Origin of the sequence: Flammeovirga sp. MY04, from assembly GCF_001682195.2 — a bacterium.
GTDB lineage: Bacteria > Bacteroidota > Bacteroidia > Cytophagales > Flammeovirgaceae > Flammeovirga > Flammeovirga yaeyamensis.
The window spans coordinates 4,332,501-4,447,843 of the sequence record NZ_CP003560.2; the positions used below are offsets into that span (position 1 = coordinate 4,332,501).

The following is a 115,343-nucleotide window of genomic DNA, read 5'->3' on the forward strand; positions in this document are numbered from 1 at the left end:
TCGAGATGAGATTTCCTTATGAGGGTTGTTATAGATGATGACGTTGATAGGCTTCAAGTGTAAGTTCAGAGATGGATTAAGCTGAGAAGTACTAATCGCCCAAAAGCTTTTCTTCGGTTGGTGTCCCCTGATGGGGGCATCGACAAAGTTTTTACTGTTCACAGTCAATGATATTAAGACATTGATGGTGCCAATGACGTAGGTGTTCACCTCTTCCCATTCCGAACAGAGCAGTTAAGCCCTACAGTGCTGATGGTACTGGGTTAACCCCCGGGAGAGTAAGTCGGCGCCACATTCCTAAAATATAGAAGGTTAGTTAACACGAGATGTTGGCTAACCTTTTTTTGTGTTTATACCATTAATGCTTTCACTATTCTAATTTATTTCAACTTATCATATCTGACTATTGTAATAGAAATATGCTATACTAATCGATACTAGCTACTATTATTCAACCACTATGAGAAGCTTTAAATTACTTGTTTTTTTTCTATGCATGCAGTTATCGTATGCTCAAGATGATATTGAATGTACTCATGTATCCCAAGCTGATTTTGAAGAAGCTTTGAGGAGTTTAACAGAGTTGACTGAAGATGAGTTCAGACATGAAATCAAATTGTATACCGAGAAATATTGTCTTGACAATGAACATATTCATATGATCACAAAATTGTTCAAAGCGGATGATGAAAGGATGGAATACTTGTTATTCGCATTTCATTATGTAGAAGATTGGTCACAAGCAAATACTTTTGATTATCATTTTGAAGATGAATTGAATAAGGAAAGTTTTCTTAATTATGTGCATAGTTTCCATAGTGAAATGGCTGATATGCACGAAAGTGTCCAAATGATAAATAGTGCTCCAATAGATGAAGACTGGGAAAGAGAAAATCTAAATGAAGCTGCGAAGGTAGTTTATGTAAAAGATTATAGAGGTAAAATAGGAGCGAACATACCTATGGCAACAGCAGATTATCAAATTCTGCGAACGAAGCTACAGAAACAAGGATATGATCATGAAAAAATTGTTCTATACAAAAAGATGATTCAAGGGAAAGGTTTATCTGTTGATCAATTAAACGGTATTCTCAGCTTATTCTCTTTTGAGAATGATAAAATGAAAATTTTTAATTCATCATTATCATCCATTTATGATTTAGATAATCTAGTCAATACAAAACAGCATTTCGTTAACTTCTTCAATAAAACTGAAATTGATAAAGTTACCAACAATAAGTTAAATGATTATGCTGTGGAAGTAATTTCGAAAGAGATGGATGTTGTTTATCAACAAGATTAATGTGCACTTGTTGATAAGTTGACGATAACTACGCCAGATATTATTAATAATAAACCAATAATTGTGGATAAGTTGATGGTGTCATGATAATAAAAATATCCAATAGCATTTATCAACACAATCCCTAAACCTGACCAAACAGCATAAGCCACGCCAATAGGGATGTGTTTAACCGTTAAGGATAAAAGGTAAAAAGATACTCCATATAAAAGAATGGAAACTAATGAGGGATACAACTTTGTGTATCCCTCACTACTTTTTAAAGCAGAAGTAGCAAATACTTCTGCGATTATGGCAAGTAATAAATAGATATAATGCATTACTTCCCTTCTTTATTTTTATTCGCTAATTGTCCGCAAGCGGCATCAATATCTTTACCTCGACTTCTTCTTACATGCACGTTTACTCCCTTTTTACTTAAGTAATCGGCAAATCTTTGGATCTTATCTACTTTGGCATTTAAGAAGTCGGCTTCTGCAATAGGGTTATATTCAATGATATTTACCTTAGAAGGTAGGTGCTTTGTAAATTGGTATAATTCCTCAGCATCTTGTAAACTATCGTTGAAGTTGTTAAATACGATATATTCGTAAGTAACAGGATTTTTTGTTTTACTGAAGTAGTATTTTAGAGCATCTCTAAGAACATCTAAGTTATTTTGTTCATTGATAGGCATAATCTTGTTACGCTTCTCATCGTTGGCAGCATGTAGTGATAACGCTAAATTGAATTTAACTTCATCATCACCTAATTTTCTGATCATTTTAGCTACGCCAGCAGTGGAAACTGTAATTCTTTTTGATGCCATGTTAAGTCCATTGGGAGAAGTAATCTTCTCTACAGACTCTATCATATTTTTATAGTTCAACAATGGCTCTCCCATTCCCATATAAACTATATTGGTAAGTCCAGTATTGAACGTATCTAAAGCTTGTTGATTGATAGCTACAACTTGATCATAAATCTCCCCTGCATCAAGATTACGCTTTCTATCCATATAACCTGTAGCACAGAAAGAACAAGTTAATGAACAACCTACTTGAGATGATATACAAGCTGTCATTCTTGGTTCAGCAGGAATTAAAACACCTTCAACTAAATGTTTATCGTGCAATTGAAAAGCGGATTTAATAGTACCATCCGAACTTTTCTGAGATTTAAAAGTAGTTACAGGAAGAATTTCAAAATTTTCAGAAAGTAGCTCTCTTGTCTTCTTTGATAAATTGGTCATCTCATCGAATGACTTCGCAGAACTTTTCCATAACCAATCCTGGATTTGTTTTGCTCTGAAGCCTTTTTCCCCATTTTCAGTAAGAAAATCTTTTACTTGATCTTGTGATAATTTTCGAATATCTTTTTTACCTGACTTAATCATGGCTAATTTTTTTAGAAATGAGATGAATTTAAAGGTGTGTAGATGTAAAAACCCGAACCTCTCTGCGAAGTTCGGGTTTTTAGTTTAGAAAGAAAAAACTATTAAGTTTTAATGGAATTATTCCATTGCACTTAGTTTTTTGTCAACTTTCTCCATGTTCTCTTTGTCACCAGTTTGGTAGTAGATTTTAAGAAGAAGTTGTAAATATTTTGGCTCATCGTTACCAGCTTCTGCAGCTTTTACAGCGAAAGGAACGGCTTTTTCAGCAGACTCTTTCTTAGCAGCTTCTAATTCTTTAGCTTTTGCTGCATCTACATACTGACCAGTACCTTTTGTAGGTAATTCTTGCAATTGAGCGTTGTAAGCGACACTTTGGTTGTAGTACAATCTTGCTAAAGAATATAAAGCAGTAGTATTTTCGCTATCTAATTCTAAAACTTTTTTGTATTGATCGATAGCAAGTGTAGTATACTTGTCTTTGTGCTCAACTTCTTCAGACATATCAGTAGCTTGATCATAAAGCTGTGCTAACAACAATGAAGCGGCAGCATCTTGAGGATCTTTAGCGATGTTAGCTTTAGCAGATGCAATTGCTTCATCCATTTTGTCAAGTTTCAAGTAGTAAATGATCATACTTCTTGATAAGTCAGCATCATCAGCATTGTATTTTAAACCTTCAACACAGATATCTAAAGACTCTTGGTAGAATTTCTTTGCTTCTGTTTCTAAAGCAGCAATCTTAGTTTTTGCAGCATCCAATTTAGCTTGAGCAGCATCTACTTCAGCTTGTGCTTCTTCCATTTCAGCTTTTGCTTGTTTTGCTCTTGTAGAAGAGTTAGAAGTTCTTCTTCCTCCACCAGTAGCATAGTACTCATATCTTTCTTTCGAAGATTCAACAGTTTTAGAAGATCTTTCAATAGTATTTTCAGACTCTCTTACTTCGTAACCTAACTCGTCGATTGAGCTTTCGATATCAGTAACACCTTGTGAAGCGTAGAATAACAATTGCTTGTAATATACAGCGTCGTTTTTACCTAAAGAGAATAAAACTTTAGCATACTTTACTACTTCATCCTGTAAAGCTTTGATTTCAGCATCATCATCAACATCGTTTAGTAAGTTGATAGTAGCATATAAAGCATTTTGTGCAGCAGTTGTATCTTTTTTCACTCTTAAAGCCAAGTCAAATTCTTGTTTAGCTAAAGTGAAATCTTCTTCTTGCCAAGCTTTAGCACCTTCGTTGATGAAGTGGTTGTAGAAGTTTGTCAATTTAGAAGTTTTAGGTTGCATTGTCATTGGATCGATTTGATCCGGTTGATCTAACCAAACTGCTTTGTAAACTGGAGATTCTTTACCAATTACTTCTTTATTACTTTTGATTTCATTGTAAGCTGATAAAACTGAGTCGATTGCAACTGTTACTTCGTCAGTTGAAGCACCTTCAGCTTGTGCAACTTGTGTATAGATATCACCTTTTACGTCTAGAGTTTTATCTTTAGCGATTACTGGTGATTTACCTTTGCTTGATAATTTGAATTTTTCATAAGCCACAGCTTTGTTAATCTCAGCTTGAGCTTCTGTCATTTCACCTTTAGTTAGGTAGGCAGCAGCTTTAGTAGCTGAACCCTTCTCCTGTGCTAATGCAGTACTAGAAACAGCAGCAGTCAAAGCGGCAGCTGCTAGAATTTTCGTGAATTTCATAGAAATATTATATGTTATATAGCTTAGAATACAATAATTTATTCCTCAACACGCAAACATAATATTTTCAAATTACATTTTTGATGATGTTAAGCATAAATTTTCTATCCCTACTTTACTTCTAACGATTCTTCTAGCTCTTTTAGTTCTTTAGAACGGTTTAATAAAAGTGAAGCATTGTAATAGGTTGTTAAGGCATCTTTGTTTTCCTTGTCGAGTAAATAGGCCTTTTTGGCATTTAGGTAGGTGAGGTTTAAATAGAATTTCGCCTTTTTTCTTAATTCGGATTTATGGATATTTTTGTACTTTTCTTTTTGTTTGTTTGTACTCCAATTCATGATCACTTTTTGTATTTTCACTGCCTCCATAAATTGTAACTGACTGATATTCAGGTACGCATCTAATCTTGTTGGGCTAACATTTATTGCTCTAGTATAATAAAGCATGGCGAGATCAGGTTTTTCAAGAGATTCGTAAAGCATCCCAATATTCATTAAAGCTTTTTCATCTGAAGGAAATTTTTTTACCAAAGGAAGAATCAAAGAAAGGCCTTTATTATACCAATGTTCTCTAACACAAATTCCTAAACCTCTGTAAACTAAAGAATAGTGAAGGGGATATTTTTCTAAACCTTTGTCAACCTCTTGAATCGCTTTTTTAGGATTTTTTAAATTTTCATAATAAAAAGCTCGACTTTCATAGACTTCAACACTATCATAATTTACCTCTAAAAGCATATCAGAATATTCTAATGCTTTTTCAAAATCTTGATTTAGTTCAGAGGCAATCATACTATACCTTAATATAATCGGATCAGTATGATTAATGTAAATAGCTTGACGAAAGAAAAAAGAGGCACTTTGTGTGTTGTTTTTGATGAATTCAGCTGCCCCCTCAGTAATTAGATTGTCGTAAAAACGATTTAATTCTGCTTGAGCATAAATATGAAATAGTTCGTCTTTTTGAGTGTAATTAAGAATCTTCTCAAACCATATAACGGTTTTTTCAGCATAATCAGAACAGATATCAAAATTTGAGGAATCTCTACAGTTTTCTTCAAGTGCTAGAAGAGAATATGCTTTTCCTCTTAAGGAAAAAGTTTCCATTTCGCCTTCTTTTGATAAGGGAACATTTTCTAAAGAATCTAAATAATTTAAAGCATCATGACATCTATTCTCATTAATGGATATTCTGGTGAGTTTTAATAGACGCTCTTGAGTGCTACTACTTGATTGCCCTATGAGATGAAGAGGAAATAAAAGTACAAAAGAGTATATGATGATATAAGTAGATCTGATGTTCATATTGATCATGGAAGATTACACTCAGAAAATATCTAATTTTCGAGTTCAGGTTACTAATATAAATAATCTGATACAAAAAAAGGCAACCGCTTGATGCAGTTGCCTTAAATATTATTTCAGTGAAAATTTATTCTTCCGAAGATTCCTCTTCATTCGAATCGTTTTCATTTGTTGGAGTATCTGAAGTATTTCCTTCCTCCGTACTGTTTTCTGGAGTTGTATTTTCTTCAGTCTCTTCTTCTTCTAAAATAGGCACTATTTCTACTGATGAAATTTCGTCACTATCGTTCAAACGGATCGCTTTTACACCTTGTGTAGCTCTACCCATGATACGGAAGTTAGAAACGGCAGTACGGATAGTAATACCTTCTTTAGTGATAACGATCAAATCATCAGACTCTTCTACAGAGAATAATGAAGCAAGCTTACCAGTTTTATCAGTTACTTGCATGGCTTTTAGACCTTTACCACCTCTATTTGTTCTACAAGGATATTCTTCTAAATCGGTACGTTTACCGTAACCATTTTCAGAGATCACCATTAGAGATTTAGTTTGTGCTTCAATTTCTTCTTTAGAAATACAAGCCATACCAACCACTCTATCTTCTTCTCCTTTAAGAATAATACCTCTTACACCAGTAGCACCTCTACCCATAGAACGGACATTGCTTTCGTCGAAACGAGTAGCCATACCCATACGTGTAGCGATAACAACATCATTCTGACCGTCAGTCAACATTACGTTGAATAACTTGTCACCTTCATTAATGTTAATAGCATTGATACCGTCACGACGAGGTCTAGAGTATGCCTCAAGAACTGTCTTTTTCACGATACCTTTTTCTGTCAACATCATTAGGTAATGATTATTGATGTAATCTTGGTCGTTCAGGTTCTTCGTACAAATTACAGCTTGTACTTTTTCACCTTCACGGATGTTCAATAGGTTTTGAAGTGGTCTACCTTTAGCTGTCTTAGAACCTTCAGGTAAACGGAACACTTTCTGCCAGTATACTCTACCTAAGTTAGTGAATAACAATAGGTAATTGTGGTTACTAGCTACGAACATATGTTCTGTAAAGTCGTCATCTTTCGACGATGCACCTCTTGAACCTACGCCACCACGACCTTGTGATTTATAATCAATAAGTGGAGTACGCTTGATATAACCTTCGTGAGAAATAGTAATCACCATTTCTTTGTCTTCGATTAAATCTTCGATATCAAGATCATCTGCATTGTATTCAATACGAGATCTTCTTTCATCACCGTACTTCTCTTTTACTTCGATCAAGTCCGTCTTAATGATATCCATCTGACGCTCACGTCTAGCCAAGATATCTCTTAAGTCTTCAACTAAAGCAACAACTTCTTTATGCTCTTCGATGATCTTTTCTCTTTCAAGACCAGTCAATCTTTGAAGACGCATATCCAAAATAGCTTTCGCTTGAATCTCACTAAACTCGAATTTAGAAATCAATTCAGCTCTTGCTACTTCACCATCTTTTGATGCTCTAATTAAGGCAATAACCTCATCTAAATTATCTAAAGCTTTTAAGTAACCTTCTAAAATATGAAGTCTTCTTTCTGCTTCGTCTAATTCGAATTGAGTTCTTCTGATAATTACCTCATGACGGTGCTCCACATAATGGTGGATTAAATCATAAAGATTTAACGTCTTCGGTCTACCTTTAACTAGTGCAATGTTGTTTACACTGAAAGAACTTTGAAGTGCTGTTTGCTTGAACAAGTGGTTCAATACAACGTCTGGCACTGCATCTTTTTTCAGTTCGTATACGATACGAATACCGTTTTTATCGGATTCGTCTCGGATTGCAGAAATACCTTCGATTTTCTTATCGTTTACAAGGTCGGCAGTCTTTTCGATCATGTTTGCCTTGTTGACCATGTAAGGAATTTCTGTAACAACGATTTGCTCACGTCCATTTCCAATAGTTTCGAACGCAGTAACAGCACGCATTACTACTCTACCTCTACCAGTTTCTAACGCTTTTTTAACTCCATCATATCCATAAATGATTGCTCCTGTAGGGAAATCCGGGCCTTTGACAATGTCAGTCAGCTCGCTCATTTCGATATCTGGATTCTCAATATATGCGATAATGGCATCACACACTTCATTCATGTTGTGAGGAGCCATGTTTGTAGCCATACCTACGGCGATACCCGATGAACCGTTCAAAAGAAGGTTTGGAATTCTAGAAGGTAACACTGATGGTTCCTTCAATGAATCGTCAAAGTTAGGTTCAAAGTCTACCGTGTTCTTTTTGATGTCAGAAAGCATTTCACCTGCGATCTCTTTCATACGAGCCTCCGTATAACGCATCGCTGCCGGAGAGTCACCATCAATTGAACCAAAGTTACCTTGTCCGTCTACAAGCATGTAACGCAATGACCAAGGTTGAGCCATACGAACCATCGTGTCGTATACTGATGAGTCACCATGTGGATGGTACTTACCAAGAACTTCACCAACGATTCTGGCTGATTTTTTATACGGTCTGTTATAGCTTAGTCCAAGTTCTGCCATACCGTACAACACACGCCTGTGTACAGGCTTAAGACCGTCTCTAACATCAGGAAGTGCACGAGATACAATCACCGACATTGAATAATCAATGTAGGCACTTCTCATTTCATCCTCTATGTTAATAGAGATGATATTTTCGTCTGCCATGTATATTTATTGATATGTTTTCAACACAAGAAAAAAGAAGAAAAAAATTCTTCTTTTAAGAGTATGCAAGATACAAAAATCGCCCTTAAAAAAAAGGAAAATCGGGCCTTAATTTCTATCGTTTGAAGCGAATTCCTCCACTTTTTCCTAATGTGGACCTAATACTCATCTGACGCTTCTTTTTTCCTGCTTTTATGTAGATTGCCATCGTGTTTGGTGGCTCTTTTCCTAAGTTGTGTGCGTAAAGAATTAGAATGTTTTCTTTACCGGGTTCATAACGAATTTTCAGCTTTTTCTTTTTGGCTGTGAGTTCGTATTCTTCCAAGATGGTTTCTCCATTCCAAAATAGAGATACGATATCGCCATCTACTGTTTTATCGTCCCATACGGCTAAATTAATTTCGTAAGAAGTAATGTAAATAGATGATTGTACTGTGGTAGGACGGTTCTCATAGACCATCTTTTTCTTTTCCTGAACAGGTTCTTCTTTGATTTTTTCTTCAACAGGAGCCACAGCTACTACTTCAGGAACTTCTTCAATTACTTCCTCTTCAGGTTCTTTTTCTTCCTCAGGCTTATCAGTTGGAATATGAATTAGAGAAACATCGTCTACATATACATAACACTGAGGGTCTACATCATAGTTGATGTATTTGATATCCGTTTTTACATCATCCAAGAAATTACCAATAGTCATGTATTTGTAATTATCTTCGGCTGTAAAAGTGAAAGTAATTTTTTTCCACTCTGTTGTATAAAAAATATCCTCTATTTGATACTGTGGAGTAACATTTAGAGGCTCGTAAACATATTGCCTGATTTTATTTTCTGAGAAATAAACACCAAAGCCATTGGTGGCAATAGCACCAAAAGCTACTTGATTACCATTTTTGATATAACAAGTAAACTGATACTTTTCTCCTTTTTGTAGAGGTGTACTTGTGCGAACAGAAGCGTACTCTCTATAATCAGAAACTCTCTGCATGTAAGAAATTAAACCTAAAACAGATGTACCTGTTCTAGGTTTAAAACTATCTTTTATTCCTTTGAGGGGCTGTTTTTCATTAATAAATAAGTGGTCAGGAGTTCCGTATAAAGATTTAGGTTTAGACGAATTGGCATTAAACCAATCTTCTAAATTATCTAAATAGGCATGTCCTCTCGTCTCTTCATGGAAACTTTCAAAACTAGGATTGGGGATTAAGTTTTGAGCATAAAGAGAAGATATGGTAAAGAAAAAACCACTAAGTAAAAATAAGTGTTTGAATAATTTAGCCCTCATATGTTCCTATCAATAAAATTCATTCAAAGATAGGAAAATAATATCAAGCCCTAACTACAGCATAGTCCTCTTGTTCATGTATATTAAGTTTTCTTGATATTTCACCGTTAGTGAGGGTGATTGTAAGGATATAGTTGCCGATTTGTAATTGGGAAAGGTCAAATACTTCTGAACGGTCAAAGGCAATTAAACACTTCTCGCCCTTAATGTTTGAGATACTAATTTCAGTAATATGATGAATTAATTCATTAAATGTACTGAGGTTGTGTTGAGGTGAAGGTGATTCAATACAAACCACATTTTTTTCATGATTACTCAACTCTATATTTGTTCCAAAAAGTGCTGAGGTAACAAGTAATGAGGCTAGTCGTTCGGATTTAATTTTCATTGTAAAGTAAATTTTGAGCTTTAAATACGGTAAAGAAATAAACGAGTAATTATTGTATGACTAATTAGTTGATTTAAAGATATTTATAAAGTTCCATTTTACCCTTTTTTTCCTAAAATAATGATGTAATCTATTAGAATGAGTAAATAATCTATCTTGATATGAAGTCTAAAAAATCGAATTTTTGTAGTATATCGTTAAAACATAGTATCATAGCTGATATACAACACAAAAAGGTGGTTTCAAAATCAATTGAAACCACCTTTTTAATATAACTGACGGACAGAAATTTTATTCTTCCGGCTTTTCCTCTTCCTTAGAGTTTTTCTTGATGCTAACATCAAGAACTTCTCCTTTACCAGAATAGTCAGCAATTATCGTATCTCCTTCTTCAATATCTCCGCTCAAAATAGCTTCCGCCATTGGGTCTTCGAGATATTTTTGGATCGCTCTGTTCAATGGTCTTGCACCATATTGAGGGTCGTATCCTTTTTCCGAAAGGAAATCTTTTGCTTTTTCTGTGATCTCAATGCCATATCCCATTGCATAAATTCTTTCGAAAAGTTTCGAAAGTGAAATATCAATGATTTTGTGGATATGTTCTTTTTCAAGTGCATTGAAAATGATGACATCGTCCAAACGGTTCAAGAATTCAGGAGCAAATGCCTTCTTCAATGCTTTTTGAATAGTGCCTTGCATCTCTGCATCTTGATTATCCAATTTAGTTTGAGTACTGAAACCAATTCCAGTTCCGAAATCTTTAAGATCACGAACACCAATATTTGATGTCATGATGATTACTGTATTTCTGAAATCGACTCTTCTACCTAAACCATCTGTAAGGATACCGTCATCGAGTACTTGTAATAAGATGTTGAATACATCTGGGTGTGCTTTTTCGATCTCATCTAATAGCACTACAGAATAAGGTTTACGACGGATTTTTTCCGTTAACTGTCCACCTTCTTCATAACCCACGTAGCCCGGAGGTGCTCCAACCAATCTAGATACAGAGAATTTCTCCATATACTCAGACATATCGATTCTTACTAAAGCATCTTCTTTGTCGAATAGGTGAGTAGCTAAAACTTTAGTTAACTCCGTTTTACCCACACCTGTTGGACCTAGGAAGATGAATGAACCGATCGGTTTTTTCGGATCTTTTAATCCAACTCTTGTACGACGAATTGCTTTGGCTAGCTTTTCAATTGCTGCATCCTGACCGATTACTTTACCTTGTAAGTCATCTGCCATCTTCATCAATTTCTTGCCTTCCGATTGTGCTACACGATTTACAGGAATACCTGTCATCATAGCCACTACTGCTGCTACGTCATCTTCAGTTACAGGGTAGATCGTCTCATTAGTTTCTTTTTCCCACTGTTCTTTAGCAGTATCTAAGTCTTCTAATAATTTCTTCTCTGTATCACGAAGTTTTGCAGCTTCTTCGTACTTCTGACGTTTTACAACTTTATTCTTTTCCTCTTTGATATCTTCGATTTGCTCTTCAAGCTTCACGATGTTATCAGGAACATGAATATTGTTGATGTGAACTCTAGCACCTACTTCATCTAGTACATCAATAGCTTTATCTGGAAGGAAACGGTCACTAATATATCTATCAGAGAATTTCACACAGGCAGCCAAGGCATCTTCTGAGTAATCCACATGGTGGTGTTGCTCGTATTTACCTTTGATGTTATTTAGGATTTCGATAGTTTCTTCTGGTGTAGTAGGATCTACCATTACCATTTGGAAACGACGTGCTAAGGCTCCGTCTTTTTCAATATATTGTCTATACTCATCTAAAGTAGTAGCACCAATACATTGTATATCACCTCTTGCTAATGCAGGCTTGAACATGTTCGAAGCATCTAGCGATCCCGAAGCACCACCAGCACCAACAATAGTATGAATCTCATCGATGAAAAGGATAACTTCTGGCGCTTTTTCTAGCTCGTTCATTACCGCTTTCATTCTTTCTTCGAATTGTCCACGGTATTTTGTACCTGCTACCAAAGACGCAAGGTCTAGAGTAACGACTCTTTTACCGAAAAGTACACGAGATACTTTTTTCTGAACAATACGTAAGGCTAAACCTTCTGCGATAGCTGTTTTACCAACACCAGGCTCACCAATTAATATAGGGTTGTTTTTCTTTCTTCTAGAAAGCACCTGCGCAACGCGCTCAATCTCTTTGTCACGACCAACAATTGGGTCTAATTTACCTTCTTCTGCGTAGCTTGTTAGATCACGTCCGAAGTTATCCAATACTGGAGTTTTAGACTTTTCAGAACTTTTAGATGATTCTGGGCGTGAGCTCCATGAACCACTGCCTTTTGCTTGTGGGTCGTCATCATCAGTACTTGATGATGCTTTTGGGTTTTGATTTTCTCCTTGGAATTCGATCATTTCTTTGACAACATCGTAGTTTACATCGTAACGCTGTAAAATTTGAGTGGCCAAGTTGTCTTCATCTCTTAGAATAGAAAGCAATAAATGCTCAGTGCCTATCAAAGACGATTTAAAGATTTTTGCCTCTAAGTATGTTATTTTAAGCGTTTTTTCTGATTGTCGGGTTAGTGGGATGTTTGCGAGATTTTTCACATTAAAATTCGCCGTACTTTTAGTCGACTGCTCAATAGCGTCTTTTAAGTCGTTTAAGTTAACGTTTAACTTCTTTAATAATGTGATCGCATATCCCTCACCCTCACGAATCATACCGAGCAGTAAATGTTCTGTACCGATATAATCATGTCCAAGGCGTAAAGCTTCCTCTCTACTAAGCGAGATCACTTCTTTAACTCTGTTAGAAAATTTTGCCTCCATGGTTAGGGAATTTAAATTATAATTATTCTAATATAGAATGTATAAGATACAGAATTTAGAATCATTATAGAAATAATGCATGAGTTAATTTCGTAAGATTAATGGATTAATCGTTAAAGTCGTAAATTCTGTTATATAAATTAAGGCATATATTTTCTATTAAACAATATTAACGCTCTAATAATTTACTGTTTTGTGATTTTAATATAATAATTGCATTAGGCCCTTCACAGAATAAAAGGTCTAAAATACTAAGGTTTTTTTCGAAATTTTCTCCAAATACCTGAATATAAGATTGTTCGTTAATTAGAGTGCCTGAGTCTGTCTTTGTGATCGTATTTCGAAGATCTATGATCCCTTCAGCAGGATTTTTTTCAAAAGTAGACGTTATTTCAAGAGTTGTTTTTATCCCTACGAGCTTACAGATCAATTTTAACATAGTAAAATTAAGCTCAAACAGTGTTTCATAGGGAGTAGTGAGGGCTTTTTCTATGTAATCACTATAGTACTCAAAATAGGGAGATCTACCGTAAGCAGTAAGAATACTTCTCCAGTGTTTTACCCCAAATTGAGTACTATTATCCAATTTCACTTTTCTAAGAGGACGCCCCTTATTTGCACCAACAACGGGTACAGTCAATCGATCTATTTTTTGAGCAGTTTTGATGTAACATCGGTTTCTAAAACTCTGTTTCTGAAAATTCTCAAACTTTTCGATGTACACTTTATCAGCTTTAGCTAAAACAGTAAAATACTCTAAATTAGGTAAGTAATGGAGATCGATAAGTACCTGCATTGGATGCTATATATTTTTAATTTGGATTAAAATCTGAATTTCAAGTAGTGAACATCATGTCCTTGTGCTGTGAATTGTTTTTCATAGCGAGTAACGATTCCATGGTGTTCGTCTAGTAAGTCCGATTCGTATAAGTTGAAAGTAACCGCTTCCAAGTTTACTTTTTCAGCGACAAGGGTTTCTACAGAATACTCAAATAATGGTTTACTATCAGTTTTGAAACGAACTAATCCACCTTCTTTTAATAAATTCTTGTAGATGTTTAAAAATCTCGGGTGAGTCATTCTTCTTTTAGCATCTCTATCTTTTGGTCGAGGATCTGGATGGATAATCCAAATTTCGTCCACTTCTCCAGCAGCAAAATATTGTTCAAGGTTTTGGATATGTATTCTTAAGAAAGCTGCATTTGTTAACCCTATTTCATCAACAACGTTACCACCTTTCCAGATACGATCCCCTTTAATATCTACACCAATAAAGTTTTTATCAGGATATACTTGTGCTAATCCTGTTGTATATTCACCACGTCCACATGCTAATTCAAGAACCACTGGGTTGTCGTTTTTGAATACTTCTTTTCTCCAGTTTCCTTTGATATTCTCGAATAAAGGTTTTCCTGGTTCTATAATATAATCACGCGTTTCGTTAACGGCGAACTTCTTTAATTTCTGGCGTCCCATTTTAAATATTAATTTCTTTTGTTAAATGATCGACGATTCCTACCGTTTAAAAATCGCCTTTAAACGGTCTAAGAAATTGAATTTGATCACTTTCGAATCGCGAATTTACAAAATTGATTACAAGCTTGTATTATAAAGTGGAGAAGGATAGGGTAGATATTGGGAAATATTCGGTTTTTTATCGTATTTTCATTCCATATTTGTGAAAGATTCAAGACCTTATGTGGAATTGTTTCTATCATTGTAAACTATATTACAAGCCGCATAATAAATTTTTATGGCCAAAGTGATTTCTTTCGCTACCCAAAAAGGGGGCGTTGGCAAAAGTACATTGCTCATGTTAACAGCATCGGCAATACACAACAGAACAAACAAAAAGGTATTGGTAATTGATTGTGATCCCCAAAAGTCTGTGAAGGATATTTATGCTACTGAAGGGGCCGATAAAGAACAATCCTATGACGTTATTGCCTTTAATTGGAAACAAGCAAGATCTGAAGAGAACTTTGATAAAACATTGGCTTTAGCAGAAAAGAAGTATGATGTTATTTTCTTAGATGTACCTGGTAGAATTGAGGGTAAAGAAATTTACTTCTCTGTTTTGGTTTCTGATATTGTAGTCGTTCCTGTTGTGGCTAGTGTTTTGGATATGAGGGCGACTATTCGTTTCTTAAAAACACTGCCAATGATTAAGGAAATGAAAGAAAAGCAAGGATATAAATTTGATGTTTACGGCATTGTCAATAAAAAAGATCAAACAGTAGAACATCAAAAACTGAAAGAGTTATCAGGTATTGGCGGAATGGAATTCTTTTATTCTCCAATATCCAATTTGGTAAGATATAAGAGAGGTATTTCTACTGTATATGATATTACTGATCCAGGATTAAAAGACGATGAATTCAATCAATATTTTGATGAGTTCTGTACAAAGTGTTTGTTCTAGGTCATCTCAAAAGGACTATTTGATGTTCATTTCTGTTTAGCATTAAAAAATTAAAACATATAAAAACCCCATTTCTAAAAGAGATGGGGTTTTCTTCTTAAACAACTTCTTGTTCCATTAATTATAGTGTAGTATTTTCTTTCTGTCCATCTACTACTTCATTAGGGTAAAGAGAAACAAACTGTAGTTATTTTTAGTGTAAACTTATTACATGAATTATTAGGAGTTAGTTTAGGCAAAAATCTGATATGAAAATGTATCTATTGAATAATCAATTTCGATTTTAATAGGTAAATAAATTATAGTGATCAATTACTATTTATGATATAATCAAAAGTTTGTACTACCACTTTCTGAAGTAGGCAACATAAAAAGGAGTTGATTTTTGCGGAAATGACTTCTATTATTAATCCTTCAATACCACAAGCGTAGTTTTCACAACTTATTTTTAATTGAACGGATTTCATTCTAAGTTCAAGCTGCCTCTTCAGAAAAGTAGTTTATGTACTCACTCTCTCATTTATTTTTTCGATGAAGATTACATATCTTATTATAGGTAACAATGTTTTAATTTTAAAGTGAATGTTTATTTAAACTGTAATCAAAAACATTTCGCGATTGTTTTCATTACAAATGCAACGTCGTTTCTTTTATGAAGTTTAATTTTTAACGACAATAAAAGTTAAGTAACATCTCCTTTATCGATTACCTATATTTTTGATGTATATTTTTATAAATCACTAATTATCAGTAATAAGTTAAAATAATTTAATTAGGTAACAATGTTTCTTTTGTCTCCGTTAATCAAAATGTTATTCAATAAAGTAACGATGTTTCTAATCAATTTTAATCCATCTCATATTATGAAAAAGTCATTGTTAACTGTAGTTTTTGTATTTGTTGCATCATTTCTTTTTGCTCAAGAGGAAAACACTAAAAACGAAAAGTTGGTAGCCAACTATCTAGAGAAAACAGGTTTGATTAATAAAATTGACCCTGAGTTATCTTTTGCAGAGGAGTATGCTTATAAAACTAGATATGTATTGGTGCAGTACTGTGGTGCTGTTGCCGTATTTGAATTATATGATCAGTCGATGAATGTAAATTTCATCCATAAGAACAATTGCTTGTCTGAAGATGAACAAGCAGAAATTTGGATGAAGGAAGTCAATAAAGATGAAGAGGCATTAGCATTTACGAGAAGTAAATTCTTATTGAAATAAATTAAGTAGCAGAGATAAATAAAAAGATAAAAGCGTCACTTTTTTAAGTGACGCTTTTTTTATTTCCATTCAGAATAGGGATGTTTCATTAACATAGAGTTGTAGTACTTAGGATCTCCGGTAACTTCTTCACCTAACCAATCGGGAGTAGCGAACGTTTCGTTTTTATCAGATAGTTCGACTTCTGCTACGATAAGCCCTTGGTTTTTTCCTGCAAATACATCTACTTCAAAAGTATGTTTACCTACTTCAACTTCATGTCTAACTTTATCAATTACTCCTCCTGAACAGAGTTTCATTAAATCCTCAGCCTCTTCTAAAGGAATTTCTTTTTCCCACTCGTAACGGGCTAGACCTTCCTTATCGGATTTTCCTTTAATAGTGATGAACCCTTTTTCTTTTTTGATTCGGATTCTTACAGTTTTTCCTTCATCACTGCAAATATATCCTTGCACTATTCGAGAGGATCTTTGTGCTAAGGAAGTGTCAAAAGAGGTGAGTAAAAATTTTCTTTCTATTTCTAAAGCCATAATTATTCTAATCCTGCTGCTTTAAAAGCATTAGTGATGTCGTCTTGTAGATCTTCATAATCTTCAATTCCAACAGATATTCTGATAAAGCCATCGTCTATTCCTAGCATTTTTCTAGTTTCGGCAGGGATAGAAGCATGCGTCATAATTGCTGGGTGTTCGATTAAACTTTCGACACCACCTAAACTTTCGGCTAAAGTAAATATTCTACAATTAGATAAGAACACCTTCGTTTGTTCCAAATCTGCTTTTAGCGTTACAGAGATCATACCTCCACCTTTTTTCATTTGCTTTTTAGCAAGTGCAAAATCGGGATGAGAAGGTAGATACGGGTAATATACTTTTTCTACAAACGGATGATGTTCCAGCCACTCCGCTAATTTCATGGCACTTTCGCAGTGTCTATCCATACGAATACCCAAAGTTTTTAAACCTCTGTTTACCAAGAAAGAGTCGAATGGTCCTTGCACCGCACCTACTGCATTTTGTAGGAATGTAAGTTGATCTTCTAACTCTTTGTTATCGCCAACAATCACAACTCCTCCAACAACATCGGAATGACCGTTGATGTATTTAGTGGCTGAATGAGTGACCAAATCAAACCCTAATTCCAATGGTCTTTGTAAATAAGGCGTAGCGAAAGTATTATCACATACCGTTATTATTTGATGTTCTTTGGCGATAGCAGCGACTTTTTCTAGATCAACTAAACGCAACATAGGGTTGGTTGGTGTTTCTGCCCATATCATTTTAGTATTTGATTTGATCTCTTTTCTTAGTGCTTCCTCATCGTTTAGATCGATAAATGAGAATTCTAAGTTGGCAGATCTTTCGCGAACTTTATCAAATAATCTGAAGGTACCACCATATAAATCGTTCATGGCGATGACATGACTTCCGCTGTCCAACATATCCAAAATTGTTGCAGCGGCAGCTAATCCACTTGCAAAAGCATATCCTTTTTTACCGTTTTCCAATGCAGCAACGGCATCTTCGTAGGCATATCTTGTAGGATTGTGTGAACGTGTATATTCGAAACCTTTATGCTCTCCTGGTGCTGTTTGTGCGTAAGTTGATGTAGCATAAATTGGAGGGATTACTGCTCCTGTAGTTGGGTCGGGTTCTTGACCTGCATGAATAGCGATGGTCGAGAAACCGTATTTTTTATTTTTTTCCATATTGGTGTCAAATTAATTATCTTGAATATGCAATCACCCTAATGACGGGTCTGAAATAGTATCTGTCTATAAACTTACTTTAAATTTAATGACATCTCTCAAAAATATGGAGTATTCAGCTTTTTTATTGCTACTCCAAAGTTTTTTATTGCTCAGCTCATGTAGTACATCGATGGACAAAAAGTGGAAGAAATTAGAAAAAGAATATGCTAAAGATGGTGTAGATATGAAAGTGAGACATGCTCAAATGGATAGTCTTACGATAAATTATCTCTCAGTTCCATCATCCAAACCATCAAAGCGGACTTTTGTTTTTATACATGGAGCCCCGGGGAGTGCTTCTGATTTTGGTAAGTTTTTGAAAGACGAAAAAATTAGATCGAAAGGAAATGTACTTTCTATCGATCGTTTAGGATACGGAAGTGCGTCTGGAACAGAATATTCATCGATAGCTCTACATGCTCAAAGTATACATCAAGTAATGGAAGATTGGCAGAACGCCACCGAAGAGGAGCAAGAATTTATATTGATAGGACATTCCTATGGAGGCCCAATTGCAGCTCATGCTTGTTTATCATCAAAAGAAAAAATAACTCAACTTATCATGTTGGCTCCTGCCATGAGTGCCGAATTAGAACCGATGAAATGGTATTCTCGCTGGGCACAAAGTAAAGTGATTTATGGTATGCTATCTTCATCATTAAAAGTAGCGACTGACGAAAAAGCACATCATGCAGCAGCATTGAAAAAGGTAGAACAAGACTGGAAGAAAATTATCACCCCAACTATTATGGTACATGGCAAAAAAGATAGTATTGTTCCATTCGGAAATATGGAATTTGTCAAAAAACATTGGACAGCTCCTTTGTCAACTGTTATATTAGAGAAAAAAGGACATATCTTTCCTTTCACAGACCCTGAAATTGTAATCAATTTAGTGGTAGATACTGCGGATAAATTAGATAAACCAAAATAGAGTTAAACCAATCTAACGTGCTGTAAAGACCTAGAAAATAAGTGGTTATTTGTAGGTGATGCATCAACTATATGTCAGAAACTAAAGAAAACCTGGATACACCAACCAATAAAAATGAGTCTGCCTCTTTGGTAGAAAATGTACCTCAGAAAAAATCTAAAAAGAAATACATATTATTATTTATACTGATATTTCTTTTTGGTGGATTTTTTATTTGGTCAAATTCTTTACAAACTACCTCACTTTGGTCAGCAGTCCCATCAGGTGCAGGAATAGTAGTCGGTTCAGAACATTTGATGGAATCTTGGAAGAATCTTAGAGAATCCACTTGGAATGATGTGATATCAAATTCTCTTTCGAAGAGCAAAAGGCAACTTTGGGAGAATGAATGGGGAACCAACTCTTTTGTGCAATTCTTATTATCAGATTATAAGGGAGTAGGTGCTGTATATCAAACAGAAAAAGAAGGAACAGCCTACCTTGGAGCCATAGATTTGGGATGGAAGTCAAAATTGACAGATCATCTTCGTTTTATTATCAGTAGAAAATTCACTTTAGCACAACTAGGAGATCGTGAGGGGAATATTACTGTACTTAGAAAAGGAAAGAATAATGTAGGGTATTATTTTACTTACAATAACTTATTGGTTTTTTCTACTCATCAAGAAATTATTAAAAAATCGTATGCTTCTATCACCTCGGGAGTAGATACCAGAATATTGTCTTCAAAAACTTTTTCTGAAGATTCGCTGTTTGAATTATGGATGAACCCTATTTCTGTCTACTCTTTATTTGAAGAATATTTTAAAGAACCGCAAGTGGCTTTAATGGGACTCGGCAGAGTATTAGGTGAGCAACATTGGTTATGGAAGTTGGAAAATGATGAACTGATTAGTGTGGTGAAACCAATCAATCATTCTACAAAATTAGAACCGATTTGGTGGTCTTGGTCTGGAGTAATAACTACTAAAGACTTAATGACTACCCTACCTGAAAATGTAAGTATTGGGGCACATTGGGGATTATCCAATCAGATACAAAAAAGGAGGTCTTTACTAGAGGCAGCAGGTATTCAGCCCTGGAAAAATTTAGAAAACCGTTTAAAAATTAAGATAGAAGATGTTTTTGATAGCTGGATAGGAAACGAAGCGGCTTGGGTGAAATTAATTTCTGGAGAACTTAAAGGGAAAAACTCAGAAGTGATGTTGATAAAAACAGATAATCCTGCATTAGCATCAGAACAATTAAGACAGTTAAATGCGCTTGTCGAAGTGCAAACCTTAGAACGTTTTTCAGAGTTAAAATATAGAGGTTTCGCAATCGGCTATATTGGGGTAGAGGAACTTTTACCAACAATTTTCGGTGAGGCATTTAATAGAATTGAGTTCCCTTATTATACTGTACTTGGCAATGCCGTAGCTTTTTCTAATCATCCACTTTCTTTAAAACGATTAATTGATGCTAAAGTAGACGGTCGAACCATAGATTATGATAATAAGAATATTCCAAAATCCGCATTTTATATTTGGGGTAATGGCTCTTTAATTTACGAGGATCTTCCGTTGTGGATCAAAAAGGAAGATCTTAAAACTTTTGAAGGAAGCAAGACACTTTTCGAGAGCGTTAAGGCATTAGAAGGTGTAATTACACCTAGAGGAAAATATACAGGAAGTTCTTACTTTAAGTTCACTTATCAAGAACCTCAAATGAATGCAATAGACAAGGAAAAGTATATCAAGGCATTAAATGCTTTGGATGAGGTGGATCATGAAGCTTATTTAGATGAAGAAGAATTACATCAAAAAGAAGCATTTAAAAGAGCAGCACCTCTTGAAACCGATAAAAACAATATGATTCAATTTAAATAAACACATATATGGCAGAGAAGAAAAATAAAATCAACGAAGAAGAAGTAGAACGTATAAAAGAAGCCTTTGAGAAAAAAGATTGGGCAGAAATAAAAAGTGCGAACTCATGGGTGATCTTTAAAGTGATGGCTGAGTTTGTAGATGGTTTTGACAAACTTGCGAAAATAGGACCTTGTGTATCTATTTTTGGATCTGCAAGAACATCACCGGATCACAAATACTACAAAATGACAGAAGAGGTAGCCCGATTGTTAGTAGAACACGGTTATGGTGTCATTACAGGAGGTGGTCCTGGTATTATGGAAGCAGGTAATAAAGGTGCCCATGATGCTGGCGGTAAATCTGTAGGTTTAAATATTGTACTTCCTTTTGAACAGGACGGTAATCCATATATTGATAGAGACAAAATGCTGAACTTTGATTACTTCTTCGTAAGAAAAGTAATGTTCGTAAAATACTCTCAAGGTTTTGTGGTGATGCCTGGAGGTTTAGGCACTTTAGACGAGTTATTTGAGGCTTACACATTAATTCAAACCAAGAAAATTGGTCGCTTCCCAATTGTGTTAGTGGGTATTGATTATTGGCAGGGTTTAATGGACTGGATTAAGAGTACTTTATTGGAAAAAGAAAATAATATTAGTGCAGGTGATTTGGACCTTATTCACCTTGTAGATACTCCAAAAGAAGCGGTAAAAATTATCGAAGACTTCTATGGGAAGTATTTATTATCACCAAATTTCTAAAAAGAAAAAAATACAAACTATATTTGACACCTCAATTGATCGATTGAGGTGTTTTTCTTTTTTATATAAAAGAAAGATAAGGTGATATTTCTAAGATTTAATTACCAGAGTTTTAGGCTTAAGTAATTTGATATTCACCTAGGTTCAATGACTTAGGTGTTGAATGATCTGAATATAAAATAAGTCGCTAATAATGTTGATTAGTTAGCTAATAATTACTTTTAATTATTCTGTAAATGAAAGATAGTGAGATGATTTATAGATTAAATCAGAAAATCACATATTCTTTGATGCTTATTTGTTAACTAATGCGTTTATATTCAGATCTTAATAATAAATAACCCGACCTTTGTACTAATTTGTTATAAATACCATTCATGAAATCGTTTTTGTGGTTTGTTTTGGGACTTGTTACCGCAGGTCTGCTTACGTATGTTTTTCATGTTGTTTCCCCTAACGAAAGAATTATTGAAAAAGTAATTGTTTCTGAAGGAGAGCAATTCAGTTATGAACTTGATCTTCCTAAAGATTTTGAATTCGCAGGAGAGAAAGTGCCTTTGGATGAAGAAGACATAATAGAGCGTTTTGATCGAGAAATGTATGTGAACTCTTATTGGCATTCACATACCATCTTAGTTTTAAAAAGAGCACAAAGATGGCTACCTATGATCGATAAAATTTTAAAAGAAGAGGGGGTGCCTTCAGACTTTAAATATTTATGTATTATCGAATCGGATTTGATGTTAACTGCTAGATCAGGTTCTGGAGCAGCGGGTTTTTGGCAATTCATGCCAAGTACTGCTCGAGAGTATGGTTTAACTGTAACCAAAGAGGTAGATGAAAGGTATCATGTGGAAAAAGCGACACATGCTGCTTGTGAGTATTTAATGAAGGCAAAGAACCGTTTGGGTACTTGGACCTTAGCTGCAGCTGCTTATAACAGAGGCGTAACTGGCATCTTGAAAGGGATGAAAGATCAAAAAGTAGATAATTACTACGATCTTTTATTGAATCAAGAGACATCAAGATATGTATTCCGTATCTTAGCGCTTAAGGAGATTATGTCTGAACCTAAGAAATATAATTTTGAGTTGTCAACGCATCAATTATATAATCAGGAAAAGACAAGAACGGTAACCGTTACTAAAACGATTTCGAATTTGGCAGAATTTGCCAAACAAGAAGGCGTTAACTATAAAATATTAAAGAGACACAATCCTTGGTTAAGACAAAATAAATTAACCGTTAGAAAAGGAAAGTCGTATGTAATTACCTTACCACAGTCGGAGTAAGGAAGAAAGGAAAATTCTCAATGAAGAAGAGTGCAAATTTAGTCGCAATTGTAGGTAGACCAAACGTTGGTAAATCTACTTTATTTAATCGTTTGGTAGAACGTCGTGACGCGATCATGGATAATGAGAGCGGTGTAACACGTGACCGACACTATGGACAGGCCGAATGGACGGGAAAATCATTCACTGTAGTAGATACAGGTGGATATGTTGTAGGTTCTGAAGATACATTCGAAGAAGCAATTCGTGAGCAAGTAGAAATTGCTATCGAGGAATCTACGGTTCTGTTATTCGTTGTTGATGTTGAAACAGGTTTAACAGATTTGGATAGAGAGTTTGGTAAATTACTTAGAAGAAGTAAAAAACCAATATACCTAGTAGCCAACAAAGCAGATACAGGAGAAAAAGCAATGCATGCTTACGAGTTCTATGAACTTGGTATGGGCGAGCCAATGGCAATTGCTTCAGCATCTGGTTTTGGTACGGGTGATCTATTGGATGAAGTAGTTTCTAACTTCCCTGAAGATGAGGACGAAGAAGAAGAAGCAATTCCAAGAATCGCTGTTATCGGTAGACCAAACGTAGGTAAATCGTCTTTAACGAACCTTCTTTTGAATAAAGAAAGAAGTATCGTAACAGATATTGCAGGTACAACTCGTGATGCTGTAGATGCGAAATACAACGCATTTGGTAAAGAGTTTATCTTAACAGATACAGCAGGTCTTAGAAGAAAGGCAAAAGCAATGGAGAACGTGGAGTTCTACTCTGTAATGAGAACCATTAAAGCCATCGAAAGATCAGATGTCTGTATCGCTGTTTTAGATGCAACAAGAGGTATCGAATCTCAAGATTTGAGTATTATCAATTTGGCCATCAAAAACAAAAAAGGTATTGTGATTATGGTGAATAAGTGGGACCTTATCGAAAAGGATACCAACACTGCTAGAGAGTTCGAGAAGAAAATTCAAGAGCGTTTAGGTGGTGCAGCTTATATTCCGATTATCACAACTTCGGTATTGGAAAAACAACGTATCTCTAAAGTAATCGATAAAGCCATTGAGGTCTACGAAAATCGTAAGATGAAAGTAATGACTTCTGCTTTGAATGAGATTATCGGTAGAGAAATTGAAAGACGTCCACCTCCAGCACACCGTGGTCACCACATTAAAATTAAATACATTACTCAGTTGCCAATTCACACACCGGTATTTGCGTTCTTCTCGAATTACCCAAGACACGTGAAAGGCCCTTACAAATCGTTTATCGAAAACAAAATCAGAGAGCATTTTGGTTTTGAAGGAGTACCGATGGGTATTGTATTCAAAGAGAAATAATCAGAGAAATATTTCTTAATAGATAGCAGACTGTAATTATTAACATAAATACAGTCTGCTTTTTTATTTTAAATCAACTGTAAAACGCTGTTCTCGTTTATACTATATATATCAATCATCATTTCATGAAATATCTCTTCATCATATTTTTCTCTCTACTATTTGTTAGTTGTGATGTTCATAAGGAAGACGAATTTGTTCCTATTGAAAAACATGGTTATGATAACTATTCTATTAAAGAGAAAAAATTATTCTCCGATTCAACAAATAGTGTTCATATTAAATTAGCAATACCCAAGAGTTCAAACATGCATAACTCTTACAAAGAAATTACACTGACAAAATTAAATACAGGTGAGAAAATTTCTATTAATTCCAATCATATTGTTGACTTAGAGCCAGGAGCTTATGAGTTAAATGTAGCACTTCATCCACATAGAGCAGTTGATGATAGTAAAGTACATTTATCCGAAAATTCATTATTTAGAAATGAGTTTCAGGTAACTAAAATGTTTACAATTGAGGAAAATCAAACAGTAAAATTTAATATCTATCTTCATTAATTTTATATTGCAGCTGCTTTAATGCTAGCATTTACCCTTGTCATAGGAAAATTGATGTTTTTCTATCAAACAACTTGGTAATTTGACGAATCTAATCTAACGTGTGATTTTAGATTAAAAGACTTTTTTATAAAACTGATAATAATGAAACATTTGTTTATCGCAGCAATTTGCGGACTTTTCTTATTTTCTTGTGGAGGAGCTGCATCTTCAAGTACTGAAACTTCATCAGCAGCCGTAAAGGACAAACCTATCCCAACATTTAATGCTGATTCTGCATATACATATGTACAAAAGCAAGTTGATTTTGGTCCAAGAGTTCCCAATACAATGGCTCATGATATGTGTGGTGCATATCTAGCAAACGAATTGGCAAGACATGGAGCGGAGGTAACTGAACAAAAAATGACGGTTTATGCCTATGATGGAACCGCTTTAAACGGTACCAATATTATCGGTAGCATTAATCCAGAAGCTCAAACTAGAATTATATTGGCAGCACATTGGGACACTCGTCAGGTAGCTGATCAAGATGATGATAAATCAAGACAACATGAACCAATTTTAGGAGCAAATGACGGTGGTAGTGGTGTAGGTGTTCTTCTAGAAGTTGCAAGAGCAATTGCCAACAGCCCGGACAAACCCAAAGTTGGTGTAGATATCATTTTGTTTGATGTGGAAGACTACGGTCGCCCTGCGTTCGAAGAAGATCAATCGGGTGATTCGGGTTACTGTTTAGGATCAAAACATTGGGCAGCTAATCCTCATAAAGAAGGTTATTCTGCATATTATGGTATCTTATTGGATATGGTTGGAGCTAAAAATCCTACCTTCTTAAAAGAAGGAGTATCGATGTATTTCGCTCCTAGAATTGTAAAGAAAGTGTGGAAAACAGCTCAACGTAAAGGCTATGGAAGTATGTTCGTGGACCAAAAAGGACCTCAGTTAACAGACGATCACCTTTATGTAAACGAGATTGCTAAAATCCCTATGATCGATATTATAGATCTTGACCCAAGCGGTGCTCAAACGTTCTTCAAACACTGGCACACTCACAATGACAACATGGACGCGATTGATAAAAAATCGTTGGAAGCAGTTGGTGTGACCTTGTTGCAGGTGCTTTACAACGAATAGTTTTGGGGAAATGAAAAATTAAAAGTTAAAAATGAAAAACGTGGTTAGTAGGTCTGACTTATCGTTTTTTATGGGTATTTGATATAAATGGAGGGCAAATCATCGTTGGGTGGTTTGCCTTTTTTAGTGAAGAGTGAAAGGGAGTAAATGAAAAATTAAAAGTTAAAAATGAAAAACGTGATTAGTAAGGCTGGTTTTTCGTTTTTAAAGAGTATTTGATATTAATAAAGGAGTAGTCATTTATTGGTGGTTTACTTTTTGTGGTTTATTCAACTTTTTAAAACTAATTGATTTTTTATGAGACTTCTACTTCTTTTTATTACACTAATATTTTTTACAACCCAAAAAGGATATGGGCAAACGCCTACATCATCACTTACCCCAGAGGAATTTATATCTCTTCTTGATAGTAAGTACGGTATACAACTGAATAAGTATAAATATAAGATTGAGGATGGAAAGTTGATTTATTTGAATCTACCACTTGGAAAAGAGAAAACCTTTCCAAAAGAACTTGTCTATTTTCAATCAATTGAACACTTAGATTTAAGTAGTAATAAGCTTACCCAATTTCCATTAGAAGTAACTCAACTAAAAAATTTAAAGCACCTAGATCTTAAATATAATCTGTTGACAAGAATTCCGAATAACATTGGACAGATGAAATCTATAGTAAAGTTAGAATTAGCTTATAATAGAATTTTACAACTACCTGCTCAAATTGGAAATTTAGAGAATTTAGAGGAATTAATTTTAACGAAAAATGAATTATCTCAACTCCCAAATGAAATCAATAAATTAAAAAATTTAAGGAAATTGGATTTGTGGATGAATAATTTCGCTACTTTTCCTTTGGTGGTTTTAGAGATAGAAAATTTGAAATACTTAAACTTATCAAAAAATAAATTCACCAAGATACCTTCCAATATCAAACAATCAAATAAACTGGAAGACCTAAATATCAGTAACAATAAGTTGGTTACTTTACCTAATGAAATTGGTCAGCTAAATAACTTAAGATTTTTAAGTTGTTCCGAATGTGAACTTTCTTCATTTCCAGATATAAGTAAGTTAACCCAATTGGAAGGTTTATATATTCAATTAAATAAAATACCTTATTTTCCTAAAGGGCTTGGGCAATTAAAGAACTTAAAAACGATGTATGTTTTTGCTAATCAAATTGAGGTGATGCCTAAAGAATTTGGACAATTAACCTCACTAGAAAAATTGTATATGTCTGCAAATAAAGTACAAGCAATTCCCGATGAAGTTTATAACCTAATTAATCTCAAAAAATTTATTGTATCATTTAATGAAATAGAAAACATTTCAAATAAAATTGGACAACTCAAAAACCTTGAGGTATTGAATATAAGGGCTAACAAACTAACGTCATTACCTGCAGGAATCGGATCATTGTCAAAATTATCAAACCTAGATGCAGCTAGGAATAAAATAAGTTCATTACCTGTTGAACTATATCAGTTGAAGGTAGTCGAACAGATAGACCTTAGTGAAAATCAATTAACGAGTATTTCAAAAGAGTTGGTGAACCTTAACGAATTATGGAAATTTGATCTAAATGGAAATCCTATTAAAACACTTCCTGACGAAGTTGTAAAATGGAAAAAGTTTAAATACATCACTTTACCAAGAGATTTCGATAAATCGACTCTTCCAACAAATTAATTGGAAATGAAAAATTAAAAGTAAAAATGAAAAACGTAGTTAGTAGGGCTGGCTTATCGTTTTTTATGGGTAATTGATATAAATGTAGGGCAAATCATCGTTGTGAGGTTTGCCTTTTTTAGTGAAGAGTGAAAGGGAGTAAATGAAAAATTAAAAGTTAAAAATGAAAAACGTGGTTAGTGGGGATAGCTTATCGTTTTTTATGGGTAATTGATATAAATGTAGGGCAAATCATCGTTGGATGGTTTGCCTTATTAGTGAAGAGTGAAAAGGGAAAAGTGAAGAGCGAAGGGCAAAATGGTACACGTACTGCTCAACTAACTACGTTTTTCACTTTTCATTTTTCACTTTTAACTTAAAAAAAGGCTCCCTTTTTTTAAAAGGAAGCCTTTCATCTATAACTAAGCAAGTGGAAACCCCAACTTACTCCTTTATGTCAAGTTTAATGCTCAAATCACCCAATTGCTGAGCGTCAGCTGGAGATGGAGATTCGATCATTACGTCTCTTCCTGATGTGTTCTTAGGGAATGCGATGAAGTCACGGATAGACTCTACGCCACCGAATAGAGAACAAAGACGGTCGAAACCTAATGCAATACCACCGTGAGGAGGTGCACCGTATTCGAAAGCGTTCATCAAGAAGCCGAATTGTTCTTGAGCTTCCTCAGCAGTGAAGCCAAGTGCGTCGAACATGTCTGCTTGATCTGATTTATCGTGGATACGGATAGAACCACCACCAACTTCAACACCGTTGATGACCATGTCGTATGCGTTAGCACGAGCATTGTAACGATCGTTTTTCAAGATCTCAGCATCTTCAGGAAGTACTGATGTGAATGGGTGGTGCATTGCGTGGTAATGACCAGTTTCTTCGTCTTTCTCGAACATTGGGAAGTTCACCACCCAAAGAGGAGAGTAGTTGAATGGATCCTTAAGGCCTAAACGATTACCCATTTCTAAACGAAGCTCACACATTTGCTTACGTGTAGTATCTAGTTCACCAGATAATACTAATAGTAAGTCGCCTGCTTCAGCACCTGCTTTTTCAGCCCATGCTTTCAAGTCTTCTTGAGAGTAGAATTTATCTACTGAAGATTTGAATGAACCATCTTCGTTACATTTCACATAAACTAGACCTTTAGCACCGATTTGTGGACGTTGTACCCACTTCGTTAATTCGTCTAATTGCTTACGCGTATATGAAGCAGCACCTTTAGCACAGATACCTAAGACTACCTCAGCAGCATCGAATATTTTGAATCCTTTATTTTGTGTTAATTCATTAAGGTAGACAAACTTCATCTCGAAACGAGTATCCGGCTTGTCTGAACCATAATCACGCATGGCATCTGCATATTCCATTCTTGGGAACGTAGGAAGTTCGATGTCTTTCACCATTTTGAAAAGGTGACGCATCATTCCTTCGAAGTTTTGTAAGATGTCTTCACGCTCAACAAACGCCATTTCGCAGTCTATTTGAGTAAACTCTGGCTGGCGATCCGCACGAAGGTCTTCATCACGGAAACACTTTACAATTTGGAAGTAGCGGTCCATACCACCGACCATCAATAATTGCTTAAATGTTTGAGGTGATTGAGGAAGTGCATAGAACTCACCTGGGTTCATTCTTGAAGGAACTAGGAAGTCACGTGCACCCTCTGGAGTAGATTTAATCAATACAGGAGTTTCTACTTCGATAAACTCTTGATCTGATAAATATCTTCTTACTTCTTGAGCGATTTTATGACGCAATACCAATTTCTCACGAACTGGGTTACGACGGATATCCAAGTAACGGTACTTCATACGAAGTTCATCGCCACCATCTGTTTCGTCTTCGATTTTGAATGGAGGAGTTTGTGCCTCATTTAAGATCGTCAACTCGCTCAAACGCATTTCGATGTTACCAGTTGGGATATTTGGGTTTTTCGCAGCACGTTCGATCACTTCACCAGTCGCCTTAAGTACGAACTCACGACCAACTTTTCTAGCTTGTTCCAACAAGGCAGCGTCAGCATTACCATCGTCTTCGATTACTAATTGAGTGATACCGTAACGGTCACGGATATCGATCCAAATTAAACCACCTTTATCACGGATAGCTTGTGCCCAACCGCTTAAAGTTACAGTTTGCCCAATATGGCTTTCACGGAGTTCTCCGCAGTTATGCGTTCTAAGCATTTTATATATAATTTTAATTTAGTCTCTTGTTCAAAATAACTGATCGCAAAAATAAGGAGTTGTACTCTCACTACGAAAAGATTTACCTATCCTTTTTACTGATTTTGAAGTATTTTTCTATTTTTTTGAGAATTTCTTAGTGAAATCTAGAGTAATGCAATCTCTTTATAAATATTACCTACTTTTTTAAAAATCTGAAGGCCAAAAAAAAGTGCCTCTAATCTCATTAAAAATGAGGGGCACTTGTATTATTAGTAGTTAAAATTCAAAATATATAGTTACTCACTTTCGTAAGTATGACCTAGATAATCTAGGGTTAAATCAATTTTATCTTCAGGAATCATCCTTGTGATAATTCCATTTTCTTCTGCCTTTTCAGCAGTAAATAATTGGTTACCATCAATATTCATACCATTAGAGAAAACTGTTGATTCTGTGGCATAAGATAAATCACTTGCTTTTATAAATGAAGAGCCAATTTTATTAGTTGCTCCCTCAATTACAGAGACAGTCATTGCTCTCATACTGTGGATCATATCTTTTAAATTAATAAAATAATCACTGTTCATAATGCTATCAGAAATAATAGGAGCTTCCTCTAAAGAAAATTTTGGTAAGAAAAAATTTTCCTGTACTGTTCTAAATACCACCATATTAACATGATCATCTTTGTTGACTCTCTCTAAAATGTCGATTATTTGAACGGTAGTTTCCTTGGACAATTGGTTCAAGCAGAAATTAGGCAAGTATATGGTGACAACATTCCCTTTTTTATGACTGTGTATGTGTTTTATATTGTAGCTCATCTCAATATTAGGTTAATGCGAGTTTGGTTATTGGCTTTTACACTTCGAATGTTAATCAATAAAAGATAGAAGGATAATCTGAATAAAATGTAAAAGGAGGCTTAATCGAAAATTAGTTGTATCGTAAAGCTATACTACAAAGTTAAAATGCTTTATTGGTCTTTTTGGTGACCATTGTTATTATAAAATAATAATTAATGTATGTTAATGTAGTCGTTTTTAGGTTAATTAGGGAAGTTTTTATTCTTCATCCCAATCCTCATCGCCTTCTTCTTCAATAAAATTAATTTCTAACAGTTGTTCAATGTTAGTGATATTGACTTCTTCTCCTAAATAAAACTCAGCAAAACCACTATACACTTCTTCAGGAGTCATACCTTGTTCTCTAAGTGTTTTTATGGCATCCGAACCATTTGATTTCGACAACTTTTCACCTTTTTCATCTACAAGAAGTGGATGATGTAAAAACTCGACATTTTCGAAATTATCAAGTTCTAGTTTGTTACCAAGAAATATTTGAGCTGCTGTAGATTCAACAAGGTCTTCTCCTCTCACTATGAAATCGATCCCATCGTCTTCATCATCAATTAATGAGGCCAATTGATAAGCAAACAAGCCATCTTTTCTTCGGATGACAAAGTCTTTCATAGTTTGTTCTAAATCAATAGCAACATCACCAATAAATAGATCTTCTAAAATTACGGGTACTTCAGAAGTCTTCACTCTGATAGCAGCATCTTGGGTATCGAATGGGAGATTTAAATCTCTGCATTTACCAGTATAAATACCAGATTCAGATTGTTCGTAGATCTCTTTACGAGAACACGTACAAGCAAATAAATCGCCTTGTTCTTTTAAAATATCAAATGCTCTTTGATAGCGATGAATTCTTAGTTCTTGCGTCCAGTTTTTCTTAAAATCATCTACACTAAAAGGACCATTATCATAATCGATACCTAGCCAATCGATTGTTTCAAAAATATCTTCAATGTACTCGTCACGTGCACGAGTGGAGTCGATATCATCAATTCGTAAAAGAATTTCACCACCTTCAGACTGACGTGCAAGAATCCACGTGAGTAAAAAAGAATAGGCATTACCTATATGTAAATAACCTGATGGTGTTGGAGCAAATCTGGTACGCATTGATATATTTCTTTAGACGATTAAAACTGAGCTCAAAAATGCACTTAATTCAATAAAAAAAGAAAAGTATGATCTTAATTTTTGTGTTTAAGATCATACTTAGAATTTTTTTTTTAGGAAGAAATAAAATTAGTAAAGAAGTGAATTTAGAGTGTGGAACATTTAATTAGGATAAATTGGACTGATTCGAAGATGACTTAGTCATCAAACGATAGGTGCCCATGAAAACTATCGTTAGTACGAAAACACAAGCAAGTAATTCCATAATTTAAAAGTTTTATCAAGGTTAAATAAAGTTCTGTATGTTGTAGACAGATTAATAACAACGAGTGACAATTTATTTTCTCTAAAGGGTGTTAAAATTAGTGGGATAAAGATCAATTGTCTTACTGCAAGGTAGAAAATAAACAAAAAAATACACTATCGAAACATTGTTACATCCTATAATTATTAGAATAGTACAATGAATTATTTCGATAGTGTAAAATGTTATGAGATCAAATTAGTTCTTAATTTTCTAATTGATCCACAGCAAATGCGTATGCTCCAAGTGAAATAGCTTCACTAGTTCCTAATGCAGAAATACCTACACCAATTTTAGGAGAAGCATCGTATTTTACAGTTTTTTCTGTAAATGGAACCTTGATTTCCAGTTGGTTATTTGTTACAAACTTTTCAGTTTCGTCTTCAGAAGTAAGGTCAAATACTTCCATAACCAATCGGTCAGTTCCCGATTTATATTTTGATTTCATCTCTGCTAGAGTAGCAGGCATGAATAATTCTGAGGCTCCAGAAAGACCTCCTCCGATAACAACAATAGCATCTACCGTTGTTGCTAAAGTACAAAGAACGTCTCCTAGGTTTTCGCCTAATGTATCGAATGCTTTTTTCGCTGATGCAGCATCACCTTCTTGTTCGCCTTTTGCGATTTCGAAGATGTCTTTTGGCGTTAGTTCTGCATTATCAACACCAGAGAATTCTTTGTAGAATCTTTGGATTGCTCTAATACAAGAAGCTTCCTCAGCATTTACATGGTCTAAAACTTTAGAAGGCATCAACCAGATTTCACCTCCCATTGAGTTATCGCCAATATGTAATTTATTGTTAGAAACGACACCGCCACCTAGACCAGTTCCAAGTGTAATGCCGATCACATTTTTATATTCTTTTTCGCTTCCATTGGCTTTTAGCTTAGCATTAATTTGTGGAAGTAAACCACCGATTGCTTCACCGTAAGCAAATAAATCGCCATCGTTATTGATAAATGCAGGGATACCGAATTTTTCTTCTAACATTGGTCCTAAAGCTACTCCACCTCGATAACCAGGAAGGTTTTGTAAGTCGCCAATAATACCGTTAGGGTAATCAGCAGGACCTGGAAATGCGAATGAAATTGCTTCTGGTTTTCTATCACCAAGTTGTTCTACAACGTGATTAAAACCAGTAAGAATGTTTTGTAAGCTTTGTTCTAGATTATCACCGTTTGAAGGTAGTCTATAAGGATCAACGATCATTTTTCCGCCTTGCATGGCAGAGAATACAAAATTAGTTCCCCCAGCATCTAGGGTTAGGACGATTTGTTTTTTATCTGTTATGGACATAGTAATTATTTAAAAGAATATAAAAATTCTCCTGAAGTAATCAGTTTCATTTCTTTGTTGGACAACCTTACTAACAAAGATCGGTTATCTACCAATTCAATGTCATCATTTTTTGGTAATATGATTGAATTCCCATCAGATTTTTTCTTATGATTCATACGAACACAGTAAAATTCCTCATTATCCAAACCTTCCGTGAAGTCAATTTCAATAATTTGTTCTTCTGACGTAGAATTCGACAGCAAAATTACATATTCATTCCTTGCATTTACAACACCTACGGCATTGATATTTTGATGATTATTGTTATTAATTTGTACAATCGTACTACCTTTTTGAATGTTGCTAGATAATAAAGACCATGTATAATACCAAGGACGAATCTTTAATTCTGAGGGATCATGATACAAAGTATCTCCCAAACTATTCCACATTCCCCAACGCATAATCTGTTCAGTATTTCCATCGTTTGCTTCAGTGTACATTGCATCGTCTAAATACCAAGCCACGATACCATCGACACCAACCTGAAGCAAATCCATACAAGCTAGAGTAGTTAATTCTGCATATTCCTCATCAAATACTTTGGGTTGAGAAAGTCGACTGCTTCTTCCATCTTTTAGCACATCACCCATAGGTTTTATACCCAATTCGGAAATGAATAAAGGCCCATGTAAATTTTGAATCTCATTTGGGTTCAAGTGTAGGAAGTCTTCAGTTCTTCCATCAATAACAGCTTCTTCATCTAAAAAAGCATGAACATCAAAAGCCCCGATTGTTTCTTTTAGATCTTCATTGCTTTGTGCTAGCCAATCTTTTCCTTTTAATGTTTTTAGAGGCATGTCCCATGTAGGATCGCTGCTAGGGCCCATAATTGTTACATATTTGTTGAGGTGATATTTTGAAAACTCGTTCTCCAAGCCTATCACCCAATTTTTCCATACATCGTAATCCCCTTGGTTTTTGGCTTTATAGGTGTTGGGGGCATTTACCAAAGTAAAGTATTTGATGCAGGAATAGCGTTTCACCCTCACCAAATGATACATATAATCGGCAATCATCTCTGTCCATAAATGCTCATTTCCATTTTGCATTTGCCAAGGTGGGTTCCATTCTCCAAGAATTACTTGAATACTATTCTGCTGACAGAAATCAAGAATCTTATATAAGGCATGCATTTCATGCCTATTGTAGCTCACTATTGGCTTTCCTTTAGGATCTAAACCTCTAAAATATCGATCTTCTGCATTGTCAATAATTCGAATAATAGAAGGTTTCATGTGTTGAAGTCTTTCGAACATCAGGTTCCATCGACTACTGTCTTTCATTAGGAACCCCCACGAATCTCCTGGCGCATCAGCATGCTGATAGGTAGACCATTGAATACCGAATCCTTTAAAATCGTGATTTATCTTATTCTTTTTATTGAAGGTTAATTTTGAGGTAGGTTTTCCTTTTTTACAAGTAGATAAACAGAAAATAATTGATATGGATAGTAATGATAGTAGTAATCGTTTTAATGTCATAGTGTGATAGAAATGAGTAATAATTTTTTTCATTGATAATCAGAGAATATAATGTAGTAGTAGGTTAAGATGCTATCTGATTATAATCATAGAAAATACTCAATTGTTCGTTAATAAAGGTTACAATATTCGAAAAGTGTAATGATCTATTAAAAAAATTAAGGCATTAATAACTTTTATAATGAAAATCATTTCTATTTTAAAAAAGTTTGATCAACTTCCGACGCGATTGAAAAATCAACAAAAAAAATAACACTAACGATATAAATATTTTGAAAATGACAGCAGTTACTTTAGGAATTGATGTGGGAGGAACGAATACTAAGATCGGTTTCGTAGATCGTCACGGTAAATGTTTAGTAAGTACTCACATTCCAACTGGAGCGGACGAACCATTTGATAATTTCTTGAAAAATGTTTTCGCTACTGTAGACGATTTAAAGTCTAAAGCTGGTGAAATCGACATGGTAGCAGTTGGTATCGGTGCACCGAATGCGAACTACTACAATGGTAAAATTGAGAAGGCAGTAAACCTTAAAGGTTGGGGTGAAGAAGTTGCCATTGCTGACTTAATGCAAGATCACTTTAAAGTACCTGTTGCAATTACAAACGATGCTAATGCAGCTGCACTTGGCGAAATGAAGTTTGGTGTTGCTCAAGGTATGAAAAACTTTATCGTAGTTACTTTAGGTACTGGTTTAGGTTCTGGTATTATTGTAAATGGCGATTTATTATATGGTCACGATGGTTTTGCTGGTGAACTTGGTCACATTAATGTGGTTGAAGACGGTAGAATTTGTGGTTGTGGTCGTAGAGGTTGTTTAGAAACGTATGTTTCTGCAACTGGTATCAAACGTACAATGTTCGAATTACTTGCTGATAACAACGGAAACAGTTTACTATCTGGTAAAACTTTCGAACAATTGACAGCTAAAGATATTTTTGATGCTGCTGAAGATGGAGATGCTCTAGCTAAAGAAGCTTTTGATGTAACTGGCGAAATTTTAGGTAAAGCATTAGCAGATACTATCGCAATCTTTAGCCCTGAGGCAATTGTATTGTTTGGTGGATTAGCTTCTGCAGGTGAGTACATCACAGAGCCAACTCGTGCAGCAATGGAAGAAAATTGTTTATCATTGTTCAAAGGTAAAACTAGATTAGTAGTTTCTAACCTAGAAGGTGATAACACAGCAATTTTAGGTTCTTCAGCATTAGCTTGGCAAGAATACGAAAAACTTCAAAAAGCTTAATTAGTAGCTTTTATATATATGAAGCCCATCAAGCAATTGATGGGCTTTTTTGTATGCCTATTTTTATTAAAAACTGATACAACAAAAAAGCCTTATCTTATTAAGAAAAGGCTTTTCGTGATATTGGATTTGTTTTAGTATTGAATGATATACTAGGGATGTATATCAAGCAATGTCTTTATAGTATCAGAAAGTAGATGTGAGTTAAACTATAATTTAATTTTTCATTTCTAAGTTGGAAAGAATAGGTGATCCTCCCTTAAGAAGTTAAGCTTGGACCACCTCAAACCAAGAATTTTTTATATAAGATTACTGTCTTGAAGCTTTGTATTCGATGTCTTTATCTGCAGACTCAGATACATTCAAGTTAGTAACAGTAAAGTCATTTGCATCACCGTTGTAAGTGTTGTCTACGTGTTTCAATGTCACATCGTGCTCGATTGATACACCTGTAGGGAAACCTTTAACGATTACATTGTCCATAGTTACTTTAGAACCTACACGGATTTTGAAACCTTGAGAGTCAGAACCGTTTTCTTCAGCAATTACAGTAATGTTTTTCAATGTTGGATGAGAGAAAGGAGTAGCCTCATGGTTTTGAGCGTTATTGTCGCCTTCGAAACCACGGTCACAACCTTCTGCTACGTGAGCGTAAGCATTTTCCAAAGTACCAGTCCAACCTTCTGTCCAGTCAAATTGATCATCTTTGTTATCAGTAGAAACTAAGAATGATGCATTCGCTGTACCACCGAACCATTCGAATCCGTCGTCGTCACCTTTGTGAGCTTGTAAGTGATGACATTCAGTTTGGTTACCAACACCATTAAATGTGAAACCGTTGTGCTCTTTGTCAGTAGTAATCTCGTTACCACCGAACTCCAAACGAATGTATGATAATGAACCAGAGTCATCAGTAGCGTTATCACCACCGTACCAAAGTTCTTCACCATCAATACCAGTACCTACTTCCGGATGTGCTTTACCACCTTCTACGTTAATTGGAGCATATCCATTGATGATAATACCACCCCATGAACCTGGAACTTGATCTTGAGAAGTGAAAACAATCATGTTTTCTGCTGTACCGTTTGCTTCGATTTTAGCACCTTGTTCTACCATTAGGTAAGCAACATCTTCACCTTCAAGATCTACAACACGTACACCAGGTTTGATTGTTAATGTAGCTCCGTTTCTAACGTGAACACCACCAGAAAGAATCCATGTAGAGTTTGCTTCTAAAGTAAGATCTTCGCTAATGTCTCTTGGAAGAGTACCGTCAGCATTGTCTTCAGTTACGTCAGATACATCAGTACCAGGAAAATCTACAGCTACAGCCCAGTCACCTGGAGTCCATCCTGTTGCTTCACCATCGATAGCAATAGGTTGTTGTTCTGTCAATTTTGCTTCAAGAATTTCCCCTTCACTTTGTGATGGTCCTTCTGTTGTTTCGTCGTTGTTACAAGCAACAAGAACAGATGCTAACATTGAGATAGCTGCGAATTTGTGTACTAAATTTTTCATTTTTTGATTGAATGGTTTTGATTAATTGACTTAAAAATGAATTTCTTTGATTAGAATGTATAAGACAGTCCTATACCTAGTTCCATACCTAATTGATAAGATGAAACTTGTTTTGTTGTCCCTCCTTCAAATTTTTGATATCGCTCGATAGAAGGGTTTAATAAGTTTTTAGCTGATACATTAAAGCTTAATGCATCCTTGATTTTATTTCTAACTATTAGGTCTAAAGTACCGAATGATTTTTCGTAGATATCTCCAGCTCCCATAGCACCTGCTGCGAAGATTCTATCGCCAAAAGTAGTGTAAGTCAAAGTGAAAATGGAGTTGATATCATCATTGCCCCAATCTTGTTGATACCCCACATTAGCATTAAGTATATAAGGAGAAGCACCTTGTAAAGCTCTCTGACGGTTGGTAACAATCGTATTGATATCGTCAGCGATCGTCATTTGAGAGTACATAAATGTACCGTTCATGCCAACAGTTGTTCTTTCTAAAGCTTCAGAACCATTATTGAAAATGCTTCCTAAAGACTTTTCGAATTCAATTTCGATACCTGCGACCGTTGCTGTTCCAATGTTATCGAAAGAGTAGACGTTACCTGCAGATGGTCTAGCTACTTTTTCAATTGGATTATCCAAGTACTTACCGAATAAACCTACTGAGAACAATTCTCCTGAATTAGGGAAGATTTCGTATTTCAAATCCACATTGTAATTCTGAGCATTTTTTAAGTTCGGGTTACCGATAATTGCTTCACCACCTACAACTGTTTGATATTCGAAAGGAATTAATTCTCTCATACCAGGTCTAGTAATTGTTTTACTAGCGGCGAATCTCATGTTCGATCGGTCATCAAGTGAGTATTTTAAATTGAATGATGGCAAGAATTCTACAGATGCATAACTGTCTTCTCTATATGGATCAGCAATTAAATCACCTTGCATTTTGTACATCACATACTGTTCACCAATCTCTGTTCTTAAGCCTACATTCATCTTTAACTTACTTGGCATGATATCATAATCGTAGCCAGTATAGAAGGAATGCACATCCATTTTAGCTTGGAAATAGTTATTAGGAATAGTAAAAGGAGAATAGTTGATTGTTTCATTTTGAATCCATTCGTTGATTCTATCGTTTGGATCCTCCGAGTTAATACCCCTTACAACTGCACTACTTGATCTAATGTTAGTTTGGAACCACTCAAAATCTCTCGTTTTAGATTTCATTTGATATCCGAACCTTAAAGTACTTCTGAAGTTGTCGTTGTTTGTATCAAAAGTACCTAATCCAATGGAAACATCTGTTCTAGCAGCATATTCCACTTCATTCATTTCACCCCAATAACGATGATTATCAAATGCATTACGGGAGAATAAGTTGACTTCCTTACCATCAACAGATCTATCAGAGAATAATAGTTGTCTTCTATCAGGTTCTTGAGAGATAGTTTCTGTTCTAGAAACACCCCAAGTAAAATTCAATCGATCATTTTCCATGAATTTGTGATCACCAGAAAACTGATTGACAAAGATGGTATTTTGAAGATATGTATTTCTTCTAGCGAATAATGTTTCAGTATCCAAGTCGTTGTTGTATCCGTAGTTTTCATCCACTGAGTTGAAAGACTCGTTGACAACGATATTATTTAACTTGAATTTATGTCTGCTATTTAATTCAAATGTGAAGTTTAATAAAGCAGAAGTATTTGTAGAGTAGATCCACTCTTCACGATCATAATCTACATATGGAGTGGCTTGTGCATTGTAAGCGGCAAAGCGACCATCTCTGTACTCATATTTATTACTGTGAGCTAATGATCCGATTATACCAAAAACACTTTCATCACCAATATTCCAAGATTTACCACCAGATGCATTTAAACCTAAGTTCATCGGAGCGTTTATTGTAGTTGGCGACCATGATGTATTAAAATTACCTGGTTCTCCATTTGGAGTAATTGTAGGTACACCTCCTTCAGGTCTTTGTCTAGCATCTCCATTGAATCCAAACGCTTCGTACTGTCCGTCTTTATGCGTTTTGAAGTCATTGAATGAAGCTAAAGTGTTGTATGCTCCTGAAATCCCTATTGTAAAGAAAGCATCATCAGGATAATCTTTAAGCGTAATGTCAATGTTTGCACCAGCGAAATCACCATATAATTCTGGAGTTGCCGTTTTAGAGACACCTATGTTTTTAACTAAGTCAGTTGGAAAAATTGATAATGGGATAACCTTTAAATCGGGATTGGTAGAAGGAACAGGAAGTCCGTTCATGGTTGCGATGTTGTAACGATCTCCAAGACCTCTTACATAAAGTCCTTTTCCTCTTACTTTAGCCACACCAGTCATTTTTGTCATGGCACCTTCTACATCAGAAACACCTTTTACAGACATTTCTTCAGCACCAATAGATTCTATCATGATATCGGCGTTCTTACGCTCAACCATTAAAGCTTGTGCACTTTCTTTGTTGGCTTTACCAACAATCTCAACAGCTTCTAACTCTTGTGCATCAATGGCTAAATTGAAAATCACTTCTGCATTTCCGTTAGCGTTTATGCTTACTGTCTTGCTAGACGCCTTATAACCAAGAAAAGAAGCGATAATTTCGTGAGTACCAGACTCAACTTGAAAAGAAAATTTTCCGTAGATGTCAGATGAGGCACCTTTTGTTGTGCCTTTGATGATTACACTGGCACCAATTATTTCTTCGCCAGTGTCAGCATCCTTCACCATACCCGATATTACGGATTGGGCATGAAGTTGAATGCTAGTTATGATTGATAATAAAACTAGTAGGTTAAAAGTTTTCATCTTGGTTTGTTGTTTTTAACTGATGCAAAAGTAGAGGGTAAATATTTCGTGGACTTAGCAGAAAAAAGAACAAATGATGAATTGAAATCCTCTTGTTGTTACAGAAATATGAATAAGTTAATATTACTGAAAAGCAATTCGGGAATAGTAAGGTATTTTAAATAATCAATGTTAATATATAAGTGTGTGTCTTAAATTTCAATTCTTTGAAAAGACAAAACCCCTTTACAAATTATATTTTTTGTAAAAGGGGTTTCTGTATTTTAATGAAATAGAATTATCTTACTTGTTCGTAAACTAAAATTTCAGCTCTTAATGGCTGAGAAACGTTACCTGCTTCATCTCTAAATCGAACGTAAACATACTTTCTGCCTCTTCCTCCTAAATCCCATTCAACCTCAGTGGTGTATGGAATCCATTCAGCGTTATAGAATTTGTTGGTATTCGAAAGCTGCATTTCAATAGTATCATCAGAAGCATGCGTCTGAACTTTAACCACTTGTTCTTCCGTACCCGTTGCCCCATTATTAATTTGGATATTATATAATATAGGGTGATCTGTATCTAGTTTTATTGTTGAATAAGAAGGTGCAGATTGCATTCCTGCTTTGTTTCTTACTTTGATAAATACTTTAGCTTGACTAGAGTGAGGGTGCAATCTCCATTTCTTTTCTCTCTGATAAGGTTCCCAAGAAGAAGGAGAAGCAAAACTATAATCATTAGAAATGATCATTTCAGCAGCATGAGTTGCATCAATTTTTAAGGTTACTTCTGGATCTCCCGTTAGTTGTTCTTTATTATTAATTGTGATAGAATTAATAGAAGGAGTAGAACGATCTAAATTGATATGTGCTCTAGCTTCGAAAGATTCATTGCCAGCATAATCAAAATACTTTACATAGACGGTTTTTTCACCATCGCCCTCAGTAAGTAACCAATTTACTCTTGATCGGTAATGCGTCCAATACCCCTCAGATAAATCTGCGTTATTAGAAATGACCATGAAATCAGCATTTGTACATATTGGATTAAGTACAACTCTTCTTGTAGCTTCTCTTGTATATTCATCTCCTTTATTAATAATCAATTGAGGTTGTAAAGGAGGATCTCTATCCCAAATAATGTTCTTTTTGATAATTCGAGTTACATTATCATGGTCGTCCTTAAACTGAACGTAGATTATTTTCTTACCTTCCTGACCACTTAATGGATAATGATAATCTCTTTGATATGGAATCCATTCTGAATTTTGCCAAGTAGGATTATCAGCTATTCTCATATAGAAAGCAGAGTCAGCAATCATTTCCATATGTAAAGCAGCTTCCCTCACAAAATTGAATTGTAAAGGAACAGCAATATTTTCTTGTATCTCGGGTACAATAACTCGAACGGCTAGATTTTGAGGGGCAGTAGCATCGAAATACACTTTCTTTTTAATAGGCTCTGAAAGGTTACCCACAAAATCTTTAAATCGGACATATAAATTACGGTAGCCAACAGGTCCTCCTTTTACACTCATTCCATAAAAGAAAGGAGTTTCTACATAAGGTTTCCATGATGCAGTTGTGAAAGATGAGTCTTCAGTAATTTGCATGGCAACTGCGTCTTCCGCTTTTACCTTAACGATATAATCTTTTGTATAATAAATTCTTGATTCTGTGGGAAGAACTTTTAACTCCATTGTCGGATTTTGAGGAGGAGTAATGTCCCACTGAATTTGATCTCGAACAGTGATAGACTCTGTATTTGTAGAGGTCTTAAATTTTGCGTAGATAGTTTTAGTTCCATCAGGTTTTTTTAAGTAGAATGGAATTCTTTTTTTATAATCGATCCATTCCGCATCACTAAAATCTTCTGATGTACTTACCATCATTTTAGTAGCATTCAAGCAATACAAAAATAGGTTGACTTTACCTTCTTTATCCGTATTGTATTCTTGATTCTCATCGATGACAATCATCGGCGTTAAAGCTCTAATTTTCTGAAAAATCTCTTTTTCGTAAATTTCAGATAGATTTCCCGATCGATCTTTAAATTGTACTAGTATCTTTTTTGATCCACCATCATCTCCAAGGAAAATAGAAAAAGGACGAGTATCATAATCTCTCCAAGGTGCTTTTTCGAATCGATCTTCTAATGCTATCTTCATTAAAAAGGCCCCTTCCGCTTTTAATCGAATATTGATAGATTTTTCAGAAGTAGATGTTATATCACCTTGAGTAAATATCTGACCATCGCTAGGAGGATCTTTATCGTATATAATCTCTGCTTTTATAGGTTCTGATTGATTTCGAGCTTTATCTCTGTAAGAAATCCAAACTTCCCTTTTACCTGTTTCTCCCTCTTGAAGTTCCCAAATTTTGTTTCTATTGTAAAACTCCCATTCTCCGGCAGTATCAAATTCTTTGTCGTTGGCAATCCTCATTTCATAGGCATCAGTCGCTCTTAACTGAAGTGTGACATGAGTAGACTTAGTATATTCATCTCCACCATTAATTGATATTCTAGGATTAATTGGCGGTTTTGTATCAACATAAATACGTTGAGAAATGGTTTTTGATTCGTTACCTGCTTTATCTCTAAATCGGATAAATACTTTTTTGAAGCCTTCGAAAACATCTTCTTCCATTTCCCATTCGTCAAGGAAATCGGTATATCTTCTCCATTTATGTCCATAGAAGTTCATGCTGTTACTGATTTTCATGTATTCAGCACCTTTTGCTTCCATTTCTAAGCTTACAATTTTATTATGTTGATTTACATATTTGATATCGTTAGCACGATCATAAACAGCATAATCTGGAACGATATCAATATATTTTGGTTCGGGAGCTTGAGTATCTAATTTGATATAGTCGGTATACACTTTAGTTTCGTTACCTGCATTGTCTTTAAACTTTACATGTAACTTTTTTAAACCATCACCAGAAGTAAGCATCCAAGAGTGAATATGTTTTCTGAAAGGCATCCAATCTGCATCATTAAACACTCCTGTGTTACTGAGGTTCATGAATGTTGCTTCCTTACATTTTAAATCAATTTCTACTCTTCTAGAACGTGTATAATTACCTCTAGAAAAGTTTACTCGACCTGCATAAGGTGGTTTGGTATCTAGAATAGTGTAGGCTACAAAAACATCGGTTTCTCGACCGTTTGCTAAAAGGAATTTAAGGAAAACTTCTTTTTCCCCATCACCATCGTTAAGTGTCCAAAAATAGTGTCTTTGGTAATTCACCCATTCTGCATCACCAAAATCGTAATCATTACTAATGATCATTTTGATAGCATCAGGGATATTAATAGATAATTGGACTTCGGTGGTGTTGATAAGATCTCCGTTTTTGATATCCACACCAAATTGACCAAATACCTGAGTATATGAAATACTAAATAATAAGATTAATATATGTAAGAAACTTCTTTTCATATTCAATTGAACACATTTGAAGTCACTACTGCAAATATTGGGCAAATACTTATTGTTTATTAAAAACGATGGTTTTATACTAAAAAGATCTATGAAAAAGCTAGGTTTAAATTTTGAATCTTAAGAAACCTCCTGCCAATGAAATTGTACTTGTATTTGCCGATTGGGCAAAGTAAGATTTTACGTCATGGGTAGAGATACCTGCCTCGTAATTTCCTTTTCTTGAGAAATAAGTAACACCAAGTGGGAAGTTAAATACTTCGTTGTTGCCTCCATAGTTAAACCCTGTAGAGAAGGCAAATCTTTTGAATGGTCTGAAATCACCACCAATGGCATAAAATGGATTTTCTATGTTACCAGGCTCATTATTTTGAGGAATAATCACATCGAAACCAACATGTACTAAACGGAAAAACTCGTAGCTCGCTCCGAAGCGTAATATTGTCGGTAAATCAAATGATTCTTTTTTAGCATCAGTCGTCCAGTCTAAAGCAGAATTAGTTCCTGCAAATTGAAAGGCAGATTGATCATTAATCAAGAAGTTGTAATTATCTAAACCTTGACCATTAATATTAGCTAGTTTACCATCATTAATTGAGTAAACTTGACCTTCCCAATTCATTTTACCGAAATTAGAAATTGCTGCACTTACCTTTAAGTTTCTTTTAATAACGAATGTCAGACCAAAATCAAGACCCCAACCCCAACCAGCATTTTTAGGGAAAAGTGCTTTTTGAGTCATAGAACGATTGTCTGCAGTAGTAGAGTTAATGATAGCATTGGCATCTGGAGATGCAGCATTCAATACATCTTCTGGGTTGACAAATGAAGAAGAGAAAACAGCATCTTTCATATTGCCATTATCATCTACTTCAAAATCAAGAATCATTAAACCTTGAATGTATTTTGCACCGAAACCTCCATAAATTGACAAATCGTATGTTTCTAAAATTTGTGCACCCCAAGCTGCATTATACTCTCTCACCCAAGTAGACTTGGTTTTTGTACCTGCTAATAGTTCACTATATGTTTGAGCATCGTCTACATTTTCGAAATATCCGCCTCTAACTTGAGAAATTTGTTCAGAAGTTAAAGGTTCACCTTGTCCAGTATGTCTTGGGTTATCGATGATACTTCCATCTGCTAATTCTAATTTAGGAAAGTAACTTGATGTCGCTCCAAAGAATAAAACCTCAGCTGCAAAAGCATTTGTTTTTACCCTCGTATGAACATTATCTCTGATGCTGATGGCTACACCACCCCATTTTTTGGGCAGTTGCATACTTGCACCAAATAACATAACACTTGCATCTACAGTGGTTACTTTACTGTCAAATTTATCAACAGCTCTTTGTTTATCCTCGAGACTAAATTTTGTAGTTCTGTAATCAGTCAATGCACTAAGAAGCTCCTGAGTGTTAATTGCCTCTGATGAAAAGATGAAGTTCGATTCGAGTAATCCAAAAGTAAATTTGGGATCTCTGTAATTTTTTTTGATTCCAAGATTGGCAGGGTTAATACCAATCGCTTGATAATCGGTCACAAAAGTAGTTCCTACACCGCCACGACCTGTGACAGAGTAGACACTCCCTTCCATTTGGGCATAAGTTATAATAGGTAGCCCCAGAAATATAGCAAAAAGTAGAAATCTATAGAGTTTCATATCAGCCTGAAGATAGTTTATGGTACTTAACCCCGTGATTTAATCAAAAAAGAAATTTGTTACGTTTTACTAGGGTGTTAAGAATTGTAAATATAATAAAACATGAGTGCATTTTCGTTAGTTCCTCTAAAAATTATTGAAAAAGTATATAAAGCATCAATAAATAGAAGATTTTTGATTAATTTTCCTTTAACTTTATTTATTAATGTCGATCTATAGTTTGGTCACGCCTAATTAAGATTACCACTCATATTTTAATATATAAATATATGCGTTTAAAGAAAAAGCACATATTCTTATCTTCTTTGGTGATTCTACCTCTATTATTCTTCTCTTTTACAAGCAAGAAATTAGGTAATCACTACTTCGAAATTGCAAAGAACATGAAGATCTTTGCTCAACTTTATCAAGAAGTAAATACATATTATGTTGATGATGTTAACCCTTCGGAGTTAATGACTACCGGCATAGAGGCAATGTTAGCTACGTTAGATCCCTACACAAATTATATCCCAGAAGACAGAATCGAAGATTATAGAACGATGACAACTGGCGAGTATGGTGGTTTAGGTGTTGTCGTAGGAAATAGAAATGGAGACATTACTGTCATTCTTCCTAATGAAGGTTACCCAGCTTATGAGGCGGGACTTCAGATTGGAGATATCATTAAGAAAGTAGATGGAGATGATATTTCAGGAAAGAATACAGAAGAAATATCTAAATATTTAAAGGGACAAGCTGGTAGTGAAGTCACTTTAACTATTAAAAGATTTGGGCAAGAACAACCTTTTGATGTAAAGGTGAAGAGAGAAAAAATCCAAATTAATAATGTCCCATATTATGGTATGGTGACAGATAATGTAGGATTGATTCAGTTGTCTGATTTTACTAGAAATGCAAGTAAAGAAGTTGGAGATGCACTTACTGAATTAAAAGACAGAGGTGCTACAAAAATTATTATCGATTTAAGAGGAAACCCTGGTGGTTTATTAAATGAAGCGGTGAGTATTGTGAATTTATTTGTTCCTAAAGGTTCTGATGTAGTATACACTAAAGGTAGAATCGAAGATTGGAATAAAACATATAAAGCCATGAACCCTCCATTAGATACAGAGATACCAATAGCTGTGTTAGTGAATGGCGGATCTGCTTCTGCTGCTGAGATTGTTTCAGGATCTATTCAAGATTATGATAGAGGCGTATTATTAGGATCAAGATCATTTGGTAAGGGATTGGTTCAGGCCACTCGTCCATTGGATTACAATTCAAGACTTAAAGTAACTGTAGCGAAATATTATATTCCATCAGGTAGATGTATTCAAGCTATTGATTATAGCCATAGAAATGAAGATGGAGAAGCGATTGTTGTAGCTGATTCTTTAAGAGAACAGTTTAAAACAGCCAACGGAAGACCTGTTTTAGATGGTGGTGGTGTAATGCCAGATATCAAAGTAAAGCCATTCAACTTTGCTCAGATTACAGTTTCTTTAATTCTTAAAGGTTTGATTTTTGACTACGCTACTAAATTCCATCATGAGAATGAAAAAATTGTAGCTGCAAGGGACTTTAATCTATCTGATGCTCAGTTTGAGGATTTTGTAGAATGGTTAAAAGATAAAGATTATGGTTACCAAACGAAAGTAGAAGTAACTATGGAAGAGTTAGAAAAAAGTGCTAAAGAAGACAAGTATTACGAAGACATTAAAGATGAAATCGAAAACTTGAGAAAATTAGTTTATCATAATAAAGAGTCGGATGTGATTAAGTTTAGGCAAGAAATCACAGATGTACTTGAAGCAGAAATTTGTAAAAGATATTACCTTGAAGCTGGTGAAATCGAATCTACATTTACTGCTGACCTTGATGTAATTGAGGCGGTGAAAGTATTGAATGACGATGCACGTTATCAGAAAATATTATCTGGAAATTAATTTTCAGTGGTGATAAAATAAGATTTTTGATATAAAAGGTTACCTTAATGGTAGCCTTTTTATTTTTATTAAAATCTATGTTTTGGAACAGGATTTTACAATCTATTAACCTCAAAAAAATTAAACTACTATGGAAGAAATAAGTGATAATGAACTTTTTGAACTTATTGTTGAGATTTTTACTTACCCTTTCCACGTAGGTGGAAAAGAGTTTACTCCTCTATCTGTAATAGCTATTATTCTGGCTTTTGTCTTGGTTTTCTTTTTATCAAGTAGGCTAAGAAAAATGTTGGTAAATAAAATACTTCCCAAATATGGATTGGAAGAATCGGTAAGCTATAATATCGGGACGATATTTAGATATTCTTTTGTGAGTATTGGATGTATTATCATTTTTCAATCTTCAGGAATTAATCTTAGCTCATTATCAGTCCTAATTGGTGCACTTGGTGTAGGTATTGGTTTTGGTTTACAAACAATCGCTGATAACTTTATATCGGGTATAATCATATTATTTGAGCAACCAATTAAAGTAGGTGATATGGTTGAAATTGGTGATACTAGAGGTAAAGTGGTAGAAATCAATTCTAGATCGTCAACCATTTTAACCAATGATAATATTACGGTAATTGTTCCAAACTCTCAGTTTATATCAAATAATGTGATTAACTGGTCGCATAATGAGAAGAGAGTAAGAATAAGAATTCCAATTGGTGTATCTTATAACGAAGACCCTAAAAAAGTTAGAGAAGTTACTTTAGAAGTCCTTAATCATATTGATGGAGTGATGAAAAGTCCTGCTCCTGATTTAATGTTCGTAGAATGGGGTGATAACTCTATCAATTTTACCCTAAATGTATGGACTGTTAAATATTATTCTCAGCCAGGACATTTAAAGAGCTCCATCTATTATGCCTTGTTTGAGCGCTTTAAACATGAAGGTATTTCTATTCCTTTCCCTCAAAGAGATTTGAACTTAGGAAGCGGGTGGGAGCATTTAACAATGCCTAAGCAAAATGAAATAAGAGAAAATTAGTCTTTAATTTGAATAAAGAAAAAGGCTTTCGTAGATGAAAATACACATCCACGAAAGCCTTTTTTTATTCCATTTTTTCAAAAGTAAAAGTAGCGACCGACGGATTGACCATTTCTCCATTTCCAAGTGGAGAACTTGTAATAATAGAAATGGGTTCTTGTGGTGTGGTAGGAGCATTTGGTGATGCAAAAGAAACTCCACTATCAGTGCCTGCATCATAATGCATGGGTTGTAAAGTGATTAACTCCACCCAAGCTCCTTCATTTATCAAATGGTAATTTTCGATAGCTACATACCAATCAGGGCTAGGAGCAATCATAGAAAATAAACTGATGTAGGGGTAATCCTTATCGACAGTTACCTCAAAACTAATACCACTAGAACCAGTAGAAAGACCACCTTCACTTATTAATACTGAAGCATTACCATCTTCAATTATGGAGTTTATTTCACTACTTAGGGTGCCTTTTCCACCAGTTTCGGCCATTATTTTAATACCTTCTGTAGCCAACTGCCCAACAGTTCTAAAACTAGTATCTTGATTGTGGGTCATACCAATAACACCAGAAAAGTGAGAGTTGCTAGGGTATTCGGTTGGATGACTGCTACTACTCCATGTTCCTTGGAAAGTGACTTTGTAGGTTGCTGTTTCTGAAAGCTCAGGAAGATTAGTAGGAGGTGTATCATTTTCGTTGTTATCACAACCTAAAGAGAATAGGGCAATGGTAAATAGTAAGAGAAATTTCTTCATGATAAGTAGTATTTTTAATAGTTAATTAGGTGCTGAATAATGATTTATAATCACAATTTAATGATGTTTTGGTAATTAGAGTGTGAAGTATTTCACATTCATAGAATTATTTAAACTGTTAAAAGTGTAAGTAAATACTTGAAAGGTCATTATTTATATAAAATTTAAATAATATAATTATTCAATATGTAAATATCTGATATTGTGTGTTTAATAGGTGTTTTTAGTTTATTTGTCTTGGAAAAGTTAAATTGATTCTTTGTTATTGACTGTTAATTTGATGTCCGTTTTTTTAACACTGACGTTATTTGAAGAAGTAATTTTAATTATTCTTAACAAATCAATCAAATCTAATTAATCTATGAAAAAGTCAATCTATATCTTAACAACCACAGCATTTATGTTCTCATTATTTTCTTGTAATAAAGGAAATGATCCAGAGCCAGTAAAAGCAAAAATAGAAGTACCAGCAGAACAGGTTCAAGCCAAAACGGATTCTACAGAAACTAATCCAACTGTTCAGAAACCTGAAACAACCACAAGCACAGAAGAGGTGACAACAACTAAACCTTCCACTACAGATGAAACTCCTCAAGAAAATTCAGGGTTAAAGGGATCGGAAAACCGCCCGATTAAGCCTTCAAAGCTCCAACAAAAAGAGTTCGCATCATTCATTCAGAGTAAAGAATACCAGGAATATCTCGAATCACAGAAACCAATTCCCGACGGTTTCTTTATGACAGGTAAAAGATATGCTTTTGAACAGCAAACACCCAACGATGATTTCTTGTCTGATGTGAATTTTCTAGTGTTATCGAAAGACTTTATTGATATCCATATTGACTTATTATATGCCGATGGAACGGTAAATGGTTTTGGTCATGATCATCTTCCTTTTACTTATGATAAAGCGGCAGATACAATTTCATTCGAAGCTATGGGTAGACATTATTCTGTAAAAGTGTCAAATCTAAATAAAGTGACGAAAAAATAAACTTTGTTTTGGAAAACTATATGTGAGGGAGTATTCGCTCAGATATAGTTTCCCTTTGAAACTTAGAAATCTATATAAATAACTTCATACATCTAATACTAAATTAAACTATAATTATCATGAAAAATTCAATCAAATTCATCGCACCACTAGCATTATTATTATCCATTTCAGCTTGTAATAAAGATAAAGATCCTGAACCTGTAGCTCAGAAACCACAAGTAGAAAAACCAGTTTTGGCCACAAATGATTCTACAACTTCACAAACGCCAGATCAAACAGTAACAGAAACTCCCGAAGGAAATAGAGGAGATGAAGTTTCTGGAGTAGATACCAAGCCAGACGAAAACCAAGGTGGTTCTATTTCATCAAAAAGTTCTTTAAAAACCTTAGATAAGTTCACAAAAGAAGACGTAAGTCAACAGGCTAAATTTGAAGACTATGGGTTTTCAAATCCTAAAAAAGACCAGCCAGCAGCTCAATTAAGTGAAAAAGTTCGTCCGGTAAACGATAAAGGTTTAACAGTTATCCAAACTACCTCACCTGTTTCTAACAAGCAATTGGCTTCCATTCAAGCGCCAGATTACCTTGTAAATAGAAAAGTAGATACTCAAATCATAAAAGAATCAACAGATAGAAGCGAAGATTTAAAAAGACCTCATAATGTAGAAATACCTGCAAACTTAGTGGGACATACATTTAAATTTGAATACATCATGTCATGGACTGGTGATAATGTAGATTGTGAAATTCAATTCATTACTCCAAATACAGCAAATTATAAAGAATCAAATTATGCAAGTAGTGAAGATATGTTTGTTCGTTATAACAAAGCAGATGATTCGATTACCTATCAAATAGGTCAAGATGTTATAACTGTTCCAATTAGTAATTTACATTTCGTAAAATAGATACCGATTATATAAATAATTAATACCTGACTTTATTTCGATAAGGTCGGGTATTTTTTTAGGCCTAAACATCCCAAAATAATCAAATAAGGAAGCAAAGGAGGTAAGAATCTTCCATCCCAATTTTCTGATGTTAAACCAACAACTAGACCTTGAAAAAGGATAAACAAAACAAATGATCTTAAAAGGAGATCCCACTTATTTATTTGTCGAATACCAAATACCGAAATAAAATAAAGTGGATAAAGAGTTACAACAATTAACAGATTATGTAAAGTGGAATAATAGGGTTTGATATGTCCCCAAAAGAACATGCTTTTTATAGTAAATAGTTGAATAGAATACCATAAGTTACCAAGAGAAAAACCTATTAACTGTAAAAGTATGTTGTGATCTTTTGATATCAGAAAAGGGGTATCAATGGGTTGAATGAAATACGTGTATTTAGGGTAAATGATTTCTGCAATTAGATATCCTTCTATCATAAGCGGACCATAGAACGACATCATACGGTTTAAAATTATCAATAATAAAAGAAAGCCGATAGATGATATTCCAATTATATAGCTTCTTTTAATTTTTTTGGATTGATATAGTTCTAAGAAATAGGCAATGACAAGAGCACTTAATAATACAATACCATTAGGTCGTGTAAAAAATGTGAGTAAAAATAGGAAAGTGAATTTCCAGTACTTTTTTCGTGTGAAAAAATAAAAGGTGATTATAGAAAGTGATGTGAATAGAGACTCACTATAGATGATGTAATTCCACTCTAAAGAAATAGGGAAGAACAAATAGGCAAATGTCCCTAAAAAAGCAATTGTAGAATGATCTGAATATTTTTTAATTATCTGATATAAACAGACGCCACTGAGGAAGTTCAAAGCTAACTGTCCAACAACAATCGCTTCAATTTTTTGAGTAAATAGACGAAAGAATGTGATGAAAATACCATAAGTTAGGTACCACACGCTTCTATCGAATGTCATTTGATGATTAAGTATATCATCAGAAAGGTAGAAAAAGAAGCGAGAATCAGCACCTAATTTAGGTCCAATACTCTGCCACAATATACCATGTGTTATTAACCAAAGGATAAAAAGTAGAGGATAATGATAGGACTTTTTTTGGATAGAATTAAGCAGCCTCATCAATTCTCTTAATATCAAAATTGTTGAATCCTTCGTGTACTTCAATGGTAATTCTGTTTTGAGAAAGTAATTCTAAAACAGCTAGAAAGTTGAAAACGATAGCCACATTATTAAAATCTGCTTTAATTAAATCCATGAAACTAAACTTTTCTTTAGTTTTTAAGGTATCGATGATACTGTCTTGTCTTTCTTCTTGAGAATACGGATACTTTACTACCTGATGTCGAGGAGCATTTTCTTGGGCATCTAGCTTCTTTAAGGCACTTTGATAGAACTTTAGAAGGCTGAATAAATCCACATTCTGAAGTTCGGCTTCTACTCCGATTTCTTCTTCAATATCAGAGACTTCGTTGGAGATATTCCCTCTCTTTTCTCTATTTAGCATGGAGATTTCCCACTCTTCTAGTGTTTGAAGAACAGACTTGTACTTCATGTATTCTAAAAGGTGTTTGACTAGCTCATCTCTAGGGTCGATATCATTGCCTTCCTCATCCTTTTCAACTCTTGGTAATAACATTTTTGCTTTGATACGCATTAATGTAGCAGCAACCACAATAAAATCGCTTGCCAATTCAATATTGAGGCGTTCCATTTCTTCCATATACCCTAAGAAATCGTTGGTTATTTGGGAAATTGGAATGTCATGAATGTCTAATTCATCTCTTTGAATAAAGAAAAGAAGGAGATCAAAAGGACCCTCAAATATTTGGATTTTTATTTCGAAGCTCATTGTTATATGTTTACTCTAGTTCTACCAGATTCCTGTAGTTCAATCTTAATCACCTTACCAAACCCAAACTGAATTCGGAAGATATTTTTTAAAGGCATTTCGAGAAGGTAACATAAAATTACTCGCATTACAACACCGTGTGTGACAATAGCAATGCTTTTCCCTTCATCATATTGAATATTATCCTGCCAAAAATCGCATAATCTTGATTTTACATCCATCAAAGATTCGCCATTTGGAGCCGCCTTATGATCAAAATATTTGGCCCACTCTTTTAAGTCTGCCCCTAATTCGTGGAAGGTTTTCATCTCCCAATCACCATAATTAATTTCTAGCAAACGATCATCTTCGATGTGAATATCAGCAGGTAGTTTCTTTGCTAATTGTTTACACCTTTTTAGTGGACTATAAAAAATACTGGATAGTCCATCATCACCAATAGTTTGTTTTACTTCTTCGGCTTCAACATCAAAATTTTGATCTAAATCCAAATCCGTTTGTCCATATAAAATTTTGCTTGCTTCGACATCAGGGGTAGTATGTCTAACAAGATAGATCGTCATGCTCATATAGTAAATTAGTTAGATTTCATGGCTGCGTTTAAATAGCCTGCAGTAAAGCCATTTTTGGTTTTAATAATATCATCTGGAGTTCCTTCAAAGACAATGTCTCCACCGTTTTTACCTCCTTCAGGACCGATATCGATCATCCAATCAGCCGTTTTAATGACCTCCACGTTATGTTCGATAATAATGGCCGTATGCCCTTTATCAATTAATGCATTGATGGCTTTCATTAATTTATCGATGTCTTGGAAATGAAGTCCGGTTGTTGGTTCATCGAATACAAAAAGTACTCTTTCTGATTCTTTTAATGTGCCTTTGGCTAAGAATGAAGCTAATTTTACTCTTTGTGCCTCTCCGCCAGAAAGAGTATTTGATGATTGACCCAAACGAATATAACCTAAACCAACATCAAGTAGTGGTTGGAGACGCTGGATAATCTTCTTTTGATCGGCAAAGAATTCTACCGCCTCGTCTACACTGAGTTCGAGGATGTCAGAAATACTTTTCTCCTTATATTTTACTTCAAGAATTTCATTTTTAAAACGCTTACCACCACAACTTTCGCAAGGAAGGAAGATATCCGCCATAAACTGCATTTCTATCTTGTTTGTTCCTTCACCCTGACAAGTTTCACAACGGCCTCCATCGACATTGAAAGAGAAGAAAGCAGGCTTGTAACCTCTGTTGGTAGAAAGTGGTTGCTTAGAGAATAATTCTCTGATTGGATCGTATGCTTTAACGTAGGTTACCGGGTTAGAACGAGATGATTTACCAATAGGGTTTTGGTCGACAAACTCCACTTTGGTAATACTCTTGATGTTGCCATCGATTCGATCAATCTTTGCTTTTTCGTCTGTATGATTTCCCAATGCTCTATTTAAAGCAGGAGTCAGACATTTTTTTACTAAAGTTGATTTACCGCTACCAGACACCCCAGTAATACATGTAATTACCCCCAATGGGAATTTGACATCGAGGTTTTTCAAGTTGTTTTCTTTGGCTCCAATCACTTCGATATATTCCGACCAAGGTCTACGCTTTTCTGGTGTTGGAATACTTGATAATCCACTTAGATAACGAGTGGTATGCGACTGTTTTGGGTTGGCGATAGCTTCGTCAATGCTTCCTTGGAATTGAAGTTGACCGCCATAACTACCTGCATCCGGTCCGATATCAATAATTTCGTCGGCTGCACGCATGACTTCTTCTTCGTGTTCTACTACGATAACCGTATTTCCTAATCGCTGTAATTCTTTTAGAACAACGATTAGGTTTTGTGTATCTCTTGGGTGAAGTCCGATACTTGGCTCATCCAAAATATACATCGACCCAACTAACGCAGAACCTAAAGAAGTCGCTAATTTTATTCTTTGATATTCACCACCCGATAAAGTACTTGTCAGACGGTTGAGGGTAAGGTAACCTAACCCCACTTTATTCATGTATTGCAATCTATTCTTGATTTCTGCAAGAAGACGATCGGCAATTTTATGCTCATGTTTGTTTAATTTGATTTTATCGAAAAAGGCACTTGATTCTTCGATAGGCATTAATACCACATCAATAATTGATTTACCATCGATTTTGACATAAGAAGCATCTTTTCTAAGTCTTGATCCGTGACATTCTGGGCATACAGTTCTACCACGATATCTTGATAACATCACGCGGTATTGAATCTTATGCGTTTTAGAAGCTAAGTGATCAAAGAACTTGTTGATGCCTTTAAACTTGCCTTTACCGTTCCAAAGAATATCCTTTTCATCATCAGATAATTCGTTGTACGATCTGAAAATTGGGAAGCCGTTTTCGTGAGCGTTATCTGTAAGAGGCTTCAACCATTTTTTCATGGTTTCCGTTCTCCAAGGCATAATCGCATCATCAATTACAGAAAGTGTTTTATCCGGAATGACTAAATCAGGATCAATACCTAAAATCTTACCGAAACCTTCGCATCGTTTACAAGCACCGTAGGGGTTATTGAAACTGAAAAGGTTAACACTTGGTTCTTCGAAGATCATTCCGTCTGCTTCGAACTTATCGGAGAAGGTAGTGCTGATTTTGTCTTTTCCTTTTTGGATAATTTCGATTCTACATTCGCCAACACCTTCGAATAACGCAGTTTGAACGGAGTCAGCTACTCTAAACTGATTCTCTTCGTCGTCTTTTTTGACTGCGTTTCTATCAATCAGCATTTCCAAGGCTTTGAGATCTACCTTTTCGCCTTTTTCTAAGCTTTCTACTAATTCTTCGATGTACACCACTTGACCATCAGCAATCACTCTAGTAAAACCTTGTTGTAAAAGAAGGTTGAGAGCAATTTTTGGTTCACGTCCTTCAGGAATTTTTAATGGACAAGAGATAATAAACCTTGTGCCTTCCTTAAAAGTATAGATGTAGTTGACGATATCCGTTACTGAAGATTTACTTACTTTTTCTCCAGAGATAGGTGAGTATGTAGTACCTACTCTTGCAAAAAGTAATTTGAGGTAATCGTAAATCTCGGTGGTTGTACCTACAGTAGACCTAGGGTTTTTTGTAGAGACTTTTTGTTCTACCGCGATGGCAGGGCAAACTCCTCTGATGTATTCCACTTCAGGTTTCTCCATTCTGCCCAAAAACTGACGGGCATAGGAACTCAAACTTTCCACATACATACGTTGTCCCTCTGCAAAAAGGGTATCGAAAGCTAAGGAGGATTTTCCAGATCCTGAAACACCTGTGATGACCACAAAACTATTTCTAGGAATGGACACATCAACATTTTTTAGATTGTTGACTTTGGCTCCTTTGACAATAATGTATTCTTTGGGGTTGAGTTGATCTACTGAACGCATAAAAAGCTGATGGTGACTTTTGAAATCTTAGTTTTGAATAATCGGATCTACGTTTTAACGCACTACCATTATTCATATACAAGATGATAAAAAACAGACTATAAAATTAGAGAAATGCATTAATTAAACATCAAATAGTAAGAAAATATCTTGTGAATTGACGAAAAAATCATTGAACATTTATTCATCAATAAAAAAATATATCATTTTTGTAAGTAAGAGAAAAGTATTCAAGTAAAAACTAAACTAAATTTTCTCTTTGCTGGTAATTTAAGAAGAGGTGATCTTCACTTAATTCAATAGCCAAAATGATGTTTTTTTTAAGACTTTATTTAATCTGGGGTATCAGTATGTTTATGCTAGGCTTACTGATATTATATCCTTTATTTGCTTTAGTTATTTGGGTGCCTAATAGGAAACTATTGTCATTTACCTATTATTTAAATAAGGCTTGGGCCTATTTTACTTATATCATGATTTTGATTCCTATCAAAAAGGAAAAAAAAGTAAAATTGTCGAAGAAGGAGGCTTATGTGTTTGTGAGTAATCATACTTCTTTTTTAGATATTCCCGCTTTGCAATTAATCGTAGATCAATTTGTCATCTTTTTAGGGAAAAACAGTTTAGGAAAGGCACCTATTTTTGGATGGATGTTTAGAAATATCCATATCACTGTGGATAGAAAAAATTCGAGAAAGAATGAGGCCCTATTTCAAAAATCGATTGATAGATTAAAAGAAGGGTATAGCTTGGGGATATTTCCTGAGGGTACTCAAAATAGAACACCTCCTACTTTGAATTCTTTTAAAGATGGGGCATATATAATCGCGATCCGTGCTCAAAAGCCTGTTGTACCGGTGACTATTGTGAGTAATTGGAAAATATGGCCATCATTAGGCCCTTATTTAAAATGGACACCTTTGCGTTTGGTACAGCATGCACCAATTTCGACAGAAGGACTCACTTTAGATGATGTGGACCGATTGAAAAAGAAAACGAAAGAGGTCATAGAAGCTGAATTGAAAAAGCATTACCCCAAAGAATATTCAACTAAAGGTTAATTGGTTTTTCTTTGATATATAAAAGAGTTATTTCTTACTAATTCATGTGTTTTATTGAAATTATCTCAAATAAATCATTTAATTTGTGATATATTGATAAAATAATCAAACACTAATTATGATTATTGATAAAGATACTATAGAAAAAATTGCTCATTTATCCCGTTTAGAACTGGATAAAGACAAAGAAGAGAAAATGCTGAAAAGCATGAACGAAATTGTGGAGTGGGTAGCAAAGCTTGAAGAAGTAGATACTGATGGTGTTGAGCCGTTAACTCACATGACAGGAGAGCAAAGCGTGTGGAGACAAGATAAAGCAGCAAGAACTTTGTCGCATGAGGATGCTTTAAAGAATGCTCCTAAAAAGGATGCAGATTACTTTAGAGTACCAAAAGTATTGGAGTAAAAAAGCTCTTTTAATAAGATATTTTCAAATAAAAAAAGACCTTGAAGTTGAATTCTCCAAGGTCTTTTTTTGTTAAATACTTTACCGATTAAAGGTTATTAATCAGCGGTAACTCTTGAGTCATGCTCAAGTCGATCACTGTATTTAACTGTCCCATAATCTGAACAAAACGCGCAGCTGTTTGTGTAGAAACGACTTTTTTCATCTGCTTGTAGTACTTCAAATTAAGATCAATTTCTTGTTTATTTAATTTCAAAGCCAATTTCATCAACTCATCCGTTCTCTTTTCATCAAGAGTTTCGAAATTCTCAGCATACTCTTTAAGAAGTGTGTATTGCTGATTCATCAATTGACTATGTTCGAATTCGTATTTATCATAAACAGGCCAGAAAACATCATTTTCATCCTCGGCTAAATTCATGTTTTCTTTTAAAACGCCTCTTTTTTCAGCTTTAATTAAGGTCTTGATTGTTTCAAAGTCCATATTTTGACCTTGAGGTGATGCAGTAAAAGCAGGGGTTTGAGCATAAAGGCTTACAGTTGCTAGTAGAGCGCAGATAGTGAATAAGAATTTTTTCATGTTTTAATTATTTGTTGTCTCCGATTGAACGAGATAAAATACATTGAGTTTGTTATAGAACTCTTAAAAAAAGTAAAAACTCAAATAAATGTAATTAAAATCTTACTCATTAAATATTATTCACACGTGAAAATACATGAATAATAAAAGAGTTTAGAGGAAGTCGTTGGGAATGAATAGGAATTAATCTGTAGCGAGCCACTGTTCAGGATCCAATTTTTGTCCTTCAGTATTCCAAATTTGAAATTGAACTTCGTAAACACCGTCTTCGTTTTTACCTGCTAACCCAATTGCTTTAGAAGAAGGAAGCTGATCGCCGACCTTTACATATACTTTAGAAAGTTTTGAGTAAACCGTAAAGTAGTTGCCATGTCTTAACATGACGACATTTTGAAGGTTGGGTACTTTTGATACTGCTGTGACCACTCCTTTGTGCACCGTTTTTACTTTGGTGTTTTGTTTTACACGAATATCAATGCCGTGATTTTCTATAGAAACACCTTCTAAGATAGGATGAGGACGAACACCGAAACGGTTGGTGATCACCCCTTCGGGAACAGGCCAAATTAATGTTCCTTGTAACTCATCAAAAGATTTAGAGGAAACTATGGCCAACTCCTTACTTCTTGATGTTTCATCAGATTTTATTTTAGTCGTAATGGCCAACATCTGACGTTGAATTTCAGCCAAACCTTCTCTTTCTTGTTCTAGCTGTTTCTTTAGATATTCTTCTTTGTTCTTAAGATCAGCTATTAATTCACTTTGTTGTTTTTCTAATGATTTCAATGAAGCGAGTTGAGCCTTTTCTTCTTTTAAAAGGACTTGTTCTTCTTTATTTCGTTCTTCTAGCTCTACTTTTTTATCGGCTAGGAGTGCTTGTGTTCTTTCGATTTCTAAAATCTGCTTTTTACGAATTTCTTTGTAATGCTCAATGTAACTTGCTCTTCTGACAAATTGTGAGAAATTATCGCTAGCAAGAAGATAGGCCAACTGTTCGAAGTCACCTCCTGTTTTATAAGAGGCATACACGAGTTGAGCATATTCTTGTTTTAGAAGAAGCACCTTATCGTTAAGAGAATCGATACTGTGTGTAGCCAATAAAGCTTCTTTCTTCGAGACATTTATGCGCTTATTAATTTGATCCAACAGATGTTCTAAACCTTCAATTTGAGCTTCAAGGTCGCTTAATTCACTTAATGAAGTTTCTTTTTGTTCTGTTGTATTTTTGAGAATAGCAGAAGTCTGGGCTATTTTTTTCTTAGCCTGTTGTACATCTTGTTGAGCGAATAAGATGTAAGAAAAACATATTGCTATTATCGTAAAAAAGAAACGCATTGAATAGTAGTAAAAAATCACTTAGATGTTCATTCTGAAATAATTTTTTTATTTCAGAATGCAAAAGCAGTATTAAGTTATAAATATACAAATTTGATTCCTTAATGTATTTATTAAACATAAATTAGATATTTACATCAGTTTCTTAGGAAGAATTTAACGCTATTTTCTAGAGAAGTAGAATTATTTTTAAAACGGTGTTTATATTTATTTCTGAGAAGAATCTCATTTTAAAAAGTAGTTAATCCCCATGTTTGAAATTGGGTAAAAGCATCATTTTTTCGATCATATAAAAGTGGAAACATATAAAGTAGAAAGGTATCATCAAGAGAATAGGGCGGAGTGGAATACTTTTGTGATGAAATGTATGCAACAACACTTTTTTTTTACTCGTGACTTTATTGAATATCATAAAGACAGATTTATTGATTATTCTCTCATCATCAGAAATCAAACGAATCAAATTGTAGCCTTATTTCCTGCTACTTTAAATGAGGGAGTGGTGAGTTCTCATGCGGGTCTAACTTTTGGTGGACTTTTGTACAAGCCAAGAACCTTTGTTCAAAAAATCATTGATATACTTTCTGAAATAGAGCGTTATTGTCTAGTACATGATGTTCAAAAAATCATTTATAAAGTAACTCCATATATCTACAAAACCGAACAAGGTGAGGAAGACGTCTATGCTCTATTTAAAAATTCATGGCAATTGATAAGAAGGGATTTGAGTGGGGTAATAAAAATTGATCGTCAGATTGCGGCTGATAGAAGCAGGAGAAAGAATGAAAGAATAGCCTTATCGAATGATATTGAAATTAAAGCTTGTGATGACTTTGAAGCATTTTGGACAATGTTGAATGAGAATTTAACGAACCGACATAATGTGACACCAACGCATTCTTTGGAGGAATTGATATATCTAAAATCATTATTTCCTGATCAAATAAAATTGATAGGAGGGTTTAAAGGAGGAAAAATGATGAGTGGCACTTTATTATTTCTTACTCCGAATGTTTGCAAAGTACAGTATTCGGTCAATTCTATAGAAGGTAGAAAATACAAAGTACTTGATGCTGTTTTTATGCAGATGATCAGAGATTGTGAGAAAGAATATATCGATTTTGGTCACTCTTGTGAAGAGGATGGGAAATACTTAAACGAAGGCTTGGCAAGGTTTAAATATCAGTTTAGTGGGGAGTCGTTAGTGAACGATTTCTATCTGAAAGAATTAAAATAGTAGATATAAACTTGTAACTTTGTCTTCGTAAATCAGTTTAATAAGAAAACTTTTTAAACATGGATGAAATTGTAAATAGAGTCGCTCAGAGTGCCCTTGTTTCTTTAGATCTTGAAGAAATTAAACCACAGGGAGAAAGAGTGTTATTTGATATAAAAGATCAGCTTTTTCAGGGAATTGTGTTACGCGAAAAAGATTTTAGACTATTCTTAAAAGAACACGATTGGTCTACATACGAAGGAAAGCATGTTGCAATTACCTGTTCTGTAGATGCCATTATTCCTACTTGGGCTTATATGTTGCTGACCACACGTTTTGAAAAATATGCCGAGACGATTGTTTTTGGAGATTTAGAACGTTTGGAGGAAAGTATTTTTGAGAAGGCCATTGACGCTTTGGATATCAATGAATTTGAGGATAAACCGATAGTGATCAAAGGATGTAGCAAGGAAGCTGTTCCAACATCAGCTTATGTAAAAATTACAGAGAAATTGAGACCTGTTGCCAAGACAATTATGTTTGGGGAGCCTTGTAGTACAGTGCCGATTTATAAGAAACCTAGGAAAAAATAATTTTGGTTTCATCAATTATATATAAAAAAACACCAACAGAACAGTTGGTGTTTTTTTTTGGAAAACGAAAATTTATACCCGGAGGTAATTAGATATATCTCAATTGAATATCAGATTCTTAATTGAAGTTGGGCTACAAATAACCCAGCATGATGGTCAACAACATTCTTGCTGTCTTTTATCATATATACAGGGCGAAGTGAATAAGCGGCAGAAACTTTTACATTCTGACCAATAATTGCCCAGTTTGCACCAAAATCGCCATGCCAAGAAGCTTCATCCAATCCTTCTAGATCCTTCCACGAGAAACCTATGAATGGTTGAATTTTTTTCTCAGAATTATAGATCGATTTAGGTAATGTGTATCCAATTTCTGTGTGGAAAATATTACCAGTACCATGAGAATAGGATGCAAAACCAGCACCTTGAGGTGAATCTCCACCAGTTGCAAAACCACCTAAAACATTGGCTGTTCTTAAGTAATTAGAACCGTATTGGTAGTTATAGAATACACCATAAGCAGTAATTCCACCACCATTATGTCCTAGTGGCATACTTAAAAACGCATCTACAGCAATTTTAGTGATGTCATTTTCTTGTAAACCCCAGTCGCCGTTAGCGTCTTTAATATAAGTAGCTGTTCCACCTGGTTGGTATTGGAAACCAGCACCAATGTTGAAAACACGTTTCTGTCCAAAATAATTCATCTGTGAAGCACCAGAAACAGATTGTGATTCTATATCCCAAAACTGCCAATAGAAATAACCATTGACGTTGTAGTTGGTTTGTCTTAATAAATAAGTGTTTCCTTCTTGAACTCCAGCAGGAGGTGTGTTACTGTTGGCATAATCCAACATTTCTTCTTTCGACATTGGTCTTCCTCCAACTGTTGGTGCACCTGCATCTGGCGTAATTAAAGGTTGGTTTAAGGAAACTTGATATCCTAATTTCCCAAGGGTAACCCCTCTAAAGAAAAATCCCATTTGTCTAACAATTGCATCTGTTCTATTTACTTCTGGGAAGTTAAATCCTGGGTTGTCTAGAATAAGGTAATTGTTGGAACCTACTCTAGAAAGTCTTGAAAGGCCTTGCCAAAAGTGAAGACCTGAACCGAAGTAATTTTTTGGAGCAATTCGTATTTGACCTTGGAAATCGTGAAAGTATACGTTTTGAAAAATGTTAGAATAGGTACCGTCTGATGTTGCCCCAATTTGAGCAAATAATAAGTACTTGTTTTCTACATTTAAATAGAACATCGTACGAATACGTCTCATGGCAAAATCCGAATAATGGTCGATAGGTTCTTTTGAAACATTATTGATTGTTCCAGGGTTGGTTTCCCCATATCTCCACCACGATTGTAAACCAAGTATGAATTTGAAATAAGAAGTTTTGTCTTTGTTTAGATCCAATCGGATACCTCTCTTAAATACATCTACAGTTTTTTGATAATCTGTTTTTTCAATAGCTGTAGAAGTGGTCTTTTCTACTTTAGTAGAATCAACATTTTGCCCAAGCAGGCTAATGCTAAATAATGTAATAAAGGATACTGATAATATAAATCGCATTCTATGAAATGAGTTCTTGTGACGAATGCAAAGTTAATTTAAGATTTTTTATAAAATAGAATATCCATCACACTGAAACGTATTAATTATATGATTTCAATCATAATACTGAGGTAATTCGTCGTTAATCTGTGATATTTTATACTTTTTGATCTTCTCTGTATGAAATTCGACCCATTCTTCTTTTGTCATTATATGATCGTGATGTTGGAGCTCGTACTCTAAATAATGAAGATCCATCTCGAAAAAATGTTCTCTTAGGTGCTCTTCTATGATCACAAAGTTTTGTAGTAAATTTATACTTAGGGTTTCGATCTCTTCAAGTTCTCTAATAACGCTATGATGAAGTTGTTCTTTGAGCAAATTCAATTCATTGATTTTATTATTGATCACTTCTTTTTGATCGGCATCAGTTGCATACAATTTAAGCGCGTTCCATTGTTGTTCTGAAGCATGAGAAGAAGTACTTTGTCCATAAAGAGCAAATGTAAAAAGGGTAAGGGTAGAGACGATAATAAGTTTCATACGAGTGAATGAGTAATTGTGTAGGGTAAAAAAGGTTTAGTAAGGATCTCAAATTATAAAAAAAAGTCACTGTCCCAAAAAAGGAACAGTGACTTTTATATAGATTAATATATCTTCTTCGAATCTTACAAGTGGATACACTCGTCGTAAGCTTGAGCAGCTGCCTCCATTACCGCTTCGGATAATGTTGGGTGAGGGTGAACTGCAGTGATGATTTCGTGTCCAGTTACTTCTAATTTACGTCCAACAACTGCCTCAGCAATCATTTCTGTAACGTTAGAACCAATCATGTGACATCCTAACCACTCACCATATTTAGCATCAAAGATTACTTTAACGAAACCTTCTTTATGACCAGCAGCTGAAGCTTTTCCTGATGCAGAGAATGGGAATTTACCCACTTTCACTTCATAACCAGCTTCTTTCGCCATTTCTTCTGTCATACCTACTGAAGCAACTTCAGGAACTGTGTAAGTACAGCCTGGGATGTTACCGTAGTTCATAGGTTCAGGAGTTAAACCAGCGATTTTCTCAACACAGATAATACCTTCGTGAGAAGCAACGTGTGCTAAAGCAGGACCTTTAACGATATCACCGATTGCATACACTGAAGGAATGTTAGTTTGGTAGTAATCGTTGATCAATACTTTACCTCTGTCGTGAGCAACACCTACTTCCTCAAGACCGATACCTTCTAAGTTAGTTTCAACACCAACTGCAGAAAGAACAACATCACACTCGATAGTTGTTTCTTTATCTTTCTTGTTGTCTTTGATCACTACTTTACAACCGTCTCCAGAAGTATCTACTGTTTGAACAGCAGCGTTAGTCATCACTTTAATTCCTTGTTTTTTGAAGTTACGCTCTAATTCTTTAGAAACATCAGCGTCTTCGTTAGGTACGATACGTGGTAAGTATTCTACAACAGTTACTTCTGTACCGATAGAGTTATAGAAGTAAGCAAACTCAACACCGATTGCACCAGATCCCATAACCACCATTTTCTTAGGTTGCTCAGGAAGTGTCATTGCTTGACGGTAACCAATTACTTTCTCTCCATCAATTTTGATATGAGGAAGTTCTTTTGCTCTACCACCCGTAGCTAAAACAATATGTTCTGCGTCGTAAACAGTAGCTTTACCTTCTGCGTCTGTAACTTCTACTTGTTTAGGACCAACTAATTTACCAAATCCAAGAAGTTTCTCGATTTTATTCTTTTTAATCAAGAACTCAACACCTTTACTCATGCCAGCAGCCACACCACGAGATCTTTGTACCATTGCAGGGAAATCGGCAGCTGCCTCACCTACATTAATACCAAAGTCTTTTGCATGGTTGATGTATTGGAACACCTGACCACTTTTTAGTAAAGCTTTCGTTGGGATACAACCCCAGTTTAAGCAGATACCACCTACTTCTGCTTTCTCTACTACGGCTACTTTTAAACCTAATTGAGAAGCACGGATAGCGGCAACGTATCCACCAGGACCTGATCCTATTACGATTAAATCAAATTTTGTTGCTGACATAACTTTGTTGTTAATATATAATTTTTCGTTTTTCGTCTTAGAGCATCGACCACATTTTGGGTGTGCGATTGATGCGTAAATAAGGAAATATTATAAAATCCCTTGCAAAAATACACGTTCGTACATAAAATAAAAACGTTGAGGGAAATACGTTAAGATAAAGGATTATAAAAAAGTCTAATATTGCGTGATTTTGTATCTGTGAAGTGATAATTTGAAAAAAAATGTATGGCTTTTATATCAATATGTTGGTAGTTTCTTCTCTTTGAAAAAAACAGTGTTCAATGTCACTTTTTGATAAAAACAGCAGAACTATGCGTTTTATCCTATTCATTACTTCAATATTTAATTGCTAAATAATAGATTCTTTCTTTTTCCCAAACCATATTTTCAGTATTTTTGTAATAGCCGTTAATTGATTTTCTTTAACGGCCAAATGTTGAAATTCAGCATTTTATATGCTTGATTGCAAGAAATAAAAAAGAGAGATATGAAGAGGCCAACGATGTTTAAACTGTTAACCCATAGACAGTTTGATTTTACGACCCGATACTATGATGCTGAAAGAGAAGAAAGAGAGGCTAGGCATAAAGCTCTGTACGAAAAGTACGAAAAAGAGGAAAAAGAAAAAACAGTAAAAAATATTCAAGATAGTATTGATTTTTCTTCGGTTCGTAATAGAAGAACAGAAAGAAAACCGGTGATCATCCGAGCATTGTTAATTGCAGGAATGTTTGCCTTATTGTATTTTGTCTTGAAATAGACAGAAAGATACTTGGTAAAATTAACATACTTTCTTCAAAATCATCTTTTTGATGGGAGCAAATATTCTATATTTGCACCTCACAAAATTTGAGTACTACACTCAAGCAAATTTTAAAAATAATCACGTCATACGTCTTTATAATAGAATTACATGTATATCGCTATAGCAGGAAACATTGGTTGTGGAAAAACAACATTGACTAGGCTACTTTCCGAACGATTTGGATGGAGAGCATTGTACGAAAGCACTGTCAATAACCCATATTTAGAGGACTTTTATCAAGATATGGAAACATGGTCTTTCCATTTACAAACCTACTTTTTAAATCACCGATTTGAGCAAGTAAAAGATGCTACAGTCGATAACCCTGTAATTCAGGACAGGTCATTGTACGAAGGTACTTACGTATTCACAGAGAACTTAAGAAGATCTGGAGTACTTAATCAAAGAGATTTCGAGAACTACACTGCATTGGCTAAGTTGTATGAAGCAAAAGCAAATGCTCCTCATCTATTAATCTATTTAAGAGCTGATGTTGAAAAACTTCAGCAAAACATAGAGAAAAGAGGGCGTGATTACGAAAAAACTATCCCAACAGAATATCTTCAGAACTTAAATGATCTTTACGAAGAGTGGATCGATAGTTATGATAAAGGCGGATTGGTTGTCGTAGATGTAAATGATGTCGATTTCGTTGCTAACGATAAAGATTTTGAGCGTATTGCTTCTGCTATAGAATCTGCAATGCGTATCCGTAAGACACCAACAGGATCACTAGTATAATTCACTAACAACTAATCTGAAATAAAATGTATATCGCAATAGCGGGAAATATCGGTAGTGGTAAAACTACCCTTACAGGGAAATTAGCAGCACATTTTGGATGGGAACCACGTTACGAAAGTGCCGATGATAACCCATATTTAGAAGATTTTTACGAGGACATGTCACGTTGGGCATTCCCTCTTCAAGTATATTTCTTGAATAGTCGTTTCCGTCAGGTAATGGAGGTGTCTAGAACAGAACAACCAATTATTCAAGACCGTTCTTTATACGAGGACGCTAAAATATTTGCTAGACAGTTGAATGCTGATGGTCATTTAACAGACCGTGATGCAGAAACTTTCCAAGCCGTTTTTAATTCAGTAACTGAAAACGCACCTGCACCAGATCTATTAATTTATTTAAGAACTTCAGTTCCTCAATTACTAGATCACATCCGTAAGCGTGGTCGTGAATACGAGCAAAGTATCTCTAGAGCTTATCTTACAGGTTTGAATGAGTACTACGAAGAGTGGATCTCGAACTATGATCAAGGTAAATTGTTAGTGATTGATATGGAGGATATCGATTTTGTGGAGAATGAAAAACATCTTCAGCAAATTATCGGTAGTATTGATGCTGAATTACACGCTCAAAAAGCAAGAGTATAACCATAATTATATCAAGAAAACGTGTGTTGTACCATCGAATATAGCACACGTTTTTTGCTGCTTTTTAGTAACCTATTCCTAAAATAGGATACACCTAATTAATACCATTTCAAAAAAAGACTTCACTGAGAAAATGCAATACATTGCCATTGCTGGGAATATTGGGTCGGGTAAGACCACACTAACAAAAATGTTGTCAGAACATTTCAACTGGATACCAGAGTTTGAAAGTACTGCCGATAATCCGTATTTAGAAGATTTTTACAATGATATGAAACGTTGGGCTTTTCATGCTCAGGTTCGTTTCTTAGACAATAGCTTCCAACAGATGCTTGATCTTAGAAATGCATCTAAGTCAATTGTCCAAGACCGTTCGTTTGATGAAAACGCTCATATCTTTGCCAAGAACCTGCACACATCAGGTATTATGGATGACCGTGATTTTGAATCGTATTGGAAACTTTTCAAAAGTATGTCTTCTCAACTTCCAAAGCCAGACCTTTTGATTTATCTAGATACAGATTATGATCGTCTGATCTCTCAAATTCAAAAAAGAGGTAGGTCTTACGAACAAACTATCCCAGAAGATTATTTAAAAGGACTCAACGTACTTTATAATCAATGGATCGACCAATACACAGGTCCACTACTAAGAATTAAGATGGATGATTACGACTTCGTAGAAAACACAGAAGATTTCTATAGAATCGTTAATCAGATCGATGAGCAATTATCAGTTTCTAAATAACTAGTTAATGAGTTTAATGAAAAGGCTGCAAGAAATTGTGGCCTTTTTTTCATCAAAGATGGAGAATGAAAAATGAAAAGTTAAAAATGAAAAACGTGAAATGTTAGGTGGTCCGTGGGTGGATGTATGGGTTTAAATAAGATTTTTTTTGATAACTAGCACTGGTTTCCTAACCTGTGCCCGCGTCATGAGGAGCGTAAATTCAGCAACTCCTAATTTCTACCTCCTAACTCCTAACTAAAAACCCGAGCGTTAACTTTGCTACCTGCTACCTGCTACCTGCTACCTTCCCCCTTCCCCCTATCTTCCTGTTAATGAACTTAATCAAAACTACATTTCCCACAAATAATTACCTCAAAATGTAGTATTTAAAAACTTAATTCTTACCTTTGTCAGCCGGTGATTTGATGTGCAGTAGGTTATTGTGATCTTAACGGTTGATAATCACCATATTCTAATTGAAATATTACGGTTAGATGTTGTTTTATTGTTAGTAAAAAAGCACCTTTTGATACTCAATTATGTTAATGTGATTGAAATTCAATGGTTGTTTTTCTGTTTATTCAGTATTAACAGTAAAATAGCTTGTCATTTTGCAATAGTATTTTTACTTTTGCAAGCCGAAAAATTCTAATCTTACATAGTACGATGAAAAGAACATTTCAACCTTCGAACCGCAAGAGAAAAAACAAGCACGGTTTCCGTCAAAGAATGCTTACAGCAAACGGACGTAACGTTCTTGCAAGTAGAAGAAAAAAAGGAAGAAAGAGCCTTACAGTTTCTGACTCTAGAAAACACAAGGCGTAGTTAGCATCCTAAAGTAGGATGTGTTTCAGAACACTAAAACATTATTGTGATGAAAACTCGTATCGCAAAAAAAATCTTGAAAAATCAAGAGAAATTGAATTACAACAAAGGCCAAGTGCAAAAAGCTGAGCGCCTAGTTGCTAAAAAACAAAAAGCTGCCGCTAACGCATAATTGACACTTTGTGTCTAGCAGCTTTTATCTAGCGTCTCTGCGAAGTACCTCCGGGTACTTCGCGGAAGCCCGCAAAAAAGGTTAAGAGCTGGAGGTCTGGCGGCAGCAAATGCGACGGACCTTCACTTTTTTTTTGCCCTTTTTTAAATGAGATTATGGAAAAGAAGAACTTACCTACATACGATCGTGCCACCTTCCCAAAGAGTGAACACCTTAAAAGTAGAAGTCAGATAGAGCAGATGTTCAAGGATGGGCAGTCTGTTTTTTGTTTTCCATTCAAAATCTACTATTCTCTCTCCTCAGATGTAGAAAACGCATCTATCCCCCCTCAAGTATTGTTCTCGGTCTCCAAGAGAGGTTTTAAACATGCTGTTGATAGAAATAGAATCAAAAGGCAGTTAAGAGAGGTATATCGCCTAAATAAAGGAATTTTAAATATTGATTCTCCATTAGACAAGGTAGAAAACCTTGCTTTTGTGTATGTATCAAGAAAAAAAGAACCTCATGCTTTCTTAGAAAGAAAAATGAAAGCTAGTTTGTACAAAGTCAATGAGGTAAGACAACAGCCTTCCACTTCAGAAGATAATGAATAGCGTTTTTAAACGCTTTTTTTATGCCCAATTTAAAATGTCACCGCTAATTTTAACCGATTTTAGATAATAACTTTTAACAAGTTTAATCAAGTGTTTCTATACCTACTTTTCAAACAACAAATTATAGTAGTAGTAGTTAAATAAAGTGAAAATAAAATTTCTCAAAAATATTTTTATTACTACGATGAAAATTACACCTAAATATTCGATTGCGTTTTTATTGTTATTTGTGTTGGTGCAGGTTAGGGTTTTGGGTCAGAATAACCAACAACAAAGATCTCATAGTGTTGTTTGGAATGGATCAGTGGATTCAGATTATTATAATCCGCTTAACTGGACACCTAATTTTGTACCTGATTTTGACCATGATCAAAATCAAGATTTTAACCATGAATTGACTATACCAGATTCAGCAAAAAATGATTTTATAGTGCCAAATGGTAAAAAAATTTTAGTTAATCTTCTACATGTAAATAATAATGTGATAATACCAGGGGGAAGCGAAATAAAAGCTTTAATGGTTGATGTTCAAGGTAAAGGTGTTATAAAAACCGAAAACAATATAAATAGTCGATCAGGATTTACATTGTGGCAAAATATGACTATCCAAAATGGAGGTAAAGTAATTTTTGATAACACCACTGAACTTTGGGGAAATAGAGCAACAATAAATGTATTTCCTGGTGGTGAATTAATCTTAAATGGGCATACAATATTGAATATAGGAGATATTCATAATTATAATAAGCTATCATTAAATGATAATACAATCATTTATTTACATAAGTCTTTAAATAATGAACTTCGTTCAACTGTTGTTATGGAATCACATTCTATAATTGAATTTACAGGTGCTGATAAACACATAGTAAAATCCAATGGATTGAAATATAGTAATGTCAGATTTAAAACAGATGGAGACATAGTTCTTCAAGATAATTTTACAATATTAGATGAAGCTTATTTCGAAAAAGGTATTGTAAAAGGTAATACTGGAAACGAAGTATTTACTTTTGATAATGGAGCTGATTATGATCATCATCATTTACCTTCGAATCTTTCCCATGTAGTCGTAAAAGTTAAACGAATAGGTAGTTCTAAGTTTACATTTCCAATAGGAGATGGTACTAATTATCGACCCTTAGAAATTTCGAAAACAAGTGATCGACAGTCACATGAATATATTGCTCAGTATTTTAATCAACCCACTAGAAATTCTCAGTTTAATAATCCAAATCAAAATGTAAATGCACCAGAATATTGGACTATAAATAGTACTGATTTACAAAAGCCCAATGTGGAGGTTTATCTTTATGCAAATGATTCAAATTATCCACAAAATAAAAGAGGATTCTTAGAGATTATTAGATGGAATGGTCAGGAATGGTCGACTATAAGTAATAGAAACGTTTTAAGATCATTAGATGATGGATTTGTACATCTAAATCAAGAATTATCAGATTTTGGTACTCTTGCGTTACATGATGACGAACTGAACCTCCCAGTCAAACTCATCTCATTCAAAGCCACACAAAACAACAAAGAAGTTGATTTAACCTGGGCTACTGCAACAGAAATCAATTCAGAGAAATTTATTGTAGAGAGAAGCTACGATGCAAGACATTGGGAAGTAGTTAAAGAAGTTCAAGGTGCAGGTAACAGCGATGTTCGAGTTGATTATGAAGTAGAAGATCATATCAACAACACAAATGAGAAAGTGTATTATAGATTGACTCAATTTGATTTTGATGGTCAGTCAGAAACTTTTGATATGGTTACTGTAGGACAAAATGAATCGTTAGATAATATGGTTAGTGTTTTTCCTGATCCAGTGCATAGAGGAGGTGATATCACTATCTCTACTGCTTCTGATGAAGCACTTCCAGTAAGAATTTTATCAATTGATGGTAAAGAGATGGATCACTTCGATTTGGATCATCAAATGAGTTATAGAGTGAATACACAAGAACATATGATTTTTGTTGAGATCGCTAATGGTAGCAACAAAGTGATTAAAAAAGTAATAGTAGAATAATTAGAATTACATCGTAATTTTCATCCATATATAAAAAAGGACGTTGTCATACAGCGTCCTTTCTTTTTATATATCCTTTTTTACTCTTTTGAGTTCCTTCAACTTTTTAGCAAACTCTGCCAAGCTGTTTTTATTACTTGCTCGGTACTTCCAAACTAAATCAAACGATTTTAATTCTGGAGGATTTTCTGGTCCAAATGTTACGCTAAAAAATCGAGATCCTTTTGATTGTGCTTTACGTTGTTTATGAAGTAAAGAGGTTTCAAAAGGAGGAATCTTACCATCCGTAATGAGTACCAAATCAGCATTACTGTAGTCGTCGGATTGCATTGCTTCTATGGCAGCTGATAGGGCAGGACCTGCGTTAGTTCCTGCTCTAAACGACATTGATAAGAATTTAATTAATGGCTCTAAACCTTCATGAAGATTACTTAAATCAATTTTTTCGATTTCTTCTTCAGTGGCACCAAAAGAAAATAAGATACACTTACGTTTACTTTCTAAAGCCATTTTCATAATGGCAAAACAAAGCGTTTTGGCAATCTGTTCCGGCTTTCCTAACATCGATGCACTTGTATCAATACAAAGAACCACAGGGCCAGCAACATCTTCTTTTGTCGTCGATTTTACGGTCTCTTTTCCCTCATCATTGTTCTTTTTTTGCTGTTCTTCAGCTTTCAGTTCGAAAGTTTGAAGTTTACGTTCGATGAATTTTTTATAGAAAATGATTTCCGTTTCTTCCTTCCCTAGAAAAGCGGCTTCTGATGGGAGAATTTGAGATAAATCGTTGCTTTCATGAATACCTGTAAGCGATTCTTTACCATGCGTTACTGTTTTTCTGTATGGTCGAATAGCAATTTCTTCCAGTTGCTCTCTTTCCTCTTCCAGTTCGGCACTAGCATAGCGGCCTAAAAGATCGACCAATTCTTTCAGCATTTCTTCGTCTTCTAAAAGACGTTCGTACTGTGTTAAAACTTCGAATCCAGTAGACTGCCAACGTCCTTTTGCTTTTTCGAAACCCAACCCAAGATGATCCATCAACTGACTAATCATATTTTGGGATTTATCGAATTTAGCGGCATTATCAGATAGTTTTTTGATAAGGTCGTCTTGCTTCTTTTGTGTTTTACCACCCAAGATTTTACGCATCGTTTCCACCATTTTAGAAACCATGCTTTGTCCTTTACGTCCTTTATCGCCATTGGCTTTACCAGAACGCATACCAAAAGGAAGGCTTAACTTCTTTCGTTGCTTATCTATCTGAGGAGGTTCGTTGGTTGTTTCGGCAATGGCCTCGATATGATTGACCAATTCCTTCACTACATATTCTCTCAAAGAAGCATGTCTTTGTAAAGACTCATTGAGGCCGGGAGTCTCAAGTACATCATCAATAATGTGTTTGTACCCCAAAGCCATATCAGAAAAAGTAGAGTTGAGCATTTCAGGCTCATGTCCTCTAGCAATTTCTGTTAAGTATTTAGCCAAAACTTCTCTGTCCTCGGTTTCACCCAAGGCAGAGAACATTTTGAATTTTTCAATACGATCAAAGGAAGATTTAACCTCCATAGCTACGTTTTAGTTTTTCCGTTGTCAGCTTGTAGTTCAACACCTGCTTCCAAAGGTCATTTAATGATTCGTCGATAAGTGAACGCCAGTTTTCAGAAAGGAAGATATTTTTACCTACCCCTTCTTCTCTACTTACTCTCACATCTTCGATTTCGTGTGAGATCTTATCGAGATAATTTAATAGAAGGTCTGCTTCTTTATTTAATTGATTTTTTACATCATCAGAAACATTCATGGCTACTCGACCAATCTTATGTTCTTTTGCAGACTTCAATTTATATTTATGATAATCGTGACCGATACGGACTTCGATTTCGGTATCAGAAATTCTACCAACTGTAAAGGCTTCGTTACGTCCTGTAGAAGTGTAAAGCATCAACTCGTTGGTACCTCTACCCATCATTTCAAAGTCATCGGCAAGAATACGATTGTTCATGCTGCTGAATCCTTCGATAAGGTAGTATTCACCATCTACAATAGTAGGAGCCTCAACATAAAGTTCTTTTTCCTCCTTTGTTTTGCTTTCCACATCTCTTTCGAAAGTCTCTAATTGAGATTTTACTGTTTCCATGCTGTATTTCGCGCTCCAACCGTATTTTTGAACGGCACGAGTAACCCATTGTCTCACCATATCGATTTGATTAGGTGTATGCCAAATACAATTGGCAATTAAGAAACAATCAGATAAATCGACTCTCTGACGGCCATTCATAAATGCTGATGTACGAAGCAATCGGACAATCTTATGCCAACGACGGTCGGAAACATAGATGTTATTTTCCGGCTCAGGTCCTGTTGATTGATTGTATCTTTCTATGTACTTTCTGATGATAGAAATAACACTTAATACTTCGGTAGGTACTTTTAAAGAATCAATGATCGGACTCCAAGAATCAACTTCCTTTTCGTCGAATTTTAATTCTTCTCTTACTACCGGTAATTTCAGTTTAGAAGAAGTAATCATATCGAAAAATTTTTGTTCGTCGATGATTCTATCAACATAAACACGTACTAAGAAACGGTCCCATATAGCCTCTAAACCCTCTCCTTTAGCAGGAAGTTCATTGGATGCCGATAAAAGAGCGTGAACTTTTACTTCGATTTCTTGTTCACCATTTCTAAATACTTTCTCATTGAGAACGGTAAGAAGTGCATTTTGAATGGATGGACCCGCTTTCCAGATTTCATCAAGGAAAACAACCGAAGAACCAGGAAGATAATTGTCTGTAAGACGTTCGTATTTATCCTCTTTACTTAATTTTGATATGGAAATAGGACCGAAGATTTCATCAGGGGTACTGAAACGGTTCATCAAATACTCAAACGAATCTCCACCTTTAAAAGCATATTTTAGACGGCGGGCGATCATACTTTTTCCAACACCTGGAGGGCCTAGCATGAAAATACTTTCCCCGGCAATAGCACTTAATAATGCTAATGACAATACATCTTCTTTTTCGTGGAGATCCTCACCCAAAAGGGATAGTAATTTCTTGGATCTCTTGCACACGCTAAGTGATATGGTAGAAGACTCGTTCATCGTTCCGCTTATATTCATTTTCCTTCGTTAATTAGAGACAGATAATGCTGATCAGAGCATCTTAAGTTGTTCCATAAACTGCTCTATTGTGTAGTAATTAATTAGACCACTTATCATTAAGTGTAAATTAATGCCCTAAAATATTGAATAATTTTTATTTCCTCATCAAATTGATGAATAAGGCAAGTTAAAATTTCTGATTAAACTTAAATAACGAAATAAAGTGCAAATATAAACGAGTCTTCTGTGTATCTATTCTTAGATTTTTTCAACTAATCTGGAAATGAATAGTATTAAATCTATACCTCAAGAGTGGAGACTTTATCCATGAAAGCAAAGTTTTTGATGTTGCCATAACAAATATCTTTCACCATACCTCCAATCCAATTTAGATCGTTAGGTAGTAATCCCTTTTCCATTTCATTCCCTAATAAATTGCAAAGTGTTCTTCTGAAATACTCATGTCTAGGGAAGGATAAAAAAGCTTCTAGAATCCGTTAACATACCTACAAATTGAGATAATAAACCTAGATTGGATAAGGAGTTCATTTGCATTTCCATCCCTTCTTTTTGATCCAAGAACCACCATCTAGAACCCATCTGAATTTTGCCAGAAATACTGCCATCTTGAAAGTTACCCACCATAGTGGCAATCATATAATTGTCGGCAGGGTTAAGATTGTAAACTATCGTTTTAGGTAGTTCATCGTTTTCATCGAGAGTGCTAAATAGTTGGGCAATACCATCGGCTTGTGAGGCATCACTGATAGAATCAAAACCTGTGTCAGCACCTAAAGCGAGGAATTGTCTTTTGGAATTATTTCGGATCACACCTAGGTGTAGTTGCATCACCCAATTTCGTTGCGCATACTCTTTACCAAGAAAATCCATTAAAGTAGACTGATAGTCGGCAAAATCTGCATCAGAAAGTGTATTCCCATTCAATGCTCTTTTAAGAACATTATCGGCCAATCGCTCATTAATTTTTCCTAAAGGAAGTGATTTAAACCCGTGATCAGAAATCACACATCCGTGTTCCTCAAAATGATCCATTCTTTTGAGTAAAGCTTCTTTTAAATCATCAAAAGTATTGATTTTAATATCAGCCGATTTACCCAATCGATAAATATAATCTACAAAGGCTTCTCCTTTCTCAATATAAATTGCTTGATCAGGTCGCCACGTCGGATAGATCTTGATATCGTGATTGTTTAAGTTGTTTATTTTGTGGTATTGAAGTGAATCAATTGGATCATCTGTAGTACAAACAATCTTAACCTTCATAGTTTTAAGTAAGCCGTTAGTAGAAAAATTGGGATTGTTTTTAAGTAGTTCAGACGTTGCTTGATAAATAGTTTCAGCAGAATCTTTATTCAAGTAATCGTCAATATCAAAATATCTTTTTAACTCCAGGTGAGTCCAATGAAATAAAGGATTTCTTAGCGTTTTTGGTACGGTTTCCGCCCATTGAAGAAACTTCTCTTTATTATCGGCATTGCCTGTAATGTATTTTTCTTGAACGCCAGCAGCTCTCATTGCACGCCATTTATAATGTTCACCTTCCAACCAAGCGGCTCCGATATTATCGAACTGACGGTTTTCGGCAATATCTTTTGGAGATAAATGACTGTGGTAATCGATAATAGGTTGCTCTTTAGCGAATTCATGATAGAGCTTCGATGCAGTAGTACTTTCTAAAAGAAAATCATCGTGAATAAACATAAGAATGTGTATTTATGGTTAAATCTTGGATTTTAGGTTTGGGAAGGTAATTACTATGCTAAAAGTGGAAGTTTTTTAATTCTAAAAGTCGCTTAACGTATTGATATTCTCTTTGGAATAGACATTCGAACAAATATGTGTTTCTTTTTGATCAAGCTTTTTATAAACAAGGTAATCATGAAGTCTTTTTAAGACCAATGCTCCTTGTTTTTTACTGTCTTGTGTAATCAAGAAATCAATTTTGTCGTTATTCAGAAGGTCGATATTTTCTTCAAGAGGATCATGGCCAATCATGATCACTCTATCTTCAATCTTCAGTTTCTGAAACACATTATAAATTCTACTAATTTTCGAATTGGTCACATAAATTCTCGAAGGTGTTTTGTGTTTATCGATGTTGCTTTTAAAAATAGTAAGCATTTCTTCGTTATTTATATTCGGATCAATATCTAAAACATGTATCTGCTGAGGGCTTGAGATATATGTTTTTAGCGTATTTATTGCACCAATTTCTCTTAAGTAAGTAGTAGAATGATCATTCTGTGATGATAAATTGATAATCCATATCTGATCATCCTGATGGATTCCCAAACTTATTAACCTCCCCGCTAGACCACCACAATTTTTGGCGTCTTGACAAACAAAAAAGGTAGGTTCTAATTCTGGAATATTGACGTCCAAAAACGCAAAAGGTATATTTCGTTCTCTAACTTTTCTAATTATCTGATATGTCTCCTGTCTAAAGAGTGGATGGATAATGATGCCATCGATGTCTTTGGAAACTAATTCTTCACTTTTAGCGAGGTAATCACTAGGACTGTTATAATCAAAAAGAAATTCTTCCACTTTAATCAAGCTTCCTTTAAATTCTTTGGCTTGATCTAACAGTCCTTTAAGTGGTAAGGCCCAATAGGGATTAATAGAGGGAGAGGGGAGTAAAATACCAATAGCGTAAGTGTGTAAAATGGATTTTTTATATCTATAACCATGTTCAGAAAGTAACCTTTCAATTTTTTCCTTTGTGGCTTCAGACACTCTTCCTCTATTGTGAAGCACTCTGTCAACCGTACCAACAGAAACTTTGGCCATAGTTGCGATTTCTTTAATTCCTATGGACTTACTACCTTCCATTTATATTATTTTTTTGTAGCCGAAGTGATAGCATACATAATACCTCTCAATTCTGCTAAACCTCTAAGACGACCAATTCCAGAGTATCCAGGGTTGGTTTTCTTGTGTAGATCGTCCAGCATTTTGTGACCATGATCAGGGCGAACAGGCATTCTTGGAGCTATATAATTGGCAGAAACTCTTCTATGTTTCTCTTTCATAAGGATCATGAGCAAGGCATACATGTCCACGTCACCTTCTAAATGATTGGCTTCATAGAAGTTCCCTTCGCGGTCTCTTTTTGTTGCTCTCAAATGAACAAAATGAATGCGATCTGCAAATCGGCTGGCAATACTTTCTAAGTTATTATCACCTCTTACTCCATAACTTCCAGAACAGAAGGTGATACCATTGAACCTAGACGGTACGGCATTCATCAACCATTCTACATCAGCTTCTGTGCTTACTACTCTTGGAAGACCTAAGATTGGATATGGAGGGTCGTCGGGGTGAATTGCCAATGCTACTCCTGCATTCTCGGCAACAGTAACAATCTCATTTAAAAAACTTTTTAGATTTTCTCTTAACGTATCGGCACTAATATTCTTATACTCATCCAATACATTTTGGAATTGCTCTAGTGTATAACCTTCCTCCGCACCTGGCAGACCGGCAATAATATTTTGAACTAATTCTGTTTTCTTATCTTCCGTCATGTTATCAAAAGCTTCTTTTGCTTTGATAACTATCGTTTCCGGATAATCTTTTTCAGCATTAGGTCTTTTCAGAAGGAAGATCTCGAAAGCTGCAAATTCAGCCACATCAAAACGAAGCGCTTCCGATCCATCTTCTACTTTATAAGAAAGGTTGGTTCTCGTCCAATCCAATACAGGCATAAAGTTGTAGCAGACGGTATCGATACCACATTCAGCTAAATTTTGAATGCTTTGTTTGTAGTAATCAATATAAAGTTGATAGTTCCCTGTTGTTTTTTTTGATGTCCTCATGAACAGGTACACTTTCTACAACTGACCAAGTTAATCCGTAAGCTTCTACTTCAGATTTCCTTTTATTGATTTCTTCTACAGTCCATACTTCACCGTTAGGTATATGATGTAAAGCAGTAACAATACCAGTAGCACCAGACTGTTTGATGTCCGAAAGACTTACCGGATCGTTGGGACCATACCATCTCCAAGTTTGTTCTAATCCTTGCATATACTAATTCTTTAAACTCCACTGAAACAATTATAACCACCATCGACAGGGATACAAATACCCGTTACGAACGATGAAATATCTGAACATAAATAAAGTACCGTACCCTGAATATCGTCTGGCTCTCCAAATTTCCCCATAGGTGTACCGTTCATTATTTTCTGCCCTCTTTCTGTAAATGATCCATCTTCTTTAGTCACCAAAAATCTATTCTGATCTGTAATAAAGAATCCAGGAGCTAAACTATTTACCCTTACATTTTGAGGGGCCAAATGAGTAGCCAACCATTCCGTGAAATTATTGATAGATGCTTTCGCTGCAGAATAAGCAGGAATTTTTGTTAATGGCTTAAAGGCATTCATTGAAGAGATATTAAGAATAACCCCTTTGTTTTCTTTGCCAATCATGTCTTTACTGAAAACCATTGTTGGGAGTAAAGTACCTTTAAAGTTAAGGTCAAATACAAAATCAAACCCTTCTGTATCGAGATCGAAGAAAGATCCCTCCAATTCATCAGAAACCATTTGCTCTACTTGAGTAGTAGCTTTTGGGTGATTGCCGCCAGCTCCATTGATCAAGATATCGATGGAACCAAGAGCTTCATTAATCTCTTTTTTAGCTGTATTCAAACTCTCTTTATTCAATACATTGGCAGCGACTCCGATAGCTTCAATACCATGTTCTTCTTGAAGTTGATCTGCTAGTGCTTTTGCATTATCAAGGTTCAAATCCACAATAGCTAATTTGGCTTTACACGCGGCCAAAGCAGTACAAATACTTTTACCTATAACGCCAGCTCCACCTGTGATAACGGTAACTTTATTGCTTAAATCATTAAATGAGTAATTCATCATTTCCTTTGTTGAGTAATAATTGATATGGATCAAAACTAGTGAAATGATATATACACACTTATCATTATGATGCCGTGAGGGGATATTTTGTACGATATTACACCAAATATGATTTATTTTGCATGTTTTTTAACGCAAGGAATTTCTTTTTAATTGTGTACTAAGTATTTGATATAAAAAAACAGCCTCAGAGAAATCTGAGGCTGTTGTGTATATAATTTTACGCGATAAAATTACATTCTCTTTAATCCCTTCTTCACCTGTTGGTAATCCAAGAAATACATTAGTCTTACAGATAAAGTATTTACTTGAGGTTCTCTCCAAAGTTCATCGATGTTCTCTCTGAAATTATAATGAGAGTTGTGAGTATTATGTCCTAACTGATTTCTCCACATAGCAGTAACAAAACTACCTGGCAAGAACTCCCAGCTATAAGTAAGTTCAACATTAAAGTTGTTATAGTTGGCATCGTGTTCTTTTTCTCCATCCTCATTGATGTCATCGTATTCGGTTGGGAATAAATCTCCTTCTTTCGATAAGTCGTAGAAGTGGTTATAATTTACTCTTCTCCAGTAATGTCTCAATCTGAAAGTCAAGAACATTTTAGGGTTGAAGATGTAAGAAGTCCAGAAATTATTTTCTAAAGTCTTTACTTCACGGTCGCCATAAATAACAGATTCTACATCATCGTTTTCATCTTTTAATGTAGTGGCATACCCTTTTTCATTTCTTTGCTTATTCCAAGAAATTTGATGATTCAGATCGAGTTTATCATTTACTCTATATGTTTGTCCATATCTGTAATAATCATCAAGCTGATTAAACTCTGGTCTTTGCCATACAGAGGCTCTAATACTGATAGAATATTTTTTACTACCGTTTGAACTTACTGTCACGCCGGCATCATGAGATTGATAACGTTTAAAACGGTACCCTTCTTCCCTAGGATCAAAGTAATCGTAACTCATACCTGGAGTAATTGAGGCGTTAGCATAAACACTCCAAAAGTTCTTGAAAAGCATATCACCATCCACCCAAACACGTCTTTTTGTAAAAACTTGAGGGTTGTATAAATAATCTTCGTCGTAACCAATTCTACCCCAAAATCTTTGATAAATGCCTCTTGCTTTAAACTGATTCCATTGGGTATTTGCACGGAAGTTCATGGCATTGTTCGATCCATTAAAGCCTAAGTCATTCGGATTGTATGTATCTGATTCCACATTTGTAGATAGCCAATATCTCCAATTACCAGAAACTTTAGCATGTGCGATATCAAATCGATGTCCTAACACTGTATGTGCATTTTCTGTAGTAACACCTTGTTCATTCACTTCATCAGCAAAGAATTCCTGACTTAAAGCACCCATAGCTCTAAATTGAAAACGATTATTTCTATCGTATAAATTCGTATGAGCCGTTGTGACATTGGAATTTTTGTATCCTTCACCTCTATAAACGTTTGTATTGATAATACCAATAGTTGAGTTATTAGGAAGGTTCTGATCGATAGCCAGAATATTAAAGTTGGTGACAGGATCGGCATCAACAGTTCTTGTTGTACCCGATAATGTATCTTCTATAATACCAAAAGTAGAATTGGTAACTGAATTAAGAATACCAACCCCAAGGCCTTTTTCAGTTCTACCAGTTAATTTGATAGAATTGATCAAAGGTGCATCTGTAGGTTTATATCTGTACTCTTCGTTTTCTCTCAGGAGATCATCAGATGGAGCAATGTGATTTTGTCCAATTCTCCTAGAATAAAACTGATTCCAGCGGTTGAATATTGTAGTACCTTGAGTAAAGAAGTTACGGAATTCACCAAACCTCACTTCAAACGCTGAAAGGTTAAGTACCTCGTTGTCCGCTTGTACTTGAGAAAAATCAGGTACTAAACTTACGTCTAAGGTAAAGCTTTGTCCCAAACCCAATTTAAGATCGGCTCCACCAGAAAATGTATTGGCTACTTTAGAAGAACCTTGCTTACCAACTACAACATTACTTATATAAGGAGATAACGTTAAACGTAAAGGAGGTTTGATATCGTATAATCCTCTTAAAGACCCAAACTGATTTACATAACCTTGTTTTTCAGCATCAACATTATTCCAAAAAGAAGTTTCGTTATATCTGCGAATGACACGTCCAAAGTTGATACCCCAAACTTGTTCTTTAGCATTAGGCATTCTCAATGCTCTATAAGGAATGGCAATTTCACATGCCCAACCCTCTTCATTTTTCTGAACTGCAGAAGACCATACTTCGTTCCAGTTGCCGTCCCAACCAGAGGTACCACGAATTCTATCAGATTGTACTCCTGAGGCAGTCACTTCAAACTCAAAACAGTCTTGTTGTTTGTTATAAGTATCAAAAGAAACAATAAAAGAATCTGCAGCACCCGATCCAGAATCACGTCCACCTAAATTGGTTCGGATAGAGTCAGGGGATGTATCATACATTTGTGCCATGATGTAAATAGCATAGTCATCATAAGCAACTTGCACTCTTGTTTTTTGAGACGATTTTTCGTTGTTATTCGGCCAGTTTTGAGTAAAATGACCTTCATAGTAATATTTTTCAGACTCGTCATCGTTTAAGTAATGTCCATTTAAACTAGCCGTCAGATTCGTCATATTTAAAGGATCCTTCCACACCTCATCATCCAAAACACCATCCACTTTTGGGGCATGATGTGTAGGCCATGCATGAAGGTTCATCCTATGTAATTGTGCGTGAAGTAAATTTGGAAGTATAACCGCACACAATAATAATATGTTTCTATTTATAGAAGTCAAGTGATTAGTAAAGTTTAAATTCAGTAGTTTAAGTCAATTCGAGGTTCATAATAATTGACTTTGATCGATTTATTTAAATCATAGTTAAGCATACACAAATTGTTCAATTTACACTATATTATCAACCTCGTTAATCAATGTTAACTAATTTATTGTATGTACATATCAAAAGGTTACATCAATTCGCATTTATTGACAAATATACCCCTTAATTGGGTGAATTTTAGACCTATAATAAATGAGGCAAACTTGCTGAAGTAGTTATTTGATAGACGCTTGAAAACCAATCAATTCTAAACATTATTGCCGATTATTATTTGATGTATTACTTTTGCAAGTCAAACACTTATTGGCAGGGCGAGTATTTGATGTCGATTCGGAACGCATCAAAAGAATTGTCCTCGTTTAACAAATAATGAATCATTAAGCTCAGAAATAGGAGGACTGAAAATCCTCAACCTTCTGTCTTAAATTCCTAAAGTAATGAGCGATTTAATTAAGGATATCAATCTTGTAGGAGATGATATTGATCAAAAAGCGGTTTCTTGTGAAGTAAAAGTCACAGAAGATACGGCCAAAGAAGGTCAGCGTAAACTTTACATCGAGAGTTACGGTTGTCAAATGAACTTCTCTGATTCGGAGATTGTGGCTTCAGTAATGCAAGAAAATAACTTTGGTACCACAAAGGATGTAGAGGAAGCAGATCTTGTTTTCTTAAATACGTGTTCTATTCGTGAAAAAGCAGAACAAACGGTAAGAAAAAGACTGACGGTTTTTAATAAAATCAAGAAAAGAAAGCCGGGTATGATTATCGGTGTTCTTGGTTGTATGGCCGAACGTTTGAAAACACAGCTTTTAGAAGAAGAGAAAATGGTAGATATCGTGGCTGGACCCGATTCTTACCGTGACCTTCCAAAATTAGTGGGCGATGTAGATGAAGGCGATAAAGGTGTCAACGTATTCTTGTCGAGAGACGAAACATACGCTGATATTGCTCCAGTACGTCTAAACTCGAATGGTATTACTGCAATGATCTCCATAATGAGAGGTTGCGACAACATGTGTACTTTCTGTGTTGTGCCATTTACTAGAGGTAGAGAACGTTCTAGAGATCCGCATTCTATTGTAAAAGAAGCACAAGAATTGTTCGATCAAGGATATAAAGAAGTAACACTGTTAGGTCAGAATGTTGATTCTTACAAATGGTCGGACGAAGAAAATAATAAAGCTCGATTAGAGAAGAAAGAGAAAACCGACGAAATAGAAGAGGTAGTGAACTTTGCCAACCTATTAGAAATGGTTGCACAAGTTTCTCCAGATCTACGTGTTCGTTTCTCGACATCTCACCCTAAGGATATTACAGATGAGGTACTTTATACAATGAAGAAGTATGAAAACATCTGTAAGTTTATTCACCTTCCGGTACAGTCGGGTAACACAAGAGTATTGGATTTGATGAACCGTACCTATACAAGAGAATGGTACATCAATAGAATCGATAAAATTAGAGAAATATTCGGCGACGAATGTGGTGTCTCTTCTGATATGATTACAGGTTTCTGTTCTGAAACAGAAGAAGAACACCAAGATACTTTATCGTTAATGGAATATGTAAAATTCGATTTCAGTTACATGTTCTTCTATTCGGAACGTCCGGGTACTTTAGCAGAGAAAAAACTAGAAGACGATATTCCATTGGAAGTGAAAAAACGTCGTCTTCAAGAAGTCGTAACATTACAACGTCAGCACGCTGCAGAGCGTAATGCACTGAATGTTGGGCAGACGCAAAAAGTATTGATCGAAGGTTATTCTAAACGTTCGAACGAACATTTCCAAGGTAGAAACTCAGCCAATAAGGTGATCGTTTTCCCTAAAGGAGATGCTCAAATTGGCACTTATGCAATGGTGAAAGTTCACGATTGTACGGGTGGTACTTTATTAGGAGAATTGGTATAAGGAATTTATTATATGATGTTGTAAAACATCATGTAGTTCATCAAGATATAACTAACCCACGATTGAAATCGTGGGTTTTTTTATATTGATTTTGATCACACTAAAGTGTTACCAAAATAAGGTTGTAACACAATTTTTTTAAGACTTTAGTCTTTAAAAAATCGATATTTTTCTATCCCATGATTTTAATCATGGGTATTCCTAAAGGCAACAATCCCCTTTATTTTTTGTATATTCGATGAAGCATATCAACAACCCTAGAGACATATGTTAATCGAATTTTCTGTGACCAACTTTAGGTCAATCAAAAACGAACAAGTACTATCGCTATTACCTTCCTCAAGAGTAAGAAAACACACATGTGAGAACAGGTTGCTGATGCATAAAAATTACCCACAGACAGAAACATTAGCTTCAGCAGTTGTTTTTGGGGCAAATGCATCAGGAAAAAGTAATTTATTAAGAGCGTTAGAAGCACTATCTGTGATGGTTCAGGAAGGTCATGATAGTGCCATTGGAGAAGGAGCAAAAGCCTATGTTCCTTTCAGATTAGATCGATTATCAAGAGAACTGCCCACAGAATTTTATATCCGATTTATCGCCTTAGACGGCGTTCAATACGAATATGAACTATCTAGGGATGCCGAAAGTATCACAAGAGAAGCATTGTATTCCTATCCAAAACAAAGAAGGGTCAAATTGTTTGAGAGAACTGAAAATATGCCTGTCGTTTTTGGTAAAAAAATGAAAGGGGATAAGCAGTCGATTGCCCGTCATGTGATGCCCTATCAGTTACTATTGGCTAAAGGTGCCCAATTAGGTTTACAACAATTAGAAGCTCCTTGGGGCTTTTTTAAAAGTCATTTAAGAGCCTATATCTTATATAAATCAGTGTACGATGATGCTCTCTTGCAAGGTATCGCCAAGCATATTAATAACGACGAAACAGGACGATTTCTCAATAATTTAACACAATTGGTCAATAATGCCGATACTGGTATCAAAGGAATTGATGTTGTTCAGGAAGATTCGGAAATGATGGGACTATTTGAAGGCCGGAGAAGGTTTCAAATCAAAACAATCCATCATTCTGAAGATTCAGAAGACGATCAACCCATATTATTTGATTTAAAAGAGGAATCCATAGGCACAAGAAAACTAGTGGCTTTAGGAGGGTTAATTTTAAGAGTATTAGAAGCAGGGGACACATTAGCTATAGATGAGTTGGATCAGAGTATGCATCCTCACTTGACAAGAGCATTGATCAAGCTGTTTCATAATCCTAGAACGAATCCAAAAAGGGCACAACTTATTTTCTCTACTCATGATGCTTCTTTATTAAATAACGACTTATTTCGTTTTGATCAGGTTTTCATTTCAGAGAGATCAGAGGAAGGGATTACCGAAATATCTTCTGTTTCTGATGTACCCAATTTAAAGAAAGAATTGCCTTTGGAGGAATGGTATTTAACCGGGAAATTTGGAGGCACGCCAGCAATTAATCCGTTTGGTTTGGATTTCGATTTTAATGTAGGAGGTGATAATGAGGAATAGGAGAAGAGATAAAACCAGAGCGTTAAGGCAAAGAGTTTTGATCCTCTGCGAGGGAGCAAAAACAGAACCGAACTATTTTAATAGTTTAAAGCAGGATGCCTCAAAAAAACGGTATTTAACGGCTGTTGATGTGGAGGTGTATCAACCAAAAAGTCATTCTCCATTAGGATTGGTGAGAGAAGCCATCATAAAAAAGAAAAGAGCACTTACCAAAGGAAATCCTTATGAAACCATATGGTTGGTTTTTGATCGAGATTACCACAAACATATCGAAGAAGTGATATTGATGGCAGGGGAAAATGATATCCGAGTGATCATATCAAATATATGTTTTGAAATATGGTTCTTGCTTCATTACGAAGACCTTGATGTCAACAAACACTTTTTAAAATGTGGGAATGTCATCAAACATATTCAACAGAATTATGTGCCAAGGTATCATAAGAACGGGAAGAACTATCAACAGTTAAAAGAGACCACACCTTTGGCTATAAATAGAGCGAGAAAAATGGAAGAAGTATTTGAAAGAGGAGTTCTCTCTCATCTAAAATTTCATGAAAGAGAACCTTATACGAACGTTTATGTACTTGTGGAATATTTGTTGGATCTTTAGCTCCAACCAAACGTTTGCCAAATAATACTTTTCACAAAGTAGCCAATCGTTACAATTATTGCCGTCAATATCAAAAAGATGAAAGCGGTAAAAACGATCAAACCTGTTGAACTTTTATTGACTTGATTTATCGCCTGAGGATTTTTCTCATAGTATCCCTCAATAAGTTTCAAATTGTTTCGGTTTGCTCTATAAAAAATATCCAAAACATCCCCTAATGCAGGTACTAATCCAATCAAATAATCAATCAATAAATTAAATGCCATTGCCATAATTAAACGGTAGGGTAAACCGTTCCTAGCAACGGTAAATAAGGCAATTCCTGAGATGGCTACAGAGACCGTATCACCTACAACAGGAACAAATCCAATAAGTGCATCTGCACCCACAGTAAACCGTGTTCCAGGTATTTTGATAGCCTCATCCATAATACCGCTAATTCTTTTTAGTGTCTTGTAAGAGGGATCATTAGAATAATCCTTAGATTGATCGATCATTATATTTATATACTGTTATTTTTTTCTTAATTTGTATAATAGTTCATGGTTATTGTTCAAGTTTAGCCAAGAATCTTATAAAATTAACATATACGCCTAAGATGAAAAATTTAATGAAAGCAATTGCTTTATTTTTTGCATTATTTTGTTCTATTGCTGTTTCTGCTCAGACCTATAACTATGTAGACGACTCTGGAGAAAAGAAAGAGGAAGATCAAAAGCAATTGAAAGAACCCACTCAACAAGAAGTAGATGCTTTAAAACAACAAAATAATAATGGAGGATCTCTAAGAGATCGTATGTTTTTTGGTGGTGGCCTTGGATTAGGATTTTCTAACCGCTACACAAGAATCTTGGTATCACCAATGGTTGGTTTTAAAGCTACAGAAAATTTTCATGTAGGTATGGGATTAGTATATGAGTATTACAGACAAAAAGACTTCCCTGTTTATGGTACTAACTATGAGACTCATAATTATGGTATTCGTCCATTTGCAAGATATTTAATTGATGTTAGTAATGGATTAACTATTTTCCCTCAGGTAGAATATTATGGCTTTAGTTATGAAAGAATAGAAAGTTACGATGCACGAAGCAATACTTTATATACTGAAAGACAATGGCAAGATCAATTCTTAATTGGTGGTGGTGTTTCTCAAAGACTAGGAGAAAGAGGAGCTGCGAACATTATTGCGTTGTATGATTTATCTTGGGATAGTGATACCTCTTATTACAATTCACCTTGGGTACTTAGAATAGAATTTGCTTTCTAAATTCACTATTTTGTGAAAAATATTAAAGAATTTGTAAAGCGGCTTTTTAGTCGCTTTTTTTGAAGTATGAATGTTGAAATAAAAGAAATAAATGCTGCCCAAACTTGGGCAATTCGACATAAAGTAATGTGGCCTAATGAACCTTTGTCGTATGTGAAAATCCCTGATGATGACAAAGGACAACACTTAGGTTTATTTGTCGGTGATCAATTAACTTCAGTGATTTCTTTATTCATGGACGAAGACAAGAATGTACAGTTCAGAAAATTCGCCACATTAATAGAAGAACAAGGAAAGGGATACGGAGCAATGCTTTTAGAAAAAGTAATTGATATAGCAAAAGATAGAGGAGCAAAATTACTTTGGTGTAATGCTCGAGCTTCTGCCACAATATTGTATGAAAGAGAAGGATTAAAACAAACAGACACTTCGTTTATTCGTAAAGGGATCTTGTTTGTGAGAATGGAAAAGAAGTTATACTAAGTAATTACTTTAAAAAATGACGGCTTTGTAGATGTATAAATCTATGAAGCCGTTTTTTATTATGACCTTAAGCCATTCAATAAATTAGAAAATACAAAGAAGTTTATATTACTTTTTTAGTAATCTTCAATAAACTATTTACTCGAATGAACCAATTGACTATTTTCGTTTAATGTTATTACTTATCTACTTTAACAAAAAGTCACCATTAACTATGAGCCTTACGAATTCTATTGACTACCCAAAAGCAACGAAAATCTATAAGAACTATTACCAAACGTTACCGCACATCGCCTTTGATGTGGAAACACTAGAAGTGATTGAAATGAATTCGAATTTTATTATTACATACGATTATCATTTCAGAAGAAAATTTACTCTTCACGATTTATTCCCTTTAATTGATATGACAGAAGTTTATAATCAATTGTTTGCAACGAAAACCAATATCAACCTCAAAGCAAAATTGATAGGAGGGAAAGCAAAATTGCAAAACGTCTTATTTAATAGTTCGATTATCAACGGAAAATTGCATTTGATTTTCCAATAATGAAGTGAATATCAAAATTTTTGAAAAAAAGCTCAGTAGAAATTAATCTGCTGAGCTTTTGATTTTGAAAATGAATTACAATAATCCATCAAAAAATTTAATAGTATCGCCAATTAACAATTAAATAATCACATGTAATTGAAGTGTTTGTTAGTGTTCGTTGACTTTCACATTAGTCTAATATTTATAAATTTCAATTTCTAAGGGATTTTGAATTCTTTTAGCAAAAGTCTCTAGGTAGGAATTCCACTCTTCTGCTGAGTTGAATTGTTTACTTCTACCCCAACCAAAACCTGCATAATACTCTACTGTTTTCTCAGCCTTTGTAACCACAAGAAGGTGACTGCCATCTTTGTACTCTTTTTTATTATCAAAAGCTTTTTTGATGGATTGAGGAGAGATGACTATACCTACTCCTAACATTTCATTATCAATGTCTTCTATGTAACTAAATACGCCTTTTTGAGTATTGATAAATGATTTTCCTTTCTTATTGTGTAAAGTTAAACCAATGCCTGCAGCTGGAATATTGTTGTCAACTACTTTAAAAGAAGAATTGAAATGGGTTAGATTACTCCCCAAATCCAAACTGATAATTTTGGTTTCTGAAATACTCTTTCCATCGACATCCCAAGGTTGATAATCCAATTGAAATACAGTACGAATTGGCCCTTCTGAAATGGTTTTATATGCTGAAAAATTCTTTGATGTATACAGAGAATCATTTACCCAAAAACCAATTCCTCCAACGCCTCTACTTGGTCCAACATGATAGGGATCATAACCTTCTCCCGAATCTTTATGATAAGCACCAGGTTTCTCTAAATTGTTTTTATACCATTTATTGATGATAGGATATTCCACTCTTTTCAACCATGCATCAATTCCACTTGTAAGCGTACCTCCTTTAAGATTATTCTCTGTTCTTTGTTGTGCATCAGGCCCAAAAGTTCTGAAAGCTACACGGTCATTTTCCCAAGTATAATCGTCGGTTCTTTCTGGTACGAATCTAGAATAAGTGGTGATGGAAGATGTTGGTTGAGTTTCTCCATCTTTAAGAGGGCGAGCCTCAAATTCTAAAGAAGCATTGGCTGCTATTTTCGTTTGGAAAATCCATTGATCATTCTTTCCATCACCATCAAGATCTATCCACTGATTAAGGAGTAATTCCTGTGTTTTTTTATTGACGATTACCAACTGATCATCACCATAAACATCAATTAATTCTTTAAAATCAGAGGCTTCTAATTCAATGGTTTCTAACCGATCAATATTTAAAGAGTTTTTGATAGTTATACTGATCTCTTCCTTCTTTTCACATCCTGTAAGTTGAAATAAGAAGAGCATTCCGATGAGTAAGAAGTTGATGTTTTTATTTTCCATTTTCAGATAATCAATTGGTATATAGTATTAAAAAATTATTTGATTTTAGCCATTTCCAATTTAGGTAAAATCAAATGAATGATACCTAAAATTATAAGGTAAGAACAACCAGCGATCAAGAACATCCAGAAGTAGGCACCCGATCCGGAACCGTCTAATGTAAGTCCGAGAATAAAATCGATAGTCATACCTGTAATGGCACCAATCATGCCTCCAAAACCTACAACAGAGGCAGTGGCTTCTTTAGGCATAGTGTCGGAAACCACCGAGAAGAGGTTAGCAGACCATGCTTGATGTCCTCCAGAAGCTAATGCTATAAGGCAGGCTGCCAACCATTGATTTTCTGTAGTTGTTGCAAAGACTACAGGTAAAATACACAATGCACATATTAATAATGATATCTTTCTAGCCTTGTTAAGTGTCCATCCTTTATCAATAAAATAGCGTGATAGATAACCGCCTCCAATACTTCCAAGGTCGGCCACCACATAGACAATCACTAATGCAGCCCCTAATTCTTTGATAGAAACCCCGAACTTATCAGAAAAGAACATACCCGACCAGAACATGAAGAAATACCATACTCCGTCTGTCATTTTACCAATAGAGAAAGCCCATGTTTGTTTAAAACCAATTAATTTTTTCCATGGTAATTTCTTCACTGCTTTTTCCGCTTCATTCATTGTTGCATCATCCTGTTGGATGTACTCCAATTCTTCTGAGCTTACTTTAGGGTGCTTTTCTGGTTTTTTATAAGTGTTTAGCCATAAGAAAACCCAAATAGCACTTAGTGCACCTGTTACTAAAAAGGCATATTGCCAATTTGTACCATCCTCTAATACAATGGCCGTTACTACAAGAGGGGCTAGGATTGCTCCGACATTCGAACCTGCATTAAAAATACCCGTAGCAAACGCTCTGTCTTTTTTAGGAAACCATTCGGCAACAGTTTTTACGGCGGCAGGGAAGTTACCTGATTCACCAATACCTAAACCAAATCGAGCAGCAATAAATCCTACAATACCAAAAGCAGGTCTTAATGCAGCATGAAGCATCCCGAAAGTACTCCAAATAGCTATAGAAAGTGTATAACCGATTCTAGTGCCAAATTTATCGATAATACCACCCATTGAAATCATACCTACTGCATAAGCAATTTTAAATGCAATATTAATGGTAGCATAATCTGATTTAGACCAAAGGAATAATTTTTCCAAAGTTGGAGCTAGTACACCAATAATACTCCTGTCCATATAGTTTATGGTTGTGGCCATAAAAAGTAGTGCAAGAATTCGGTATCTATATTTTCCTGTTGTTTTGGCAGAACCTTCTTTGTGTTCGCTATCAACAATTAGTTCTTGTTCAGTATTCATTGTAATAGTAAGTGTTGTGTTGTTATAGCAGAGAGAGTTATCTTATTTAAAGACATACTCCCTCTGTGGCTATCATAATTGAGTTGCTTTCTCAATAGTTGAGATGGGGTAGAAAGTCTTTTGCTTTATTCAAAAAATTATTCTTCTCCGTGAGGTTTGCCGATGGTCGCTAATATGCCACCATCCACATAAATCACTTGTCCGTTAACAAAATCGGATGCTTGTGAGGAAAGGAATACTGCTGCTCCTGCTAAATCAGATGGATCGCCCCATTTTCCTGCAGGAGTACGGTTAATAATAAATTCATTAAATGGATGTCCGTCAACACGAATAGGTTCTGTTTGGGAAGTGGCAAAATAACCTGGTCCAATACCATTCACCTGAATATTGTATTTCGCCCATTCTGTCGCCAAGTTTCTCGTCAACATTTTTAACCCACCTTTTGCAGAAGCATAGGCACTCACACTATTTCTGCCCAACTCACTCATCATCGAACACATGTTGATGATCTTTCCACTTCCTCTTTTCACCATGCCTTGAGCCACATATTTTGACATAATGAATGGACCTATCAGGTCAATATCAATTACTTGTCTGAAGTCTGCAACATTCATTTCTAGTGCCGGAGTTCTTTTAATAATACCAGCGTTATTCACTAAAATATCAATGCCTCCAACTTCAAGTTCTATAGAAGCAATAGCTGCTTTTACTTGTTCTTCTTTGGTAACATCAAAAGTGTAAGGTTTTACTTCGATGCCGTTGCTTTTATATTCTTCTACAGCATTTGCTAATTTATCTTCAAATACATCGTTAATCACGATTTGTGCACCGGCCTTTGCTAAACCTGTTGCTATCGCCATTCCTAACCCGTGTGTTCCTCCCGTAACTAGAGCTACTTTTCCTTCAAGATTAAATGATTGTATCATACTATGTTATAATTATTGGTTTGAAATAAATTGAAAGAAGCCACAACTAACCTTATATCCTGTCCATTGTTCAAAGTTTTGTTTGTTAGTTTAGAAAAGTTGTTGTGGCCTTCTTCACTTCAGTTAATAGAATACTTGATAATATTCGATATATTATTTTTAGTTGGTTATCTTAAATCTGTGATGGCAATCTTGTCCATGTCATCATAATCCAAGTTCTCACCTGCCATACCCCAAATGAAAGTATAGCTACTTGTACCTGCCCCAGAGTGCATTGACCATACCGGAGAAATCACCGCTTGATGGTTGTGCATCCAAATGTGTCTAGATTCCTCTTTCTGTCCCATAAAGTGACAAATCGCTTGATTTTCTGGTAACTCAAAATAGAAATACACTTCCATTCTTCTGTCGTGAACATGACCAGGCATAGTGTTCCAAACACTACCCGATTTTAATTCCGTCATACCCATTTGTAATTGACAAGTCTCCACCACTGAGTTAACTAACAGCTTATTGATAATTCTATGGTTGGAAGTTTCTGGAGAACCTAATTCTACTCTTTCTGCTTCTTCGCTTGTTACTTTCTTTGTAGGGAACGTTTTGTGAGCAGGAGTAGAGTTTAAATAGAAAGCAGCAGGGGCAGACGAATCGATACTTTTAAAAGTGACATTCTTAACACCTCGACCTAAGTATAAAGCTTCTTTAAAGTCCAATGTATATGTATCTCCATCGGCTATTACGATACCTTTTCCACCCACATTGACAATACCTAATTCTCTTCTTTCTAAGAAATAATCTGCTTTTAACGGATCAATAGGCTGAAGTTCTAATGTATTGTAAACGGGTTTAGCCCCCCCTGTAATGTATCTATCCTCATGAGAATACGTCAGACAAATTTCTTCCTCCTCAAATATCTTCTCGATTAAAAAATGCTCTCTTAATTGTTGAGTATCATACTTTTTTGCATCCGCTGGATGAACTGAATATCTGCTTTCGTGTTTCATCTTACATACTTTTGATAAAATACAATCGATTGCACAATTTATGTTTAAAAAAACCATGGTTTATGGTTTGAATGAGGGCAAAATACAAAGTTTTGATGTATTAATAATGAATTTTATTTCATAAAAATACAATCGATTGCACTTAATTTTTAATTAAAAGCCATCGATATGGCTATTTTGATGTTGTAATATTACAAATAATTGATTTACAATTCCAAATATATGCAATAAAAAATGCAATCGATTGTATTTTTTGATATAAACTACCATATTCGTATTCAGTATTCATACAAATAATTTGATATCAAATAGAGGATTAGGCTTCTAATGATATCCTATATTCTTCATTAGATTTTACTGAAAGTTATTTTTCATTATCATCTTATGATTATGTTTGTAAAGCAATTAGACTTTAAAATAGACTACCTGTATTCATGGAGTTAAAAAAATCGGTGACCATACATGATATTGCAAAGGCGTTGAATATCAATAGTTCTACTGTTTCCAGAGCATTGAACGACAACCCTAGAGTATCCGCTAAGACTAAAAAGTTAGTACACGATAAGGCCAAAGAAATGCATTATCAGTACAACTCTTTGGCTTCTAATCTTAGAACACAAAAATCGAATACCATTGGTATTATTGTTCCTCATATCACAAAACATTTTTTCTCTACTGCCATTAGTGGTATAGAAGAAGAGGCGCATAAAGCGGGATACAATGTCATTATTTGTCAATCGAAAGATTCAGAACAGTTAGAAGCTAAAAACATCAATACATTATTATCCAGTAGAGTAGATGGTATTTTAATCTCGCCTGCAATAAAGACCACTACGGTGCAGCATATTCAAAAGGCAATGGATAGAAATGTGCCCATCTTTTTCTTCGATAGATATATTGATGAGATCAATACAACAAGAGTCATTACCAACGATAGAGCAACTTCTAAGGAATTGACCCTTCATCTCCTCTCTCAAAATATAAATAAGCTAGCAGTACTTACTGGAGATACTTCTGTAAGTATTTATGAAAATAGGGTAAAAGGAATTTACGATGCGTTCCAACAATCGGGATGGAATACCGAGAGTAGATTAATTCTGCAGCAAATAAAATTAGAAGTGGATGATGCATATACGGCCATCAATAAATGGTTGGATGAAAATGTAGAATTTGATGCTGTGTTTGGTATGAATGATATGGCTGCTATCGGTTCTCAAAAAGCCTTGCAAGAAAGAGGTTTTAGAATTCCGGAAGATGTTATTGTCGCTGGTTTTAGTAACGAACCCATTTCGAAACTAGTGAGCCCTCCTATAACAACAGTTCATCAACCTGCCATGGAAATAGGTAAGTTGGCGGCGAAGAAAATGATCAATCATATTGAAGAAAAAGATAAAAGTTTGTTGGCTTCTGAAACTGCAGTTTTAGAAAGTCATTTAATTATTCGCACTTCATCACAAAGAAATAAGTGATGGACTTTTAATATAGTTTCGGGGTCTTTTTTTAAAACCCCGCAGCTAAAATTAAATCCAGATTCTTCAAAGGCATATCAAATTTCTCGGCGATCGCTTGGTTGGTTACACTTCCTCTGTAAGTGTACACCCCTTTCGCAAACCAAGGGTGGCGACGCATCATCGTATCGACTTTACATTCGTCGCTTACCTTTAATAATATAGGCGTAAAGATATTGCTGATCGCTGCTGTAGCCGTTCTTGAAACACGAGAAGCAATATTAGGAACACAATAATGGATCACTCCATGCTTTTTATATACAGGATGACGGTGATTGGTAGGTTCTGACGTTTCGAAACATCCTCCTTGATCAATACACACATCAATTATGATGGAATTTTCTCTCATGCCCATTACCATTTCTTCGGTAACGATCGATGGAGTTCTCTTACCGTGGGTATGAATCGCCCCAATCACAATATCGGCTCTTCTTAAAGCCTCATCAATTGATGTACTATCGAAAGCAGAAGTGAATAGGTGAGGGTTGTTAAGTTCTTTTTTGAGTCGACGCAGCTTGTAGATAGCATTATCAAATACTTTGACCTCGGCACCCATGCCAATTGCAGTTCTAGCGGCAAATTCAGCCACCGTTCCGGCACCAAGAATCACTACTTTAGATGGAGGTACACCTGTAATACCTCCAAGGATAATTCCTTTTCCTCCGTTGTAGCTGCTTAAATATTCAGCGGCAATCAGCATTACAGTACTACCTGCAATTTCACTCATTGCTCTCACTAAAGGAAGTCCACCAACTTTATCCTCGATCAATTCGAAACCTAAAGCGGTAATTTTTTTATTATTGAGGGCTTCGAGTACCTCTTTTTTGATATCACGAAGGTGAATAGCGGAAATAATAGTTCTGCCCTGTTTCATGTGATTGACTTCCTCTACAGTTGGAGAAGAAATCTTGATCACCAAGTCACATTCCATCACCTCTTTATGAGAGTAGACGATAGTTGCTCCAACCTCAGAATATTCTTGATCTTCATGATTGATATGTTGTCCGGCTTTGGACTCCACATACACTTCGCATCCATTGTTGACTAAAAGGGAAACAGCACCGGGTCGTAATGCACAACGTTTTTCATCGGGATTTAACTCCTTTGGAACGCCTATCTTTAAAGGATTTCCTTTTTTATGAAGCGGCCCTTCCATCACTTCTTGTGGGTGATACTGAAAATAACTTTCTGTGGCTTTATCAAAACCTTCACGTTGCTTGCCCATGTTTCTCCGTCTTAAAAAATTAAACGATACGAATACTTATTTCCCTTGTTGTTTCATCAATGGGAACGATAGTTACTTCTGTACAGTCTTCAGGTAATAATCTTTCAACTTTTGAAGGCCACTCTATCAGACAAAGATTGTCGCTGTAGATGTACTCCTCAAATCCGATATCAAATGCTTCTGAAGGATCTTTAATTCTGTACATGTCAAAATGATAAACGGTATCTGACTGATCGGTCATGTACTCGTTTACCAAAGCAAATGTTGGACTATTGACGTGATCCATCACTCCCAACACTTCGCAAATTGCTTTTATGAAAGTGGTTTTCCCCGCTCCCATCTCTCCATGAAATAACCAAACTTTCGATGAACACTGTGCAAACTCAAGAATTTGTTTTGCAGCATTATTCAAATCATCGATGGAGTTTGTGGTAATTTTTAACTCTTTCGTTTCCATAAGCGTCAAAGATAAATTATTCCATTGATCAAGAGTAATGTTTACGGCTTATTTAATATTCATTTTCACTTTTGGGGATATCAAATATCTAGTTGTAATAGTGATGTATCACTTTGTGAAGTGGGGATACTTAAAATATTAAATCGATTACTTTCATTAATTGCTTTATTCGGGTGATGAATTTACTTAAAAATTTTGTTTGATAGATCATCCTTAGATAAAATATTGAGTTTTACGACCTTCATCCACCAAAAAAGCCTTCATTTCTTAAAGAATTGAAGGCTTTTGATTTAATTTTTTGATGGATTAGAAACTTGAGAAAGTAATACCTATAGTATAAGGAGTACTGTCTAAAGTTGATCCATTTGGAATAGCAACGGCATTGTCTTTAAACGTTTCGGTAAATCCGTAAGCCCAGAAGAAGTTGATCCATTTATATCCAATTCTTCCGATAAACTGACCTCTGAAATCATTTAAATTTAAGTTTCCTTTATCTTTTGCGATTCTGGTATCGCCATTTGTTTCGTGTTTTACTTTAGTATGGCTTGCGAACATGTACCCAAACTTAGCACCAACAGCTAGGCGGAAAGCATCCTTTCCAGGGTGAGTTCTAAACCTAAACTCCAATGGAATCTCTACGTAGTTAGCTACCATCTTCGATTTCTTCGTGTTATCGAATAAAAGGTTGGTGTCTACAATTTGTGTTTGATCTCCGTTTTTCCCTAAAGTCTGACCATTTTTAAAGAAGAAGTTATCTGCAGAATAACCAATACCTGGGTTAAAAGTGAATTTACCACTACTCGATAAAGTAAATTCATACATATAAGATATAGATACAGATCTAGATTGTGTTTCTAACGGTAATCCACTATCGTCGGCCCAATTGGTCAATCCTAAATCAAGGTAAAAGTTACCAGGAATTTTCTTTAATGGATTCTGAGCAAAAAGTGAAATGGATATGAAGGATAAAAGGATGGCTAGACTAAGCTTTTTCATGTTGTGATTCTGTTTATGTACCCAAATTAATTGATTTGGTACCAAATGCTATTCAAATATAAGAGAAAAATGAATTTATGAGAGATGTTTTTTGTACTACTTTCTTAATGATCTGTTTTTGATGAAGATTGAGTTTTAAAAAAATAATCTCGGATGAACATCAAATACTCGGCTTGTATTCTATTGAATAGCGTTAGTTGATTTGACACCTGATGTGATATTGATCTAATCTTTACAATAATATAGTGCAGATGAGGTAAGTATCACTTTCAACTTATAGAAAATTGAGATGTAGACTTCGACAAATTATTTGATGATAATCCTCACTTGATCAAAAAAAATAGTACTATTTCATGCTGTTAAGTAACTTTTAGAAAAAATGATGCGATTAAAATTTACTGTAAATCAATTACTTATAAATAAAAGTTCCGAAAAGTAAAAATATAAGTGATATTTCATTGCGTTGAATAGAAAATTTGATTAATACTTCCTATATTTGCAGATTCAAGAAAACCGCAAATTGCAAATGGCGTTCAGAAAAAACAAAAAGATCAACAACGATTTTACTTCGGTAACCGTGAGTTTGGCTTCTCCAGAATCAATCTTGGAGAGCTCACATGGCGAAGTAACTCAACCAGAAACCATCAACTACCGTACGTACAAGCCGGAGATGGGTGGTTTATTCTGTGAAAGAATTTTCGGTCCTGTAAAAGACTGGGAATGTCACTGTGGTAAATACAAGCGTATCCGTTATAAGGGTATTATTTGTGACCGCTGTGGTGTAGAAGTAACAGAGAAAAAGGTACGTCGTGAAAGAATGGGTCACATCCAACTAGTTGTGCCAGTAGCACACATTTGGTACTTCCGTTCTTTACCGAACAAAATTGGTTACCTATTAGGTTTACCAACGAAGAAACTTGATCAAATCATTTACTACGAGCGCTATGTAGTTATCCAAGAAGGTGTAAAAGCTGCAGATGGTATCGCTAAAATGGACTTCCTTACTGAGGATGAGTACCTAGATATCATGGATAAACTTCCTAGCGAAAACAGACAATTAGAAGACGATCATCCAGACAAATTCATCGCTAAGATGGGTGCTGAGGCATTAGAAATGTTATTGTCTCGTACTAATTTGGATGACATGGCCGCTGCATTGCGTGACCAGGCAAATAACGATACTTCACAACAACGTAAGGCAGAAGCATTGAAGCGTCTTCGTGTTGTTGAGGCATTCAGAGATGCGAGAACGAGAATTGAGAACCGTCCTGAGTGGATGGTGATCCGTATGGTTCCTGTAATTCCACCAGAATTACGTCCATTAGTTCCACTAGATGGTGGTCGTTTCGCAACATCAGACTTGAACGACTTGTACAGAAGAGTAATCATCCGTAACAACCGTCTGAAGCGTCTGATCGATATCAAAGCACCAGAAGTAATTTTACGTAACGAGAAGCGTATGCTTCAAGAGGCTGTTGACTCATTATTCGACAACTCTCGTAAAGTGAACGCGGTACGTTCTGATGGTAACCGTCCATTGAAATCACTTTCAGATATGTTGAAAGGTAAGCAAGGTCGTTTCCGTCAAAACCTATTAGGTAAGCGTGTGGACTACTCAGGTCGTTCTGTAATTGTAGTAGGTCCAGAGCTTAAATTACACGAGTGTGGTCTTCCTAAGAATATGGCAGCTGAATTATTCAAGCCGTTCATTATTCGTAAGTTGATCGAACGTGGTATCGTAAAAACGGTAAAATCAGCGAAGAAAATCGTTGACCGTAAAGATCCAGTAGTTTGGGATATCCTTGAAAACGTATTGAAAGGTCATCCAGTACTACTAAACCGTGCCCCTACTCTTCACAGATTGGGTATCCAAGCTTTCCAACCGAAATTAATCGAGGGTAAAGCAATCCAATTACACCCATTGGTAACAACAGCCTTCAACGCCGATTTCGATGGTGACCAGATGGCCGTTCACGTACCACTAGGACACGAAGCTGTATTAGAGGCATCTCTATTGATGTTAGCATCGCATAACATCCTTAACCCTGCAAATGGTAAACCTATCGCCGTACCTTCTCAGGATATGGTATTAGGTCTTTATTATATGACAAAAGGTCGTCGTACAACTGATACTGAAATCGTAAAAGGTGAAGGTAAGAGGTTCTACAACTCAGAGGAAGTGATCATCGCCTTGAACGAAGGGGCTATCTCACGTCACTCTTGGATCTTTGTTAAAACAAAAGTATTGAATGAGGAAACTGGCGAGTTAGAGGAGAAATTCATTGAAACTGTTGCTGGTCGAGTATTATTCAATCAACACGTACCTGAAGAAGTAGGTTTCGTAAATGAACTACTTTCTAAGAAAGCACTACAGGTAATTATCGCGAAAGTGGTAGATATCGTAGGTATGGCACGTGCTGCTCAGTTCCTTGATGATATCAAGCACGAAGGTTTCCAAATGGCCTACAAAGGTGGTTTGTCATTCGGTCTTGATGAAATCATTATCCCTAAGGAAAAAGTTGATTTAATTGAATCAGCGAAAGGTGAAGTAGACGTTATTCGTAACAACTTCATGATGGGTCTTATCACTGATAACGAACGTTACAACCAAGTAATTGACGTTTGGACGAAAACAAACAACACGTTGACGTCTACAGTAATGACTCAAATGGAAGAGGATAACCAAGGATTCAACTCAATCTATATGATGATGCACTCAGGAGCCCGTGGTTCAAGAGAGCAAATTCGTCAGTTAGGTGGTATGAGGGGTCTAATGGCGAAACCACAGAAAAACTTAGGTGGTGCTTCTGGAGCAAACATTATCGAAAACCCTATCCTTTCGAACTTTAAAGAAGGTCTAGACGTATTGGAGTACTTTATCTCAACTCACGGTGCGCGTAAAGGTCTTGCAGATACAGCCTTGAAAACAGCCGATGCGGGTTACCTAACTCGTCGTTTGGTAGACGTTGCTCAAGATGTAGTTGTAACAGAAGTTGATTGTGGTACATTAAGAGGTTTAACGGTAACTGCATTAAAAGAAAACGACGAGGTGAAGGAGCCATTGAGCGACAGAATCGAAGGTCGTACTTCTCTTAATGATGTTGAGCATCCTGAAACTGGAGAGATCATTGTTGGTGCAACTGGTCTAATTACTCCAGAAGCTGCTCAAGAAATTGAAGAAGCGGGTATCGAAGAAGTAGAAGTACGTTCAGTACTTACTTGTGAGACTCGTAAAGGTGTTTGTGAGAAATGTTACGGTAAAAACCTTGCAACTGGCGGTGTAGCTGGTAAAGGTGAATCTGTAGGTGTAATCGCTGCACAATCAATTGGTGAGCCAGGTACTCAGCTGACACTACGTACATTCCACGTCGGTGGTGTGGCATCCAACATTGCAATTGACGCGTCATTGAAAGCGAAGAAAGGCGGTAAAGTTACTTTCGAAGAAATGCGTTCAGTGAAGTCGAAAGATGCAAATGGAGATGAGAAGGATGTAGTAATGGCACGTACTGCTGAATTGAACGTTCTTGACGAAGAAGGAAAAGTGGCTTTCAACGCTCACGTTCAATACGGTTCTTACCTTCACGTGAAGGAAGGTGATATGATTGAGGAAGGAGATGTGATCTGTAACTGGGATCCATTTAACGCCGTAATCTTAGCACAGTACAATGGTGTTACTGAATTCGAAGCAATTGAAAAAGATATTACTTACCGAGTAGAAACAGACGAAATGACTGGCTACGAGGAGAAAGTAATTATTGATACTAAGGACAAGACGAAAAACCCAATTATCCACATCGCTGGTGACAAAGGGGAAACAGTAGCGTCCAACCTTCCAACAGACGCTCGTTTGATCGTTGAGGATGGTCAGAAAGTAAAAGCAGGTGATATCCTTGTGAAGATTCCTCGTTCTGCAGGTAAATCACGAGACATTACCGGTGGTCTTCCACGTGTAACCGAATTATTCGAAGCACGTAACCCATCGTCGCCAGCTGTAGTTTCTGAAATTGACGGTATTGTAACTTACGGTGCGGTAAAACGTGCAAACCGTGAGTTATTCGTAGAATCACGTGACGGTGTGAAACGTCGTTACATGGTGAACTTGTCGAAACACATTTTGGTGCAGGAAAATGACTATGTGAGAGCGGGTATGCCACTTTCAGACGGTGCAATTACTCCTGCAGACATCTTGAAAATCTCAGGTCCTACTGCAGTTCAGGAGTACCTAGTGAACGAAATTCAAGATGTATACCGTTTACAAGGTGTGAAGATCAACGATAAGCATATCGAGGTGATCGTACGCCAAATGATGCAAAAAGTAGTCATCGAAGATAATGGTGATACTACATTCTTGCCAGGTCAAGTAGTAGAGAAATTTACTTTCCGTGAAGAAAACGATAAGGTGTTAGCCATGAAGATCGTTACTGATGCGGGTGACTCAGCAAATTACAAAGCGGGTGCTCTAATCTCATTCCGTGAAATGAGAGACGAAAACTCTAGCTTGAAACGTAGAGACATGAAAGAGATGAAAGTGCGTGACGCACAGCCAGCGATTTCAAGACCTACTCTTCAAGGTATTACCCAGGCATCATTGGATACGAAGTCGTTTATTTCAGCAGCCTCTTTCCAAGAGACAACTAAAGTGTTAAGTGAAGCTTCTATTAGAGGTAAGCGTGACGAACTAGTTGGTTTGAAAGAAAACGTAATTGTAGGTCACTTGATTCCTGCAGGAACAGGTCTTCGCGACTATGATGCGATCCGTGTAGGCTCTAAAGAAGAGTACGAAGCATTGATCGATTCTAGAGAAAGACACACTATAAGCCACTCTGGTTTATAATATTTGCAAGCGGTTTTAAAAGCCCCTCATCGAAAGGTGAGGGGCTTTTTTCATGCTCAAAATTCTCTGACCACATCAATTAATTTTCTTTCGTTTTTTTAATTCAAACAAATAGATGAGTTAAGTTATGCGAATTTGCCTGCATTAATCGAACTGACTCGTAGCGCTACACTTTTATCAATCATCAAAAGAATGATATAGATAAGCTGTTATACATTTGAAATTGGGAAAAATTATATTATTATTTTTTTGACTAATCAAGGCAGAATTGAAGAGCATAGCACATAGCTAAGTGATGAAATTCTAACGCTGAGTAGTCAAAAAAAGAGAGTATAAAACTTCCAATTTTGATTGTATAATAGCTTAAGTCAGTATGAAAGTAGAAATGGAGTGATTCATTTTAAAAATGAATGACTCATAAAATGAATGATTATGAAATTTTCACTTACACTTTTGCTGACCCAAATGTTTATTTGGATGTCTGCTACGACACTTTATGCACAATGGATAAATATGAACCCCGGACACGGCGGAAGGGTTCAAGGTCTTTCTTGTTATGAAAACCAGCCGGGAAGGATGTTTGTTTGTAGTGATATGGAAGGCTTCTATTTAACGAACGATTACGGTGAAAACTGGATCTACAGGGGCCAAAATGTACCTACAAGCTTAGCTATTTTAGCACAACAATCCGGAAACCGTATTTTTTATGGCTCTTTTGAAGGAATTGCATACTCTGATGATGATGGAGTGACTTGGACCGAAAACAAGGGAGTAATTGATGATGAACCTATTGGGGTGATTACAGTCGATAGTAAAGATGAGAAAAGAATCTATGCGGGTAATCAGTGGTTGATACAGTTTACTAGAAAACTAGAAGTAATAGAAGACGGTAGTCAGGTGATCTATGTGACAGACGATAGAGGTACGACCTGGAATCAAGTAGCCTATGCACAAGGGACAGGTTACAGAAGAGTCAATAGTATTACCATCAATCCAACCAATAACAGTCATATTTTAGTGGCTGCGGGAACAGGACTGTATTCATCAAATAATAAGGGAGGAAACTGGACAAAAATACAAGGTCCGGCAGGAACAGATGGGGTCAATGAAACCATAGGCGAATGTATGGGGGCAGATCTTACCAAAGACGGAAAATGGTTATATGCTATTTATAATAAAAGAGGAAGTTCTAGAGGTTCCAATCAACAATTAAGAGCGAGCCATCTGTTTGTGAAGTCTTATCCAAATGGTGCTTGGCAAGATTTAGGTTTGGCAGGAGTTGACGATAAGATTATTTATTGGCAGCCAAAAGTTTGGCAGGGAAATGAACCGAATGGAAAGCATCATGTCTTGGTGAGTCAGTTTACGCAAGGACGAAATGACGGGTTATATGAAGGGGAATTTACTGTGAACGGGTCAACTGTTTCTGGAGAAATTAAATCCATCTTTAATTTCAATAAGTTTGGGAGAGGGATTACCACAGATGCAGGATGGAATCAGTACGTGGTAAATCAATCAAGAAATAAAACCTATTGGCCCGCAAAATGGTCAGGTACATGGAATTCCAGAGATTTTGGAAATGTAACGTATCAACGTGGGGTATTGACCATGTCGCAACAAAGCTTTTTTGTAGGCGATGCCGCCAATCAAGATTCTTGGGATATTCAAAGCTGCTCAGCGATTTCTACTTTGGATAATGGAGCCACTACTTATCATACCAATGGCACTCAATCTACATTTACTTATGATGTAGCAATTCATAACAATTATGCTGTGATGGGACAAGCTGATAATGGAATGTTAGAGAGTTATGATTATGGTTATTCTTGGACACAATTAAATACACCTTCTCAACAAGATGCACATAGTTTTTTAGTGATCGATGAAGGTCAAAACCCTTTAATTTTGGCTTCGATTGCTTATGGTTGGGGTGGAGGTAATCCAGGAGGTAATGCAGAAATGGCCTTCAAGCAATTAACTACAACTCAAAATCAAGCAGATGATTGGAAAGTGTTTATCTCTGGTAAACAGGATGAAGTGGCAAGAAAAGGTTTGCCTGCAGTGAGGTCATGGATCATTAAATCAGATCCAAATCAACCTTATAGAGTCTATTGTGGTACTCAAAAGGGAGTTTTTGTAACAGATGATATCAGAACGTTAATCGATGAAGACAATAGTAACGATAAATTGTTTTACGAAGCTTGGGGAAGTCTGAGTGGGATACCGAATCAAAGTTTGCCAGTAAATGATATCAGTTTTGATCCGAATAATTCTAATGTGCTTTATGTAAAATGTCAGTTGGGAAATTTAAAATTGACAAGAAATACAGATGGTAGTTTTAGTAATGAGTTGGGGGTAGATGTCAATGGGAAATCCAACTATTTCAATGCTCAAGGGAACACCGAAGGAGGAGTAGAGGCTACAGTGGTTGGTGGTAATGTGATCACATTAACAACTAGAAATAATCCGGAATTAGGGAATAACCTAAGACGTCATGATATTTATTTTGCTCTCAATGGAGACAAGACCTACCGACAAGCGTTGTATTGGAGAGATGCTTTGGCAGTTTTAGGAGAACCTGATTGGTTTATTCCTGAACAGCATGATTTTATGATCGGCGATTTCTCAGTTCATGGCAATAAAATATATATTCCTTACCACGTTTGGCAGTTGACCAGAAAAGGGTTTGGAGTGATCCAAGGAACAATTAATGCCGATGGTTCTATTACTAACCTAGTAAATTTTGGTGCTGATAATTCTTCTCATGAAGTAGAATACACCGTAGCTCAGCGAACAAGAGTTTTTACAGACGATCAGGGAGTTACTCGATTTTATATGGCAACTTCTGGTGGTGGTTTAACCGCTAAAGTGATTAATGGACAACAACCACCAAGTAATCCACCTCCAACAGGTAACGATGGAGTAGGAAGTTGCGATGGGGTCAGCCCAGCAGGAAAACCGAATCCTCCATGTAATGTTCGTATTGAAAAATTATCTTCTAGTAGCGTTAAACTTTTGTGGAATGACAATTCTAATAATGAAGACTATTTTGATATCCAAAAACAATTGGAAGGAGATAGCTTTAGAGCTTCAGGAATGCCGGATGGTGATCGAAATGCGACAGAAGTAATTATTGATGGATTAGAAGATGGAGCCACATATAGTTTTAGAATAAAAGCAGTCAATGGAAATGGAGGATCGGTATGGGTAACGACCAATCCTTTTGATTTAAATGGTAATAATTCTAATAATGGCGGTAATGATAACAATACAGATAATCAAGAAGTGGTAAAAACAGGAGATTGTAGTCTTCAAAGTTCTGGAGGTAAACCTCACCCTCCTTGTGAAGTTTGGGTCGAAAAATTATCGTCTACTTCTGTTCAAATTCATTGGAGCGATAATTCAGATAACGAAGACCGTTTTGATATCCAATCTCAATTATCAGGTGACAGTTACCGCGGCGGAGGGATTCCAGATGTTCCTGCCAATCAAACGAGTTTTGTGATATCAAATCTTGGGGCAGGAAAACAATATACATTTAGAATAAAAGCACTGAATGCTACAGGAGGTTCAGTTTGGGTAGAAACTGTGTCTATAGATTTGGGATCTAGTTCGAATAGAGCAAATTTAGGTACCTCTGATTTGAAAGTGTTAAAGATTTACCCTAACCCCAACCAAGGATCATTTGTTTTGGTATCACCTCACTCAGGGAGTGGACAAATTGTGAATATCAACGGACAAATTGTAGGTACTTTGCAATGGGAAGAAGGAGAAAATACATTTAATATTCCCTTAAAAGAAGGTATCTATTTTATTATAGATACTAGAGGAAATGAAAAATTGAAATTGATGATTGATTGATCATCAGTGAATTAAGTCTGAAAAGTACAAATAGGGTGGTGTTTATAGAAATTTGTAAAATATAAACATCACTCTTTTTTTATGCTAATATTTGATGATGCCACATATTCAATCAAAACCGCAAAGAACAAGTAATAAATTGGTGCTGAATACAAGAGAATCAATTATTTAAATCAAATTCCAAAAAATATTTTTCAACTAATTTTTCTTGTGAATATACTAGTGAATATCAATTAAATTGTATTATTCTAAGATTTTATTGATAAATCATTGATAGTTGACATTTTGTTAATGAATTACAATATTAAACTACATTCCCTTTTTTATCAATCACTTAACTTTTATTGAGTGAAATATCAAACTACTTAAACATCACTTGTGTTATTTATAACGAGTTGTTATATGTGTTAAAGTTGTATTTTCAAAGGTTGGAATTTTATTTCAATAATAAGTGTAATTTTGAAACTTTTATAATAATCATGCTATTAAATTTAAATAGTTTTAAAAAACACATTATTTTATTGTATATTTGCTAAACTAATGAATTCTACAACAACCGTTATTTGAATTCACACTCAGACAAACTAACAATTTATTAGTAGGGTAGGGTGCCCTGCTCTATTAGAATAATACTATTTAAAATCGCATTGGTATGCTATTTGGAATTTTAAGAGAAAATGATCTTCGTGTTGCGATTACGCCAGATTTAGCGAATAAGTTCATATCTGAAGGTCATAAAGTGTGTTTTGAAAAGGGTGCCGGAGAAAGTGCCTACTTTGATGATAGTGTATATACTTCTATCGGTGCTGAAGAAAAATCTAGAGAAGAGATTTTGAAATCAGCGAATGTTTTGATTACAATTTCACCTCTAGAAGAAGGAGATGTAGATCTTCTTCAAGAAGGAACATTCTTGTTCTCTTCTTACCAACCATTCCAGGATGCTTCTATTTGTGAGAGATATGCTAAAAAAGGTATCTCAGCATTTAGTTTTGATATGATTCCTAGAACAACTATTGCTCAGTCGATGGATATCTTATCATCGATGGCTTCAATTTCTGGTTATAAAGCGGTATTAAAAGCAACGGATTACCTTCCACGTTACATGCCTATGCTTTCTACAGCAGCAGGTACTGTACCTCCATCAAAAGTATTGATTATGGGTGCAGGTGTAGCAGGTCTTCAAGCAATTGCAACTGCAAAAAGATTGGGTGCCCAAGTAGAAGCATTCGATACAAGAGCAGCTGCTAAAGAAGAGGTACAATCATTAGGTGCTAAATTCGTAGAAGTTGAAGGTGCTACTGACGATACTAACGCTGGTGGTTACGCAGTAGAACAAACAGAAGAATACAAAAAACGTCAGGCTGAATTGATCGCTCAAAAAATTGAGAAAGCAGATGTTGTAATTACAACTGCACAATTGAGAGGTCGTCCTGCTCCTACACTAGTTACTGAGGAAGCAGTGAAAACAATGAAGCCGGGCTCTGTTATTGTCGATTTGGCATCATCAACTGGTGGTAACTGTGCATTGACAGAAGATGAGAAAGTAGTGAAGAAGCACGGAGTAACTATTATTGGTAACTCTAACTTAGCTGCTGATATTAGCGAACAAGCTTCAGTACTTTACAGCAAAAACATCCAAAACTACTTGAAGTTGATGTTGACTGCTGAAGGATTAAACTTTGATTTCTCTGATGAAATTATCCTTCAAAGCTGTATCGTTTACAATGGCGAAGTGGTTTATGGTAACGAAGAAAAGCAAAAAGCTTTAGTACCAGCTCCACAAGTTGAAGAAGCTGCTGAACAAGCAGAAGCTTAATTTCTACTGAACAAACAAATTAGAAGACAACAATGGAACAAATCATACAATTTCTTGATGATAACACGCTAGCTATGCTATCGTTGTTAGTATTGGCTTCGTTCTTAGGAATGGAGATTATTGGTAAAGTACCAACAGTTTTGCACACGCCTTTAATGTCTGGTGCAAACGCAATTTCAGGTGTCGTTGTAATTGGTGCAATTATCCTTATTCGTAAGGCTAATGCAGATGACTACTTAACTTTATCGTTAGGTTTTATCGGTATCGCACTTGCAATGATCAACGTAGTAGGTGGTTTTGCGGTAACCAACAGAATGTTGGATATGTTCAAAAAGAAAGAACGTAAAGCTTAAGTTAAACTCTATAAATCTGAAATTTTACAACAATGGATTATACAAATATTGTCGACTTTTTCTACTTAGTAAGTATTGTCGTATTTATTATAGGTCTTAAAGGACTATCTCATCCTGAGTCAGCACGTAGAGGTAACTTAGTAGCGGCTTTAGGTATGGGTATGGCTATCTTAATTTCTTTGGTAGCGCCACAAAAAGCAGGTGATAATAACTACATCTGGATTCTTGGTGGTATGCTAGTAGGTGGTTCTATTGGTTTAGTATCTGCAAAGAAAGTAGCGATGACTAAAATGCCAGAGATGGTATCTTTATTCAACGGTTTAGGTGGTGCTTGTGCCATGTTAATTGGTATCGCGGAATTCAATAACCTTCCTGCAGGAACGGAAATGATGAGCGGTGCAGTATTCACTAACATCTTCGCTATGTTCGTTGGTGCTGTTTCATTAACAGGTTCATTAGTAGCTTACGGTAAATTGAATGGTTCATTAAGAGACAACTTCTCTTTACCTGCTCCACAAATTATCAACCTTGCTTCATTATTAGGTATTATCGTTCTTTCAGGATTGATCATGACGCAACCTGAATTAAACATGCCTTTAGTATATGCTTTATTGGGTCTTTCGTTGTTCTATGGTATCGCTTTCGTAACACCTATCGGTGGTGGTGATATGCCAGTAGTAATTTCATTACTAAACTCAGTAACAGGTATCGGTGCAACAGGTGCTGGTCTTATCTACTCTAACAACATTATGATTATCGGTGGTATCCTTGTAGGTGCTTCTGGTATTATCTTAACAGTAATGATGTGTGAAGCAATGAACCGTTCTCTAGTAAATGTACTAGTAGGAAACTTAGGTGCTTCAGGTGGAGGATCTGGATCTGGTCGTGAAGAAATCGTGAAAGAAGTAAACGTTTCTGATTTGGCTATCCAATTAAAATATGCTGACAGAGTTTGTATCGTACCAGGTTATGGTCTTGCAGTAGCTCAAGCACAACATATTTGCCACGAAATCGAAACTGTTTTAGAAGCAGAGGGCGTTGAAGTGAAATATGCTATCCACCCAGTAGCGGGTCGTATGCCAGGTCACATGAACGTTCTATTGGCTGAATCAGATGTATCTTACGAGAAATTGTTAGAACTTGAGCCAGCAAACGATAGCTTCCCTTCTACAGACGTTGTACTTGTAATTGGTGCAAACGACGTAGTGAACCCATCTGCTAAAGATGATAGTTCATCGCCAATTTACGGTATGCCTATCTTAGACGTTGAAACTGCTAAAAACGTAGTGGTATTCAAACGTGGTATGAGTACAGGTTATGCGGGTGTTCAAAACCCATTGTTCTTCGGCGACAGAACAAAAATGTTATTCGGTGATGCGAAAGCTTCGTTGGGTAAGTTGAAAGAAGAAATCGCTAATGCTTAATCGCATAAGCGTAATAATAAAAGAGTAGACTCATTTTCACCTATTTTAATAAGAGTCTCGGAACTAACAAAAAGGTCACTCTCCGCAAGGAAAGTGACCTTTTTCTTTATCACTAAATTATTTTCTAATTAGTCCTTTCTAAACTAGTCTCAACTTGAGCAATAAAATCTAGTAAGTTTTCTCCTTTTTCCAGATTCAATTTCTTTCTTAATCGGTATCTAGAAGTCTCAATTCCTCTAACTGACAAGTTTAAAGCATTGGCAATATCTTTTGTCGACATATTCATCTTGATATAAGCACAGATCTTTAATTCTTGAGTCGTTAACTCCGGATAATGCTCTTTAAAATATTCGAAGAAGTCAGAATGAATTAAGTTGAAGTGATCTTTAAATCTAGCCCAATCTTTTTCATCATCAATTTCTTTGTTGATTCTTGTAGCTAATTGATGAATTTCTTTAGAGGTTTTTACATCATTCGTCGCAGTAGATACCTTGATAAGATCCGCTTTAATTGAGGTCAGCAAAGCATTTCTTTGTGATAAGTGAAAAGCAGACAAGGCCAATTCCTTATTCTTAAAATCAATCTCTTGATGATGTTTCTCGTGTATCAACTGCTTAATTGTGCCGTCCTGATCTACAATTTGCTGTTCTTTTTGCCCTACGATACTTAACCATTTTTTACTATATCTAATTTTCGAAATTCTAGTTACCAGATAAATAATTAAACAAGACGATAGTAGATAAATAAAATAAGCGAGAGTAGATCGATACCATGGAGGAAGAATACTAAAATGGACTTCCTGAACCGTACTTATTTCTCCATAGATATTTTTGGCCATCACCTTAAAGGTGTAATCGCCTTCTTTTAAGTTGGTATAAGTGATGGTAGAAGTAGTAGACCAATCCTTTGGTAATTTATCGAAACCATCTAAAAATGTCTGATAAGTATTGTATTCAAGGCCGTCAAAGAAGGGACAAGCATAGGAGAAGCTGACATCATTAAAGTTATAAGCAATCTGATGTTCACTATCAGTAAGAGAGGATTCATTGATTAAGTCAATACCATTACTACTAGAGAAACTAGTCACACTTAATGGTATTTGATTATGTACCACTTGCTTGAAACGTGGGTTGAATCGTATAAAACCTTCCTTGGCAGTAATTAATACATTCGAATGGTCAATAACGATTATACTTTCCAAATCATCTGATATATACTTGTTGATTCGTTCAAAAAGCTGCCTTTCAACATAAGGATTTTTCGATTTAGGATCATGTAATAACCCTACCTTGTTCTTTTGTATAAAATATACATTTCCTTCCTGGTCATTTACTAAACTAGAGATCCTTTCTTTCCCTAAAAGCTTATTGTACAGCGAATGAGGTTCAAATACGTCTTTCTCTGCATTGTATATAAATACCCCGTTCTCTCCACAGAAAACCAACTCGTCGTTTACTTTAAATAAATTGATCAACACATTGGTGTAAAAGCCTTTTTCCTTTCCATAGAAATCAACTTTAGATATTTCATTACGGTCAAAATCAACTTTTAATTTATAGACTCCTTTAAAGCCATGACTCATCCAAATGTTATTTTCATCATCCAATTGAATCAATCGTGATGATTCATCAAATCCTTTCAGCTTTTGAGAAACCCATTGATTATTGTGTAATCGATGAATATAAACTCCATCATAAGAACCTTGAATATAAGCATCCTCAGTAGGGATATAGACCACATTCCAAGCACCTTTATGAGAAGAAATTAGTTGATTATGATTTCCTTTTAATGCATAAAACCCTTCATGCTGTCCTTGAAAAAGCTGATTATTTAATACCGTAAGATTATAGGTATGTCCTATATTCATCTGTTGATAAAAAGGCTCTTTAAACTTTCCTTTTGGATCGTATTGGAACACACCATTTGATGTCCCTAAATAAAGTAAATTATTAAAATAGGTAGCTGAATAGCCTCCTCCTTCGATGCCCACCTTTTCATTGATCAAAGAGAAAGGAGAATGTAATTCGATATAGGACAGGCCATTTCTATGAGCAATCCATAAGTTTTCTGAATGATCTTGGAAGATATTATAGATAGTCATATCAGATAAGCCGCTTTTTTTGTTGATATGAAGCTTCACCTCTCCGTTTTCATCTAATATATATACCCCATTGTTTTGCGTGCCTAAAGCAATTGTATTGTCTTTTAATAGCACGGCATCATTGATCTTATCTCTTTCAAAAGTTTTCCAAGTGGAAGTGGCCCAAGGTTCAAAACCTTTTCCTTTATTGATGAGCAAAACACCATCATGACTGAATGCGATTAGCTGTCCATTAGGGAAGTTAACGATCGATCTGACCATGTGTCCTTTGAGGAGATCGATTCCTTTATACTGTGGAAGAATTCTCTTATTGTTCCAACTTAAAAGACCTAAAGAAGGACTACTTGATAGGAAGTCGTCATTGATATAAAAACTATAATGTATGTTCTCTGGAGGAGTAATGCTTTGTACTTTCTGACCATCATATTTATATATCTTACGATGGGAGCAGAAGACAATTTCTTTGTCGTTTTTACCTTTGTAAATGTCCCATATTTCATCAAAAGTATCTCCTTGATCAATAAATTGTAGTAAAGAGTGGTACTTCAATTCATGCTTTTCATTACGCTGAAAGTATCCAAACTCATGCTGCCCACCTACAAATATTTTTTCACCTATAGCCAAAACAGAAAGTAAATTATTGTTGCCTTTGTTCATGGTGTGAACCTTCCAATCCACTCCATTAAATTCCAATAACCCAAAGTTGTTAGCTATATAGATAAACCCATCTTCATTCTGAGTAATACTCCAATTTTGCGAACCAGCCCCATAAACAGTTGCAGAAAACTGATTAACGATAGGAATACCTAACTGTTTGCTGGTTGAAAATGAAAGTTGACTTGTAAGTGTCGTGATGATTAAGAGTAGTAATAAATTCCATTTCATAAACGCGATTTTTTATTTGTTCTAGCTGTGAACAATACAAGAGTTAGTGTTGAATTAAGAAAAAAAGTAGTTCTACAATATCATTAAAAATATTGAAAATTGTTTACGTCAGAGCTTTAAAACGGTACTTCAAAACTACGTCAGCTTCAAAATTGCTATACTTCTCTATCATTTATAACACATTCGTAGGATAGAATGATGTATTATCGAATATGAACTATTGGTAATAGTATTTTTTTAGTTCAGTTACTCACTTCGGTGAGCGAAGACTACAGTTATTAAAGTATAAATGATATGAAAAATAAAAATATTCTCTATCCTATAATGGTATCGTCCATTGTGGCGATCGGAGGTTTTCTACTTGGTTTTGATGGAGTAGTAAATTCAGGTGCCATACCTTTTTACAAGCACACATTTGATATTGTAGAACAGCCATTGCTTATTGGTATTTCTACAAGTATGATTATTCTCGGAGGATTCTTAGGAAACCTTATGGCGGGATTTATTAGCGATAAATACGGTCGTAAGAAAAGCTTGTTACTAACGTCTCTATTGTTTTGTGTTGGAGCCTTAGGTACTGCTTTGGCTACAAGTATCTATTTCTTCATTTTCTGTAAGTTCATTGCAGGTCTAGGAGTAGGTATAGCAATTCTAGTAGCTCCTATGTATATATCAGAGATAGCGCCTCCAAAACACAGAGGATGGTTGGTCACTTTTAATCAATTGAATATTGTACTAGGATTATCAATTGCTTACTTTTCTAACTACTATATCCTGCAGATGGTAGAAGATCCAAACCTTAATTGGCGATGGATGCTTGGTGTTGGAGTAATTCCCGCAATAGTATATCTCTTTCTTTTAATTATTATTCCCGAAAGCCCAAGATGGTTGATTCAAAACGGGAAAAAGGAAGATGCAGAAAAAGTATTGGTAAAAGTGGGAGGTAATGAGTATGCACAACAAGAACTTGCTCAAATCTCAAAAGCAATCAATACAAAATCGACCAATAAGAGTGGAAAGAATTTACGAAAAGAACTCTTCTCTTCTAAGATGAAGTTGGTCTTATTTATTGGTTTAGGTTTAGCAGTATTTCAACAAGTATCAGGTATTAATGCTATCCTTTATTATGCTCCAATGATTTTTGAGATGACCGGAGAAGGACAAGATGCTGCATTTATGCAATCCATTATCATAGGGTTGGTGTTTGTAGTTATGACGGTCATCTCCATGTTTATGATTGACAGAGTAGGTCGTAAACCATTACTTATTGCAGGATCAGCCATTATGAGTTTGTCTTTATTTATCACTTGTTACTTTTTCTCTGATGCTACTTTTAGTATTAGCCAAAGTGAAAGTAAAGCCCTCACAGAAGGAATGGCGCATCAAATTATTTCTGAAACTATAAAGACGAAAGGTCTAGCAAAAGTAGATTTCGATCATTATCAATTTATAGATGGGGATTTAGTATTGAATAAAAATGAATCTGAGGTTTTGAGGTTATCTGAAGGGGTGGATGCATTGGTAGGAAAACTTAGTCAAATCAAAACTTTAGATTATGCCTTGTTCTCATTAAAGAGTACAGAATTTAACTCAGAGGTCTATTTCTTTGATGCTATCAAAGAGAAAATGCTTGCAGAGTTTTTAGCAAATTCTACAGAGGTGGTACCGAATTCACCAAAAGCACCTTTCTTTTTAGAAGCTAAAAATGATCTTCTAAAAGGTGTGGATTATCGATTAGCCTTTGAAAAAGCAATCAACAAAGTATTCGTATCAGAATATCAGTCAAGAATTTTAAATACAAGTATTCATATTAATGCCTTGATGGTGTTGGTGGGAATTTTAGGGTTTATCGCTGGTTTCTCAATTTCATTAGGGCCAGTAATGTGGGCAATGCTCCCCGAAATTCTACCCAAT

The 115,343-nt window shown here is 35.4% G+C and carries 88 protein-coding genes, 2 rRNA genes and 1 pseudogene (2 of these 91 cut by a window edge); 43 read left to right on the forward strand and 48 right to left on the reverse strand.

The genetic code is table 11. The features are described 5' to 3' along the window. The 3 genes from MY04_RS17210 to MY04_RS17220 all read left to right on the forward strand — a co-directional run. A 23S ribosomal RNA gene (locus MY04_RS17210) occupies nt 1–115 on the forward strand; it begins 2,767 nt to the left of the window's first position. 68 nt (nt 116–183) lie between these two features. Continuing rightward, nucleotides 184–295: ribosomal RNA gene (gene rrf, locus MY04_RS17215) — 5S ribosomal RNA — on the forward strand. Nucleotides 296–460: 165 nt separating this feature from the next. Then, the gene (locus tag MY04_RS17220; RefSeq protein ID WP_084005938.1) at nt 461–1,303 is read left to right on the forward strand and encodes a DUF4476 domain-containing protein; all 843 of its coding nucleotides are present in this window, start codon (nt 461–463) and stop codon (nt 1,301–1,303) included. On the opposite strand, the gene MY04_RS17225 is transcribed toward MY04_RS17220, so the two are convergent. From MY04_RS17225 to trmB, 10 genes are all read right to left on the reverse strand, one after another. Then, on the reverse strand, nt 1,300–1,623 hold the full coding sequence (locus MY04_RS17225) for a DMT family transporter (protein ID WP_066211696.1): 324 nt from the start codon (nt 1,621–1,623) through the stop codon (nt 1,300–1,302). The two genes, MY04_RS17220 and MY04_RS17225, sit on opposite strands and share 4 nt — an antisense overlap. Beyond that, entirely contained in the window at nt 1,623–2,678 is a 1,056-nt protein-coding gene (rlmN, locus tag MY04_RS17230; RefSeq protein WP_066211698.1) for a 23S rRNA (adenine(2503)-C(2))-methyltransferase RlmN, read from the reverse strand. The genes MY04_RS17225 and rlmN overlap by 1 nt, the downstream gene beginning before the upstream one ends. 117 nt (nt 2,679–2,795) lie before the next feature. Further along, a complete protein-coding gene (locus MY04_RS17235; protein ID WP_066211701.1) occupies nt 2,796–4,379 on the reverse strand; it encodes a hypothetical protein in 1,584 nt (527 codons plus the stop codon). Between the two features lie 110 nt (nt 4,380–4,489). After that, nucleotides 4,490–5,683: a tetratricopeptide repeat protein gene (locus MY04_RS17240; RefSeq protein WP_158297746.1), complete on the reverse strand. Its 1,194-nt coding sequence runs from the start codon at nt 5,681–5,683 to the stop codon at nt 4,490–4,492. A 127-nt stretch (nt 5,684–5,810) separates the two neighbouring features. Then, on the reverse strand, nt 5,811–8,381 hold the full coding sequence (gene gyrA, locus MY04_RS17245) for a DNA gyrase subunit A (RefSeq protein WP_066211703.1): 2,571 nt from the start codon (nt 8,379–8,381) through the stop codon (nt 5,811–5,813). Nucleotides 8,382–8,496: 115 nt separating this feature from the next. Then, nucleotides 8,497–9,663: a hypothetical protein gene (locus MY04_RS17250; RefSeq protein ID WP_066211705.1), complete on the reverse strand. Its 1,167-nt coding sequence runs from the start codon at nt 9,661–9,663 to the stop codon at nt 8,497–8,499. Nucleotides 9,664–9,706: 43 nt separating this feature from the next. Next, nucleotides 9,707–10,051, reverse strand: a complete 345-nt coding sequence (locus tag MY04_RS17255; protein WP_066211707.1) for a T9SS type A sorting domain-containing protein — start codon at nt 10,049–10,051, stop codon at nt 9,707–9,709. A gap of 291 nt (nt 10,052–10,342) precedes the next feature. Continuing rightward, nucleotides 10,343–12,880, reverse strand: coding sequence for an ATP-dependent Clp protease ATP-binding subunit (locus MY04_RS17260; RefSeq protein WP_066211709.1), 2,538 nt, complete (start codon nt 12,878–12,880; stop codon nt 10,343–10,345). A gap of 169 nt (nt 12,881–13,049) precedes the next feature. Further along, a complete protein-coding gene (locus MY04_RS17265; protein ID WP_066211711.1) occupies nt 13,050–13,676 on the reverse strand; it encodes a WbqC family protein in 627 nt (208 codons plus the stop codon). 26 nt (nt 13,677–13,702) lie between these two features. After that, complete coding sequence (gene trmB / locus MY04_RS17270) at nt 13,703–14,356, reverse strand: tRNA (guanosine(46)-N7)-methyltransferase TrmB (RefSeq protein WP_066211713.1); 654 nt, start codon at nt 14,354–14,356, stop codon at nt 13,703–13,705. A 277-nt stretch (nt 14,357–14,633) separates the two neighbouring features. Between trmB and MY04_RS17275 the strand changes: the two genes are divergently transcribed. Both MY04_RS17275 and MY04_RS17280 read left to right on the forward strand, forming a co-directional pair. Continuing rightward, nucleotides 14,634–15,302, forward strand: coding sequence for a ParA family protein (locus MY04_RS17275; RefSeq protein WP_066211717.1), 669 nt, complete (start codon nt 14,634–14,636; stop codon nt 15,300–15,302). A gap of 863 nt (nt 15,303–16,165) precedes the next feature. Further along, a complete protein-coding gene (locus MY04_RS17280) occupies nt 16,166–16,525 on the forward strand; it encodes a hypothetical protein (RefSeq protein WP_158297747.1) in 360 nt (119 codons plus the stop codon). Nucleotides 16,526–16,584: 59 nt separating this feature from the next. Here MY04_RS17280 and MY04_RS17285 read toward each other — a convergent pair whose 3' ends face one another. Continuing rightward, the gene (locus MY04_RS17285; protein WP_066211721.1) at nt 16,585–17,055 is read right to left on the reverse strand and encodes a CYTH domain-containing protein; all 471 of its coding nucleotides are present in this window, start codon (nt 17,053–17,055) and stop codon (nt 16,585–16,587) included. A gap of 2 nt (nt 17,056–17,057) precedes the next feature. Further along, on the reverse strand, nt 17,058–18,233 hold the full coding sequence (locus MY04_RS17290) for a trans-sulfuration enzyme family protein (protein WP_066211723.1): 1,176 nt from the start codon (nt 18,231–18,233) through the stop codon (nt 17,058–17,060). Nucleotides 18,234–18,405: 172 nt separating this feature from the next. On the opposite strand from MY04_RS17290, the gene MY04_RS17295 reads away from it, so the two are divergent. From MY04_RS17295 to MY04_RS17330, 8 genes are all read left to right on the forward strand, one after another. Next, on the forward strand, nt 18,406–19,209 hold the full coding sequence (locus MY04_RS17295) for an alpha/beta fold hydrolase (RefSeq protein WP_066211725.1): 804 nt from the start codon (nt 18,406–18,408) through the stop codon (nt 19,207–19,209). A gap of 71 nt (nt 19,210–19,280) precedes the next feature. Next, the gene (locus MY04_RS17300) at nt 19,281–21,077 is read left to right on the forward strand and encodes a hypothetical protein (protein ID WP_066211728.1); all 1,797 of its coding nucleotides are present in this window, start codon (nt 19,281–19,283) and stop codon (nt 21,075–21,077) included. 8 nt (nt 21,078–21,085) lie between these two features. Continuing rightward, entirely contained in the window at nt 21,086–21,820 is a 735-nt protein-coding gene (locus MY04_RS17305) for a TIGR00730 family Rossman fold protein (protein WP_084005940.1), read from the forward strand. Between the two features lie 377 nt (nt 21,821–22,197). Further along, nucleotides 22,198–23,112: a lytic transglycosylase domain-containing protein gene (locus tag MY04_RS17310; protein ID WP_066211732.1), complete on the forward strand. Its 915-nt coding sequence runs from the start codon at nt 22,198–22,200 to the stop codon at nt 23,110–23,112. Between the two features lie 20 nt (nt 23,113–23,132). Next, on the forward strand, nt 23,133–24,446 hold the full coding sequence (gene der, locus MY04_RS17315; protein ID WP_066211734.1) for a ribosome biogenesis GTPase Der: 1,314 nt from the start codon (nt 23,133–23,135) through the stop codon (nt 24,444–24,446). Nucleotides 24,447–24,571: 125 nt separating this feature from the next. Then, on the forward strand, nt 24,572–25,009 hold the full coding sequence (locus MY04_RS17320) for a hypothetical protein (protein WP_066211736.1): 438 nt from the start codon (nt 24,572–24,574) through the stop codon (nt 25,007–25,009). A gap of 144 nt (nt 25,010–25,153) precedes the next feature. Further along, complete coding sequence (locus tag MY04_RS17325) at nt 25,154–26,146, forward strand: M28 family peptidase (RefSeq protein ID WP_066211738.1); 993 nt, start codon at nt 25,154–25,156, stop codon at nt 26,144–26,146. 297 nt (nt 26,147–26,443) lie between these two features. Continuing rightward, nucleotides 26,444–27,835: a leucine-rich repeat domain-containing protein gene (locus MY04_RS17330; protein ID WP_066211739.1), complete on the forward strand. Its 1,392-nt coding sequence runs from the start codon at nt 26,444–26,446 to the stop codon at nt 27,833–27,835. Between the two features lie 423 nt (nt 27,836–28,258). Here the strand turns inward: MY04_RS17330 and aspS are convergent, their stop codons facing one another. From aspS to MY04_RS17355, 5 genes are all read right to left on the reverse strand, one after another. After that, complete coding sequence (gene aspS, locus MY04_RS17335) at nt 28,259–30,016, reverse strand: aspartate--tRNA ligase (protein WP_066211742.1); 1,758 nt, start codon at nt 30,014–30,016, stop codon at nt 28,259–28,261. 278 nt (nt 30,017–30,294) lie between these two features. Further along, nucleotides 30,295–30,822, reverse strand: a complete 528-nt coding sequence (locus tag MY04_RS17340) for a hypothetical protein (RefSeq protein ID WP_158297748.1) — start codon at nt 30,820–30,822, stop codon at nt 30,295–30,297. A 240-nt stretch (nt 30,823–31,062) separates the two neighbouring features. Then, nucleotides 31,063–31,968, reverse strand: coding sequence for a glutamate--tRNA ligase family protein (locus tag MY04_RS17345; RefSeq protein ID WP_066211747.1), 906 nt, complete (start codon nt 31,966–31,968; stop codon nt 31,063–31,065). Nucleotides 31,969–32,477: 509 nt separating this feature from the next. After that, nucleotides 32,478–33,569: an ROK family protein gene (locus MY04_RS17350; protein ID WP_066211750.1), complete on the reverse strand. Its 1,092-nt coding sequence runs from the start codon at nt 33,567–33,569 to the stop codon at nt 32,478–32,480. Nucleotides 33,570–33,574: 5 nt separating this feature from the next. After that, nucleotides 33,575–35,095, reverse strand: a complete 1,521-nt coding sequence (locus MY04_RS17355) for a hypothetical protein (RefSeq protein ID WP_066211751.1) — start codon at nt 35,093–35,095, stop codon at nt 33,575–33,577. A 278-nt stretch (nt 35,096–35,373) separates the two neighbouring features. Here MY04_RS17355 and MY04_RS17360 point away from each other — a divergent pair, with 278 nt between their 5' ends. Beyond that, the gene (locus tag MY04_RS17360; RefSeq protein WP_066211753.1) at nt 35,374–36,345 is read left to right on the forward strand and encodes an ROK family protein; all 972 of its coding nucleotides are present in this window, start codon (nt 35,374–35,376) and stop codon (nt 36,343–36,345) included. A gap of 309 nt (nt 36,346–36,654) precedes the next feature. Here the strand turns inward: MY04_RS17360 and MY04_RS17365 are convergent, their stop codons facing one another. The 4 genes from MY04_RS17365 to MY04_RS17380 form a co-directional block, all read right to left on the reverse strand. Continuing rightward, nucleotides 36,655–37,866 carry a hypothetical protein gene (locus MY04_RS17365; protein ID WP_066211755.1) on the reverse strand — a complete coding sequence of 404 codons (1,212 nt, stop codon included), beginning with the start codon at nt 37,864–37,866 and terminating at the stop codon, nt 36,655–36,657. 50 nt (nt 37,867–37,916) lie between these two features. Next, the gene (locus MY04_RS17370; protein ID WP_084005941.1) at nt 37,917–40,685 is read right to left on the reverse strand and encodes a TonB-dependent receptor; all 2,769 of its coding nucleotides are present in this window, start codon (nt 40,683–40,685) and stop codon (nt 37,917–37,919) included. A 277-nt stretch (nt 40,686–40,962) separates the two neighbouring features. Further along, nucleotides 40,963–44,112 carry a hypothetical protein gene (locus MY04_RS17375; RefSeq protein ID WP_066211759.1) on the reverse strand — a complete coding sequence of 1,050 codons (3,150 nt, stop codon included), beginning with the start codon at nt 44,110–44,112 and terminating at the stop codon, nt 40,963–40,965. Nucleotides 44,113–44,218: 106 nt separating this feature from the next. Continuing rightward, the gene (locus MY04_RS17380; protein WP_066211760.1) at nt 44,219–45,709 is read right to left on the reverse strand and encodes a DUF5723 family protein; all 1,491 of its coding nucleotides are present in this window, start codon (nt 45,707–45,709) and stop codon (nt 44,219–44,221) included. Nucleotides 45,710–46,044: 335 nt separating this feature from the next. Between MY04_RS17380 and MY04_RS17385 the strand changes: the two genes are divergently transcribed. Together MY04_RS17385 and MY04_RS17390 are read left to right on the forward strand one after the other, a co-directional pair. Next, complete coding sequence (locus MY04_RS17385; RefSeq protein ID WP_066211762.1) at nt 46,045–47,706, forward strand: S41 family peptidase; 1,662 nt, start codon at nt 46,045–46,047, stop codon at nt 47,704–47,706. A 130-nt stretch (nt 47,707–47,836) separates the two neighbouring features. After that, a complete protein-coding gene (locus MY04_RS17390) occupies nt 47,837–48,742 on the forward strand; it encodes a mechanosensitive ion channel family protein (protein WP_066211764.1) in 906 nt (301 codons plus the stop codon). Between the two features lie 64 nt (nt 48,743–48,806). Here MY04_RS17390 and MY04_RS17395 read toward each other — a convergent pair whose 3' ends face one another. Then, nucleotides 48,807–49,493 carry a spondin domain-containing protein gene (locus MY04_RS17395; protein ID WP_066211768.1) on the reverse strand — a complete coding sequence of 229 codons (687 nt, stop codon included), beginning with the start codon at nt 49,491–49,493 and terminating at the stop codon, nt 48,807–48,809. A gap of 361 nt (nt 49,494–49,854) precedes the next feature. On the opposite strand from MY04_RS17395, the gene MY04_RS17400 reads away from it, so the two are divergent. Both MY04_RS17400 and MY04_RS17405 read left to right on the forward strand, forming a co-directional pair. Beyond that, nucleotides 49,855–50,487 carry a hypothetical protein gene (locus MY04_RS17400; RefSeq protein ID WP_066211770.1) on the forward strand — a complete coding sequence of 211 codons (633 nt, stop codon included), beginning with the start codon at nt 49,855–49,857 and terminating at the stop codon, nt 50,485–50,487. Between the two features lie 119 nt (nt 50,488–50,606). Beyond that, complete coding sequence (locus MY04_RS17405) at nt 50,607–51,398, forward strand: hypothetical protein (protein ID WP_066211772.1); 792 nt, start codon at nt 50,607–50,609, stop codon at nt 51,396–51,398. 32 nt (nt 51,399–51,430) lie between these two features. Here the strand turns inward: MY04_RS17405 and MY04_RS17410 are convergent, their stop codons facing one another. Genes MY04_RS17410 through uvrA form a run of 4 tightly spaced genes read right to left on the reverse strand, consistent with a single transcriptional unit; the run spans nt 51,431 to nt 56,682 of the window. Then, nucleotides 51,431–52,549 carry a glycosyltransferase family 39 protein gene (locus MY04_RS17410; RefSeq protein ID WP_066211775.1) on the reverse strand — a complete coding sequence of 373 codons (1,119 nt, stop codon included), beginning with the start codon at nt 52,547–52,549 and terminating at the stop codon, nt 51,431–51,433. After that, the gene (locus tag MY04_RS17415) at nt 52,536–53,279 is read right to left on the reverse strand and encodes a segregation and condensation protein A (RefSeq protein WP_066211777.1); all 744 of its coding nucleotides are present in this window, start codon (nt 53,277–53,279) and stop codon (nt 52,536–52,538) included. Before MY04_RS17415 ends, MY04_RS17410 begins: the two co-directional genes overlap by 14 nt. Nucleotides 53,280–53,281: 2 nt before the next feature. Continuing rightward, a complete protein-coding gene (gene cobC, locus MY04_RS17420; protein ID WP_084005942.1) occupies nt 53,282–53,848 on the reverse strand; it encodes an alpha-ribazole phosphatase family protein in 567 nt (188 codons plus the stop codon). Between the two features lie 8 nt (nt 53,849–53,856). Next, nucleotides 53,857–56,682, reverse strand: coding sequence for an excinuclease ABC subunit UvrA (gene uvrA, locus MY04_RS17425; RefSeq protein WP_066211781.1), 2,826 nt, complete (start codon nt 56,680–56,682; stop codon nt 53,857–53,859). 308 nt (nt 56,683–56,990) lie between these two features. Between uvrA and MY04_RS17430 the strand changes: the two genes are divergently transcribed. Further along, nucleotides 56,991–57,743 carry a lysophospholipid acyltransferase family protein gene (locus tag MY04_RS17430; protein WP_084005943.1) on the forward strand — a complete coding sequence of 251 codons (753 nt, stop codon included), beginning with the start codon at nt 56,991–56,993 and terminating at the stop codon, nt 57,741–57,743. A gap of 118 nt (nt 57,744–57,861) precedes the next feature. Continuing rightward, a complete protein-coding gene (gene gatC, locus MY04_RS17435) occupies nt 57,862–58,149 on the forward strand; it encodes an Asp-tRNA(Asn)/Glu-tRNA(Gln) amidotransferase subunit GatC (RefSeq protein WP_066211785.1) in 288 nt (95 codons plus the stop codon). A gap of 88 nt (nt 58,150–58,237) precedes the next feature. Here gatC and MY04_RS17440 read toward each other — a convergent pair whose 3' ends face one another. Then, nucleotides 58,238–58,729: a hypothetical protein gene (locus MY04_RS17440; RefSeq protein ID WP_066211786.1), complete on the reverse strand. Its 492-nt coding sequence runs from the start codon at nt 58,727–58,729 to the stop codon at nt 58,238–58,240. 183 nt (nt 58,730–58,912) lie between these two features. Continuing rightward, nucleotides 58,913–60,064 carry a murein hydrolase activator EnvC family protein gene (locus tag MY04_RS17445; RefSeq protein ID WP_066211787.1) on the reverse strand — a complete coding sequence of 384 codons (1,152 nt, stop codon included), beginning with the start codon at nt 60,062–60,064 and terminating at the stop codon, nt 58,913–58,915. Nucleotides 60,065–60,359: 295 nt separating this feature from the next. On the opposite strand from MY04_RS17445, the gene MY04_RS17450 reads away from it, so the two are divergent. Together MY04_RS17450 and MY04_RS17455 are read left to right on the forward strand one after the other, a co-directional pair. Beyond that, complete coding sequence (locus MY04_RS17450) at nt 60,360–61,301, forward strand: hypothetical protein (RefSeq protein WP_158297749.1); 942 nt, start codon at nt 60,360–60,362, stop codon at nt 61,299–61,301. 59 nt (nt 61,302–61,360) lie between these two features. After that, on the forward strand, nt 61,361–61,873 hold the full coding sequence (locus MY04_RS17455) for a DUF2480 family protein (protein ID WP_066211791.1): 513 nt from the start codon (nt 61,361–61,363) through the stop codon (nt 61,871–61,873). A gap of 110 nt (nt 61,874–61,983) precedes the next feature. On the opposite strand, the gene MY04_RS17460 is transcribed toward MY04_RS17455, so the two are convergent. From MY04_RS17460 to lpdA, 3 genes are all read right to left on the reverse strand, one after another. Continuing rightward, on the reverse strand, nt 61,984–63,441 hold the full coding sequence (locus MY04_RS17460; protein WP_066211793.1) for a hypothetical protein: 1,458 nt from the start codon (nt 63,439–63,441) through the stop codon (nt 61,984–61,986). Between the two features lie 96 nt (nt 63,442–63,537). After that, on the reverse strand, nt 63,538–63,966 hold the full coding sequence (locus tag MY04_RS17465; protein ID WP_066211794.1) for a hypothetical protein: 429 nt from the start codon (nt 63,964–63,966) through the stop codon (nt 63,538–63,540). 125 nt (nt 63,967–64,091) lie between these two features. Then, on the reverse strand, nt 64,092–65,495 hold the full coding sequence (gene lpdA, locus MY04_RS17470) for a dihydrolipoyl dehydrogenase (protein ID WP_066211797.1): 1,404 nt from the start codon (nt 65,493–65,495) through the stop codon (nt 64,092–64,094). A 490-nt stretch (nt 65,496–65,985) separates the two neighbouring features. On the opposite strand from lpdA, the gene MY04_RS17475 reads away from it, so the two are divergent. From MY04_RS17475 to MY04_RS17505, 8 genes are all read left to right on the forward strand, one after another. Continuing rightward, nucleotides 65,986–66,258 (forward strand): hypothetical protein, encoded by a 273-nt coding sequence (locus MY04_RS17475; protein ID WP_158297750.1) that lies wholly within the window; start codon nt 65,986–65,988, stop codon nt 66,256–66,258. Between the two features lie 153 nt (nt 66,259–66,411). Beyond that, the gene (locus MY04_RS17480; protein WP_066211801.1) at nt 66,412–67,044 is read left to right on the forward strand and encodes a deoxynucleoside kinase; all 633 of its coding nucleotides are present in this window, start codon (nt 66,412–66,414) and stop codon (nt 67,042–67,044) included. Between the two features lie 26 nt (nt 67,045–67,070). Beyond that, complete coding sequence (locus MY04_RS17485; RefSeq protein ID WP_066211803.1) at nt 67,071–67,694, forward strand: deoxynucleoside kinase; 624 nt, start codon at nt 67,071–67,073, stop codon at nt 67,692–67,694. Between the two features lie 133 nt (nt 67,695–67,827). After that, complete coding sequence (locus MY04_RS17490) at nt 67,828–68,442, forward strand: deoxynucleoside kinase (RefSeq protein ID WP_066211805.1); 615 nt, start codon at nt 67,828–67,830, stop codon at nt 68,440–68,442. A 648-nt stretch (nt 68,443–69,090) separates the two neighbouring features. Further along, a complete protein-coding gene (rpmH, locus tag MY04_RS17495) occupies nt 69,091–69,249 on the forward strand; it encodes a 50S ribosomal protein L34 (protein WP_084005944.1) in 159 nt (52 codons plus the stop codon). A 49-nt stretch (nt 69,250–69,298) separates the two neighbouring features. After that, complete coding sequence (locus MY04_RS28255; protein ID WP_257794019.1) at nt 69,299–69,421, forward strand: hypothetical protein; 123 nt, start codon at nt 69,299–69,301, stop codon at nt 69,419–69,421. Between the two features lie 155 nt (nt 69,422–69,576). Beyond that, nucleotides 69,577–70,014 (forward strand): ribonuclease P protein component, encoded by a 438-nt coding sequence (gene rnpA, locus MY04_RS17500; protein WP_066211807.1) that lies wholly within the window; start codon nt 69,577–69,579, stop codon nt 70,012–70,014. Between the two features lie 184 nt (nt 70,015–70,198). After that, nucleotides 70,199–72,049, forward strand: a complete 1,851-nt coding sequence (locus tag MY04_RS17505) for a hypothetical protein (protein ID WP_066211809.1) — start codon at nt 70,199–70,201, stop codon at nt 72,047–72,049. A gap of 66 nt (nt 72,050–72,115) precedes the next feature. Here MY04_RS17505 and MY04_RS17510 read toward each other — a convergent pair whose 3' ends face one another. The 8 genes and pseudogenes from MY04_RS17510 to MY04_RS17540 form a co-directional block, all read right to left on the reverse strand. Beyond that, on the reverse strand, nt 72,116–73,615 hold the full coding sequence (locus MY04_RS17510) for a VWA domain-containing protein (protein WP_066211811.1): 1,500 nt from the start codon (nt 73,613–73,615) through the stop codon (nt 72,116–72,118). Further along, a complete protein-coding gene (locus MY04_RS17515) occupies nt 73,605–75,173 on the reverse strand; it encodes an AAA family ATPase (RefSeq protein WP_084005945.1) in 1,569 nt (522 codons plus the stop codon). The genes MY04_RS17510 and MY04_RS17515 overlap by 11 nt, the downstream gene beginning before the upstream one ends. A 281-nt stretch (nt 75,174–75,454) precedes the next feature. Further along, on the reverse strand, nt 75,455–75,574 hold the full coding sequence (locus MY04_RS28335) for a hypothetical protein (protein ID WP_442899782.1): 120 nt from the start codon (nt 75,572–75,574) through the stop codon (nt 75,455–75,457). Nucleotides 75,575–75,620: 46 nt separating this feature from the next. Next, nucleotides 75,621–76,877 (reverse strand): glucuronate isomerase, encoded by a 1,257-nt coding sequence (gene uxaC / locus MY04_RS17520; protein ID WP_336234576.1) that lies wholly within the window; start codon nt 76,875–76,877, stop codon nt 75,621–75,623. Nucleotides 76,878–76,958: 81 nt separating this feature from the next. Then, complete coding sequence (locus MY04_RS17525) at nt 76,959–78,008, reverse strand: LacI family DNA-binding transcriptional regulator (RefSeq protein WP_066211814.1); 1,050 nt, start codon at nt 78,006–78,008, stop codon at nt 76,959–76,961. A gap of 5 nt (nt 78,009–78,013) precedes the next feature. After that, nucleotides 78,014–79,205 (reverse strand): annotated as a pseudogene (uxuA, locus tag MY04_RS17530) (mannonate dehydratase). Between the two features lie 11 nt (nt 79,206–79,216). Then, nucleotides 79,217–80,059, reverse strand: a complete 843-nt coding sequence (locus tag MY04_RS17535) for an SDR family oxidoreductase (protein WP_236941081.1) — start codon at nt 80,057–80,059, stop codon at nt 79,217–79,219. Nucleotides 80,060–80,292: 233 nt separating this feature from the next. After that, nucleotides 80,293–82,857, reverse strand: a complete 2,565-nt coding sequence (locus MY04_RS17540; RefSeq protein ID WP_169055541.1) for a DUF5916 domain-containing protein — start codon at nt 82,855–82,857, stop codon at nt 80,293–80,295. Between the two features lie 483 nt (nt 82,858–83,340). On the opposite strand from MY04_RS17540, the gene miaB reads away from it, so the two are divergent. The 3 genes from miaB (at nt 83,341) to MY04_RS17555 (ending at nt 86,980) form a co-directional block, all read left to right on the forward strand. Next, complete coding sequence (miaB, locus tag MY04_RS17545; RefSeq protein ID WP_066211818.1) at nt 83,341–84,813, forward strand: tRNA (N6-isopentenyl adenosine(37)-C2)-methylthiotransferase MiaB; 1,473 nt, start codon at nt 83,341–83,343, stop codon at nt 84,811–84,813. A gap of 267 nt (nt 84,814–85,080) precedes the next feature. Next, nucleotides 85,081–86,367 (forward strand): AAA family ATPase, encoded by a 1,287-nt coding sequence (locus MY04_RS17550; protein WP_084005946.1) that lies wholly within the window; start codon nt 85,081–85,083, stop codon nt 86,365–86,367. Continuing rightward, nucleotides 86,357–86,980 (forward strand): RloB family protein, encoded by a 624-nt coding sequence (locus tag MY04_RS17555; protein ID WP_066211822.1) that lies wholly within the window; start codon nt 86,357–86,359, stop codon nt 86,978–86,980. The genes MY04_RS17550 and MY04_RS17555 overlap by 11 nt, the downstream gene beginning before the upstream one ends. Here MY04_RS17555 and MY04_RS17560 read toward each other — a convergent pair. Next, entirely contained in the window at nt 86,977–87,477 is a 501-nt protein-coding gene (locus MY04_RS17560) for a DUF4112 domain-containing protein (protein WP_066211824.1), read from the reverse strand. The genes MY04_RS17555 and MY04_RS17560 overlap by 4 nt on opposite strands. Before the next feature lie 101 nt (nt 87,478–87,578). Here MY04_RS17560 and MY04_RS17565 point away from each other — a divergent pair, with 101 nt between their 5' ends. From MY04_RS17565 to MY04_RS17575, 3 genes are all read left to right on the forward strand, one after another. Continuing rightward, on the forward strand, nt 87,579–88,250 hold the full coding sequence (locus MY04_RS17565; protein WP_066211825.1) for a hypothetical protein: 672 nt from the start codon (nt 87,579–87,581) through the stop codon (nt 88,248–88,250). Between the two features lie 66 nt (nt 88,251–88,316). Then, entirely contained in the window at nt 88,317–88,733 is a 417-nt protein-coding gene (locus MY04_RS17570) for a GNAT family N-acetyltransferase (RefSeq protein ID WP_066211827.1), read from the forward strand. A 214-nt stretch (nt 88,734–88,947) separates the two neighbouring features. After that, nucleotides 88,948–89,283: a hypothetical protein gene (locus tag MY04_RS17575; protein ID WP_158297751.1), complete on the forward strand. Its 336-nt coding sequence runs from the start codon at nt 88,948–88,950 to the stop codon at nt 89,281–89,283. Between the two features lie 177 nt (nt 89,284–89,460). Here MY04_RS17575 and MY04_RS17580 read toward each other — a convergent pair whose 3' ends face one another. The 4 genes from MY04_RS17580 to kduI form a co-directional block, all read right to left on the reverse strand. Then, on the reverse strand, nt 89,461–90,666 hold the full coding sequence (locus MY04_RS17580) for a DUF4861 domain-containing protein (protein WP_066211831.1): 1,206 nt from the start codon (nt 90,664–90,666) through the stop codon (nt 89,461–89,463). A gap of 35 nt (nt 90,667–90,701) precedes the next feature. Next, nucleotides 90,702–92,039 carry an MFS transporter gene (locus tag MY04_RS17585; RefSeq protein ID WP_066211833.1) on the reverse strand — a complete coding sequence of 446 codons (1,338 nt, stop codon included), beginning with the start codon at nt 92,037–92,039 and terminating at the stop codon, nt 90,702–90,704. Between the two features lie 137 nt (nt 92,040–92,176). Further along, nucleotides 92,177–92,965 (reverse strand): gluconate 5-dehydrogenase, encoded by a 789-nt coding sequence (locus MY04_RS17590; RefSeq protein ID WP_066211834.1) that lies wholly within the window; start codon nt 92,963–92,965, stop codon nt 92,177–92,179. A 167-nt stretch (nt 92,966–93,132) separates the two neighbouring features. After that, the gene (gene kduI / locus MY04_RS17595; protein ID WP_066211836.1) at nt 93,133–93,969 is read right to left on the reverse strand and encodes a 5-dehydro-4-deoxy-D-glucuronate isomerase; all 837 of its coding nucleotides are present in this window, start codon (nt 93,967–93,969) and stop codon (nt 93,133–93,135) included. Between the two features lie 434 nt (nt 93,970–94,403). Here kduI and MY04_RS17600 point away from each other — a divergent pair, with 434 nt between their 5' ends. Next, nucleotides 94,404–95,438: a LacI family DNA-binding transcriptional regulator gene (locus MY04_RS17600; protein WP_066211838.1), complete on the forward strand. Its 1,035-nt coding sequence runs from the start codon at nt 94,404–94,406 to the stop codon at nt 95,436–95,438. A 31-nt stretch (nt 95,439–95,469) separates the two neighbouring features. Here the strand turns inward: MY04_RS17600 and MY04_RS17605 are convergent, their stop codons facing one another. The 3 genes from MY04_RS17605 to MY04_RS17615 all read right to left on the reverse strand — a co-directional run bounded on the left by MY04_RS17605 (nt 95,470) and on the right by MY04_RS17615 (nt 98,155). Further along, a complete protein-coding gene (locus tag MY04_RS17605) occupies nt 95,470–96,702 on the reverse strand; it encodes an alanine dehydrogenase (protein WP_066211840.1) in 1,233 nt (410 codons plus the stop codon). Nucleotides 96,703–96,721: 19 nt separating this feature from the next. After that, nucleotides 96,722–97,159: a tRNA (adenosine(37)-N6)-threonylcarbamoyltransferase complex ATPase subunit type 1 TsaE gene (tsaE, locus tag MY04_RS17610; protein ID WP_066211842.1), complete on the reverse strand. Its 438-nt coding sequence runs from the start codon at nt 97,157–97,159 to the stop codon at nt 96,722–96,724. Nucleotides 97,160–97,465: 306 nt separating this feature from the next. Continuing rightward, on the reverse strand, nt 97,466–98,155 hold the full coding sequence (locus MY04_RS17615) for an outer membrane beta-barrel protein (protein WP_066211844.1): 690 nt from the start codon (nt 98,153–98,155) through the stop codon (nt 97,466–97,468). Nucleotides 98,156–98,681: 526 nt separating this feature from the next. On the opposite strand from MY04_RS17615, the gene rpoC reads away from it, so the two are divergent. The 5 genes from rpoC to MY04_RS17640 all read left to right on the forward strand — a co-directional run bounded on the left by rpoC (nt 98,682) and on the right by MY04_RS17640 (nt 110,443). Continuing rightward, on the forward strand, nt 98,682–102,989 hold the full coding sequence (gene rpoC, locus MY04_RS17620) for a DNA-directed RNA polymerase subunit beta' (RefSeq protein ID WP_066211846.1): 4,308 nt from the start codon (nt 98,682–98,684) through the stop codon (nt 102,987–102,989). 432 nt (nt 102,990–103,421) lie between these two features. Further along, complete coding sequence (locus MY04_RS17625; RefSeq protein ID WP_158297752.1) at nt 103,422–106,850, forward strand: fibronectin type III domain-containing protein; 3,429 nt, start codon at nt 103,422–103,424, stop codon at nt 106,848–106,850. Between the two features lie 652 nt (nt 106,851–107,502). Beyond that, complete coding sequence (locus MY04_RS17630; protein WP_066211850.1) at nt 107,503–108,666, forward strand: NAD(P) transhydrogenase subunit alpha; 1,164 nt, start codon at nt 107,503–107,505, stop codon at nt 108,664–108,666. 32 nt (nt 108,667–108,698) lie between these two features. Continuing rightward, nucleotides 108,699–109,019, forward strand: coding sequence for an NAD(P) transhydrogenase subunit alpha (locus tag MY04_RS17635; RefSeq protein WP_066211852.1), 321 nt, complete (start codon nt 108,699–108,701; stop codon nt 109,017–109,019). A gap of 32 nt (nt 109,020–109,051) precedes the next feature. Continuing rightward, nucleotides 109,052–110,443, forward strand: coding sequence for an NAD(P)(+) transhydrogenase (Re/Si-specific) subunit beta (locus MY04_RS17640; RefSeq protein WP_066211856.1), 1,392 nt, complete (start codon nt 109,052–109,054; stop codon nt 110,441–110,443). A gap of 124 nt (nt 110,444–110,567) precedes the next feature. Here MY04_RS17640 and MY04_RS17645 read toward each other — a convergent pair whose 3' ends face one another. Next, nucleotides 110,568–113,429: a triple tyrosine motif-containing protein gene (locus MY04_RS17645; protein ID WP_066211858.1), complete on the reverse strand. Its 2,862-nt coding sequence runs from the start codon at nt 113,427–113,429 to the stop codon at nt 110,568–110,570. 294 nt (nt 113,430–113,723) lie between these two features. On the opposite strand from MY04_RS17645, the gene MY04_RS17650 reads away from it, so the two are divergent. Beyond that, a protein-coding gene (locus MY04_RS17650; protein ID WP_084005948.1) for a sugar porter family MFS transporter crosses the window boundary here: on the forward strand, nt 113,724–115,343 show its 5' portion. 276 nt of this gene lie beyond the right edge of the window; 1,620 of the gene's 1,896 nt are visible here — the first part of the coding sequence; it begins with the start codon at nt 113,724–113,726; the stop codon falls past the right edge of the window.

What these genes read in the sequence shown, in the direction of transcription:
- MY04_RS17220 (WP_084005938.1), top strand. Translation starts at nt 461, where the DNA reads ATGAGAAGCTTTAAATTACTTGTTTTTTTTCTATGCATGCAGTTATCG.
- MY04_RS17225 (WP_066211696.1), bottom strand. Translation starts at nt 1,623, where the DNA reads ATGCATTATATCTATTTATTACTTGCCATAATCGCAGAAGTATTTGCT.
- rlmN (WP_066211698.1), bottom strand. Translation starts at nt 2,678, where the DNA reads ATGATTAAGTCAGGTAAAAAAGATATTCGAAAATTATCACAAGATCAA.
- MY04_RS17235 (WP_066211701.1), bottom strand. Translation starts at nt 4,379, where the DNA reads ATGAAATTCACGAAAATTCTAGCAGCTGCCGCTTTGACTGCTGCTGTT.
- MY04_RS17240 (WP_158297746.1), bottom strand. Translation starts at nt 5,683, where the DNA reads ATGAACATCAGATCTACTTATATCATCATATACTCTTTTGTACTTTTA.
- gyrA (WP_066211703.1), bottom strand. Translation starts at nt 8,381, where the DNA reads ATGGCAGACGAAAATATCATCTCTATTAACATAGAGGATGAAATGAGA.
- MY04_RS17250 (WP_066211705.1), bottom strand. Translation starts at nt 9,663, where the DNA reads ATGAGGGCTAAATTATTCAAACACTTATTTTTACTTAGTGGTTTTTTC.
- MY04_RS17255 (WP_066211707.1), bottom strand. Translation starts at nt 10,051, where the DNA reads ATGAAAATTAAATCCGAACGACTAGCCTCATTACTTGTTACCTCAGCA.
- MY04_RS17260 (WP_066211709.1), bottom strand. Translation starts at nt 12,880, where the DNA reads ATGGAGGCAAAATTTTCTAACAGAGTTAAAGAAGTGATCTCGCTTAGT.
- MY04_RS17265 (WP_066211711.1), bottom strand. Translation starts at nt 13,676, where the DNA reads ATGCAGGTACTTATCGATCTCCATTACTTACCTAATTTAGAGTATTTT.
- trmB (WP_066211713.1), bottom strand. Translation starts at nt 14,356, where the DNA reads ATGGGACGCCAGAAATTAAAGAAGTTCGCCGTTAACGAAACGCGTGAT.
- MY04_RS17275 (WP_066211717.1), top strand. Translation starts at nt 14,634, where the DNA reads ATGGCCAAAGTGATTTCTTTCGCTACCCAAAAAGGGGGCGTTGGCAAA.
- MY04_RS17280 (WP_158297747.1), top strand. Translation starts at nt 16,166, where the DNA reads ATGAAAAAGTCATTGTTAACTGTAGTTTTTGTATTTGTTGCATCATTT.
- MY04_RS17285 (WP_066211721.1), bottom strand. Translation starts at nt 17,055, where the DNA reads ATGGCTTTAGAAATAGAAAGAAAATTTTTACTCACCTCTTTTGACACT.
- MY04_RS17290 (WP_066211723.1), bottom strand. Translation starts at nt 18,233, where the DNA reads ATGGAAAAAAATAAAAAATACGGTTTCTCGACCATCGCTATTCATGCA.
- MY04_RS17295 (WP_066211725.1), top strand. Translation starts at nt 18,406, where the DNA reads ATGGACAAAAAGTGGAAGAAATTAGAAAAAGAATATGCTAAAGATGGT.
- MY04_RS17300 (WP_066211728.1), top strand. Translation starts at nt 19,281, where the DNA reads ATGTCAGAAACTAAAGAAAACCTGGATACACCAACCAATAAAAATGAG.
- MY04_RS17305 (WP_084005940.1), top strand. Translation starts at nt 21,086, where the DNA reads ATGGCAGAGAAGAAAAATAAAATCAACGAAGAAGAAGTAGAACGTATA.
- MY04_RS17310 (WP_066211732.1), top strand. Translation starts at nt 22,198, where the DNA reads ATGAAATCGTTTTTGTGGTTTGTTTTGGGACTTGTTACCGCAGGTCTG.
- der (WP_066211734.1), top strand. Translation starts at nt 23,133, where the DNA reads ATGAAGAAGAGTGCAAATTTAGTCGCAATTGTAGGTAGACCAAACGTT.
- MY04_RS17320 (WP_066211736.1), top strand. Translation starts at nt 24,572, where the DNA reads ATGAAATATCTCTTCATCATATTTTTCTCTCTACTATTTGTTAGTTGT.
- MY04_RS17325 (WP_066211738.1), top strand. Translation starts at nt 25,154, where the DNA reads ATGAAACATTTGTTTATCGCAGCAATTTGCGGACTTTTCTTATTTTCT.
- MY04_RS17330 (WP_066211739.1), top strand. Translation starts at nt 26,444, where the DNA reads ATGAGACTTCTACTTCTTTTTATTACACTAATATTTTTTACAACCCAA.
- aspS (WP_066211742.1), bottom strand. Translation starts at nt 30,016, where the DNA reads ATGCTTAGAACGCATAACTGCGGAGAACTCCGTGAAAGCCATATTGGG.
- MY04_RS17340 (WP_158297748.1), bottom strand. Translation starts at nt 30,822, where the DNA reads ATGAGCTACAATATAAAACACATACACAGTCATAAAAAAGGGAATGTT.
- MY04_RS17345 (WP_066211747.1), bottom strand. Translation starts at nt 31,968, where the DNA reads ATGCGTACCAGATTTGCTCCAACACCATCAGGTTATTTACATATAGGT.
- MY04_RS17350 (WP_066211750.1), bottom strand. Translation starts at nt 33,569, where the DNA reads ATGTCCATAACAGATAAAAAACAAATCGTCCTAACCCTAGATGCTGGG.
- MY04_RS17355 (WP_066211751.1), bottom strand. Translation starts at nt 35,095, where the DNA reads ATGACATTAAAACGATTACTACTATCATTACTATCCATATCAATTATT.
- MY04_RS17360 (WP_066211753.1), top strand. Translation starts at nt 35,374, where the DNA reads ATGACAGCAGTTACTTTAGGAATTGATGTGGGAGGAACGAATACTAAG.
- MY04_RS17365 (WP_066211755.1), bottom strand. Translation starts at nt 37,866, where the DNA reads ATGAAAAATTTAGTACACAAATTCGCAGCTATCTCAATGTTAGCATCT.
- MY04_RS17370 (WP_084005941.1), bottom strand. Translation starts at nt 40,685, where the DNA reads ATGAAAACTTTTAACCTACTAGTTTTATTATCAATCATAACTAGCATT.
- MY04_RS17375 (WP_066211759.1), bottom strand. Translation starts at nt 44,112, where the DNA reads ATGAAAAGAAGTTTCTTACATATATTAATCTTATTATTTAGTATTTCA.
- MY04_RS17380 (WP_066211760.1), bottom strand. Translation starts at nt 45,709, where the DNA reads ATGGAAGGGAGTGTCTACTCTGTCACAGGTCGTGGCGGTGTAGGAACT.
- MY04_RS17385 (WP_066211762.1), top strand. Translation starts at nt 46,045, where the DNA reads ATGCGTTTAAAGAAAAAGCACATATTCTTATCTTCTTTGGTGATTCTA.
- MY04_RS17390 (WP_066211764.1), top strand. Translation starts at nt 47,837, where the DNA reads ATGGAAGAAATAAGTGATAATGAACTTTTTGAACTTATTGTTGAGATT.
- MY04_RS17395 (WP_066211768.1), bottom strand. Translation starts at nt 49,493, where the DNA reads ATGAAGAAATTTCTCTTACTATTTACCATTGCCCTATTCTCTTTAGGT.
- MY04_RS17400 (WP_066211770.1), top strand. Translation starts at nt 49,855, where the DNA reads ATGAAAAAGTCAATCTATATCTTAACAACCACAGCATTTATGTTCTCA.
- MY04_RS17405 (WP_066211772.1), top strand. Translation starts at nt 50,607, where the DNA reads ATGAAAAATTCAATCAAATTCATCGCACCACTAGCATTATTATTATCC.
- MY04_RS17410 (WP_066211775.1), bottom strand. Translation starts at nt 52,549, where the DNA reads ATGAGGCTGCTTAATTCTATCCAAAAAAAGTCCTATCATTATCCTCTA.
- MY04_RS17415 (WP_066211777.1), bottom strand. Translation starts at nt 53,279, where the DNA reads ATGAGCTTCGAAATAAAAATCCAAATATTTGAGGGTCCTTTTGATCTC.
- cobC (WP_084005942.1), bottom strand. Translation starts at nt 53,848, where the DNA reads ATGAGCATGACGATCTATCTTGTTAGACATACTACCCCTGATGTCGAA.
- uvrA (WP_066211781.1), bottom strand. Translation starts at nt 56,682, where the DNA reads ATGCGTTCAGTAGATCAACTCAACCCCAAAGAATACATTATTGTCAAA.
- MY04_RS17430 (WP_084005943.1), top strand. Translation starts at nt 56,991, where the DNA reads ATGATGTTTTTTTTAAGACTTTATTTAATCTGGGGTATCAGTATGTTT.
- gatC (WP_066211785.1), top strand. Translation starts at nt 57,862, where the DNA reads ATGATTATTGATAAAGATACTATAGAAAAAATTGCTCATTTATCCCGT.
- MY04_RS17440 (WP_066211786.1), bottom strand. Translation starts at nt 58,729, where the DNA reads ATGAAAAAATTCTTATTCACTATCTGCGCTCTACTAGCAACTGTAAGC.
- MY04_RS17445 (WP_066211787.1), bottom strand. Translation starts at nt 60,064, where the DNA reads ATGCGTTTCTTTTTTACGATAATAGCAATATGTTTTTCTTACATCTTA.
- MY04_RS17455 (WP_066211791.1), top strand. Translation starts at nt 61,361, where the DNA reads ATGGATGAAATTGTAAATAGAGTCGCTCAGAGTGCCCTTGTTTCTTTA.
- MY04_RS17460 (WP_066211793.1), bottom strand. Translation starts at nt 63,441, where the DNA reads ATGCGATTTATATTATCAGTATCCTTTATTACATTATTTAGCATTAGC.
- MY04_RS17465 (WP_066211794.1), bottom strand. Translation starts at nt 63,966, where the DNA reads ATGAAACTTATTATCGTCTCTACCCTTACCCTTTTTACATTTGCTCTT.
- lpdA (WP_066211797.1), bottom strand. Translation starts at nt 65,495, where the DNA reads ATGTCAGCAACAAAATTTGATTTAATCGTAATAGGATCAGGTCCTGGT.
- MY04_RS17475 (WP_158297750.1), top strand. Translation starts at nt 65,986, where the DNA reads ATGAAGAGGCCAACGATGTTTAAACTGTTAACCCATAGACAGTTTGAT.
- MY04_RS17480 (WP_066211801.1), top strand. Translation starts at nt 66,412, where the DNA reads ATGTATATCGCTATAGCAGGAAACATTGGTTGTGGAAAAACAACATTG.
- MY04_RS17485 (WP_066211803.1), top strand. Translation starts at nt 67,071, where the DNA reads ATGTATATCGCAATAGCGGGAAATATCGGTAGTGGTAAAACTACCCTT.
- MY04_RS17490 (WP_066211805.1), top strand. Translation starts at nt 67,828, where the DNA reads ATGCAATACATTGCCATTGCTGGGAATATTGGGTCGGGTAAGACCACA.
- rpmH (WP_084005944.1), top strand. Translation starts at nt 69,091, where the DNA reads ATGAAAAGAACATTTCAACCTTCGAACCGCAAGAGAAAAAACAAGCAC.
- MY04_RS28255 (WP_257794019.1), top strand. Translation starts at nt 69,299, where the DNA reads ATGAAAACTCGTATCGCAAAAAAAATCTTGAAAAATCAAGAGAAATTG.
- rnpA (WP_066211807.1), top strand. Translation starts at nt 69,577, where the DNA reads ATGGAAAAGAAGAACTTACCTACATACGATCGTGCCACCTTCCCAAAG.
- MY04_RS17505 (WP_066211809.1), top strand. Translation starts at nt 70,199, where the DNA reads ATGAAAATTACACCTAAATATTCGATTGCGTTTTTATTGTTATTTGTG.
- MY04_RS17510 (WP_066211811.1), bottom strand. Translation starts at nt 73,615, where the DNA reads ATGGAGGTTAAATCTTCCTTTGATCGTATTGAAAAATTCAAAATGTTC.
- MY04_RS17515 (WP_084005945.1), bottom strand. Translation starts at nt 75,173, where the DNA reads ATGAATATAAGCGGAACGATGAACGAGTCTTCTACCATATCACTTAGC.
- MY04_RS28335 (WP_442899782.1), bottom strand. Translation starts at nt 75,574, where the DNA reads ATGGAAAAGGGATTACTACCTAACGATCTAAATTGGATTGGAGGTATG.
- uxaC (WP_336234576.1), bottom strand. Translation starts at nt 76,877, where the DNA reads ATGTTTATTCACGATGATTTTCTTTTAGAAAGTACTACTGCATCGAAG.
- MY04_RS17525 (WP_066211814.1), bottom strand. Translation starts at nt 78,008, where the DNA reads ATGGAAGGTAGTAAGTCCATAGGAATTAAAGAAATCGCAACTATGGCC.
- MY04_RS17535 (WP_236941081.1), bottom strand. Translation starts at nt 80,059, where the DNA reads ATGATGAATTACTCATTTAATGATTTAAGCAATAAAGTTACCGTTATC.
- miaB (WP_066211818.1), top strand. Translation starts at nt 83,341, where the DNA reads ATGAGCGATTTAATTAAGGATATCAATCTTGTAGGAGATGATATTGAT.
- MY04_RS17550 (WP_084005946.1), top strand. Translation starts at nt 85,081, where the DNA reads ATGTTAATCGAATTTTCTGTGACCAACTTTAGGTCAATCAAAAACGAA.
- MY04_RS17555 (WP_066211822.1), top strand. Translation starts at nt 86,357, where the DNA reads ATGAGGAATAGGAGAAGAGATAAAACCAGAGCGTTAAGGCAAAGAGTT.
- MY04_RS17560 (WP_066211824.1), bottom strand. Translation starts at nt 87,477, where the DNA reads ATGATCGATCAATCTAAGGATTATTCTAATGATCCCTCTTACAAGACA.
- MY04_RS17565 (WP_066211825.1), top strand. Translation starts at nt 87,579, where the DNA reads ATGAAAAATTTAATGAAAGCAATTGCTTTATTTTTTGCATTATTTTGT.
- MY04_RS17570 (WP_066211827.1), top strand. Translation starts at nt 88,317, where the DNA reads ATGAATGTTGAAATAAAAGAAATAAATGCTGCCCAAACTTGGGCAATT.
- MY04_RS17575 (WP_158297751.1), top strand. Translation starts at nt 88,948, where the DNA reads ATGAGCCTTACGAATTCTATTGACTACCCAAAAGCAACGAAAATCTAT.
- MY04_RS17580 (WP_066211831.1), bottom strand. Translation starts at nt 90,666, where the DNA reads ATGGAAAATAAAAACATCAACTTCTTACTCATCGGAATGCTCTTCTTA.
- MY04_RS17585 (WP_066211833.1), bottom strand. Translation starts at nt 92,039, where the DNA reads ATGAATACTGAACAAGAACTAATTGTTGATAGCGAACACAAAGAAGGT.
- MY04_RS17590 (WP_066211834.1), bottom strand. Translation starts at nt 92,965, where the DNA reads ATGATACAATCATTTAATCTTGAAGGAAAAGTAGCTCTAGTTACGGGA.
- kduI (WP_066211836.1), bottom strand. Translation starts at nt 93,969, where the DNA reads ATGAAACACGAAAGCAGATATTCAGTTCATCCAGCGGATGCAAAAAAG.
- MY04_RS17600 (WP_066211838.1), top strand. Translation starts at nt 94,404, where the DNA reads ATGGAGTTAAAAAAATCGGTGACCATACATGATATTGCAAAGGCGTTG.
- MY04_RS17605 (WP_066211840.1), bottom strand. Translation starts at nt 96,702, where the DNA reads ATGGGCAAGCAACGTGAAGGTTTTGATAAAGCCACAGAAAGTTATTTT.
- tsaE (WP_066211842.1), bottom strand. Translation starts at nt 97,159, where the DNA reads ATGGAAACGAAAGAGTTAAAAATTACCACAAACTCCATCGATGATTTG.
- MY04_RS17615 (WP_066211844.1), bottom strand. Translation starts at nt 98,155, where the DNA reads ATGAAAAAGCTTAGTCTAGCCATCCTTTTATCCTTCATATCCATTTCA.
- rpoC (WP_066211846.1), top strand. Translation starts at nt 98,682, where the DNA reads ATGGCGTTCAGAAAAAACAAAAAGATCAACAACGATTTTACTTCGGTA.
- MY04_RS17625 (WP_158297752.1), top strand. Translation starts at nt 103,422, where the DNA reads ATGAAATTTTCACTTACACTTTTGCTGACCCAAATGTTTATTTGGATG.
- MY04_RS17630 (WP_066211850.1), top strand. Translation starts at nt 107,503, where the DNA reads ATGCTATTTGGAATTTTAAGAGAAAATGATCTTCGTGTTGCGATTACG.
- MY04_RS17635 (WP_066211852.1), top strand. Translation starts at nt 108,699, where the DNA reads ATGGAACAAATCATACAATTTCTTGATGATAACACGCTAGCTATGCTA.
- MY04_RS17640 (WP_066211856.1), top strand. Translation starts at nt 109,052, where the DNA reads ATGGATTATACAAATATTGTCGACTTTTTCTACTTAGTAAGTATTGTC.
- MY04_RS17645 (WP_066211858.1), bottom strand. Translation starts at nt 113,429, where the DNA reads ATGAAATGGAATTTATTACTACTCTTAATCATCACGACACTTACAAGT.